The sequence below is a fragment of the Ruegeria sp. CDSC085 genome, from assembly GCF_059610465.1.
Genome location: NZ_JBXWNR010000003.1, coordinates 57,085 through 168,074 on the forward strand (window position 1 = coordinate 57,085; position 110,990 = coordinate 168,074).

Sequence of the window (110,990 nt, forward strand, 5' to 3'; positions counted from 1 at the left end):
CAACCCGAATAGATCGTGTCCAGGTTTTCCAGATGCGCCGGAGCTTCGGTGACCGAGGTCATGTCCAGCTCGCCATTGATCACCAGATTGTCTTCGTCCGGTCCGGCCATTGCTGCCACTGGGAAAACCAGAACTGCCGCGATCGCCGTAAGTGCCTTAGTATTCATTTCGTTCCTCCCTTGGTGGACCAGCGCCAAAATTCATGTCCGGCGCTGATCTGCCTTAGTGGTCGAGCCGTCAGGCGATCTCGATCGATTTTTTCTCGTCGTAGACAGAGCCGTCGTCATCGTACCAGGTGAATACGAACTCACCTGCCTCAGGCACGGTTGCCTCAAACTGGAAATACGGATTGGTTGAAATTGCCGGCTCCATCGTCACATCGACCACCATTTCGCCGTTAAACTCGCAGGTGAAACGGTTGATGATCGACCGAGGTATGACGTTGCCTTCTTTGTCCTTACGCTGTCCGCTTTCCATCTTGTGGCTGATCAGTGTCTTGATCGTGACGGTTTCGCCAGCAGCGGCTTTCTTCGGAACCTTGACGCGGGGTTTCACACCGGATGCCATTGGTTAGTCTCCTGTTCTTCGAGGCATGCGTGGCTATCAGCCGCCGCAGCCGCCGATTGTAACTTTTACGGTCGCGGATGCCTTGGCAAAACTGCCATCTGCCATTTTCGCCACGGCAATTACGTCTTGCGTTCCCGCAAGACGGATGCGGGTTGAAGCGGCTTGTTCAGCAGCCAGCGGGCCGAAATTGAACGTTGCAACGCCCGGTTCGGGGTTGCCTGCGGCCACGATCAGAATCGAAGTGGCACCCGGGGCGCTTACTTCGATCGGTACGGTGTTTCCGTTCTCGGCAATTTCAGGTGCCGTCAGTGTCACACCGCCGTCTGCCACATCCGCCCCACCGGTAAACGCGGCAATCGCATCCTCAGCGGCCGCATTTGCACGGAGCGGCATTATTGTCAGGAACGCGGCGCCCAGCCCAAGGGCCAGAGTCTCGCGGCGAGAGAGTTCCATTTTCAATCTCCTTTGAATCTTCGACAATCACGCTATGAAAGCGCGACTATTGCTCTTTCAGGGTCGCAAGAAACGCGACCACGTCCTCGATATCCTGCGCTGTCAGGATCGGCGTCAGTGGTTCAGTCGGGGCTTTGCCGGTATAGGCATCGCCCGGGCGGATATAGCCGTCATTCTTGTAGAACGCTGGCATTACCGTGCCTTCGAACGTCATTTTTGCATTTGCGACCAATCCGCGAAGCTCGGCCTCAGACCAACGATCACCAGCGCCATCCAGCGTCGGACCGACCTCGCCCTGGAATGGAATGTCGGCCAAAGCCGATACCGCGTGGCACGCCACGCAATTGCCTTTTGACTTATCGCCAACGATAAGTGCGCCATTTGCCGCATCACCGGCGGCGCCGGTCAAAGACACCTCTACCTCACCATATTCACCATAGGTTACGTTTTCCGGGTCTGTCTCCGCTGCAAAAGCGGCACCCCCCGTCATTGCGCAGACCAATGTTAAGAGTCTCAGCTTCATGATCCCTCCCATTTGCTAATACGCCGACGGCGCCTTGCGACCCAAAGCATTTGTGTACCGTAGTCGACGAGTGCGGTCTGTCGCAACATTAAATTCATTACAATGAATTTTTTTATTTATAACCCCGACCCTCAATCTTGCGAAACATTGTTTCGCTCCTGAATGCGTCGCGCGTGATACCGCTGGAAATCTTCACCATTATCAAGTTCGTACCGCTTCTCGTAGACCCAGGTGAAAAGGTCCAAAGTTGTTCCTTTGGCGAACGCTCCCGGCATAACTGCAACCGCAGCTTCAATGGCAGTGACGTCCTCGGGCGCCTCTTCGGGAAGAAATACAAGGGTCGGGGTAAACAGAATCCCCCATTTGCGCATCAGCGCTCTTTGCTCGCACTCTTCCCCATCAAAGTCGGTGGCGGTGGTGCTTCCATGCAAATCCAGTTGGACGACAAAGAAGTTCTCTTCGATGAACGCCGCCAGGTCAGGCTGGGGGAAAACCTCTTCATGCATTTTCTTGCAATAGATGCAGCCTTGTTGCTCGATAAACAAAACCAACCGCTTGCCTTCACCTGACGCCTCTTCAAGATCCTCGCGAAGGTCTTTGAACGTGTCACGCATCCACGGCGTTTTGTGCAACCCATCGTCGCCAATCTCAGCAGCGGAAACTGCCACGCCTACCAAGCACGCCATCAATATTGACAATGTTCGCTTCATGTTTTCCTCCCGTTTTATCCAATGACTGCAAGCCAGGGCATATGGACCAGCATCCATTGGGCGACTTGATTGATGGAGTTGGTTGCGATCAGGACGCCGAACAGGATCAACAACGCCCCCATCACCTTCTCGATCAGAGACAAATGCTTTCTGAACCGTGCCATCCACTGCATGAAGGGGCGAACCAAGAAAGCCGCCAGAACAAACGGCGCGGTCATTCCTACCCCGTAGACGAACAAAAGAACCGCTCCACGCCAAGCCGTCTCGGTTCCGGCCGCTGTAAACAGGATTGAAGCGAGCACCGGCCCGACACAGGGCGTCCAGCCAAAAGCAAATGCCAGTCCAAGAACATATGCTCCGATCAGGCTCACGTTTGATGTCTCGCCGACGTCTGCCCGAAACTGTCTATACAGGAACCCGATGCGAATCAGCCCAAGGAAATGCAAACCCATCGTCACGATGATGGCTGCCGCTATCCAACGAAGGATATCGAAATATTCGCGAACAAGTTGTCCGAATATCGAAGCCGTGGCTCCGAGAGCCATAAAAATCGTTATGATCCCCGCTGCAAATGCGATTGCAGCAAGCGTTGCTCTGCGGCGAACGTTGCCGGAAATAGCTGAATTCGCAGAAATCTGCTCCATCCCGACACCCGCCAGATAACTGAGGTAAAACGGCACAATTGGAAGGATGCAGGGGGACAGAAATGACAACAGCCCTGCGACCAGAGCTCCTGCAAATGTAATGTCGAGCATGGTCAAACCTGTCCTGGCGAGCTATCATTCATACATTCAAAGTAATAAAGATATGTCGCCGCGGTCAATCGGAGCTTGAGATGCGCCACCTTTTCCTGCTTGTACTTGCGATCACGTTGTTTGTGTCTCCCAAGGCTCTACGGGCGGAAATGACACTTCTGATGGCAGAAGAAGATGGGTGTATGTGGTGTGCCCGCTGGGATGCTGAAATCTCGGGGATTTACCCGAAAACACCGGAAGGAAATGCCGCCCCGCTTCAGCGCGTAGACATCCATGCATCCATGCCGGATGGAATCGAACTGGGAAGACCTCTGTACTACACTCCAACCTTTGTCTTGCTGAACAACGGCCGCGAAGTCGGCCGGATCGAAGGGTACCCCGGTGAAGACTTTTTTTGGGGTTTGTTGGGCGTGCTGCTACGTGACGCAGGGGTACAGATTGAGACCTCTGGATAAACGACGGCAAATTACATAAACTGTTTTGAATGCGTGAAGTTGAGAAAGCGAGGCGATCTTGTTGGATAAACCATCGAAACTGCCAGTGTTCACAAAAGACATGTGCGCAGAAGATCTGGACCAGATGATGGAGAATGCGCAAACGGCATCAAACTTCCTGAAGGCTATCAGCCACGAGGGGCGTCTGATGATCTTATGCTACCTGTCCTCGGGCGAAAAGTCCGTCACCCAGATGGAAGAGATGCTGTCAGCGAGACAGGCTGCGGTATCTCAACAATTGTCCCGACTGCGTTTCGAAGGTTTGGTCAAAACACGGCGTGAAGGTAAAACAATCTACTACAGATTGGCTGATGATCGATCGACACAAATATTGGAAGTTGTGTACGACCTCTTCTGCAGGCAGAAGTAAACGCCGATCAAAACGCCGCCAGCTTTGGGAGGAGACTGGCAATGTTCGAAGCATTGGGAGACGCAAATACCGTTGCTCTGATCGGTTTGATTGGTGGAATCGTGTTGGGACTGGCCGCGCGTGTCGGCCGATTTTGCACGTTGGGTGCAATCGAAGACTATCTTTACGCAGATGATGACCGGCGACTGCGCATGTGGGCAATTGCGATCGGTGTTGCAATTGTCGGAAGCCATACCGCAATGGCGTTTGGCTGGCTTGACCCTATCGGAACACGCTACCTTGCGCAGACCTGGAACCCACTCGGGTCGATCGTGGGTGGCCTCATGTTTGGTTACGGAATGGCCATCAGCGGAAACTGCGGCTATGGCGCGCTGGCAAGGTTGGGAGGTGGCGACCTTCGATCCTTCGTCATCGTTCTGATCATGGGTCTTTCAGCGTATGTCGTAATGTCAGGTCCCTTGGCTTATCTGCGGGTTTGGGTCTTCCCGGTGGAAATGGATCTCAGCGGCCCTCAGAGCATCAGCTTCCTTGGTGAACGGTTGACCTCTATTCCAGCCTGGCTCATCGGCTCTGCTGTCGGTGTTGTTTTGGTGATATTCGCTTTGGCGAACCAACAGTTCCGCCGCGCTCCGAAACACGTGTTCTGGGGATCTGTGGTTGGGCTGGCGATCGTTTCAGGCTGGCTTGGCACGAATTGGGTGGCGACACAGGGTTTCGACGGTGAGCCGGTGCAAACTCATACCTTCGCTGCCCCCCTGGGGGACACGATGTTCTACCTTATGACGGCGTCCGGAAACACTTTGTCTTTCGCAGTCGGGTCAGTCTCAGGAGTTCTCATCGGCGCGTTTTTGGGATCTTGGTCAAAAGGCCATTTTCGCTGGGAAGCATGCGAAGATCCACGTGAACTAAAGCGACAAATGCTGGGCGCAGCGATCATGGGACCGGGAGCGATCATCGCAGTAGGTTGCAGCGTCGGACAAGGCATATCCGCCTTCTCGCTTCTGGCCTACAGCGCACCAGTTACATTCGCTGCGATCTTTGCAGGCGCAGCGCTTGGATTGAGACAGCTCGTTTCCGGACTGTCATTCATAACTGAGCGCTGAGTTCAGAACACTATCGAGCCAAATGCCGTAAGAGCCGTCAGTGATACTGATCGGCCCTACATGCGAAATGCAGTTTGATATTTGGAGTATGACCAGATCATTCAGCGGCGCGCCCGAAAGAGTGCTTCAAAAAAGCACCGGCATTAGTTCATGCCCAAGGCTTCCTTGTACATCTCAATAACTGCCTCTTGCTCAGCAATATCATCCTTATCTCTTTTTCTGAGAGAAATGATGCTGCGAAGGGCCTTCACATCGTAGCCACGCGACTTACTCTCTGAATACACTTCTTTTATTTGGTCCGCGATGTCTTTCTTTTCCAACTCCAGGCGCTCGATACGCTCTACAAATTGGCGCAGTTCCCCAGAGGTGACCTTGTAACTTGCTTCTGCTTCTTCAGACATGCTCATCTTTATCTTCCTAATTCTGGACCATCACCGCCAAGAGAATACAGTTTGAACTACTTGTATTCGTCTTAAGTCTTTGTCGTCACGTATATAAAACAGTTTTCCAGTGATGGGTGTGGCCGCGCGACTTGGCTTCAGCCATGACTTCTTTGTGTTGTTCCGTCCGGCGCTTTTTCTCTGCATTCAGACACTCAAACCACTCGATGAACTGACGCAGCTCGCCTGCCATAAAGCGATAGTTGGCCGCGGCCTGATCTTCGATGATGACTTCCATACGCGTCTCTCCCAAAGGCTGAAGTCTGGTGCAGGATGCCGGATACAATGCCGCCGCCCGGGTCGCAAGCACCCAATCTACTAGCGCACTTGTACGATGGGATCCGATCCGCTAAGCGCAGAGGGAGTTTGCGAGGAAATGCAGGGCGTCATGTTCGAATTCATCACCTGGGGCGGTGCGGCCCTTTCACTGGCCGGGCTTGCCGGTCTGGTTTGGTGCATTCTTCGCGTGATGAAGGCGCGCAAGGCCGGTCTGTCGGACGACGAGTTGCGCGCTGTCGTTCAGGGCGTATTACCCTGGAACCTGGCTTCTTTGTTCCTGTCAGTGCTTGGATTGATGCTGGTCATCCTCGGAATATCCTTCGGATGACCGCCCAACTCAAACCGGCAAGTTATCGAACAACGCTTCGATGGCGTCTTCGCACAAGGCCGCATCCAGACGACGCAGTCGGGACGGCACTTGCATCCCCTCCTGCCTCATACGGTCAATAACCTTGCTCACACTTGGTTGAAGCGCCAAGCGCGTATCAAGGGACGCGTTTCTGAGCTTTTGTTCAAGCTGTTCAGCTTCGGAATAAAGACTTTTTGTTGTCATAATACCCTCCCAAGTGTCGTCAGTATTCCAGATTTAGGTAACGGGAATAAGACCCGATAATAATAACCTCACCTTGTGCGGGATATTGCCCAACGCATTTGTAATTTCGGCAATCCGGCGCGGATGGGTTAAAGTTTAATCTGATTTAATCGTGAATGCCTTGACCCGCATCAAATGCAGTTTCGATGTTGCATCACATTCCATTTTGCATATATGATATATGGTAACCGATACGGAGGAAATCATGACACCCGCTGTGAAAGCGTTTTTTGACGATCAGACCTTCACGGTGTCCTACGTTGCTCATGAGCCGCAGGGACGTGCCTGCGCCATCATCGACAGCGTTCTGGATTTCGATCACGCCTCGGGGCGCACGGCGACAAAATCGGCTGACGCAATCATCGACTATGTGCGCGCGCACGATTTAAAGGTCGAGTGGATACTGGAAAGCCACGTTCACGCAGATCACCTGTCAGCTGCCCCCTATCTGCAACAGGCACTGGGTGGCAAAATCGGAATCGGCGCTCAGATCGTCACCGTGCAGGACACATTCGGCAAAGTTTTCAATGAAGGAACCGAGTTCCAGCGCGATGGCAGCCAGTTCGACGCCTTGTTCTCGGAGGGTGACAGTTTTCACATCGGCCAGATGCGAAGCGATGTTCTGCACACCCCCGGCCATACCCCAGCCTGCCTGACCTACGTAATAGGCGACGCCGCCTTTGTAGGAGACACGCTGTTCATGCCCGATTTTGGCACAGCCCGCTGTGATTTTCCCGGAGGGTCGTCAGCGAAATTGTTTGAATCGATCCAGAAAATCCTGTCGCTGCCAGACGAAACACGCATCTATGTCGGGCATGATTACAAAGCGCCGGGCCGTGATGAATACGCGTGGGAAACGACGGTAGGTGAACAGAAAGCGCTAAATGTTCATATCGGACAAGGGCGCAGTATCGAAGAATTCGTGGAAATGCGTGACGCAAGGGACGCCACACTGGCCATGCCACGTCTGATCCTGCCCTCTCTGCAGGTCAATATGCGGGCGGGTCAAATGCCTCCGGCCGATGATCAAGGCGATGTCTTTCTGAAGCTGCCGGTGAACAAAATCTGACGCAAGTCAAACCGATCAAAAAGGATAACTCCACATGAACATCGAGTGGATCTGGGGGCTGTGCGGCGGTCTGCTGATTGGCCTGGGCGGAGCCGTGTACCTACTTGGAAATGGCAGGATCATGGGTGCAAGCGGTATCTTGGGCGGTCTTGTCGACGGTGAGGCCGGCGGTACGTGGCCCGAGCGCCTGGCCTTCATTGCCGGGTTGATCGGTATGCCGCTCCTGCTGCGGCCACTGATCGCTCCCGAGGCCCAAACGCATCTTACCAGCAATCTGGGTCTTGTTGTTCTGGCCGGGCTTCTTGTCGGCGTCGGAACGCGTATCGCCAATGGCTGCACGTCGGGTCACGGGGTCTGCGGCATCTCGCGGTTTTCTCTGCGCGGCATCGTGGCAACCGTATTCTATATCCTAGCTGGGGGAGTGACCCTCGTCCTGCTGCGCCATGTTTGGGAGCTGATCTGATGCGCCTTATCATTGCATTACTTGCCGGATCCCTGTTCGGTGCCGGATTGTTGATTTCAGGTATGACGGACACGACCAAAGTTCAGGGCTGGCTGGATGTATTCGGAAATTGGGACCCGACCCTTGCCTTTGTGATGGGTGGCGCCATCCTGCCGATGCTTGTGGCGTGGAGGCTGACAATCGGTCGCAACGCCCTGACCGGGGACGATTTTCCGCCTCCTGCAAGGCCCGAGGTTGATCAAAGGCTTATCGTTGGTTCGGTCCTTTTCGGGATGGGCTGGGGCTTGGCCGGGCTTTGCCCCGGACCAGCTATGGCCTCGTTGACTTATGGTGGGTTGGGTGGCCTGGTCTTTCTGATTGCGATGGTCGCCGGCATGTTCATGGCGCCTACGCTTGGCGCTCAACTGGACAGAGCCGCAAACGCGGCCTAAGGATCTGATATGGAGATTCGACCGATCACGACCCGCTATGCTGTCTCGCCGCAGATCACGGTAGAAGACGTCCCGGCAATTGCCGAGGCGGGCTTCGTTAAGGTGATCTGCAACCGGCCCGATGTTGAAGTTCCCGCGATCATGCAATCCGACGCAATCGGTGAAGCCGTTCGTGCCGCTGGTATGGAATACGAAGTATTGGAACTGACACACCAGACCATGACGCCCGAGAATGCAAGGCGGCAACGCGAACTGACAGAAAGCTGCGATGGTCCGGTTTTAGCTTATTGCGCCTCGGGCACTCGGTGTTCGGTGGTCTGGGCCCTTGGTCAGTGCGACCGCATGAGTACGGACGACATTCTGACCGCTACGACAAATGCCGGGTATCAACTGGAAAATCTGCGCCCCGCACTGGAGCAATTCCGAAACAGGGCGGACTAAACCTTATTCCGCGTCGGTTTTTGTGTCGGCAGCGTCAAGGCCAGCCAGTTGCGAAATCTCCGCGACCATCCGTTCGGAATCGTTCAGTGACTGATCGTTGTCTGCCAGTTCCAAACCCTCGTCCCCTGTTGCCGGAGGCATCACATCCACCGCATTGGAAACCGATTCGGCCAGGTGGTCGTGCGGCTGCATTCTCCCTCGGCTCTCGATAAACTCCTGCGCATCAGCCCCAGACAAGGCGGGTAGAGCCGCATGTTCGTTCAATCGAACGGCTCGCAAGCCGCCACACTGACCAAGGCGACCAATGCCCGTTGGCGTTCGGTCGATAGTCAATATCTCAGTTCTGTCCAGACGTGCCCCGTGTAGTGGCAATACACTACCGGGTTGAATCGTTGACAGATCGGACAATGGCAGCGACATCCGACACAAAACGGCGTTCAGTTCCGCCCGAACAACACCCGATGATAGCGCAATCCTCGGACCGGCCGTTTCCGTGACCTCATCAACTTTGTCCGGCGCAGCAGGATGATCCGGAAGGAAAATGGATATCTGTCCTTGCTGCACCCCGTTGGCCAGATCAACCGTCAGATCAAAGACATGGTGCGCGTCTGCAGACATGGCCAAAGACAAGCCGCGCGCATCTTCCGAACGTGCGGCAAGCTCATATCCTGTCAGGCAAATCTGCTCGTCCGCAGCGTCTATTAAGCCGGCGGATAGAGTCAGCGCGGATTCGATAAATGGCGCCGCCATGGCGGCGTCCGTATCTGTAAACACCCTTGGTTCGGGATCTCCGGGCAGTACTTCACCGATGGTCTGGGTTTGTACAATGGCGGACACTACGTACGGGTTCAAGCAAATCGCAGCGCGGCCCTCCTGTCCATCAAAAACCAACAGCAGCCAATCCTGACCGACAGATTCCACCAGATCATCCTGAGAGCCGCTGGCTTGCTTTGCACCGATGACAGCCAAGGGAAGGTTCAATCGATCGCTTGCTGCCCGCGCAAACCCCAAGCGCAGCGCCCGCAGAACCGAACGCGGACGATCGCCTAAATCTTTTCGTCCAACAGACAGTTTGCGCGCCAAAGCGGCGCTGACGGTTTGTGACATGGCGCCCGATCACCAGTTGTTCCAATAACTGACTATTGGTTTACCCCGCCGAGCGTTACGAAGTTCTTTACGACGAGGTCATTGCGCAGCCTGCTGGAACGCCAAGGGCATGCTTACCCGGAATGCCGCGCCGCCCTGCCCGGGCAGATACGTGATCTCGCCGCCCAACCGCTGCATGATCTCTCGGCAAATCGCCAACCCCAAACCTGCACCCCCTGCCTTGTCGACCCCGACTCGGGCAAATTTCTCGAACACCATCGACCGCGCCCCGGGTGGAATGCCGCTGCCGTTATCGATGAAATCGATGATAACCCTCCCGCCGACGTCGTGGGCTGATATGACCAATACCGGTTCTTCCGCGTCACAGTATTTCTGCGCGTTCGAGATCAGATTGATGAACACCTGCCCCAACCGGTCCAGATCCGTATGAAGGGACATTCGCTCTGCCGTAAGAGTCCGCCGGACCGTGATTTTCCTTTCCGCTCCAGCCAGCGCACTGGACACTGCGCGGTCCAGAACCGAACGCAAACTGTCATCGCTGAGGTTCAGATTGACCTGCCCGTTTTCGAGCACGCTCAAGTCCAGCAGATCGTCGAGAAGCCGGGTCAGGCGCAAGGCCTCATCGTGAATGATTGCGGCATAGCGGGTCTGTTCCTCTCGGCTCAGGCCCTCTGTATCCCGCATGATCTCGGAAAAAGCTCGGATCGAGGTCATCGGCGTACGTAATTCGTGACTGACCTGACTCAGGAAGCTGTCTTTTTGCTCGGAAATCTGAGTGAGCTTGGTATTTGCTTCACGCAGCTGGCGCGCCGTGCGGGACAATTCGGACGACTTCTCTTCCAACTTCCCTGAGTACTCCAGGAGCTGCGCCGATTCATCCGCCACCGCAAGCAGGTCTTCAACCGAAACCGAAGACCCGCCCACGATCTGAGCGATCATCGCATGTGCCGTGGCGGTTCCGACCGACCCGCTCAACTCTCGCTCTAGACGGTTGAGGAAACCCGGGGTTGGTTCCGGCATGTGCGACCGGCCACCCTGTTTTTCAGCCTCAGCCTGGAAGAACTCCTGCGCCGGGGCGGTGCCCAGAATACGCTGAGTCATTATCATCAGGTCTTCGCTTTGCGCCACCGAACCGGACCAGCCGCCCGGTGAAACCGAATGATCGAAAACGTTGACGAACTGCGCGCCCTGCAAACGCTCCAGAGGGCTGGGAAAGCTCAGCAGAGACGCCACGCAAAATGCAATGGTATTGAGGGACAGAGACCACATCACGGTATGGACCATCGGGTCGATCCCTTCGATCCCGAACAGAGCATGAGGACGCAACCAGGCAAGACCGAACAGCCCATTCTGCATTACAGCCTCTGGCATCCACGGTGCGCCCATACCTGGCAACAACAGCGTATAAATCCACAATATGAAACCGACGCTCAGCCCGATCAGTGCCCCTGTACGGGTTGCTCCGCGCCAGAACAGCCCTCCGACCAAAGCAGGCAGAATCTGCGAGATGCCGGCAAAGGCAATCAATCCTATCGATGCCAGTGCCGCACCACCGCCGGACAACCGATAATAAAAGTAACCCAATGCCATGATCACGGCGATGGAAACACGGCGCGCTATCAAAACAATGCTTCGCACATCGCCCGAGACTGACCCTGTTCCTTCATGCGTGTTCAGCCATATCGGCATGACCACATGGTTCGACACCATCGTCGACAAGGCCATTGCGCTAACGATAACCATCGAAGTTGCGGACGAAAACCCACCGATAAAGGACAGCATCGCCAGCCAGTCATTACCCTGCGACAACGGTACGGTCAGCACGAACAGGTCGGGATTGGCCCCCTCTGGCAACAGATCCAGACCAACGACGGCAATTGGCACGACAAACAGGCTCATCAAAAGCAGGTAGAGCGGAAACGCCCAGGCAGCCGTTCTCAGATGACTTTCGTCATCGTTTTCAACCACCATCACCTGAAACATGCGCGGCAGACAGATAAAGGCCGCGGCGGACAGAAAAATGAAAGTCGTCCAGCGACCGGCATCGACATTCCACTGTCCGATTTCCGAGGCATCGATCTGTTCCATCATCGGGCCAACGCCACCAGCGATACCCCACACTACGAAAACGCCCACGGCGATAAGAGCAAACAGTTTGACCACGGCTTCAACGGCAATGGCCGTGACGACGCCGTGGTGACGCTCGTTCACGTCCAGATTGCGCGTACCGAAGAGAATTGCGAACACGGCCAGCCCCGCGGCGACCCAGAAAACGCTGGACCCTTCGCGATACAGGCCTGATGGATCGGCTTCGGCGAATATCGAAAATGACAGGGTAATCGATTGCAACTGGAGCGCGATGTAGGGCGTCCCGCCGAGCACGGCTAGAACGGTCACACACACGGCCAATGTGTTTGACTTGCCATAGCGTGACGACAGCAGGTCTGCGATGGAGGTCACCCGCTGACTACGTCCGACTCTCACCAGCTTGCGCAACCCCCACCACCAACTGACCATTACCAGAGTGGGGCCGAGATAGATGGTGACAAACTCCAAACCGGACCGCGCGGCATTGCCCACCGCGCCGTAAAATGTCCAGGCAGTGCAATAGATCGACAGTGACAACGTATATATCAGGGGAGACCGCAACCACGTTCCCCGCCGTGCTGCGGCCATCCGGTCAGCCGCGAAAGCTACCGCGAACAAGAAAACGACATAGGCAAGGCAGACCAGGATCAGCGTGTTAATGGTTGCCATCACTCAGCGTCCGCGTCTCGATCCTCGCGCGCGCCTAAACGGCGGGCAGCAATGCCAAAAACCAACCCGACCAGGATCAGCGCGCCCCAGCAGACAAAAATGTAATAAGTCGCTGAAGACAAAGGGACGGCCGCACCCCCACTGGATTGATCGGGCCACAGCAACGGAAGCGCCAGCAAAGCCGCCCCCAAAAAAGGTAGAAGCCGCGCTGCATCCGTTAGCCTGCGTCGGCGATAGCTTTGACGTTCGAGAAAAAGCGAGGGCCGTGTGACCTGTAGTTTATCCTTGTTGCCCTCGCCAGTCATCATATTCGCGTCGCCTGCGCGTGAAGATCGCGCACAGCCGTCAGAACTTCGGCATTGGAAAACGGTTTGGTCATGAAACGGCTGACACCTGCGTTTTCCGCCATTTCCCTGTCCCGCGATTGACCGCGCGCGGTCAGCATCAAAACCGGTAAACCTGCCAGTTCTTCCATCTCTCTGATGTCCCGCAGAATATCCATGCCGCTCTTACCCGGCAGCATGACGTCCAAAATGACCAGGTCGGGTTGTGCCCCCTGGATCACCTGAACCGCATCCGCTCCATCGCCATGCGTTTCGACCTGCCATCCCTCGCGGGTCAGCAGGAACCGGATTGCTTCGGCAATGTTCGGCTCGTCCTCGATCAACAGAACCTTGCGGCTCATATTTTCAGTTCCTCCCCAAGACCGTTCCTCCATCCCGAGACCGGTCCTTTTTAGACTAAGCCTTCTGCCGGGAAAGTGTCAAAAGCCTTCGCTCAAAATCGACGGCTCGCGGCGGGCCTTGCACGCATTGCTGGGACAGACGCGGCAGTTCGACCCGACCCGCGTAACCGGTGCATCACCTGTTGTTTCGTTGACCGAACGAACCAGCATAACCGAGCGGTAGGCGGGATTCTGATCATACCCCAATACAGCATAAGGCCAGGCATAGGCGAAGCATTCGAATTCAGCTGGTGTCCGGCCCATCTGGACAACTTGCTTGCGAACAGGAACAAGCGGACGACTCAAAGCCGAAAACAACGGCCATAGGGGGCAAACCTCACCATGCCTCGCCAACGCAAAACCCGGAATCGGCTTGATGAACAATATACTGCCGGACGCATCGCACAGCACCATACCAACAGGTTGCGGCAACACATCCTCGGGCAAAAATGCCAGTCGTCTGAGAATGGTGGCGACGTCTACGGAAAAACGGTGGGCCAACGCGATGGGATCCGCGTCGTCTTCTTGCAGACCCGATCTGAGTGCATCCAGCGGCAACACAGTTGCATCATCGCGATACATCTCCAGAATTTCACGCGCCACAATTCGGGCAGCCGACGTGTTGAGACTGCTCAGATCAACAGCATCCACGTCTTCCCCTTGTTCCAGTTCCGAAAAACTGTACCTACGGGATTCGAAGAAGGCTTCGACCTCTTCAAGCGGAACACCGCGCGGATCAACTGACGAATCACTTTCGTCCAGAAAGGTTACAAGCGCCTTGGAACTGCCGGCCAGTCGTTCTGCATCCTGATGCAAGTTTTTGTGAAATCGCTCCCGCCACTCGGCTTCGATGTCCTTTGTGTCTGCAAGAATTGCCGCTGTTGAACGAATCGCGGCCGCTGTGGACAGCACTTCGTGCATTGATGCCGCAAGATGAGGGTCATGCGTCAGGCGATCTGACAAGACCTCGACATTCCGCTCAAGCGAAACAACCCGGCGGTGCATCTGTGCAAGAACCCCGGCCCACCCGGGAAAACGCCCGGCGAATTCCTCCAGCCCGTCCACTTCGGCCTGCTGCCCGACGGCATCATCCGCCGCCTCCCGCAGGGCCGTCACAAGGGTTGCCTCAATCCCCTGGGTCAGGACAGAAGGTTCAACAGAGAGTGCAGACGCTATGTCCACCAGTAATTTGCCACCAATCCTTCGGCGGTTATGTTCGATCAGGTTCAGATAAGACGCCGATATCCCGGCCAGGCGCGCAAGTTCTGCCTGCCGAAGCCCGGCAATCTGCCGTCTTTCCCGGATGCGGCTTCCTGTCAACATATCGCGCATGATTGGCTTCTCCTGACCAGGGTTCGGTCGCCTGTTTTCAGAACATATCATGTGTTTCTGTAGTTTACCCACAAGTTTTCAAGTCGCATTTACACCCTTAACAAAAACCGCAACAACCATGACACATCAGCAGCGCATCAGCAGTCACAATAAACCGCATCTCCCCTTCAATTCCGCGTGGTTTCCCGGCACGATAGGCAAATGAGTGACCCCGCCTTTGAATATGCCCCGATCGGGTTGGTTGAGCTGGAAAACCGGATCATCAAACGCTGCAATCTGCAGTTCGCCCGCACTTTTGGTGGTGAAGAAACCGATTACCGCAACATGCCGTTGCTGCATCTTTACCCGTCGGTTGCTGATTGGGAGAGGATCGGAGAACGCAGCCTTCAAGTGATGCGTGACACCGGGTACTACACGGATGAGCGCGTCATGCGCCGACGCAATGGCGATCTGTTCTGGTGCCGCGCCCGTGGCCGTTCCTTGACACCGGATGACCCATTCCTGCATGGAATCTGGAGCTTTTCCGACATCTCGGAAGAACGTCCCCTTGTCGAATTGACCGTCCGAGAACGCGAAGTGGCGATCCTGTCCTGCCGCGGCCTGTCCGCCAAGGAAATCGGCGTGGAATTGGGGCTGAGCTACCGCACAATCGAAGCCTATCGCGCCCGCCTGCTTGAGAAATTCGGGGCTCGCAAATTACCTGAGCTGGTCGCCAAATTGTCAGGGATGCCTCTGTAACCTGTCCGCCCCTTTAAATTATACGAGATTCCCGCCTGTGATGGTGCGAGTCGATGCTTTTCATGCACCGCCGCTTAGCCTATAACCCTGCGTAATTTGATCAGAGCCCGCAAGAAACAGACGGGCCAAAGGGGAACCGTCGAGGATACTCATGACAGACACCAAACACGAAGCGGATGTGGCATTCATCAAAGCTCTGGCCGAGTTGCTGCGCGATAACGATCTGACCGAACTGCAGGTCAAGCGTGAGTATGGCGACGAAGACAGCCTGAACGTCCGCGTCAGCCGTATGACACAAGCCGCGGCCGCGCCAGTTCAGGTCGCCGCACCTGCAGCAGCACCCGCCCCTGCAGCGGCCCCCGTCGTGGCGGAAGCTTCTGGCGCTCAGGAAGATCCGGCCAGCCACCCCGGCGCTGTAACTTCCCCTATGGTTGGTACCGTCTACATGCAGCCCGAGCCCGGCGCACCTGCGTTCATTTCGGTCGGCGCTTCTGTTTCCGAAGGTGACACTCTTTTGATCGTCGAGGCAATGAAAACTATGAACCACATCCACGCACCCAAGTCGGGTACCATCAAGCGTGTTCTGGTCGGCGATGGCGACGCTGTGGAGTTCGGCACCCCTCTGGTCATTATCGAGTAAGGCGGGCCCATGTTCGACAAGATCCTGATTGCCAACCGAGGCGAGATCGCCCTGCGCGTCATCCGCGCCGCCCGCGAGATGGGGATTAAGACGGTTGCCGTCCACTCCACCGCGGATAGCGACGCGATGCATGTGCGCATGGCTGACGAATCGGTCTGCATCGGCCCCCCGCCCAGCCCCCAGAGTTACCTGTCAGTGCCCGCGATCATCTCGGCCTGTGAAATCACCGGTGCGCAGGCGATCCACCCCGGCTATGGCTTCCTGTCCGAGAATGCCGAGTTCGTGCAGATCGTCGAAGATCACGGCATTACTTTCATCGGCCCCACAGCGGAACATATCCGCGTCATGGGCGACAAGATTACAGCCAAGGACACGATGAAGGCTCTGGGCGTGCCCTGCGTTCCAGGATCTGATGGTGGCGTGCCTGATCTTGCGGCCGCCAAGAAGATCGGTGAGGAATTCGGCTACCCTGTCATCATCAAGGCCACTGCAGGTGGCGGCGGACGCGGCATGAAAGTCGCGATGAACGCGAATGAGATGGAAAGCGCGTTTATGACCGCGCGTGCCGAGGGCAAAGCCGCCTTTGGCAATGACGAGGTTTATATAGAGAAATACCTGACCACGCCGCGTCACATCGAGATTCAGGTCTTTGGCGACGGTAAAGGCAAGGCCGTTCATCTGGGCGAGCGTGACTGCTCTCTACAGCGGCGGCACCAGAAAGTATTCGAAGAGGCCCCAGGTCCCTCCATCACACCGGAAGAACGCGCCAAGATCGGCAAGGTCTGCGCCGACGCGGTCGCCAAGATCAACTATATCGGCGCCGGAACGATCGAGTTCCTGTATGAGAATGGCGAGTTCTATTTCATCGAGATGAACACCCGTCTTCAGGTGGAACACCCGGTAACCGAAGCTATTTTTGGCGTCGACCTGGTGCGCGAACAAATCCTTGTCGCCGCGGGTGAACCGATGTCGTTCGGTCAGGACGATCTGGAAATCAACGGCCACGCCATCGAGGTTCGGATCAACGCCGAAAAGCTTCCCAATTTCTCGCCCTGTCCCGGCAAGATTACCGCGTATCATGCGCCTGGTGGCTTGGGGGTTCGAATGGACTCGGCGCTCTATGACGGTTACTCGATTCCACCCTACTACGACTCTCTGATCGGCAAGCTGATCGTGCAGGGTCGCGACCGGGCAGAAGCGCTGGCCCGACTGGAACGCGCATTGGGAGAACTGATTGTCGACGGCATAGACACCACTGTCCCTCTGTTCCACGCCCTGTTGCAGGAACCCGATCTGCGCAGCGGCAACTATAACATCCACTGGCTGGAGCGCTGGCTTGCGGAGAATATGGAACAGTAGTCACCAAGGACCGGAGGGCCCGTACCCTCCGGTTGACTCATACCTGACATGAGCTTGTCCCCCGAACTTTTGCTGCATGGGTACTCCATCGGTATCTTTCCGATGGCCGAGCATCGCGATGACCCCGACCTGTTCTGGGTCGATCCCAAGTTCCGGGGCGTCTTTCCACTGGACGGATTTCACATATCCCGAAGCCTGGCACGCCGTATTCGAAACTGCGGGTTCGACATCTCAATCGACCAGGACTTTTCCGGCGTCGTCGACGGCTGCGCCGACAGGGCCGATACCTGGATCAACGCCCAGCTGCACGACCTTTACCGTCAGCTGCACCAAACCGGTCATGCGCATTCGTTGGAAGTCTGGGAAGGCACCGCGCTGGTGGGGGGCGTCTATGGCGTGACCCTGGGCGCGGCCTTCTTTGGCGAAAGCATGTTCTCAAGGCGCAAAGACGCCTCGAAAATCGCCCTCGCGTATCTTGTGGACCGTCTGCGGCAAACCGGGTTCCGTCTGTTTGACACGCAGTTTCTAACCGCACATCTGGCCTCTTTGGGGGCGATCGAAATTCCGCGCGGTGTCTACAAGAAAGAGCTGGAAGAAGCCCTGAACTTCAGCGCCGATTTCACAGCGCCGCTAAATCAGTTCGCAGCGAGTGTAATACACCGTATGACCCAAACGTCATAACGCGCGTGATCCAGCGCATTCAAAGCCGGGGACGTCGCGATCATCCAACCGTCAAACAGCTGATCGGCCTTTCCGCTCTCCCAGATGGTCAGATAGGCGAAAGCGTCACCCGTTGGATTGTCAACGGGATAACGGCAATCCCCCAAGGCGACATCCAGCCCAAAAACCGCTGCTGTCTCGCCGGTCTGCAATTCAACATCGACGGTCTGGCCATTCACCTTGTCGAGGCCCCGCAACAGTGCCCCGGGTCCAGACTGAACATTCTGCTGCGCGGCCGCACCAGTGCCGGAAAGCAACAAGGCAAGAAACGCGACGCGTATCATTCGCTGCCGTCTCCAGCGACAAACTTGACCAGAAGCGAGATCAGGCTGACCGCGCCCTGGGTATCCTCGATCTCATCGCCGGGATCAAAAAAGAACGGCGAGCCGCCGGGCATTACCTCGACGAAGTTTCCGCCCAGCAAACCTTCTGACGAAATGACAATGGCACTGTCGTCCGGCACGAGAATCCCGTCCGCAATCGTGAAGGTCGTGTCCGCCCGGTAGGTATCCGGGTTGAGGTTGACACCCGTCACGGTTCCGATTTTGACACCGGCAAGGCGAACATCCGTGCCGACGCCTACCCCTTCCAGAGATCTGAACGACGCGCCCAGTTCGTATCCAGCGGTACCTTGCGACAAGCCCGTCGATTGACTGGCATAAACGCCAAATGCCACGGCACCGGCCAATACGACGCCGCCGACAAGAATTTCGGTCCAGTTATGGGTCGACATTTTTGCCTCGTCTATTCTGGGCTCCAGGCCTCATAGTCCCTACGCTCCATCGGTTCTGCACGACGCAGAGACCCGGCAGGAGTATAGGCCAGCGCGGTGCCGGTCAGGTTTTCCTGATGTGGTTTTTCCCAGGATTTATGCGGCAGCGGTTTATCCGTCGGAGGCTCGTCCCAAGTGCGATGCAACCAACCATGCCATTCAGGATCAACCCGGCTGGCTTCGGCCTCACCATTAAAAATAACCCAACGCCTGCTGTCGTCGGCATTGCGGTAAAACACGTTGCCTTCATTGTCTTCGCCCACTTTCACGCCCTTGCGCGCAGTATAGATCTGAGTGTTCAAAGTCGACCCATTCCACCAGGTCACAGCTCGCAAAAGACTGTTCAGGATTCCCATCGGGTGCCTCCGGCATTTCGTCGAAGAAAGGTATGGACCAAAGGCCCGCCAAGGTCCAGTGCCCCTGATACCACCTGCGTCACTCCGACAGAAAGGCGGTCACTTCGATCTCGATCCTGTATTTCGGATCAATCAAACCGCATTCGATCATTGTCGCCACCGGAGGATTGGCTCCGAAAGTTTCGGCCAGGATCGGCCAGCACGGCTCAAACTCACTGCGATCGGGTAACATGTAAGTGACCCGAACCACATCGTGAAAGCCTGCGCCAGCCTCTGCCAAAGCCTTCTCAATTGTCGCGAGGGCTGATCGGCACTGTTCAACCGCGTCTTCACCCTGCCCGACGGTACCGGCGACGTGAACCCATCCGCCTGCGATCACTGCACGGCAGTACCCGACTTTTGCTTCGAACTCACCACCAGAGGGAATGCGTTTAAGCGTCATGACCATTCACCTTACCCGCTTGGGAAACCGCCGGAGTTGTACATACTTGCACGCGCAAACCTTCCAGGTGGAAATCCCCGGCTTCTTTTGGCTGGGAGTACCGCGGGGGAAGTTCTCATTTGGTGGCGGGGGCAGAGCCCCCTCAACCGATTCAGCACACCGAACCACAGCCGCGATCGATGACCGATTTTATCCGGCCGATGCCGACTCCGGTGCAGCGTCGGTATAGATGAACAGAGGTTGCGAGTCAGAGATGACCGCCTCTTCGTTCACAACAACTTCGCTGACATTCTTCATACCAGGCAGTTCGAACATGGTATCCAGCAGAATATCTTCCAGGATCGACCGCAGACCCCGCGCACCGGTTTTGCGCTCGATGGCCTTTTTGGCGATTGCCTTCAGGGCGTCATCCGTAAAGGCCAGTTCAACATCCTCCAGTTCGAACAGACGCTGGTATTGCTTGACCAATGCGTTCTTGGGCTTGGTCAGGATAGTCACCAGCGCGTCTTCATCCAGGTCCTCAAGCGTCGCCAGAACCGGCAGACGACCGACGAATTCCGGGATCAGGCCGAATTTCAGCAGATCCTCGGGCTCCAGTTCCTTGAATATCTCGCCGACACCGCGGTCATCATTGTCGCGCACATCGGCGCCAAAACCCATGGCCGAACCTTTGCCGCGTTGCGCGATGATCTTGTCCAAACCCGCGAATGCGCCGCCACAGATGAACAGAATGTTCGTCGTGTCCACTTGCAAGAATTCCTGCTGGGGATGCTTGCGGCCACCCTGTGGGGGGACGCTGGCCACTGTCCCTTCCATCAGTTTCAGCAAAGCCTGCTGCACGCCCTCACCCGACACGTCGCGCGTGATCGAAGGGTTCTCGGACTTGCGGGTAATCTTGTCAACCTCGTCGATATAGACGATGCCACGCTGTGCACGTTCGACGTTGTACTCACTGGCCTGAAGCAGCTTGAGGATGATGTTTTCGACATCCTCGCCCACATACCCGGCTTCGGTCAGCGTAGTCGCGTCCGCCATGGTAAACGGGACGTCCAGAATGCGCGCCAGTGTCTGCGCCAGCAGCGTTTTACCACAACCGGTCGGGCCGATCAGCAGGATATTCGACTTCGACAGTTCGATATCGCTGCCCGCTTTCTGAGCATGGTTCAAACGCTTATAATGGTTATGAACGGCAACCGACAGAACCCTCTTTGCGGTGGCCTGACCGATTACATAATCGTCCAGTACTTCGCAAATATCCTTGGGCGTCGGAACACCGTCAGAAGACTTCAGCCCGCTGGCCTTGGTCTCCTCGCGGATGATGTCCATGCACAGCTCAACACATTCATCACAGATGAAAACCGTGGGACCTGCGATCAGCTTACGGACTTCATGCTGGCTTTTGCCGCAGAAGCTGCAGTAGAGCGTGTTTTTCCCATCGCCGCCTGAATTCGTCGCCATGATCTACCTTTCGGGCTTCGTCCCTGCACCCCTTTTCGGGGGCGCTTACACCTGTGTGTGCAGCTTAGGCCAGCACTCTGGCGGCTACAATCTCAAAATGACCCCCGCGCCGGTGACGCGGGGTATTGGCCTCAGGCCTCTTCCGTGTCCATTTTCGCTCGGTTTTCGACAATCTCGTCGATGTGACCCCATTCCTTGGCCTCTTCAGGGCTCATGAAATTGTCACGGTCCAGCGCTTTTTCGACTGCCTTTTTCGTCTGTCCGGTGTGACGTACGTAGATGTCATACAGGCGATCCTTCAGCTTCTGCGTTTCAGCCGCGTGAATCATGATGTCACTGGCCTGGCCCTGGTATCCGCCGCTGGGCTGGTGCACCATGATGCGGCTGTTGGGCAGTGAAAAGCGCATTCCCTTCTCGCCCCCGGCCAACAGAACCGACCCCATCGAGGCCGCCTGACCGATAACCAATGTGGAACATTTCGGCTTGATGTATTGCATTGTGTCGTAAATCGACAAACCGCTGGTCACCACTCCGCCAGGCGAGTTGATGTAGATCGAGATTTCCTTGTTCGGGTTTTCCGCCTCGAGGTGCAGCAATTGCGCCACAACAAGATGGCTCATCCCATCATGGATCGGTCCGTTGATGAATATGATCCGCTCTTTCAGCAGGCGGGAGAAAATATCATAGGCGCGCTCGCCCCGGCTGGTCTGCTCAACGACCATGGGGACAAGTGTATTCATGTAGGTTTCTACGGGATCGAACATTCGTAACCTGCCTGTTTAGCTATGGATCGGGACAATATCCCAACAAGTGTTACCTGAGTCTTAGTGTCGGCTAAGGGGGGCTGCAAGGGGGGGCAAGTGAGAACGCTGACCGAATGTTGATCGTGATCAATCCTCAAAGCGAACCATCTGTTGTTTCCCGGGCTGATCCGCAGATCGCCTTCAGTTGAATTGCATGCACTTTGCGTTTCGGGAACATTCAATCCGAACTCCCCTTTCACACATCACGCTATTTTGATTCATACATATAGAAATGAATGTACGAAACGTGTACTGAAGGGCTCACTCTCACACCTCTTTACGTAACGGAAACACCGCCCGGCCAACGGGTTTGCAAGGAACACAATCGATGGCAATTCCCCAGCTATCCCAAGACATGTCACAAGAAGATTTTGACCGCATGGTCTCAAACGCGACGCGCGCATCCAATTTCCTCAAGGCTATTAGCCACAAAGGCAGATTGATGATCCTGTGTCACCTTGTGTCCGGTGAAAAATCTGTCACGGAACTGGAAGAGCTGCTGTCCGCCAGGCAAGCCGCTGTTTCGCAACAGCTTTCCCGCCTGCGACTTGAAGGTCTGGTGACACCTCGCAGGGAAGGTAAGGCCATCTATTATCGTCTGGCGGATGAACGTCCGCGCCGCATGCTCGAAGTCGTTTACGAACTTTTCTGCGGCGAGGCCCCAGCCTAAGAACTGGCTCCGCCTGAAGAAAGGTGCTACCGAAAAATGATCGAGCACTAAGGAGACGAATATGATCCGCGTAATTCTGATTGGCCTGAGTCTGTTTGCACTGACCGCCTGCGAAACTGCAAAAGGCGCCGGCAAGGACATCGAAAAAGCCGGAGATGCCATCCAGGGCGCAGCAACCGACGTTCAGGAAAGCCTGTAGCACACCTTATTTTGCGCCACGCGCGGAACCAGTATCAATATATGGTTGAAAGACGCACCAGGCCGCAGTAACCTATCCTCACAGGTGCATAGACGCGGCACTGCAACATCTGACGCTAAATCGGGGCTCTTTTGCACACGCAGAAGAGCCCCGGTCCCTTTCGGCAGGGGTGAGTGGTAGCCTGTATGAAACCGAAATCGGCAAAGGAAAAGGCGTCAGGTGCGCAGACGCGGTCTTTGCATGCATCCTTTCGGATACTCCTGACGCCTTACCGGTTCGATGCGTCCCGAAGGGCACCCCGATCCAGTTGCCCCAGCCCCCTAAGAGACTGCGACTGCTGCTTTGCGCCCGAAGGAACATCACAGCGTGCATCGGCCTTTTGAGAAGGTAGCCATCCGAGTAGGGTACGAAACCCGCATGCGGCTGATCACCCACCGGTAAGCCATTGCAGTTCAACGCAAATCCTAAGATCCGGTCTCTCTGCCAAGACCCCCGGGCCTTTGCGTCCCACCTTCGGTTCCGAAGAACCTGTGTGGTGTTCAGACTGTTGCATTACGTCTTGTATCCGACAAGAAAATAGCACTGCAGCATGAAAATTAGACGGGGATAAACTGTTAGTATCTGACGGGAAATCTTTGTGGATAATCCGAGAAATCTCGAATCCACGCATGTTTGAACCGGGACATGTTCAGACTTGATCCAGGCCCCCATTTTCGCCCTATGCTGCAGGCGCAAAGGCTGCCGCACGCTCCATTAGGTGAAAATTGCACGGTTTGTACAACTCTCGGACCACCAATCTTTCGAATCGTACATACGGAGATTCGCCGATGCGTTGCACCATTTCCCACGCGCGCGCCAATTTGGGCGCTCTGGTCACCCGCGCACAGGACCCGCGCGAAGTAATCATACTGACCCGGCACGGCAAACCACTGGCCGCTCTGGTTTCGATCGTCGAGGCGAACCGGATCTGGCATTTGCAGGATGATGACGAGATCGGGTGGAAGCACCCGCTGTCTGGCATTCGCGGGATGTGGTCGCGGGGACGCAACATCCCCGGAATGGAGCCGGGACCGGACGGCAGCTATGTCACCGCGCGCGAGGCCGCGCTGAAGGTTCGCGAGATCCAGATGACCCGCGCCGAGGAATGCCGCATTCTAGCGCGGGGCGGTGTGGATCCTGTCGAGGGCGGTGAGTTGGCCGCCCGGCCCGTCTCCTCGCGGTGGAGACGATGGTTCCGTTTTTGAGAAGCGGTCCGACCCGCGTGTGGCAACCTACTAACCTCCGCCGCAGTCAATATCGCATCAGCGGTACTTACCCCCTACAATCGCCCGGGCCGGACACGCTTCAGTTCACCTGACGTTCCAGAACGGTGCTGTAGGTCGTTCCGTTCCGCAGGCTACGGAAATCCGCAAAGATCTTCCCCTCCTCATACCGCGCATCGATCAGCGCATTGGCCCCGATCAGCAGAGGTGAGGTCTCGACGATGCCGATGCTGCCCGACCCATCGATGCTGATGGTGCCGGTGGCCTCGTACTCATTCCAGTCGGTATCGCCATCGCGACGCCATTTGCTGTGCCCCCAGAAAACGTTGCCGTCCTGAAGCTGCACATCCAGCATCCATTCGGCCTGATTGAACCGGGGCTGATCGCCTTTGTAGTAATGGCTGGGCTGGACGGTCGTGTAGGACCCCAGCCATGTGCCGCGCAGGTCGGGCGTGGTATCGGCCAGCGCGGCCGTTCCAAGGGCGAGGGTCGTGGCCAAAGCGGCTGCTCCGGCAGTCATGTATCTGGTCATGGGCTCTCTCCTGTTCGTCTGGTCAACAGATTGGGAGCGCACGCACCGGTTGCAACTTACCTAAGGGAAACTTCATGATTGGTTCACCGGGGGCTTAGAATGGGGCTTCAGGCCCAGGCCAGAGCCGTCCCGACAATGACCAGCGCGATGCCGATCCCCTCGCGATAGGAAAAGTTCTCGCCAAACAGGAAATACGAGGCGATGGCGATCAGCACGACCTCGGCCCCCAGAATGCCGGTATAGATGATGCCCAACCGTTCGTTGCGCAGCGCGGCAAGTTCCAGCGTTGCGGCCGCCAGCAACGTGGCGACGATCAGAAGGGTCAGACCAACACCGGGGAGCTTCCACCAGAACTTCATCGAAATCATGGCAACGGAATAAAGACCCGCCGACCCAAGGGCGATGAGGGGGATCATGGATGTAGACATCTGCGCCTCCTGCCGAGGTTGCCGTTGGGTCAAGTGTAGCAGGAGGGTGCGGTTGGGGCTGTGAGGTTGGTCACAGGTGTTAGATGGACAACTGATACGATGCTATTTAAACGTTCGAATTAGATAAAAGACTATGTGAAACATGCTGTAGAATCCCCAACCACCAAAAATAAGAAACAGCACCCAACCAGGGTTAAACTCCTGCTGATCAAAGGCGCGGAAAGTGTGGTCCATAGTGCTTTGCAAAACAAAGTATGAAAAATATGTCAGGCCAATCGTCGCGACGGGCCAGCGCTCCAAGATAGTTCTATAGTTCATTGCCATTGCAACAACCTAACGAGGTGATCTGTCAGCGGCTAGTCACAGAAATCCAAGTGATGAGGGCAGCGCCGGCCCGAGGGGGTGAGCGGCGTCTCGGAATTCGTCCAGTGGACGAATTCAGCCGCGAACGGGCAGAGCCCAAGGGCGCAAACGCACCACCCGTTTTTTTCGAAGGTAAACCCTGAGGTTGACGCAGGAAGGTCATCCCAAAGGCAGGCACTCGTGTTTTTACGTCACTGACGGAACTCACTTTAGGCCCACAAAACGAGAACACTTGTTCTTCGCTTCAAAGGTTTACTTTCCATCGCTTCAACAGTTTAACGAAAACCTCGCGTGTAATGGAGCTAAAGGGTTTCGAGGAAAAGTACTGTGTCTTCCAACTTCCATCCTTCAGATTATGACGATCTCTTGTCCTCAGCACAGTGGAACGAAAACTTGCGCGACCTCAATCAGTATGTCGCACATTCGCTTGAACAAGTGGGTGAACCACCTGCGCTAAATGGCAATCTGTTCTACGAACACCGCGCGACGGGTTTTCAAACACAGCCATTTATTGAAAGATTCGAACCCAAACGAAGAAATTTCTTTGAGTTGGCCCGACGCTCGACACGTCTGTTCGAAATAGGCGTGAATGCGGGCCACAGCATGTTGTTGGCGCTTATGGCCAACCCTGAAATCAAGTGCGTCGGCGTGGATGTCTGCCAGAGATTGAACCGCCGGTGGGCCCGCGTGGACATTTACGTACCGGCAGCATTCAACTGGCTAAGGTACAAGTTTCCTGACCGGGTTGAGCTGATAAAAGGAAACTCTCTGATCGAAGCTCCGGCATACGCCCTGAGGCACCCTGATGCGAAAATCGATTTCCTGCACCTGGACGGCGCCAAAGACACGCACCTCAGAGAGGTTCTGGCGCTACACGCTCTTATGCCGTCCGGTGCATTCATCGTGCATGACGATTCCAACCTCAGACCGGTTCGAATTGCAGACAGACAGTTGAGGCGTCTAAACTTTTCCAAGCCGATTGACTACAGCGAATTCGGCCTGACGGACTGCGAATTCCATTTGGTTCGAGCCGCCACCTGATCAGGTGGCATCAAGCTCGAACCCAAAAAGAAAGCCTGTCAGTGACTGTTCAAAACGGACAGCTTTAGCTGTCCATCTTCAGCGCTGAAATAAACGCCTCCTGCGGGATATCGACCTTCCCGAACTGGCGCATTTTCTTCTTACCCGCCTTCTGCTTGTCCAGCAGCTTGCGTTTCCGCGTGGCGTCGCCGCCGTAGCATTTGGCGGTCACGTCCTTGCGTAAGGCAGACAGGGTCTCGCGCGCGATGACCTTGCCTCCGATGGCGGCCTGGATCGGGATTTTGAACATGTGGCGCGGGATCAGGTCTTTCAGCTTTTCGCACATCGCCCGGCCCCGCATCTCGGCCCGGTCACGGTGAACCATGGTCGACAGCGCGTCAACGGGTTCATCATTCACCAGTACCGACATCTTGACCAGGTTGTCTTCGGTATAGCCTGTCATCTGATAATCAAACGACGCATAGCCCTTGGTCACCGATTTCAGGCGGTCGTAGAAATCAAAAACAACCTCGTTCAGCGGCAGGTCATAGACGACCATGGCGCGCGAACCCGCATAGGTCAGGTCCAGCTGGATACCGCGGCGGTCCTGACACAGTTTCAGCACGTCGCCCAGGAATTCGTCGGGCACCAGAATGGTCGCCTTGATGCGCGGTTCCTCGATATGGTCGACCTTGGACGGGTCGGGCATGTCGGCGGGGTTGTGCAGATCGATCATCTCGCCGTCTTTCATGTAGACGTGATAGATCACCGACGGCGCGGTGGTGATGAGCTCGATATCATATTCACGTTCGATACGGTCGCGGATCACCTCAAGGTGCAGCAGGCCCAGGAAGCCGCAGCGGAAGCCAAAGCCAAGCGCTGCCGAGGTTTCCATTTCAAAGCTGAAGCTGGCGTCGTTCAGCGCCAGTTTGTCAATCGCATCGCGCAGGTCTTCGAATTCGGAACTGTCGACGGGGAACAGGCCACAGAACACCACCGGCTGCGCGGGTTTGAAGCCTGTCAGGGCCTCTTCCGTGCCGTTGCGGTCATTGGTGATGGTGTCACCGACGCGGGTGTCGCGAACCTGCTTGATCGAGGCTGTCAGGAATCCGATCTCACCGGGGCCTAACGAGTCGACCATCTCCATCTCGGGGCGGAAGACGCCGACGCGGTCGACATGGTGCAGGGTGTTGTTCGACATGAACTTGACCCGCATACCCTTTTTCAGCGTGCCGTCCATGATGCGGACCAGAACGATGACGCCGAGATAAGCGTCGTACCACGAATCCACCAGCATCGCCTTGAGCGGCGCGTCCAGATTGCCCTGCGGCGCGGGCAGATGGGTGACGATGGCTTCAAGCGTCTCGTGAATGCCCTGCCCCGTCTTGGCGCTGACCTGAATGGCGTCGGTCGCGTCGATGCCGATCACATCCTCGATCTGCTCGGCCACGCGGTCACAGTCGGACGCGGGCAGGTCGATCTTGTTCAGAACCGGCACGATCTCATGATCGGCATCGATGGCCTGATACACGTTCGCCAGCGTCTGAGCCTCGACCCCTTGGGTGGAATCCACAACCAGCAGAGACCCTTCGACCGCGCGCATGGACCGGCTAACCTCATAGGCAAAGTCCACGTGGCCGGGGGTGTCGATCAGGTTCAGCACGTACTGCTCGCCATTGTCGGCGGTATAGTCGATGCGGACCGTGTTGGCCTTGATGGTGATACCGCGTTCCCGCTCGATATCCATGCTGTCGAGCAGCTGTTCCTTCATGTCGCGATCCTTGACCGTTCCGGTCTCTTGGATGAGCCGGTCAGCAAGGGTGGATTTGCCATGGTCGATATGCGCGACGATGGAGAAATTGCGGATATGAGCGAGGTCTGTCATGGAGTGGGATATGTCGGGAGTTTTGTCCCTCGTCAAGCGTTGAAGCGTTGCAAAAAAGGTCCCACCCGCGCCTTTCTGTTCAGTGGCATTTACCCGAATTCAGCGAATAGTTAAGATGATCGCATCATCTGGCCGTTTCAAAAACAGAAAGCAGGGAAGACTTGGCCGATTATTCGATCTTTGTGTTGGGTGAAGGTCAATTGTCCGTCTCTGTGGCGCAGGGTCTGGACGGGATCAATCAGGGCACGGGGATACATCTTATAGGTGAAACGATTACCATTAATTCGCGCGCGGCGACTGAAGTTTTCATCACGGATGCTGGATCGGACACCGACTTTTCCGACAATGATGGTAATCAGCGGTTAAACGGCGATCAGACAATCGATGGCACGCTTTTCTCCAGCGGCACGCGTGTTGAAGCCGAATATGGTATTACGCTGACTGATGGAACAACCACATGGCAGGCGGTTGCGTTCAACGTGAACAACTCATCACCGGCATATGGAAGCGTTGAGGGCATCGCATTCATTGGGGGACCCGGAAAGTTTCCGCCGGCCGGAGTACCTTTGACGGTCGTCAGCACACAGGAAGGTCCCAGCTTCGCATCAAACGCATATGTCAGCCCCATTTGTTACTGTCGCGGAACACTGATCGAAACCAAGTCCGGATACCGGCCCATCGAAATGTTGAAGCCGGGTGATGAAATCTGGACCCGTGACAATGGCTATCTACCCGTCATCTGGACAGGTGAACAGGCTGTCATCACAGCCGGTCGTTTCAGAATGGTCGAAATTCCCGAGGGAACGCTATCGAATTTCGCACTTTTGAAAGTGTCCCAGCAACACAGAATGCTGGTCACGCACCCTTTGGCTGAAATCCTTTGCGCAGAGAACGAAGTGTTTGTTCCAGCTATCAGCCTTGTTGATGCGGGCATTGCAACAATGTGCAAGGAGAACAGTGCAACTTACCATCATCTGCTGCTTGAGACACATAACGCCATTAACGCCAACGGAGCAAGTTCCGAGAGCCTGCTGCTGGCACCATCCGCCAGCCGCCAGAACCCGGATGATCTGTTCTTTCACGGCCTGGTCGATCAGGTTTCATCTGCCGTTGAAACCGCGAGGCTGACACTGAAGAGAAAAGAGGCAACATTTTTGATCAACAGTATCTTGACCGTTGATCCGAATTCCCGTTTGATTCATACTCCGCCGCAGACCGAGAGGGGCATCAGACCCGTCCGGGCAGGCAAAAACGAGGCTCGAGTATGAAACAGTTTCTCCTTATCGCGTTTTGCGCCACGTCTCTCACGGCGGTTGCGCCTGTTGCAGACGCGGCGCAGATCAAGCGGGCGTGTCTGGCGTCGGACCGGTCGGCAGCGACGCGGGATCGGTGTACTTGCATCCAGCGCGTGGCGGATCAGGCGCTGACCCGCAGCGATCAGAAGACCGTGGCCAAGTGGTTCTCTGACCCGCATCAGGCGCAAGAGTTGAAGATGTCGCAGACCGCGCGCGATGATGCGCTGTGGGATCGGTATCAGAACTTTGGCCAGATGGCGCAGGCGATCTGCAACTAAGCCCTTCGGAACGCTTGACCTGATGCACGCTGCGCCCCAGAAAAGGCGCAACGAAAGGTGTATCTTATGGTGATGAAAGGGCTGACCCTGCGGGGCCTTGAAGTATTCGAGGCCTTGGCACGGACGGGATCGGTGGCGCAAGCCGCCGAGATCACGGGGCTCAGCCAGCCATCCGTTTCCCAGCAATTACGTAATCTGGAAAAGGCGTTGGGCACTGAACTGGTCGATCACGGGCGGCGACCGATGCGCCTGACACAGGCCGGGCGCAGCTTTCTGGCGCGGGCCGAGACGGTTCTGGCCGAGCTGCAAATGGCACAAAGCGAATTGTCGGTCATGGATCTGGGGCATCTGACCACGCTGTCAATCGGGCTGATCGACGACTTCGACAATGATCTTACCCCGCGGCTGGCAACGTTGCTGGCAGACAGTCTAACCCGATCGAATTTCAAACTGATCACATTGTCGAGCCTCGATCTGTTCGAGGCCCTGGCCGAACAACGCCTGCATATGGCCGTAACCGCCCATAGCGGAGAAGTGCTGGAGGGCGTGGTCGAGTACCCTCTGGTCCGGGATCCGTTCATTCTGGTTGCACCACAGGGGTCGGGCGGAGTGGAGGCGGTACAGGACAGGCTGCCATATCTGCGCTATGCCCGCGAGCAACTGATCAGCCGGCAGATCGAGGCGCATATGGCGCGCGGCGCGCAGGAGTTTGAGGAACGGTTCGAGATCGGCTCGCACATGGCGCTGATGGCCATGGTTGCACGGGGCCTGGGTTGGACGATCACGACGCCGCTGGGTTTCATGCGCGCAGCGCGGTTCCATGAAGGGCTGGAGGCCCACCCTGCCCCGTTCGGGGATTTCTCGCGCAGCATATCCTTGCTGGCGCGTACGGACTGGTCCGATCAGGTACCGCAGGAGGTCGCGGGCATGACACGGCGCCTGATGCAGAACCAGATCGTGGACCCGGCTTTGGCCAAACTGCCCTGGCTGAGCGGATCGCTGCGGGTGATCGGCGGTTAACTGTCCAGATGAGCGGCAAGGCCCTCGACCGCCGCTTCGATCAGGTCCAGAGCGCCATCGAAATCCCGTGTATAATATGGGTCAGGCACATGATCCGCGCCGGTTTCAGGGGCGAAATCGGTCAGCAGGCGCACCGGGGTGTCACTGCCGGCGGGGCGCAGATCCTCGATATCCGCGATGTTGTTGGCGTCCATGCCGAGGATCAGGTCGAAGCGGGCGAAATCGGCGGCGGTGAACTGACGGGCGCGCAGGTCACCCAGGTCGATTCCCCTGACCTTCGCAGCTGCCTGCATCGGGCCATAGGGCGGGTTCCCAGCGTGCCAGCCCATGGTTCCGGCACTATCGGTTACGTGGTGCGGCGCGCGGGCGCGGAAAACGCCTTCGGCAGCGGGCGAACGGCAGATATTGCCCAGGCAGACAAAGAGGATACGGTGTGACATGCACCAAACTGTACCGCGCGGAGGAGAAATGGAAAAGATCGTGATCCTGACCGGGGCCGGAATATCCGCCGAAAGCGGGTTGAGCACCTTTCGCGATGAGGGTGGATTATGGGCACAGCACCGGATCGAAGATGTCGCCACGCCGGAAGGATTCGCCCGCGACCCCGCACTGGTTCAGGGGTTTTACAATGCGCGGCGCGTTCAGGCCTCTGAGGTGCAACCCAATGCCGCACATGAAGCACTGGCCCGATTGCAACGGGACTGGCCCGGATACGTCGTGATTGTCACCCAGAACGTGGACAGCCTGCATGAGGCGGGCGGCGCCAAAGATGTCATCCACATGCACGGAACATTGGTCGGCGCTTTGTGTTCTGCCTGCGGCCATCAATGGACCGCCCCGACCGAGATGGCTGTAGGAGAACCCTGCCCCGCCTGTGCGCACCCCTCTGCCCGGCCCGATGTGGTTTGGTTTGGTGAAATGCCCTATTTCATGGACGAGATTTATGACCACCTGGCCAGCGCGTCGCTTTTTGCTGCCATTGGCACCTCGGGTCAGGTTTATCCGGCAGCGGCCTTTGTGCACGAGGCACAAGCGGCGGGCGCACGGACGATCGAAATCAATCTGGAACCGTCGCTGGGCACATCCGGGTTTGACGAACGTATTGTCGGCAAAGCGACTCAAACAGTTCCGCGATGGGTCGAGCATCTGCTTGCGCCGCACACTTAAAGTACAGACAGCACGCGCTTAATTTGTATAGACTATCTTCGAAACGACTGGAGGACGAGAAATGGCTGATCAAGACCCCCGGACCGGTGAGATCCTTGATGACGACAGCATGGCCGGGCGCGACATGCTGGGCGAGCAGCTTTCCAGCCTGTGGTGGACCTTTCTGCTGCGCGGCGTATTGGCCGGGCTTGTCGGCATTGCCGCACTGTTCTGGCCGTCGGGCAGCATCGCGTTGCTGCTGCGACTGGTTGGCGTGCTGCTGATCCTCGATGGCGGCCTGACGCTCTTGGGCGTTGGGCGACGTGGTGTGATGGGCGGCGCTGCGATTGGTGCGCTTCTGATCGGGCTTGTCCTGCTGTTCTGGCCGGAAGGGACGGTCAAACTGGCCTTTTTCCTGATGGGCGCATGGGCGCTGATCATCGGGATCGGCTCGCTGGCGGCCTCCGGGCAAATGCATGAGAGAGACCCGCAACGTGGCTCGATGCGCGTATCGGGATTCGTCGCGCTTGTCGTCGGGCTCGTTTTGATGATCTGGCCCGCGGTCGCGCTTGTTGCGCTGGGATGGGGCATCGCCTTTTCGGCACTGGCCATTGCTGCCGTCATGTTCTGGCTGGCGTCCCGATTCCGTCAGGCCGGCGACCGTGTTGGCCTGAAGACCGTCAATAAGTAGAACCAGCGACAGCCACAAGGACAACAGGCCGGGCAATGCCCGGCCTGACGCATGAATGACGGCCGCAGCGCGGCCTGAAGACAGGCGTTGCCCTAGTTCGAATGTGATCCCCCGCCCATGTCCTGGCGCTCCAGATCGACCGGGATTTCGACTTCAACCTCGCCCGCTTTTTCGAAGATCAGCGTCACCGGAACCGTGGCACCCTGCTCGAACGGTGCCGTCAGCCCCATGAACATCACGTGGTCGCCGCCGCGTTTCAGCATATGGGTCTCGCCGGCCGGAATGGCAAAGCCTTCCTCGACATGCATCATCTTGGCCACGCCATTCTCGTCGACTTTGTGCGTATGCAGTTCGACCCGGGCCGCGGCATCCGAAGACGCGCCGACCAGCCGGTCATCTGTATCACCCTGATTCCGGATCATCATGAACGCAGCACCCGCCTTGGCGGTCTTTCCCGATGACCGGGCATAGGCGTCATCAACTTTGATTGTACCTTCGGCAAAAGCCGGCAAAGCCAGTGTCACAACGGACAGAGTTGCAAACAGAGTAGTCTTGAGGGACATCGTGCCTCTCCTGTGATTTGAGTTTTAAAAAGATTGTTTTTCAAATACTTACAGGCGGCGCACGCGCTGGGGAGCCGGGGACTGGCAAAGCGACCTGATTGACCAGATGCCGCAACGGCGAAGGCTGCGCCTGTTTCGGCGCCACAGGCATCGATGGGTGGGCGACGGCAATCGCGCCCATCAGGGACAGCGCATAGTCCGGACAGTAATGCGGTGGCGCGGTCGGTTGCCCGTCTTCGTCCATATAGACAACGACCGGACCGGTGCCTGTGCACAGCACCATCTGACCCACGGCCCTGTCCATGCCGCGCGAAACAGCAAGGCCCTGCCCGGTCAGAACCAAAAGCAGGGACAGAACATAAGGTAGGATTCTGATTAAAACTGGTCTCATCCTGACTCGGGTATAGGTCAGTCAGCAGAGTAGCTTCAAGCGCCAAAGGGTCGCGCTTGAAGCTGGCTTCAGTAGTCAATTCCCGGTCGTTTCACCTTGCTTGTATTGAAGCTGGTGTGGGAACGGTTCACCCTGCGCTGCATCCGCGTGCAAGCCGAAATTGCTTTGCGAAAGACCGCGGCCAGGAACAGGAAAAGGTAGAAACTTTTTAACGTCATAGTGTGGCCCCCGCCTGATGAATGACAGTTACGTTAGGTCAGATTCGAGAGCCCGTATGTGAAGCAATTCACCAATAGCGAAAAATAATTTCGAAATTGAAAACAATATGAGGCAGTGTGGGCGTTTCAAAAAAGAAAAAGCCCCGCACCACAGAGGTACAGGGCTTGAAATACCGTTAGCGAAAAGGCTTAGGCCGTGGCTTGTGCCTTGGCGATTTCCTTCTTCACTTTCAGAGCGTTCGACGACAACTCTTCATCCTTGGCTTTGGCCAGGAATGCGTCCAGACCACCGCGGTGGTCAACCGAACGCAGGGCAGCGGCCGAGATGCGCAGCTTCACGCCGCGGCCCAGGGTCTCGGACTGCAGGGTGACGTCATTCAGGTTCGGCAGGAAACGACGACGAGTTCTGTTTTTGGCGTGGCTGACATTGTTGCCAGTCATCGGGCCTTTTCCGGTCAGTTCGCAACGGCGCGACATGGTTTCTTCCTTTGTTTCTGGAGGCCGGGCACAAAGCCCTCGGCCAAATCACAAGGGGCACAACCCGAAGTCGCGCCCGAAAACTGGTTGGATGCGTGTAGTGGGAATCGCAGGGAGGGTCAAGACGGGCTGCGCGAATTCTTTCATTTTGCGCCAACCTTTGAAACCCCGCCCTTTTTCAACCCGTCAGGTCAGCGTATTGAGCAGTTCCTGTGCCGCCAGGACCGGGTTCAGATGCCCGGCCGAGACTTCGGCATTCAGACGCTCCATCTCGGCCTTGGCTTGCGGCGTGTCGAGGCGGGCCAGAAGGGCGTGACGGACTTCCTGATCGAACCAGTAACGTGCCTGCGCGGCGCGGTTGGCCTCCCAGATACCATTGTCGCTGCGCCACTGGATCAGGGATTGCATCTCGTCCCAGGCTTGCTCCAGCCCCTGTTCTTCGACCGCTGAAACGGTCATTGCCTTGGGGAAACCTTCGGGATCCTGGGGGCGCTTGCGCAGCAATCGCAGCGCGCCGGCATAGTCTGCGCACGTCCGTGTCGCCGTGGCCTTCAGGTCACCATCCGCCTTGTTGATCAGGATGATGTCGGCCATCTCCATGATGCCACGTTTGACACCCTGCAATTCGTCCCCACCCGCCGGGGCCAACAACAACAGAAACAGGTCCGACAATTCAGACACCACCGTTTCGGACTGCCCTACGCCCACGGTTTCGATCAGCACCACATCATAGCCCGCGGCCTCGCACAGGGCGATGGCCTCACGGGTCCGTCGGGCAACGCCGCCGAGATGGCTCTGGCTGGGGGACGGGCGGATGAAAGCGTTCTTCTCGCGGCTCAGGCGTTCCATCCGGGTTTTGTCCCCCAGAATCGAGCCCCCCGAACGGGCAGAGCTGGGATCGACTGCCAGAACCGCGACACGCAGCCCCTGCCCCGTCAACATCATTCCAAAGCTTTCGATGAATGTGGACTTGCCCACTCCTGGCGTGCCCGACAAACCGATCCGCAGCGCCTGGCGCCCCGATCCGGCGAGCTGTGCCAACAGCTCGCTCGCCTGTGCGCGATGATCGGCGCGGTTGCTTTCCACCAGAGTGATTGCACGTGCCAGCGCCCGGCGCTCGCCCTTCAAAATCCTGTCGCTGAGGCTGTCTGTCTGCATTCTTGTCCCGATCCTAGAGGCAAGAATAGTTGCCGCGCTCCGGGGGCGTTTGTCCAGACCGGAGGTCTCTGGAAATGCGATCAAGGCAATAGCTGCGTCAATTCGTGCGCCGCGTGGCACTTCCGGTTATGGTCTTGGCACCATGGGTTACACCAAAGTGCTCGTACTGTGCGAGAACTGGACGTCACCTGCATGATGGCGGATAAGAGCCGGATGACGATACGCCTGCCCATCGACGACGCCATTCCCGAACTGCTAGACACTTTACGTGCGCATGGTCGCGCGGTGCTTCAGGCGCCACCCGGGGCGGGCAAGACCACGCGGGTTCCTCTGGCAATGCTCGAGGCAAGTCTGTGTGACGGCAGGATCGTGATGCTGGAGCCCCGGCGGCTGGCGGCCCGGGCCGCTGCCGAGCGGATGGCCGAGACCCTGGGAGAGCGCGCAGGGCAGACCGTGGGTTACCGTGTGCGCGGTGATGCGAAAGTGTCAAAAGACACCCGGATCGAAGTGGTGACCGAAGGTATCCTGACGCGGATGCTGCAATCCGAACCCGACCTGCCCGGCATCAGCGCGGTGGTTTTCGACGAATTCCATGAACGGTCTCTGAACGCCGATCTGGGGCTGGCCTTGTGCCTTGAGGTAACGGGCGCACTGCGAGACGATCTGATCCTGCTGGCTATGTCAGCCACGCTGGATGCAGATCCCGTCGGCGCGTTGATGGCGGCCCCGCTGATCACATCAGACGGGCGCAGCTTTCCGGTTGAGACGCGCTGGCTTGATCGGCCATTGGGACCGCAAGCGCGACGGTTGGATGCGTTGATCGATCTGGTGACTCAGGCCGAGCGTGAGACGCGCAAGTCCGGCGGCGGAATTCTGGTTTTCCTGCCGGGAGAGGGCGAAATTCGGCGCGCTGAGGGCGCTTTGAACAGTCGATTACCCAATAGTTGCGTGGTGCGCCCGTTATTCGGGGCCATGCCCTTTGCGGCCCAGCGTGCGGCGATCGCCCCGGTGGAACATGGGCGCAAAGTGGTGCTGGCGACGTCGATTGCCGAAACGTCGCTGACGATCCCCGATATCAAGGTTGTCGTGGACATGGGGCAGGCCCGACGGGCTCGGTTCGATCCGGGATCGGGAATGTCACGGCTGGTGACCGAACGGGTGACACGGGCCGAGGCCACACAGCGTGCGGGCCGGGCCGGACGTGTCGCCGAAGGGGTGTGTTACCGGCTCTGGTCGAAGGGGGAAGACGGTGCGCTAGCCGCCTACCCGCCTGCCGAGATCGAAGCGGCTGACCTGACCGGGCTGGCGCTGGAGCTGTCCCTGTGGGGCGCTGGCGCGGCCGATCTTGCCTTTCTGACTCCACCTCCCGAAGGGACGATGGCCGAGGCGCGGGCTTTGCTGACAATGCTGGGCGCACTCGACACCAATGGGCGGATCACTGATCATGGGCGCGCCCTGGCAGCACTGCCCTTGCATCCCCGGTTGGGGCACATGCTTGTGCGGGCCGGTCCAAACGCCGCACCTTTGGCGGCGTTGATGGCAGAGCGTGACCCCCTTCGCGGTGCGCCGGTGGATATCACCCTGCGGCAAGAGGCGCTGCGTGATCCACGGACTTTTCAGCGCAACAGGGTCTGGCAGGTCAACATGGGCGCCGTGGATCGGATCAATGCCGAGACCAAACGGTTGCGGAAACAGGCCAAGGGCGACTCTGCTGATCTGAGCCCTGCCGCCATGGCTGCGCTGGCGTATCCTGACCGCATCGGGCAGCGGCGCAAAGGTGACGCGCCGCGCTATGTGCTGTCAGGGGGAAAAGGCGTTGTTCTGGACAGTGCGGATCCACTGGCCAACGCTCCGTTTCTGGTCGTCATCGACACTGATGGCAACCCGCGCGAGGCTAAGGTCCGGATGGCCACCCAGATTTCGGAACGCGAAATCCGCGATCTGTTCGCGGATCAGATCGATTGGGTTGAGACTTGCGCCTGGTCGAAACGCGAGCGGCGGGTCGTGTCTCGGTGGCAAGAGCGGTTCGGCGCGATCACGTTGGATGACCGCATCTGGAAGAACGTTCCAGACGACGCCGTGGCGCACGCGATGCTGGACGGGGTCCGCGATCTGGGCTTGCGGCTGGAGGGTGCCGCCGCGCGTTTGGCCGCCCGTGTCGAACTGGTGCGTGCCGATGGCGTCGATCTGCCCGATTTTTCGGTCGCAGGCCTGATGGCCGAGATGGACGACTGGTTGCTGCCCATGCTGTCAGGTGTCAAAAGCGCCGAAGACTGGAAGAGGTTCGACCTTATGCCCGCCCTGCGCGCGCGGCTGGACTGGGCACAGACGCAGGAACTGGACCGGCGCGCTCCGGGGTCATTTGAAACGCCGCTGGGGCGCAAGGTGCCAATTGATTACAGCGCTGCCGTGCCTGAAATCTCGGTCCGCTTGCAGGAAGTGTTTGGCGTGACCCGACATCCGGCAATCGGCGGCCAGCCTTTGAAGATCACCCTGCTGTCACCAGCACAACGCCCGATCCAGATAACGCGCGACCTGCCCGGTTTCTGGGCGGGCTCTTACGCGGATGTACGCAAGGACATGAGGGCGCAATACCCCAAACACCCCTGGCCCGAAGATCCGACCCGGGCTGATCCCACGCTGAGAGCGAAGCGCAGACGGGAATAGAGCAGTCAGAAAATTCTTCTGTTTGGCCAAAAACCCACAATTTCAGGCTAAAAACCCTCAGATATCGGCCAAAATCGGAAGATACAATTGAAACTCACCATTTCTGTTGTTATGTCTTATCAACTTTGAAGGCATAGAGTAGACAACAAGAAACCGATGAGTGCATGGCTGCAAAACATCTGGGAAGAGGTTGGACGACCTCTTTTTCTGCGCCCCCGGCGGGTGCAGTTTGCAGCGTTGTGCACCCGCATTCATGACGGAATGGACGAAGTCCTGTTGATCACCAGCCGCGACACCAGACGCTGGATCATCCCGAAAGGTTGGCCAATTGATGGTTTGAGTGGAGCGGAAACGGCCCTGCAGGAGGCCTGGGAAGAGGCCGGAGTACGCGGGGATACGGTACACAATGATCCCATCGGTCGTTACACTTACGACAAGATCCTCAAAGACGGATCAGCGCAGCCGGTTTTGGCCAGTGTCTACCGGGTTTCGGTGCGCGCACTGGCTGAAGAGTTTCCCGAGGCCGATCAGCGCGAACGCCGCTGGTTTTCGCCGGCTGATGCGGCCACACAGGTACAGGAGCCCGAGTTACAGGCCTTGTTGCGTAGTCTCTAAGGAATTCGCAACAATTCTGTGGCACCCAGCTTGCCTGCGCAGCAGGAAACCGCTAGCTGCGCGCTCGTTCAATATTTGACCAAGTTCATGTCTGACACGAATCCAAAACCACGCTGGCAAAAACTAGACAGCGACCTGCACCGGATTTCGCGTGTCGAAGCCGCCAATATCCATGTCGCGCGCCATTTGCTGGCACCGGGAGTCGCGCTGGCCTTCATGGCATTGGCCGGGCTGACGGCGGCAGTTCTGTTTGGTCAGGCGGATGGTAGCTATATCGTCGTCGCAGCGGCTGCGTTCGGGGCCTATATGGCAATCAATATTGGCGCCAATGACGTGGCCAACAATATGGGCCCTTCGGTTGGTGCGAATGTGCTCACCATGGGCGGCGCCATCGTGATTGCCGCCATTGCCGAAAGCACAGGCGCTTTGCTTGCGGGGGGTGATGTGGTTTCGACCATCTCCAAGGGGATCATCGATCCGGCCTCGGTGCAAAACAGCGAGGTGTTCATCTGGGCCATGATGGCGGCGCTGATATCGTCAGCCATGTGGGTCAACCTGGCAACCTGGATCGGCGCTCCTGTTTCCACCACGCATTCTGTCGTGGGCGGGGTCATGGGTGCAGGTATTGCCGCAGCGGGCCTGAGCGCGGTGAGCTGGGGCACAATGAGCGCAATTGCGGCCAGCTGGGTGATCTCGCCGGTGCTTGGGGGTGTGATTGCAGCGGGTTTTCTGGCGCTGATCAGGTCAAAGATCCAGCATCAGGACGACAAGATTGCAGCCGCGCGCAAATGGGTGCCAATCCTTTTGGCGGTGATGGCTGGGGCCTTTTCCACATATATGTCCGTCAAAGGGCTGAAGCGGATCGTGACAATCGATCTGGAGATGGCTTTGCTGATCGGGTTGTCTGTGGGGCTTCTGGCCTGGTCCGTGACCGTCCCGTGGGTCAAACGCAAATCCGAAGGAATGGAGAACCGGACCCGGTCTCTGAAAACGCTGTTTGGGCTGCCCCTTGTGATCTCGGCCACGTTCCTGAGTTTCGCCCACGGCGCAAATGACGTGGCCAATGCGGTCGGCCCGCTGGCCGCGATTGTTCACGCGGCTGAATTCGGAGAGTTCGCAGCCAAGGTTTCAATCCCTCTGTGGGTGATGATCATTGGCGCGTTCGGGATTTCGTTCGGTCTGTTCCTGTTCGGCCCCAGGCTGATCCGCATGGTGGGCAGTCAGATCACCAAGCTGAACCCGATACGCGCCTTTTGCGTCGCCCTGTCGGCGGCGATCACCGTAATTCTGGCCAGCTGGCTGGGTCTGCCGGTCAGTTCGACCCATATTGCCGTTGGAGCAGTCTTTGGCGTCGGCTTCTATCGCGAGTGGCATTCCGAGCGTCGGCGCAAGCAGGGAAACCTTCAGCGCACGGCGCAACACCTTGCCCCGGAAGAATACCGCCGTCGCAAGCTGGTGCGCCGGTCGCATTTCATGACCATCGTGGCGGCATGGGTTGTGACCGTGCCAGCCGCTGCAACCATGTCGGCGGTAATATACTGGGTACTGACTGCATTCGTCTGACGAATACCGTCAGAGCCTGATCTGCTCAGGTGACAACGGGTGATCGGGTGCGTGTTTGATCAGGTCGGACACTTGCGTGCAGATGGGTGTTGGCACTCCGGTTTCGTGACCCATCCGGATGATATGGCCTTGCAGACTGTCAATTTCCGTTTGGCGCTCGGCCATCAGGTCATAGGCCATGGACGTTCGCGCACTCGGATCGATTGTCAGCATCCGGGCCGCGATCCGGGTGAACAGCGGCGTCGGAAGTCGCAGAATATGCGGCGTCATCCATGCCGGAAGTGGTGTGGTCGAAGCCACGGGATGCCCCGCCGCCTTGAGAACAGTCAGTGCCTCGGACATCTGATCCGCCATGAGATTGCGCCAGTCGCGGTTCATCAGCTGATCCACCAGCGTGAGGCCCGACAAGGCATTGAGCGCATTGTTCAGGTTGATCACAAGCTTGCCCCATTGCACGGCCTCGATCCGGTCGCTGGACATAACGGGAAGGTCCGCACTGCTCAGCTGCGTCGCCAGATCTCCGGTGCCGCTCTGGATGACGATCTCTCCGGACGTGGCCCGGTGATAGGTGGCGGGGGCAGTCGGCACCACATTGAACGGAACCATTCCGGCGCGAACGTCGCGCCCGGGAAGGGCATTGCGCAGTGTTGTTGCGGCCTCGATCCCGTTTTGCCAGGATAGGACAGGCACATCTCGCGGTGCAATAGTGCCAATCAGCTCGGCCATGTCTGATGTAGCGCCCGATTTGACGGATACGATGACGAGTTCGGCCTGACCCAGGCAGGCCGGATCTTCACTGAGAGACAAAAATTCGGGCGGAACCGTGTAATCAAGGCCGTCAAAATCCGTGACCGTCAGCCCGTGCTCACGGATCGGGTCCAGCACACGCGCCCGTCCCAGAAGGGTCACGGAGTGCCCCGAACGGGCAAGCAAGGCACCGCAGTAGCAGCCAATGCTGCCCGCGCCTGCGAGGACAATTTTCATGATACCCCCTCCGGTATTCCCGAAAAGGATCACCGCAAACGGCCCGTGACACAAGCCCACTTGCCCCTGACGTCGCGCGCTAGCGGGCCAGCCGGGGTTTTGTGTGCTCAAGCTCTTTGGAAATAGGGATAAATTCCTGATCGTCACCCGGAGGCAGGTGAAACGCACCGTTGGCCCAATCGGCGCTTTTCCACTCACGGGTTGCCGTTTCGATCTTTTCCTTCGAAGACGAAACGAAATTCCACCAGATGTAGCGGTCTTCATTTAGGGTCGCTCCGCCCAGCAGCATCAGCCGTGCGCCCAGTGCGCCCGCCGTGACAGACAGCCTGTCCCCGGGGCGGAACACCATCATGCGGCCCTCGTCAAACGTGTCACCCGCGATTTCGACCGAACCTTGCGTGACATAGACACCGCGATCTTCGTGGTCGTCAGGCAGAGGGAAGGACGCGCCGGGTTCCAATTGCACATCGAGATAGAAGGTTTCGGACAACATCCTGACCGGGCTGGTCTCACCATAGGCCGAACCCAGGATCAACCGGGCGCTGACACCCGCATCCTGAAGATGCGGCAGTGCGGCCTGTTTGTGGTGTTCGAAATCCGGGGCCATATCCTCATGCGCTTCGGGCAAGGCAATCCAGGTCTGAATACCGAACAGGCTGTGTTTCTTGCCTCGGGTCTCATCACTGGTGCGTTCTGAATGGGTCACACCGCGGCCTGCGACCATCCAGTTGACCTCGCCGGGATAGATCATCTGATGTGTGCCAAGGCTGTCGCGGTGCTCGAACTCGCCCTGGTACAGATAAGTGACCGTGCCCAATCCGATATGCGGGTGGGGGCGAACATCGATGCCGCCTTCGGTGATGAATTCAGCAGGCCCCATTTGATCGAAAAAGATGAACGGGCCCACCAACTGTCGTTTTACCGAAGGCAGCGCACGGCGCACCTCGAACCCTCCCAGGTCACGGGCACGCGGGATGATCAACGTGTCCAGCGCCGGATTTTCCGAGATGCAGTCCGGATTGTGTGTCGGGTTCCAACTCATTTCAGCACTCCCCTCGTTGCAGATGGTCAGGCCGTCTGCGTTCTCTCAGGTAAGAAATAGCCGCGCAAAGCAGCCTATAAAGTGCACGATTGCACAGGTGGAGTACGGCGCCGTTCCGACTAACGCGGCCAGAGCTGGGGGAAAAAGGGTCCGTCAATCCGATCCCCCTCGCCATAACCTGCTGCCTCGAACTGCGCGCGCTCGTCCTTGGCCCAGTCGCCACGGTATCGGATGACACCGTCTGGTGCGGTCATGCGAAGGGTAAAGCGGCGCACCGTTTCCGACGGGGTGGTTGAAGACAGCCCGCCATGCAGCGTTCGCATGTCGAAGAAAATGCAATCCCCAAGCTCAAGATCCCATTGCAGCAAATCAAACGCGTCGGGGTCTGCATTGACATCAGGTGGTGGGTGATAGGTCTGCCCGGCAACTTCGGTGGGCTTATAGCTGGGATGACCATCGGCGAACCGCACCCGCATGAACAGCTTGTCCCATAGGTGTGAGCCTTTGACGAAAGCGATGCCGTTTTCCTTGGTCACTGGTTCCAGCGGCAGCCAAAGGACGCACATCGTACCTTCGAAATCGAAGTAAGACAGGTCCTGATGGAAGGGCGGGCGCGAAGTCGAGCCGGCCTCGCGGAGAAACCAGTTGTCCATGACAAGGTTTACGGATGGCGCGCCCAGCAACCCGGCAGCAAGCGGTGCGCAGGGTGAATTGTGAACGAATTCGTTGAATTGCGGAATTTTATTCCAGGCCCAGTAGTCTTCGAAATAACCCGGGGCGTCCGGATCCTTGGTGTGGCGAGTGAAATTGTCGGTTGGAGTGTCAAGGTCGGCATCGATACCGGCGCGCAACAGTGACAACCAGTCAGATGAGAATTTCGACCGGAGAACAACAGCCCCATCGCGTTGGAAGGCGCCGATGTCTTCCTTTGTGACCAGGTCTGCTGTCGTCATGGAATGATCATCCCGAAGTGGTTCGGTGACCCTGAGCATCGCACCGCACAGCACGAGACGTCAAAGAGATTCGTTTCGACGACCCAGAATCGCTCACAGTACAGTGAGCGTGCATGGGTTGAACCGAGCACAGCCTCGGATTTTTAGAGAAACATGCTATGTTTCAGATGGAAGCCGCAGACTGACAAGATTGGATCGCGTATTGGAGGTTTCTCGATGACAGATGCGTTGCTGTCCCGCCGTTCCCTGATCACCCAAGGTGCTGCCGTTTTGGCAACCGGGGCTGCGGGGCTTTTGGTTCCTGCACGCGCAGCCGGGCTTGCGCCGACGCCTTCGATGCGGGGTGGATCAAACAACTATCGCCCTGGCGCACCGGTCGTGGACCGGATCGGCAGAGGGGGGTTCTGGATGACCGGCACCGTACGACGGGCGGGCGACGGCGCACCCCTGCCCGGCCAACGCATTCAAATCTGGGCCCATACCACCGAGGGGCACGAGCGTGACCCGCAAAGCCATGGGGCGACTTTGACGAATGAAAAGGGTGAATTCCGCCTGGAAATGCCGCAGATCGTGCCCGCTTTCGGCCAACCGCACGGGCATCTGGCCTATGACAGCGGCGCGTTCGAGACGGTGTTCCTGCGGCCTGTGATGTCCAGTTCCAAGGACAAGACACTGGCTGCGCATTTCGTGTTGCAACCGCTCTGATCCCGGTGATCCGAACCGGTGTCATTTGGGCGACCCTGATCGCCGCCCTTGCCGTTCCTCTGATCGCTGCGGCAGGCAGCCCTTACCTTGCATGGCGCGACCCTGTCTACATCCTCGCCGGGTTTGCCGGAATTCTGAGCTTGGATCTGCTGTTGTTGCAACCGCTTCTAGCCGGAAAAAACCTTCCGGGCTTGTCCGCAGTGAAGAGCCGCCACATTCACCGTTGGGTCGGCCTGACCCTGGTGCTGGTGATTGTGGTCCATGTCGCGGGTTTGTGGCTTACCAGCCCGCCGGATGTGGTGGATGCGTTGTTGTTCGTCTCTCCGACACCGTTCTCGGCCTGGGGCGTCATTGCCATGTGGACAGCTTTCGGGGCGGCCCTGCTGGGTGTCTTCCGCCAGCACCTGCGTCTGCGCTTTCGACTTTGGCGGCTGAGCCACACCGTGCTGGCCGCGGTGACGATTGTCGGCAGCGTTGTTCACGCCATGCTGATCGAAGGCACGATGGAGATCATGACCAAAACAGCGCTTTGCACACTGGTCCTGCTGGCGAGCGCAAGCGCACTCGCCAAGCTGAAAGTGTGAGATGTCCGTCGGCGCCCTTAGACGCCCAGACACCAGCGCATGACCGCCTTCTGCGCGTGCAGGCGGTTTTCGGCCTCATCAAAAATGACCGAGTTCGGTCCGTCCATAACCTCGGAGGTCGCTTCTTCCTCGCGGTGGGCCGGCAGGCAATGCATGAACAGCGCATCCGGTTTGGCATGCGACATGAGTTCAGCGTTGACCTGATATGGTCGCAGCATGTTGTGGCGGCGTTCCTTGGCCGACTGGGAATCATGCATCGAGACCCAGGTGTCTGCGACGACGAGGTCAGCGCCTTCCACCGCTTTGTGCGGATCCCTTTCGATCACGATTTTCGACCCTTTCTGGCGGGCAAACCCTATGAACCCTTCTTCCGGGTCAAGCTGAGCGGGCCCGGTGAAGGTCAGATCGAACCCGAACTGACCAGCGGCGTGCAGGAAGGAGGCGCAGACATTGTTGCCGTCGCCGGTCCAGACCACCTTTTTTCCGGCGATGGGGCCGCGGTGTTCCTCGAATGTCAGAACATCAGCCATGATCTGGCAGGGATGGGTGCGGTCGGTCAGGCCGTTGATCACCGGCACGTCCGAGTATTCGGCCATTTCGGTCAGGATGGTTTCATCAAAGGTGCGGATCATGATCATGTCGACATAGCGCGACAGCACACGGGCGGTGTCGGCAATGGTCTCGCCATGACCCAGCTGCATGTCCTTGCCGGACAGCACCATGGTCTGCCCGCCCATCTGGCGCACGCCCACATCGAAAGACACGCGCGTCCGCGTCGACGGCTTTTCGAAGATCAGTGCCACCATACGATCTTTCAACGGTTGTTCGTCGTCAGGGGCGGCCTTGGGGCGGCCCAAACGCGCCTGTTTCATCACGCCCGCCTGATCGATCATGGCCCGCAGATCGGTAGAATCGGTTTTGTGGATATCAAGAAAATGGTTCATTTTGCTTCGCTTTTGGCTGACGGCGGGTGGGGTCAGACCCCAACACCCCCAAAGTATTTGAAGAAAGGTGAAACTCAGGCAGTCGCAAGCTGGGTTTCGATCTGTTTGGCTGTTTTGTCGAGGCGGATCACGGCCTGAGCGATATCGTCCTCGGTCAGGGTCAGCGGTGGCAGCAGACGGATCACGTTGTCGGCGGCGGGAACGGTGATAACCTCGTTGTCATACCCTGCGTTGACCACGTCGATATTGGTCGGCTTGCACTTCAGGCCGAGCATCAGGCCCGATCCGCGCACTTCTTCGAACACTTCAGGGTGGTCGGCGATCAGGCCTTCGAGCTTCTGGCGCAGAAGCCCGGATTTGCGGTTGACGCCTTCAAGGAAGGCGGGTGTTGCCACGTGATCAATCACCGCGCAGCCCACGGCGCAGCCCAGCGGGTTGCCGCCATATGTCGAACCGTGGGTGCCCGCGGTCATACCGGACGCCGCGTCTTCGGTCGCCAGTACAGCCCCCAGCGGGAAGCCCCCGCCGATGCCCTTGGCGACCATCATGATATCAGGGGTGATCCCCGCCCATTCATGGGCAAAGAGCTTGCCTGTCCGGCCAACGCCGCATTGGACTTCATCAAGGATCAGCAGAAGGCCATTTTCGTCGCAGATCTGGCGCAGCGCTTTGAGTTCGGCATCAGGTACGGGGCGAATACCACCTTCGCCCTGCACCGGTTCGATCAGGATCGCGGCGGTCTCATCGGTTATGGCGTCGGTGACGCCATCGAGGTCTCCGAATGCCAGGTGGGCAAAGCCGGGCAGCAGCGGGCCGAAGCCCTTGGTCATTTTCTCGGACCCGGCAGCAGCGATACCGGCTGACGACCGGCCGTGGAAGGAACCGTCGAAGGTGATGATTTCAACCCGCTCGGGCTGACCTTTGTCATAGAAATACTTGCGGGCCATTTTCACGGCCAGTTCGCAGGATTCCGTGCCAGAGTTCGTGAAGAAAACCGTATCGGCAAAAGTGTGTTCCACCAGCTTGTCAGCCAACGCCTGTTGCTGAGGAATGTTGTACAGGTTCGAGACATGCCACAGCGCATGGGCCTGGTCAGTCAGCGCGGCCACCAATGCCGGATGGGCGTGACCCAGCGCGTTCACCGCGATCCCGGCGCCGAGGTCCAGAAAACGTCGGCCATCCGCCTCGGTCAGCCAGGCGCCTTCGCCCTTCACGAATGTCAGGGGCGCACGGTTGTAGGTCGGCAGAACGGACGGGATCATGGGATCATCCTTTTCAGGTAGTATGAGCCTCGTGAGTGGTACACGAAGGCCCAGTTCGTCAACAGATTTGGTGAGGTTTGTGCCGAATAGCTGGGCACACGGGATCAAACAGGCCGGTTACGCAAAGATGCGTCGGCGTCGGAGCAGTTGGATATGCACATGTTTGATCATGGCCTTCCGTATAGCGATGCTTGCGCAGGTTGGGAAGCCGGTATTTTGAAACGATCCCATTTTGCGCTTGCCAACGCCTGCGCAACCGCGCACCGCTTGGCCATGTTCGAACCCAAACACCATAATCCACCGCTTGCCGCCGCGCTTATCTTTGTCGCCACCGCCTTTATTGCGGCGACGACGCTGCTGGCCAAGGCGCTGGGGACGGATGCGTTGGGCCCTCCGTTGCATGCGATGCAGATCAGTCACGGGCGGTTTCTGTTTGCCCTGCTGGCGATCCTGTTGGCGGTTGCAATTCTGCGGCCCCGATTGGTGCGGCCCCATTGGGGTCTTCACATCGGGCGGACCAGTTTTGGCTGGGCGGGGGTGACATTGATGTTCGCGTCGGTTGCCTTCATTCCGATGGCGGATGCGACGGCTATATCCTTTCTGAACCCTGTCTTTGGTATGGTGCTGGCCATTCCTCTGCTACAAGAACGCGTGGGACTGTGGCGCTGGCTGGCTGCGGCTGTTGCCTTGACGGGTGCACTGATCCTGCTTCGCCCGACCCCAGCCAGTTTTCAGCCCGCTGCCCTTCTGGCGCTGGCAGCGGCCGCGCTGATCGGGATGGAGTTGATTTTCATCAAGAAACTTTCCGGGCGCGAGCCACCGATGCAGATCCTGCTGATCAATAACTCGATGGGGCTGGTGATCGCCACGACAGCCGTCAGCTTCGTCTTTCAGATGCCGACCTCGCAGCAATGGGCAGCATTGGTGGGGATCGGCGTTCTGATGGCCTGCGCTCAGGCTTGTTTCGTCAACGGCATGGCGCGGGCGGACGCATCCTTTGTGGCCCCGATCAGCTATGCCACGCTGATCTTTGCCGCCCTTTACGACTTTGCGGTCTTTGATGTGATCCCTGACTGGATCAGTCTGGTCGGGTCTGCGACTATCCTAGCCGGCGGGCTGATCCTGGTCTGGCGAGAAGCGGTGCAGCGCCATGCCTGAGAGCCTGCCCTGCACAGGCCCTGTATTCCGGAACGGGGGCGCCTGCGCCCTTGCTGGGAAGGCCAAGCCTGCCCTTGAAACCCGACACGCTGGCAGAGCGGCGCTAAGCCTTGAGACGGTAACCGGTGCGCAGCATCAGCCAGGTGATGATTCCGATCACGAGTGTTGCAAACGTACAGACCGCCATTCCCAGCCACGGAGAGCTGTCCGACACCCCGATCATCCCATACCGCAAGCCATCGATGAGATAGAACACCGGGTTCAGGTGTGTCAGGCGATTCAGGACAGGCGGCAGCGCCTCGACCGAATAGAACGTACCCGACAGGAAGGCCAGCGGTGTGACGATAAAGTTGGTGATCGCAGCCATCTGGTCGAACTTGTTGGCAAAGATACCTGCAAACAGTCCCAACGCGCCCATGAACGCTCCGCCCAGAACGACAAAGGTCAACGCGATCAACGGGTGCTGAGGCGCGATGGAGAGCAAGACCAAAAGCGCAATCGAGATCACCACTGCAATCATCACGCCGCGGGCGATGCCACCCGCGAGGTAGCCCAGCAGAATCTCAAGCGGTGACAGCGGTGGCATCAAGGTATCAACGATGTTGCCTTGCACCTTGGCGATCACCATCGAGGACGAGGTATTGGCAAAGGCGTTCTGGATCACCGTCATCATCATGATCCCCGGCGCCAGAAACATCACAAACGGCACGCCCATGACATCAGGCCGGCTGGGTCCGATGGCGATGGTGAAGATCAACAGGAACAACCCCGCCGTAACCAGTGGTGCCAGAACCGTCTGGGTCCAGACGGCCAGAAAGCGCAGGGTTTCGCGCTGCGCCAGCGTGTAAAGGCCCATCCAGTTGACTGCTCCGAAGCGACGCGCGGTCTGATCTGCGGGATTCTGCATGTTTTGCCCTCAAACTGATTCGAAGACAGCTTGTAACTCGGGCTGCAGTGTTTAGAATAGGGGGCTGAGACGAATTCCCAAGGCGGCCCGAATCCGGGGCCGCTTTCCGCTTTTGAAAGGCTAACGATGTCCTGGACAGACGAGCGCGTAGAACTGTTGAAGAAGATGTGGGGCGAAGGCCAGTCGGCCAGCCAGATTGCCAAGGAACTGGGTGGCGTGACCCGCAATGCGGTGATCGGCAAGGTGCACCGCCTGGGCCTGTCCAACCGGACGGCAGGCGCATCCCCGGCCAAGGCGGAACCGAAAGAAAAACCGGCGCCTGCCCCCAAGGCCGAGGCCAAACCCAGACCTGCGCCCAAGACCGAACCGGCGCGCCCGGCGCCTGCCCCGACCTCCGAGTCAAAACCGGTCGTTCCGGCCCGCCGTCAGATCATCCCCGCCGGTCAGCCGCTGCCACCGCAACCGTCGGCCAATGAGATCAGCCCCGAAGCGCTGGCCAAGGTCAACGAGATAGAGAAAAAGGCCAAGAAGCTGACTCTGATGGAATTAACCGAGAAAACCTGCAAGTGGCCCGTGGGCGACCCCGCGACCGAGGATTTCTGGTTCTGCGGCCTTCCGGTTGAGGCAGGCAAACCCTATTGCGAGGCACATGTGGGCGTGGCCTTCCAGCCGATGAGCTCGCGCAGGGATCGTCGACGTTAGAATTTAGCTATGAACGCTGGTTTTAATGGCGTGACATTTTCTTCTTTCTTGGCTGCCCACCCGTCGCAAGATAAGTGGGCAGTGTTTTTTTGACCCAAGAAATTCAGTCATTCAGCCCGACCTGAAATACAAGATCCTGTTTTGTGTCTACAGTGTGCTGATTTTCGCGGCGTACGTTGAGCCATTTAGCCCTTCGATATTCGAGCCGAATTGGCGCGGAAAACCCTGCCTTTGTTTTTTCAGGCCACATACTTGTATTCATGGCTTACGCCCGCCATTCCCACATTCATTGGTGGCCTTGTACTACTGGGATTGTCTTCGACTCCACGATTTCCCGCCAGTTGCATTGCCGTTTTTCAATCGTTTCCGGCTTGTTTCTGACGTTATCTGGGATGGTGCTCTCGCTCGGTTCAGACACCCAAATTCTACACGGTGTCACCCTGGCGTTAGCCATCGCCGCAAGCTTTCTCATTTGGTCGGGATCGGGCGGGCAACCACAGCCCTCCCGGGCGGCGAAGATTGGCATTTCAATCGGGACAATCGCCGCGCTCTGGTCGTTGTTGACAATTCCGATGATCCTTGTTCAGGCGCGTTTCATTGCGGATGGCGCGCCCTATTGCATCGCCGAACATGCAAAAAATGCGCCAATCGAGGCAGTACGAGATTTCCGGGGCTTCTCATTCTACACGGCCGCGACGGGATACAAATCCACATCAAAATGGTACTTTCACGGCCTGATGATAGTAGATCACCCCGATAAGCAACGGGTCTATAACTGGTCTCCAAGAAGATGGCGTTTCGATCTGGTTGAGCGCCCGGATGCAATGGTCGCGTCAGTCAGAAATGCCTTCGTCCCAAGGTGACCCCTATTGCGCCGGATGCGAAGGTAAATTCGGCATCGCGACCCATTCAGGCAGTTCCTCCGGCGAAACTGAAACATGCAGGCGTTCTGACGGGTCCTGCCCGACCTTGCGGTGCTTTCGCAGCAGGAAAATCTTGCCCCAGCCGCGCCATGTGCCAACCGACGCAGCATGGGGATCAATGGGAAAACGATCGCGCCAGCCATCGGGCAAAGGCAGACCGTGCATTTCCGTCTTGTCCAGCATCCAGATCAGGGAAATGTTGCTCAACGGCCGTGCCTCTTCATAGCCATTCAATTGCCCCCCGATGTCTCCATGTGTGCCGCGGAACCAGACCTGTTCCACATGGCCTTTGAACTCGGGAGTGCAGGTCCACAAAACCGGCTCGAACACCTCGCGTGTCTCATCCAGTGCAATAGCGTGATAACCGTGTCGCGTCACCGGGCCCAGTTGATGGTTGTGAAAGGCGTGCTTATCCTCGGCCCAGCGCCACAGCAGCGGCAGTCTCAGACCCAGCGCCTTAACCGTGTCCCAGACGCCGATCATCTCGATCTCAACCCCTTCGTGGCAGAAACGACGGCGGAATTCGCTGGCGGCAATGCTGTCTGGATTGCATTCGTAGTGGCGGTACGCTTGCAGTATGTTTCGTTCGGTGGCGTGTTCCGCCTTCAGCAACCCGACCATGTCGATTACACCGGCAAGACTGCGTACGCCGTAGGCACCGCGCGAATACCCAATGAAAAAGATCCTGTCGCCCGGCTTGTAACGGGACGCCAAATAACCGTAAGCGCGACGGATTTGGCGATTGATACCCTTGCCCATCATCACATCCAGCGAGGATTTCCAACTTTCCCACTGCACCCCTGCCTCATAGAACACCGAGACCTTGCTGCCCATCTCACAGCACAGGCGAAATGTCTGACCGGCATGGGTTTCAAATCCGGGCTCGAGGGTGGACATGGTGCCATCAAGGATGATGACATGACTGATCGGTTCACGGTGCCGCGACTCAGCGGAATGCTCGGACCGCAAAGGCCGTCCAAGCCATCCCAGAACCTTTCTACTCAGCCGCGACAGATTCATGCGTCAGCAATTCCCATACTCTTTGAGGTGTGAAAGGCATGTCCGCCTGCCGCACCCCGTGATCCCAAAGCGCATCCTGAACCGCATTTGCCACAGCAGCCAGCGCGCCCACGGTGCCGGCCTCGCCACACCCTTTCATTCCCATCGGGTTTGAGGTTGATGGAACCGGCGCCGAGGTAAACTTAATCATGGGTATGTCGGTTGCACGGAGCAAGGCGTAGTCCATAAACGAAGCCGTGAGCAGTTGCCCATGTGCATCGTGCACGACATGTTCCGTCAGGGCCTGCCCGATGCCCTGCACCACCCCGCCATGCACCTGCCCTTCGGCCAGCATCGGATTGATAAGATTTCCAAAATCGTCAACCACGGTGTAGCGGTCCACCCACGTTTCGCCGGTGTAAGAATCGATCACGACTTCGGCAACATGCGCGCCATTCGGGTAGCTGCGCGCATCCAGGTTGGCGCGGGCCTCATGTTGCAGCAGATCCATTCGACCATCGGCACGCGCCATCTCGGCGGCTTCGGTCAGCGTCGGCGTCAGGTTGGAGCCCGGCGCTCGGAATGTCTCGTGGTCAAAACTCACATCACTTTCCTCGACCCCCATCTTATCGGCAAGATAAGGCGTGAATGCGGCGATCATCTTGTCAATCGTGACCAGAGTGGCGGTGCTTTGCACCGTGACCGAGCGAGAACCACCAGTGCCGCCGCCATGGGCAAGCCGGTCGGTATCGCCCTGTATGACGGTGATCATGTTCATGGGGATACCCGTCTGATCCGACAGGAACTGGGCGTAAACAGTCTCATGCCCCTGCCCGTTCGATTGTGTGCCGACGTAAAGGTTCACCGTGCCATCCTCGCAAAACGCGACCTTCGCGTTTTCGGAAGGGTCTCCCAAAATGCTTTCGATATAGTAACAGAGACCCTGCCCCCGGATCAGCCCGCGTTCCGCATCCGCAACCTTGCGGCCCTCGAACCCGGTGGTCTGGTCAGCCGCGCGGGTGAGGACCATGTCGAAATCACCGACATCATAAGTTTCGCCGGTGGAGGAGGTGTAAGGGAAATCACCGGGGCGGATGAAATTTCTGCGCCGCAACTCCCACGGGTCAACGCCCAGTTCGCGCGCGGCGCGATCCATCACGCGTTCAAGCACGTAAATCGCCTCGGGCCGACCTGCACCGCGATATGCGTCGACCTGCGTCGTGTTCGTATAGAACCCTTCGACCCGCAAATAAGTGGTCTGGACGTCGTAGACACCCATCAACACCTTGCTGAACAGGCTGGTCTGGATCGCCTGACCGAAGTGGCTGTTATAGGCGCCGAGATTCACCTTGCTGTGGACGCGGTAGGCAATGATCTTGCAATCGGCGTCGAAGGCCAGCTCGGCCAGCGAGGTCAGATCGCGGCCATGATGGTCGGACAGCATCGCCTCGGACCGGTCGGACATCCAGTGCACCGGCTGACCCAACTTCATCGCCGCCACTGAAACGCAAAAATATTCAGGGTATGGCATCACTTTCATACCGAAACCACCACCGACATCCGGGGTCGTGACGCGTATGTCGTCCGCATCCAGTTTCAGCTTTTGTGCCAGTTGGGCCTTCATCGCCCAGACGCCCTGACCTCCGTAAGAGAAATGCAGACGCCCGTCAGACCAATCGGCCTGGCAGCCACGCGGTTCCAGCGAACTGATGATGACCCTGTTGTCGGCGACGTTCAGCGACACGGTATGTGCGGCGGACTGAAAGGCAGTCTGGGTCGCGGTTTCGTCGCCCAATCCCCAATCAAAAGCGCGGTTATCAGGTGCTTGCGTGTGTAAAGTCTCACCACCTGCGTCAACGTCCAGTTTGGCCGGGTGTTCTTCTGTATCCATCCAGATCAACTCGACCGCGTCCTGCGCCTGGATCAGTGTATCCGCAACGACAACCGCCACCGGCTCGCCCACAAAGCGCACACGGTCCTTGGCCAGCATGTGCCAGTCCGGCGCAGCCGCCTTGGACCCATCGCGGTTCTGCAGGACTGCCGCATTCAGCACCGTGTCGATGCCTGTTGCGGCCAGATCGTCCAGCGTCATGACCAGCCGAACGCCGTCGGCACCCCGTGCGGCCTCAATATCCAGAGACGTGATGTCACCATGCGCCACCGGACTGCGGTAGAAAGCGGCAAACAAAGCGTTCCCGGGCACCGCATCATCCATGTAACGCCCCTGCCCGGTCAGGAATCGTTGATCCTCGGTCCGTTTCACCGGCTGGCTTCTGCCGAACTTTTCCATGGGGTGGCCCTCCTGCGCGATCTCAGGGCGAGCGTAGCCCGCGACCCGGCAATGTCCAGCGGGGTTCGCCGAAATTCGTTTGCGCGCAAAGGATGTTCGGATAGCCTTGGGCCATGAGCTGGACGCATGATACCGTTTTTCCCTTCTCTGCCCCGATGACCAGCGGGCAGACGATCACACATGACGTTTATGTCGGCGGTGAAGGCCCACCGATCCTGATCCTTCAGGAGCTGCCAGGGATCGGGCCCGAAACGCTGGCGTTGTCCGCAAAGCTCAATGCATCCGGCTTTCGCGTCTACCTGCCTCATTTGTTTGGAGCCTATGGCAAGGTTGAAATGGCCAAGAACATGGCCCGGTTGTTCTGCGTGCGGCGCGAGTTCAACATTTTTGCCCGTGGCAGACAGAGCCCAATTGCAGGATGGATGCGCGCCCTGACCCGTGAGATCAAGCAACGCGAAAACAGCGCCGGTGTGGGCGTCATCGGCATGTGCCTGACAGGCAGTTTTGCCCTTACTCTGATGGCCGAAGACGCAGTACTGGGTGGGGTAGCCAGCCAACCTGCACTGCCAATCCTCGGGGGCCGTCATCTGCACATGAGCGCTGACGACGTCGGCGCGGCCTCTGCGGGTATGGCCGCGAAGGGCCCCGGTCTGGCGATGCGGTATTCAGAAGACAAGCTTGCACCCAAGAAACTGATGCAGGCGCTCAAACAGGCATTCGGCGATCTGCTGGAAACGGTCGAATATCCCGGCAAGGATCATTCGCTGCTGACGCTGGATTTCCATGATCCCGCCTATCAACGCGTTGACGCCTATTTCAAAGCGCGCTTTGGCATGGCTTAGGCGCACTAGGCCTTCCCCTTACCGCGCGCATTCGCTATTGCAGTCGCTGACCCGAATTTGTTGACGCAGGACGCATCCCATGGCGATGGAAAAGACATTCAACGCGGCCGAGGCCGAGGCCCGCATTTATGAGGCCTGGGAACAGGCCGGAGCCTTCAAGGCTGGCGCGAACCGTTCGCGCGATGAAAGCTTTACCATCATGATCCCGCCGCCCAACGTGACGGGTGCGCTTCACGTTGGACACGCCTTCAACAACACGCTGCAGGACATCCTGATCCGCTGGCACCGCATGCGTGGCTTTGATACGCTGTGGCAACCGGGTCAGGACCACGCCGGCATCGCCACGCAGATGCAGGTCGAAAAGATGCTGGCCGCCACCCAACAGCCCAGCCGCACTGAACTGGGCCGTGAAAAATTCCTTGAGAAAGTCTGGGAGTGGAAAGGCGAATATGGCGGCACGATCATCGAGCAGCTTAAGCGTCTGGGGTCTTCCTGTGACTGGTCGCGCAACGCATTTACTATGGCCGGTGCGGCGGGCGATCCGCGCACGGGGCATGAGAACTCGGCCAACTTCCATGATGCGGTGATCAAGGTCTTCGTAGACATGTACGAGAAGGGCCTGATCTATCGCGGCAAGCGGCTGGTCAACTGGGATCCACATTTCGAGACCGCTATCTCGGACCTCGAGGTCGAGAATATCGAGGTCGCCGGCCATATGTGGCACTTCAAATATCCGCTGGCCGGGGGTGAGACCTATACTTACGTCGAAAAAGACGAGGACGGGAATATCGTGCTGGAAGAAGAGCGCGATTACATCTCGATCGCCACGACCCGCCCCGAGACAATGCTGGGTGATGGCGCGGTTGCGGTTCATCCGTCGGATGAACGCTATGCGCCCATCGTCGGCAAACTGTGCGAAATCCCGGTTGGCCCGAAAGAGCATCGCCGCCAGATTCCGATCATCACCGATGACTACCCCGATCCCGATTTCGGCTCGGGCGCGGTGAAGATCACCGGCGCGCATGACTTCAACGATAACATGGTGGCCAAGCGCGGCGGCATTCCGATGTACCGTCTGATGGACACCAAAGGTGCAATGCGGGCAGATGGTGCGCCATACGCCGAAGCGGCAGGCAAGGCTCAGGAATACGCGCGCGGGCGCGAATTCACCGAGAACGAAATCGACGCGATCAACCTCGTGCCTGATCACCTGCGCGGGCTCGACCGCTTCGAAGCGCGGGCCAAGGTGGTGGAAGAGATCACGGCTGATGGTCTGGCCGTGATGACCCGCGCGGATGATCCGCGTCTGGGTGCGACCGCTTTGAAGCCGGATCAGGAAGGGGCCGACACGCTGGTGCCGCTGGTCGAGAGCAAACCGATCATGCAGCCCTTCGGCGACCGGTCAAAGGTGGTGATCGAGCCGATGTTCACCGACCAGTGGTTCGTCGACGCCGAAAAGGTCGTCGGCCCCGCGCTGGATGCGGTCAAGGATGGTACGGTCAAGATCATTCCTGAATCGGGCGAGAAGACCTATTACCACTGGCTGGAAAATATCGAGCCCTGGTGCATCAGCCGCCAGCTGTGGTGGGGGCATCAGATTCCGGTTTGGTATGGGCTCGACCTGTCCGCGGAAGACTTCATTGACGACGAGAATGATGGCGACCTTGATCTGGTTGAATTGGGCCGTTTGCTGAACGAAGGCGGCATGCTGCACCGTGGCAATGTCATGGAATGTGCCGCAAGCTTTGAGGCCATTACCGAAAAGTTCCTTGACGACAATGCGGACATTCCCAGCCCTCTGAGCCACGCGACTGTGATCGAGGTCGCCGACAAGCAGGACGCGATCCATCAATTCGCCGAAAGCCTTGCGCAGTATGCAATCGAACAGGATCCGACCAAGCTGGTTTACCCGGTCTGGCGTGACCCTGACGTCCTCGACACATGGTTCTCCTCCGGCCTCTGGCCCATCGGCACGCTGGGCTGGCCCGAGCAGACCGAGGAGCTGGAACGCTACTTCCCTACGGACGTTCTGATCACTGGCTTCGACATCCTGTTCTTTTGGGTCGCCCGGATGATGATGATGCAATTGGCGGTGGTCGATCAGGTCCCGTTCCACACCGTCTATCTGCACCAGCTCGTCCGCGACGAGAAGGGCAAGAAGATGTCCAAGACCACCGGCAACGTCATCGACCCGCTGGAGATCGTGGACGAATTCGGCGCCGACGCCCTGCGCTTTACCAATGCCTCGATGGCGGCGATTGGCGGTGTGCTGAAACTGTCGCGCGAACGCATCACCGGCTATCGCAACTTCGGCACCAAGCTGTGGAACGCCGTCCGCTTTGCCGAAATGAACGAGGTCTTCACCGACGCAGTGCCGCAGTTGGATGTGGCCGACCTGAAGCCCAAGGCCGCCGTGAACCGCTGGATCATCGGCGAAACCGCCCGCGTACGCGAAGAGGTCGACGCGGCGTTGGAAAGCTATCGCTTCAACGATGCGGCGAACGGGCTTTATGCTTTCGTCTGGGGCAAGGTCTGTGATTGGTACGTGGAACTGTCCAAACCGCTGCTGCAAGGCGACGATGCCGAAGCACAGGCTGAAACCCGCGCCACAATGCGCTGGGTTCTGGACCAGTGCTTGGTTCTGCTGCACCCGATCATGCCCTTCATCACCGAAGAGCTGTGGGGCCTGACCGGCAGCCGCGCCAAGATGCTGGTGCATGCCGACTGGCCAACCTATGCCGCCGCTGATCTGGTCGATGCCGACGCGGATCGCGAGATGAACTGGGTGATCTCGGTGATCGAGAACACCCGTTCGGCCCGCGCCCAGATGCGCGTTCCGGCGGGCCTGTACGTGCCGATGCTGGTGACCGAGATCGACGCGCACGGCCAGGCCGCCTGGGACCGGAACGAGGCGCTGATCAAACGTCTGGCGCGGATCGACAGCCTGACCAAAGCGGATGAATTGCCCAAGGGTACCATCTCGATTGCCGCCCCCGGAGCCTCCTTTGGCCTGCCGCTGGCGGATATCATCGACATCGGCGCGGAAAAGGAACGGTTGGAGAAAGCCAAGGGCAAACTGGCCAAGGAACTTGGTGGCCTACGCGGCCGTCTGAACAACCCCAAATTCGTGGCCTCGGCCCCGGAAGAGGTGGTTGCGGAAGCCAAAGCCAACCTCGCCGCCCGCGAGGAAGAAGAGGCCAAGCTGAACGAAGCCCTCGCCCGGCTGGCTGAAATCGCCTGATCTTCATCTTGTCCTTAATGTTCAAACCCCTGACCCCGTCGCTGATCCGGCGGGGTTTTCTTTTGCACGATGGGACCTTGCCCGACCCTGCCCCCGCTTGTTAGCAATCTGCGACCACAATATTCCGAGGCCGTCATGACGCACACAGCCCCACCGCTCCAGACAGTCTCGACCGGGCTGGTTGTGGCAATCGTCGGCTTCTTCAGCTCTTTCCCGATTGTATTGCAAGGGTTGGCGGCGATGGGCGCATCCCCGGCGCAGGCGGCGTCCGGATTGATGATGGCAGCGATCGCCATGGGCCTGACCGCCATTGTGCTAAGCCTGTGGTATAGGCAGCCGATCAGCGTGGCCTGGTCCACACCGGGTGCTGCCTTGTTGGCGGTGTCTGCCACACCGGCTCTCGGATTCGCTGAGGCGACGGGCGCGTTCCTATGTGCAGGGGCATTGACTGTGTTGGCCGGGTTGTGGCGACCTTTGGGGCGGTTGGCCGCGGCGATACCTACGACTCTGGCGCAGGCCATGTTGGGGGGCGTGTTGCTGCCGCTTTGCATACTACCCTTTCAGGCGGCGGTCGAGCTGCCATGGCAAGCCTTGCCGGTGATCCTGACTTGGTTCATCGCCGGCCGGATCAACCGCCTGTTTGCCGTTCCGGCTGCGGTTGTAGCAGCTGCAGCCGTCGTGGTTTTGAACGCCGGGGACGCGTCGCTGACACCGACGCAATGGATCGCGGCTCCGGTCTGGACCACGCCCAGCTTCTCTGTGGCTTCGGTCATCGGAATTGCCGTGCCGCTGTTCATTGTCACGATGGCGACTCAGAACATCCCCGGAATCGCGGTGATCCGCAGCTTTGGTTATGCGCCGCAGACAGGCAAGCTGTTCTCGGCCGTAGGCATTTCCAGCATCTTGTCCTCTCCGTTCGGTGCGCCCGCAACCTGCCTTGCCGCTATCACTGCGGCGATGTGTTCCAACAAAGACAGCCATCCAGACCCCGAACAACGTTACTGGTCCGCGATAATGGGTGGGGTATTCTATTGCCTGTTCGGAGTGTTCGCCGTGGCAATCACCGGGTTCGCAATTCATGCCGATCCACTGTTGATGGGCACGCTGACCGGTGTTGCGCTGATCGGAGTGATGGCCAATGCCGCTTCAGCGGCGCTGGAAGTTCCAGCCGAGCGCGAAGCGGCCATCCTGACCTTTGCTATCACTGCATCCGGCATTACCGCGTTTGGACTCGGCGCGGCTGTCTGGGGTCTGTTGGCGGGTGGCATTGCCTATCTGGTTACGCAACGCGTCAGATAGCCGGTTTCAACCTCCCTGCGGATCACGTATGAAGAGGCTATGTTTGGAGCGTTGGGAAAACTGGTCGAGCGCCAGATCAAGAAAGCCCAGGCCGAGGGTCAGTTGCAGCGCCTCGAGGGCGAAGGCCAACCGCTGCCTGACCGGTCATCCGAGGCATTGAGCGATCCGGCCACCGCCGCCGGCCATCGGATCATGGCCCAGGCAGGTGTTTTGCCAGAAGAATTCGACATCAAAAAACAGCTCGATATCGCGAGACAGGACTACGCGACCCTGACGGACCCCGCCGAGCGTAAGGCCGCCATGGCTCGCATCGCCGATCTGGAGATGCGCTACAACATGGCCCGCGACGCACGGCGGTCTTTCATGCGGTGATCATTTGAATTCAGGCTTGCGGCCCTGCATCTGCGCCATCACCACTTCCATTTGATCAGGCTTGCCGATCAATTCCACCTGTTCAGCGGATTCCGCCATCAGAACGTCTGCGCGTACCTGAGTTTCGGCGACTTCGATCAATCGCTTGGCGGCACGGATGGCCGAAGGGCTTTGGCCGGCAATGTTCTCGGCGATGGCAAGCGCCTCGGTCAACGGGTCATCGGACAGCTGCGTGACAAGGCCCCAATCTGCCGCCTGCGTCGCGCCGATCGGGCGGGCTGTGTAAGTCAGCAGGCGCAGCACGTCCGAGCGGACCAGTCGAGGCAGCAGAACCATGCCACCCATGTCGGGGATGATGCCCCATTTCATCTCCATCACCGCCAGTTTCGCCTCGGGATGCGCGATACGGATATCCGCGCCCAACGCGATTTGCAGGCCACCGCCATAGGCCACACCCTGAATTGCGCAGATCACCGGAACCGGAACGCGACGCCAGATCAGGGCAAGTTCCTGCATTTCGTTAGCGTCTTCATGACTGCGGGTCATCAGCCATTCCGTTGGGTCCATATGGGCCATCTTGGCAAAGCTTGCCATGTCGAGCCCGGCGCAAAAGCTTTTGCCTTCGCCGGACAGGACCACGGCACGGGCATCCGATGCGGTGACCTCTTGCCCGGCGGACAGAAGCGCCTTGATCATCGCATCATCCAGCGCATTCATCTTGTCGCCTCGGGTCAGAGTGACATGGGCAACGTGGTCTTGATAGGCAACGGATACGCGTGACATGGGGGACCTCCCGAAATTCAATTGCTGCAAACATGCCCGGACAGAGTGCGGAATACCACTGCGACGTCAGGGCATTTCGCTGACAGGCATTCGTCCGAACCACGGGGAATCGAGGGTCATGACATAGAACTGATCGCCTACGATCTTGCCTCCGGTCGTGATGCCCAAGCGGCCTTGCGGGTCCTGTAGCGTGCGCAGGATCGTACCGTCGCCATCAAACTGCACCATCATGCCGCGATGGATTGGCGCGGGGCGTACTGCCGGACCCAACCGCCAGATCACCTTGCGCAGGAACGGGTACGCCATCAGTGCCTCGGACGGGACCCGCGGGCTGGCGAAGGCCATCCAATAGGTGCCGTCACCCTGAGCCTCGAGGTTGTCAGGATAGCCGGGCAGGTTTTCCAACAGGATCTCTTGTTGCCCTGCTTTTTGTCCGGTCAGCCACAGTTTGTGCACGCGCGCGCGACCTGTTTCCGCGATCAGCAGAAAATCCTCATCAGGTGAAAGCGCGACACCGTTGGTATAGACAAAACCCTCGGCGATTTTCTGGGTGCGGCCATCGGCTGTGCGACGCGCGACGTAACCTGTATCGGACTGTTCCCAGATGGTGAGGACAGAGGTCGGTTTGGTCCCGCCCATGGTTTCCGGGTCGAAGCGGTCAGATGAATTCGAGAAGTAAATCGTGCCATCCTGCGCCACATCCAACTGGTTCGCGTAGATCACTGGCGCGCCGTTGATGTCACTCACCACTCTGTCCAACGTGCCCGGGCCAGTCCAACGCATTACGCCGCGAAAGCTGTCGGCGATGTAAAGCGCGCTATCCGGTCCGGCCTTGAGGCCCAGGGGACGCCCGCCAAGTTGGTCAACTGCAACCGGTTCCGCCGCGTCGATGCGATAGAGGGTGCCTGCCAGACTGGTCGTGTAGACTGATCCATCGGGCATGACGGCGATGTCTTCAGGGCCGATCTCTTCCCCCGGCAGGCGGATCAGTTGCGCTGCGTCCAGTGCTGTATTTTCGACGAAATCCCCAGTGAATCCGGCATCTTCCGGCATCTCGACGGCAACAGGTTCAACCGGGACGGGCCAGAATAGTAGATAGGCGAGGCCCAGGAGAATAACGGCAACGAAAATGCGCATTTGCGCTCCTTTTTCAAATATCTTTTCCCGCGCGCCAAAACATGGTGCGTGCTTGCTCATTGATCGGGCTTGGGGTTATCTGCGGACATGACCGAACCTCGATACACCCCGCTAGCCCAAACCCTGCCCGCCACCGTGCCCTTTGTGGGCCCCGAAACGCAAGAGCGTCAACGTGGCGCGTCATTTGTTGCGCGATTGGGAGCCAACGAGAGCATTTTCGGACCGTCCCCCCACGCGATCGAGGCCATGGCACAAGCGGCGTCAGAGATCTGGATGTATGGCGACCCCGAAAACCATGACCTGCGCCATGCTTTGGCAGACCATCACGGCATATCGTCGGAAAATATTGTTGTGGGCGAAGGGATTGATGGGCTTTTGGGCTATCTGGTGCGGCTGATTGTCGGTCCCGGGGATGCCGTTGTCACCTCGGACGGGGCCTATCCGACCTTCAACTATCATGTGGCCGGGTTCGGCGGCATTCTTCACAAGGTACCGTATTCAGGTGATCACGAAGACCCCTCAGCCCTGTTTGCCAAGGCTGCTGAGGTCGACGCCAAGCTGGTCTATCTGGCCAATCCGGACAACCCGATGGGAAGCTGGCATTCTGGCGCGGATATTGTGGCCGCCATGGACGCTTTGCCCGATGGGTGCCTGCTGGTTCTGGATGAGGCCTATGTGGAATGCGCGCCAGAGGGGACGGCTGCGCCTGTAGGTATCGACGACCCCCGCGTTATCCGGATGCGAACCTTCTCGAAGGTCTATGGCATGGCGGGTGCACGGGTTGGGTATGCCATGGGCACGCGGGATCTGATCGCGTCCTTCAACAAAGTGCGCAACCATTTCGGCATGAACCGCGCCGCGCAGACCGGGGCTTTGGCGGCTTTACAGGATGGTGCGTGGCTGGAGCATATCCAAGCGCAGATCGCAGAGGCACGTGAGCGGATCGGCGCGATTGCCCGGGAAAATGGATTGGCGGCCCTGCCTTCGGCCACCAATTTCGTGGCGATTGACTGTGGGCGGGACGGGGGTTTTGCCAAGGCCGTTCTGGATGCATTGGTCGCGCAAGGGATATTTGTCCGAATGCCGTTTGCTGCACCTCAGAACAGGTGCATTCGGATCAGCTGTGGAGCGGCGTCTGATCTGGACGCGTTTGCCGCTGCTTTGCCCAAGGCGCTTGTGGTCGCGCGCGGACTGGCTGACTGATCCTTTTCCATACGGTCGGACAGCAAAGGGGGGCTGTCTGCCCCCCATCGCGCCACTGCGCGATCCCCCCGAGGATATTTTTAGCCAGATGAAGAGGCGGATCGCGCAGGGACCCCAATAGGGTGTCAGGCGGCCAGTACGGCGGCGGCGGCTTCGAGGGCACCCGTGCCACGCGGTATATCAAGTGCGGCCATGGCTGTTTCCATTCCACCCAGAATGGCCATCACCATCTGCCCGTTGACATGACCCATATGGCCCAGGCGGAAACAGCCGTCATAGTCCTCCATTCCCAATCCGATGCCCAGTGTCAGGCCCAACTGGTTTTCGGTGAATGCGCGCAGGGCTGTGCCGCGGCTGTCCGTCAGGCGCAATGCGGTAACGGCGTGGCTGCGGTGGGCGCGGTCAGCGACGTTCAGATGCAGCGCGCCGCCTTGTGCCCAGGTTTCGCAGGCTGCCCATATGGCCTTGGCCAGTCGTTCGTGACGGGCCCAGACCTGTTCGATCCCCTCTGCATGGATCAGGTCCAGCGCGGCGCGCAAACCGTAGAGATGGTGCGTGGGCGCTGTGCCGTTGAAATACTGGTAGAACAGGTCTGGATGGGCACGCGGTTGCCAGTCCCAGTATTGCGAAACACGCGGCATGGTGGCCCGCTTGGCTTGCGCCTTTTCGTTGAAGAAGACAAAGCCGACGCCTGCCGGGGTCATCAGCCCCTTCTGACAGGCGGTGACAGTGACATCGACGCCCCATTCATCCATCTCGAACCGGTCACAGCCCAGCGAGGCGATACAGTCTGCCATCAACAGCGCCGGGTGGTTCAGATCGTCCAAAAGCTGACGCAATGCCGGGATGTCGTTGCGGATCGAACTGGATGTATCCACGTGCACCGCCAGAACGGCCTTGATCTGGTGGATTTGATCCGCACGCAACGCATCTGCGATCCGGTCGAAATCCCAGGCGGACGAGCTGCCGAAATTGATCAACTGTACCTTTGCCCCGAGCCCCTCGGCCATTTCGGCCCAGCCATGGGTGAACCTGCCCGAGGCAGGGGCCAGAACGGTTTCGCCGGGGGCGATCACGTTGGACAGCGCCGCCTCCCACGTGCCGTGGCCATTGGCGATATAGATGGCGACATTGTGCTTTGTACCAGCAATCCGGCACAGATCGCGCGTCAGGCCGGGCATCATATCAATTAGTTCGCCATCATAGATGTTGGGCGACGGACGGTGCATGGCTTGCAAAACCGCGTCCGGTATGACCGAAGGGCCGGGGATGGCCAGATATGTCCGCCCCTGGGAAAGGGCACCTGTCTGTGTCATGGGGTCAACCTGTTTGAATTGACGCCCACCTTAGCGAGGGGCCGGGCGGCGTCAATCCGCCAGCTTCGATGCCTCGCGCGCAAGTGTTTCGATCCCGGCCCAGTCGCCGTTTTCGACCATTTTCTTCGGCGCGACCCAGCTGCCGCCAGCGCAGACCACGTTGGACAAAGACAGGTAATCGCGGGCGTTGGATGGGGACACACCACCCGTAGGGCAGAAGCTGATCTGCGGCAGCGGCGCGCCGATCGCCTTCAGTGCAGGCGCACCACCTGAAGCCTCGGCCGGGAAGAACTTCAGCATGTCATAGCCCTTTTCCAGCAACGCCATCGCTTCGCTTGCTGTGGCGGCGCCGGGCAGCAGCGGCAGACCTTCGGCCTCGCACGCCGCGATCAGGGTATCTGTGGCGCCGGGGGAAACGCCAAACAGCGCGCCGGCTTGTTTGGCAGCGCGGACATCATCGGGCGTGACCAGTGTACCTGCACCGACCACGCCGCCGGGCACTTCGGACATGGCGTTGATCACATCCAGCGCCGCCGGGGTGCGCAAGGTCACTTCAAGCGCCGGCAAACCACCTGCGACCAGCGCCTCGGCCAGAGGGCGAGCCAGAGCGGCGTCATCGACGACCAGAACCGGAACAATGGGCGCAAGTGCGCAGATTTCACGGGTGCGTTGGGTTTTGGACATCTCTTATGCTCCGAATATGCTGGCGCCTGCGTCGGCAGACCCGACATTCTGCCGGAACGCATCGAAAAGGTCGCGCCCGACACCGTGTTGGTTGGCTGAAAGGTCGGCGGTTGTGGGCGCACGATCCAGAACGCCTTCGGTCAGGATTTCCAACTCACCCTTGACCGCATCAACGCGCAGAAGATCACCGTCTTGCAGGTAGGCGATGGGCCCGCCATCCAGCGCTTCGGGGCAGACATGAATGGCAGCGGGTACTTTGCCGGAAGCACCCGACATGCGGCCATCGGTGACCAGTGCCACTTTCTGCCCGCGGCCCTGCAAAATCGACAGGATAGGTGTCAGCGAGTGCAGCTCAGGCATTCCATTGGCCTTGGGACCTTGGAAGCGAACAACCACGATGACGTCATCGGTGAACTCTCCGGCCTTGAATGCGGTTTTGACCTCGTCCTGACCGTGAAACACGCGCACGGGGGCTTCGACGACCTGATGTTCTGGCGCAACCGCCGAGACTTTCATGACAGCAGTGCCCAGATTTCCAGTCAGGCGCGAGAGGCCACCGGTGGGTTGGAAAGGGTCTTTGGCCGGGCGCAGGATCTTTTCGTTCAGGCTGTGACCCGCGCCGTCCTGCCAGATCAACTCGCCATCAATCAGCTTGGGTTCCTTGGTATAGTTGTGTAGCCCCTGCCCCGCGACGGTCAGCGTGTCCGGATGCAGCAAGCCATCTTCAAGCAGCGTTCCGATCGTGTACCCTAGGCCGCCGGCCGCATGGTAGTGGTTCACATCTGCCAGACCGTTGGGATAAACCCTTGCGACCAGCGGCACGACTGCGGAAATGTCGGAAAAATCCTGCCAGTCCAACACGATACCACCGGCGCGCGCCATGGCGATCAGGTGGATCAGAAGATTGGTTGAACCACCAGTCGCCATCAGGCCCACGATACCGTTGACGAAGGCGCGTTCATCCAGAATCTGACAGACCGGTGTATAGCTGTTACCCAACGCGCTGAGTGACAGGGCACGCCGCGCGCCTTCCTCGGTCAGGGCGTCACGCAGCGGGGTATTCGGATTGACGAAGCTGGAGCCCGGCAGGTGCAGGCCCATGAACTCCATCAGCATCTGGTTGGTATTGGCGGTGCCGTAGAAGGTACAGGTGCCGGGGCCGTGATAAGCCGCCATTTCAGCCGCCATCAGCTCTTCGCGGCCCACCTCTCCGGAGGCGAATTTCTGTCGGACCTTGGCTTTTTCGTCGTTCGGCAAGCCGCTGGTCATTGGTCCTGCGGGCAGGAACACGGCTGGCAGATGGCCAAAGACCTGCGCGCCGATGATCAGACCGGGGACAATCTTGTCACAAACCCCGAGGAACACGGCCGCGTCGTACGTGTTATGGCTGAGCGCCACACCGGTCGCCAGCGCAATCACATCGCGCGAGAACAAAGACAGTTCCATTCCCGCTTCGCCCTGGGTGACACCGTCACACATGGCGGGCACACCGCCTGCCACCTGTGCCGTTCCACCGGCGGCGCGGATCGCGTCGCGGATCAGGGCGGGATACCGTTCGAACGGCTGATGAGCCGAGAGCATGTCGTTATAGGCAGTGACAATGCCCAGATTTCCGGCGGTGCCGGTGGCCATCGAGTCCTGATCTTCGCCCGCACCCGCATAGGCATGGGCCTGACCACTGCAGGACAGATGCGCACGGGCGGGACCTTTCGATCTGGCCTGCTCCATCCGTTCAAGATGTGGACCGCGCAGATCGGCGCTGCGGTCGATGATCCGTCCGGTGACATCGGAAATGACTGAGTGAACCATGATTACCCTCCGATCTGACGCCAGCGACGCCCATCGCGATGCATCAGCATCAATGCTTCTTCGGGGCCTGAACCGCCCTGATCGTATCGTGCGGGTCGATCACCCCGTTGTTCCCACCCCTGAACGATGGGATCGACCCAGGCCCAGGCGGCCTCGGCCTCATCCCCGCGCATGAACAGGGTTTGATCGCCACGGATAACATCCATCACCAGACGTTCATAAGCGTCCGGCGCTTGCGCTTCGGCCCCCAGTGCATCGGCAAAGCTCATGTCAAGCGCAACGTCCGACAGGCGGAAGCCCCCCGGCCCCGGATCCTTTATCGTGGTGCGCAAGGTGATGCCTTCATCAGGTTGCAACCGGATCACCAATACGTTGCCATGCAGCGGACCGACATTGGGGAAAATCGTATGCGGTGGGTCACGAAAGAACACTGCAATTTCGGATTCGCGTGCCCGCAGACGTTTACCGGTGCGCAGATAGAACGGCACACCTGCCCAGCGCCAGTTACCGATATGAACCTTGAGGGCAATGAAGCTTTCGGTGCGGCTGGCGGGGTTGCCGACATGATCGACATAGCCGCCCTCGCCTTTTTCGGCCCGGTACTGGCCGCGCGCGATGTCGGACTGGGCAACGGGTTCCAGCGCTTCGATAACCTTGACCTTCTCGTCTCGCACCGCGTTGGGCGAGAATTTCGACGGCGGTTCCATCGCGGTCAGGCACAACAACTGCACAAGATGGTTCTGGATCATGTCCCGCATCGCGCCGGACTGATCGTAATAGGCCCCGCGCCCTTCGACGCTTACGGTCTCGGCTACTGTGATCTGCACGTGATCAACATGGGTCGAATTCCAGAGTGGTTCGAACAGCGAGTTCGCAAAGCGCAGCGCCATCAGGTTCTGCACGGTCTCTTTGCCCAGATAATGGTCGATCCGGTAAACCTGATGTTCTTCGAAACAGGCACGCAAGCCTTCGTTCAGCGCCTTCGCTGAGGCCAGGTCGTGCCCAAATGGTTTTTCGACGACAATGCGGCTGTCCGGTGTCGCAAGGCCAGCGTCATGCAGCCGCTGCGCGATACCCGAAAAAAGGCTTGGACCAACGGACAAATAAAAGGCCCGCACGACGTCATCGCGCATCAGCTCTTTCAGATCAGACCACCCGGCCTCACCCAGAGCGTCCACGGGCACGTATTCGACATGGGCAAGGAACCGATCCAATGTCTGTTGGGAAAAACCCGGCGCGAACTGTTGCATCGATTTGCGGACCTGATCGCGAAACCCGTCGCTGTCGATATCAGAGCGTGCGGTACCGATGATCCGCGCGCCGTCGGGCATTTGCCCGACCTCGAAGCGATGGTACAGGCCCGGCAGGATCTTACGCTGCGCCAGGTCGCCGGTCGCGCCGAAAAGCACCAGATCGAATGGCTCTACCGGAATTACGCGTGAAACCATCACGGGCTCCTTTTGAGTTTGCCGATATCAGCTTAGCACGGCGTGAAAACCCGCAAAACCTGATATGTTATCGCTAACATTGCTTGTCTATTAGAAAGTCGCCCATAAAAAATCAAGCATAGTTTGACAAAACTGGCTCGTTTTGCGCATTAAGTCTGATTGCGCAGCCAATCCATCACCGCAGGACGCACGGATTGGTCGCCGCGATGGCGTGCATCAGCGATGATTTTGCGAACCTCCGTCAGGTTACACCGCAAAAGAAGGCTTTTGACCGGACCGATTGAGGCAGGGCGCATCGACAGCGTCCGTATCCCCATTGCCGCAAGGCACAACGCCTCAACCGGGCGACCCGCATCTTCGCCACAGAAGCTGAGCGGGGTATCCGAGATATCGCAGCGTTCCACAATGCGTTCCATCAGGCTCAGGAAGCTGACATTCAGTGTGTCATAGCGACGGCGGACCAGTTCGTTTTCACGGTCAGCGGCAAAGAAGAACTGCTTGAGATCGTTGCCGCCGATTGAAATGAAATCCACCTCGTCAAAGAACTTCTGCGGTGCAAAGGCCAGCGACGGGGTTTCCAGCATCGCGCCAACCTCAAGCGTTTCGGGCAGGACATGGCCAAGTCGTTTTTCGCGCTCGATGGTTTTGTTCACCTCCCAGCGGGCTTCGCGGTATTCCTCGGCCTGGGCGACAAAGGGAAACATGATGGTCAAAGGCCGACCATTCGCAGCCCGCAACAAGGCCTGCAACTGCATCCGCATGACACCACGCTTGTCCAGACCAACGCGAATGGCGCGCCAGCCCAGCGCCGGGTTTGGTTCGGCCACGTGTTTCATATAGGGCAGAACCTTGTCCGACCCGATATCGAGTGTGCGGAACACGACCCTCTTGTCCGCCGCCGCGTCCAGAACGCGCTGATACTGGCTGACCAGTTCAGACCGTTTCGGCATCTGGTTTCGGATCAGAAACTGCAGTTCCGTTCGGAAGAGGCCAACACCCTCGGCGCCCGAGGTGCCAAGCGACGGCAGGTCGGCCATCAGACCCGCATTCATCACCAGGTTTATCCGCGATCCGTCCCGCGTCACGCAGGGAGTTTCGCGGATCGAAGCATAACGTTCCTGCGCCTTGGCCTGCATCGCGATCTTGTCTCGGAAGGCACTGACCACGCTGTCTTCCGGGCGCAGATGCACAACACCCTGGTCACCATCGACCAGAATGTGATCTCCGTTCAGTGCCTCGGTGGTGATCCGGCCCACATGCACGACCAAAGGAATCGCCAGCGCTCTTGCAACGATGGTGGCATGGCTGCCAACAGACCCTTCTTCAAGCACGATCCCTTTCAGCGCCCGCCCGTATTCCAGCAGGTCGCCGGGGCCGATATTGCGCGCGACCAGGATCGGATCGGGTGGCAGATCAGCACTGTCCGTCTTGCCCTGCCCGGTCAGGATGCGCAGCAGGCGGTTGCTGAGATCGTCCAGGTCTGCAAGACGTTCGCGCAAGTAAGGATCTGTGACCTGCCCCATGCGGGCACGGGCCTGGGATTGTTCTTTCTCCACCGCGGCCTCGGCGCTGAGACCCAGGGCAATGTCTTCTTCCATCCGCCGCATCCAGCCTTTGGAATTGGCGAACATACGATAAGCTTCCAGCACCTTCAGCTGTTCCTTATCGCCGCCCTGAGAAATCTCGAGCATCTTGTCGACACCGACGCGCAGTTCTTCTACCGCGCCGACCAGACGTTCGCTTTCCCGGTGCGGGTCTTCGGCAATTGGATTGGTTACAACCACGCGCGGTTCGTGCAGCCAGACATGCCCTTCGGCGGAACCTTCCTGCGCCGGGCCACCGCGCAACAGAACGGATTGCTGGTGCAGTGGCGACAAGGCCGCGCCCTCGCCGACAAAGGCACCCAATTCGGCCATTTCGGCCAACACCATGGCCACCACTTCAAGCGCATAAATCTCGTCAGCGGTAAACTCGCGCGCCTCGCGGGACTGGACAACCAGAACACCCAGCTTTTCCCCTAGGCGCTGAACCGGCACGCCCAGGAAGGAGGAATATCGTTCCTCGCCGGTTTCCGGCATATAGCGGAAGCCCTTGGCCGACGGCGCGTTGGCGGTGTTGACAACCTTGCCGAACTTGGCAACCCGCCCGACAAGACCTTCGCCCATGCGCATCCGGGTTTTGTGGACCGCTTCGGGAGACAGGCCTTCGGTCGCGCAAAGCTCGAGCGTGTCTTCATCGCGGAACAGGTAGATCGAGCACACCTCGGCCCTGATACTATCAGCAATCAGGTGCGTGATCCGGTCAAGACGTTCCTGACCGGCGGCTTCGCTTGCCATTTCTTCGCGTAGCCGACGCAGCAGCTTGCGGGATTCTGTTTCCGTGCCGTCTGACATGGCCCAACCGATTTAATGTGTCAGGCGAAACCTTTGGCCGATCAGCTCAGGCCGCCTTGTCCAGTTCAAAGGCATCATGCAGCGCCTGAACGGCAAGTTCCATGTATTTCCGATCCACAAGTACGGAAATTTTGATCTCGGAGGTTGTAATGACCTTGATGTTGATCCCCTCATCCGAGAGCACCTTGAACATCTTGGCCGCAACACCCGATTGCGAGCGCATCCCGATTCCCACAACCGAGACTTTGCAGACATCGGTGTCTGCCACCAGCTCTGCATAGTTCAACTCGCCCTTTTCCTTGATCGCCAGCAGCGCTTTTTCGGCACGGGCCACCTGATCGGTGGGGCACGAGAACGTCATGTCCGTGCGGCCCTCGTCCGAAATGTTCTGAACGATCATATCGACATTCACGCCCTCTTCGCTGAGGGCCGAGAAGATGGTCGTGGCGATGCCCGGCCGGTCGGCCACGGAAACAACAGTCATCTTGGCTTCGTCGCGGGAATAGGCCACACCGGCCACAACATTGGATTCCATGATATCCTCCTCGTCGCAGACCAGCGTGCCGGCCTCATCGGATTGTTCTTCAAAGCTTGACAGAACGCGCAGTTTCACCTTGTACCGCATCGCCAGTTCAACCGAGCGGGTCTGCAGCACCTTGGCACCAAGCGACGCCAGTTCAAGCATTTCCTCAAATGAGATGCGGTCCAGCTTGCGTGCTTTTTCACAGATGCGCGGGTCGGTGGTATAGACGCCATCAACGTCTGTGTAGATGTCACAGCGCTCAGCACCGAAGGCTGCCGCAAAGGCAACGGCTGTGGTGTCCGACCCACCCCTGCCCAGCGTGGTAATCCGGCCTTCCGGGCTGATGCCCTGGAACCCGGCAACCACGGCCACGCGCATACCTTCGCCGAATTTCTGGTTCAGGTTCTCGGTCGGGATTTCCTCGATCCGCGCCTGACTGTGCGCACTGGTGGTCAGCAGCGGCACCTGCCAGCCCTGCCAGCTGCGCGCAGGGATGTCCATTTCCTGCAAGGTCAGGGCCATCAGGCCGGCGGTCACGTTCTCACCCGAGGACACGACGGCATCGTATTCGCGCGCATCGAACAGAGGTGATGTCTCGTTCACCCAGCCCACAAGCTCGTTGGTTTTGCCCGACATGGCCGAGACGATGACGATCACGTCATAGCCCTTGGCAACTTCAACGCCGATACGCTTGGCAGCGCGGCGGATACGGTCCAGATTGGCGACTGATGTGCCGCCGAATTTCATTACGAGTACGGGCATGGGGGCAAAAGTCTCCGCGCCTTGGATTATAAGTTCCGTGCCTCATAAGCGAGGGGCACCGCAAGGGCAAGGGCGCAAAGGGGTCACCCCTGCGGCGCAGGGCCGCTTTACATTGCACCGGCACGGTGTCAGCCTATGAAGAACAACCAATTCAAGAGGTTCTTCATGTTTCGCCTAACCCTTGCCTTTGCCTTACTTTCATCGCCTGCACTGGCCCAGGTCGCGAGTGTCGCCGGGACGGACGGCAAGAACGCGCTGGGTAAAATTCCCTGCGCCGCAAATGCCGGTGATCCCATGCAAAGTTGCAACGCCGAGCTGCGCCGCCATGACGACGGCAGTATAACCGTTGCGGTGGCCCTGGGTGGCGGACATGTGCGTAATATCTACTTCAAGGATGGTGTGCCGGACTCCAGCAACTCGACCTCGAAAATCTCACATGAAACGCGCGGCGATTTGATGGTGGTCTACATTGAACCCGGTGAGGTCTTTGAAATCCCCAAAGCCGCTTTGACCTCTCAATAAGCGTGCGGTTGCCCGTCATAGGTTTCAAAACACCCCGTGGTGCCTAGCGACAAGGCATCAAATCGTTCAATCAGGCCGGATACGGCCTGATCCACATCGATATCAGCCGCAGCACCGCCCATATCTGTCTGAACCCAGCCCGGGTGATAGATACCAACGGCAACCCCGTCATCTTTGAGATCCATTGCCAGATTCCGCCCAAGGTTCAGAACCGCCGCTTTGGACGCGCGGTATATATAACTGCCACCCGGCGCGAGGGTGTGCGACGCCATTTTCGACGAAAGGATCGCGACCTTGCCCCCCGCCGCGCGCAGGTTGGGCAACAGGGCCTGTATCGTCAGAAAGACACCCGTGACATTTACCGCAAAGCTTTGCGCCCACATGTCAGCCGGATAATCATTGATCGAGTGCCCTTTGTCCAAATACACTCCGGCGTTGCAGATCAGCAGGTCGATAGGCTGACCTTTCAACTGTTCCGCCATGGCCGATTGTTGCACGGGATCGGACACATCAAGACGAACCTGCATGCCGCCGTCGCGCGCCGTTCCGGTGACTTTCTCCCCCCGACTGACGTAACGCTGTGCCAGCGCTTGCCCGATGCCGCGATTGGCGCCGGTAATCACGATGTGCATGATCAATTAGTCTTTCTGCTGGGGACAAACGGCAGCGGGGCCACCGACACGCCATCTTCGATCAGCGATTTCGCCTCATCCAGCTTGGCTTCTCCGTAGATGGCGCGGTCCGGAGCTTCGCCAAGGTGGATCTTGCGCGCCTCTCTGGCGAAGTCTTTCCCCACATAATCCGAGTTCTCTTCGACATGGCGGCGCATCTCGGCCAAAACCTTCTCGATCTCAGGCGATGGGGTGGCCACGTCGATCTTTTCTTCTGTGGCAGGCCGGATTTCGTTTTTTTTCAGAGCTTTCCGCGCTGGGCGGACGCGAGGCGTCATGATCGCCTTCTCGACCTGCGTGCACCCGCAAACCGCGCAGGTGACCATATCCACAGAGGCCAGCTTGTCATAGGCTTCGGCGGATTGGAACCAACTGTCGAAAGTGTGGCCTTCGCTGCATTTCAACGCGTATTGAATCATGTTCAGTCCAAAAAATCGATTGGCGAATAGATACCGATCAAGGTGACAATATCAAGCCTACCAGATGCTACTTTAATGTGTGTACGGCTTAAAGTCGCGCAACAATTCAGCAAGTTCACGGGAATCAACCTTTTGCGCCGCTTTTTTCGGCGAAAACCATTTGCGCTTGCGCTCACTCTTTTCCGGGTAGTCTGGCGACAAAACCCGCACATGCACTGAAAAAACATCCACAAGACACAAGGTTGGAGACCGGTTCGAATGGTGCTTTAGATGCAGGAACTGCCCCAATCGCGTTCCGTTGCACCCGCCAGACACGCCCGCCTCTTCCCACGCCTCTTGCAAGGCGGTTTCCTGTGGGCTCAGGCCGGAGATAAGCCACCCTTTGGGAACGATCCATCGCCGTGACTTGCGTGTCGTGACCAACAGGACCTTGGGACGACCGCGCTTGATCCGGAAACACAAAGCCGAAGATTGCCGCAAAACAGGCTGCTTTGCAGCTTTGGGAAAGTCATGAAGCAGCAATCGTGCTTTCATTGAGCGACGCACCCTTTTGGTCAAACGTCAGCCAACCGAAAAATCTTACGCGTACCTATCTAGCGGCCGACATCTGCAAACATACCACATGATGTGTCGTTCGCCAAGGCAGTCAGGTCGACCAAGGGATCGCCTACATTCTGGCAGAGAGCCGCCGCGCCAGAGCGTCATGGGGAATATCAGCGTCGATTGCCAGCCGGCGTAAACCGAAATGCACGCGCGCGATCTGTTGGTAATAGCGCGTGTAGACGTAGTTCGTACCACCACCGGCCAATGCGCCCAGTACAGGAACGGACTGGGCTGCCAGTTTTTGCCCCAGCACAATCGAAAAGCGCGGCGCAACGGCGGCAATAAGACGTTGCATGGCCGGCCCGGTCAGGGTCAGCCGAACCGAGAAAAAACCCAGATCTGCCCCATCATCATGCGACAATGGCCCTGCCGCCGACAATACGCGAACACAATCGAACTTTACGTTTTCAGCAGAAGGATCGAACCCCTCGCGTGCCGCAGCCCCCTGAATGGCGCGCAGAAGCATCGCGGTTGTTGCAGGCAGTTCCATCAGGGCCGTGGAAACACCGCCCAGCCCCCCGGCCGCACCCATGGCCGTGGTGACGGCGGTATTCACCCAAGGCTGCTGATCGGGAACAGCGCGCCGTGACCCCTGAGCCGCATGCATCGCCAGCCACAACGCCTGCTCGGTTGCGCCGGTCAGGCCATTTCGCACAGGTTCCGGCAACTGTTCCAGCAATGACTCGGCCGAGCCGCCCAGTTTGTTCAACAACTTGACACCAACGCCTCCGGCAGATCGGTAGTGATCCGCCAAACGATCCAGTTCGGCCTCGGTATCCACGTTTTCGACAAGAACTACGTTCTGCATTCACGCCCTCCTGTCTATAAACATCGGCGTTACGCAGCATGGTTTCAATAGGTCAAAGGCTCCAACGTGTTACTGCCCCCTCTATGCCGGACCAGGAACCGGGCAACAATTCCAGCCCCAAAACCCGGTCAGGATTTGTGGGCGGAGGCATCTCGACCCCTTGTAATCGGGTGAACCCGAACCGACTGTAATAGGGCTCATCCCCTACCAGCATGACCCGTTGCCACCCGCGGGTCCGCCCCGCTTCGACCCCTTCATGTATCAGGAATCCGCCCAGACCCTCACCTTGGTGGGTGGGATGCACGGCAACCGGCCCCAACAGCAGAGCGTCGTGATCGCCGACATGAACCGGCCAGAACCGGATCGCACCGGCCAGAATCCCCTGACCGTCACGCGCGACCAGAGACAGGTCCGCAACCGGGGGCACGTCATCGCGCAACCGGTACGACGACAGGGCCTCACGACCCGGTGCAAAACACAGGTCATAAAGGGCTTCGACCTCCCACCAGTCGTCCGGCTCTTCCGGCCTGATCCCGAATTGCTGCACCCTGCCCTCTTTTACTTGCTGGAAATCGCCCTAGCACTTCGCTACGCCTTGGGCAAACGCTTGGAGTTCAGATGTTCTATCGCCCCGAAGACGGCCACGGCCTTCCGCACAACCCGTTCAATGCCATTATCACGCCGCGCCCGATTGGCTGGATCTCGACCCGGGATGCGGATGGGATCAACAATCTGGCACCCTATTCCTTCTTCAACGGCGTTGCCTATACGCCCCCGCAGGTCATGTTTGCCTCGACCGGCACCAAACAGGATCAGAGCGTGGGCAAGGACAGCATCGCCAATATCGAGGCCACGGGTGTGTTTTGCGTGAATGTCGTGGCCCATGCGCACCGGGACGCGATGAATGCAAGTTCCGCCGGATTGCCGAAAGAAGTTGATGAGTTTTTACATGCCGGGCTTTCACCCATCGAATGCGAGACCATCCCCTGCGCACGGATTGAAGGGGTACCAGCCGCCCTGGAATGCAAGCTGACCCAAATCGTCACCCTACCCGGTGAAGCCAACCGGGTGGTGTTTGGGGAAGTGACAGGTGTACACCTGCACGACGATCATATTCGGGATGGCATGTTCGACGTGACCTCGTTCCAACCTTTGGCGCGGCTTGGGTATCGCGATTACTCTGTCGTTTCCGAGTTGTTCAGCCTTTCTAGACCGGATGACTGATGCCCCTGCCTGACGCTTCGCGCCGATATCCTGTCACTCTGCCTGACGGCACGGAACACAAAGGAACGGCCTTTCTGTCACGAGTGATCGACCACCCCAGAATTCAGGTGGGAGATTACACTTACGCATCAGATTTTGACAAACCCGAGGATTGGGCCAATCGGCTGGCCCCTTATCTGTTCGAGTTTTCGCGCGAAAAGCTGATTTTGGGGAAGTTTTGCCAAATTGCCCACGGCGTCCGCTTTGTGACAACCTCGGCAAATCATGCGATGGATGGGATAACCTGCTTTCCCTTTCCAGTTTTCGATCCGGAACAGATGTTGGAATTCCAGCCGGACTTCCGGGACACCGTGATAGGCAATGATGTCTGGATCGGCTATGGCGCGTTGATCCTGCCCGGAGCCAATATCGGTGACGGAGCGATAATCGGCGCGGGTTCAGTCGTGCGTGGAACCATCCCGCCTTATGCGATCGTCTCTGGCAATCCTGCCGAGGCACGGCGATACCGGTTTGACGCCGACACAATCGAGCGGCTGCTTTCTTTGAAGTGGTGGGACTGGCCAGTCGAACTGATCGCCGAAGCCGAAAGCGCTCTGCTGACGGGAGATATCGATAAGCTGGAGCGCTTGGACCCTTGAAAAAGGCGGCCTGATTGGCCGCCTTTCGAAGTCAGTGCCCGCCCAGTATACCGGTGCGGACAGAGTAATCTACCGCCAACTCGTAGTCCGGGTCATCATCACTGTCGACCATAAGGTGTCCGGCTTTGTTCAGCAGTTTGTGACAATCGCGGCTCAGGTGGCGAAGCATGACTCGTTTGCCTGCTGCCTCGTATTTTCCTGCGATATTCTCGATGGCTTGCAGGGCGGACTGATCCACCACGCGGCTTTCGGCAAAATCGATGATAACGGTTTCAGGATCGTTCTGTACTTCGAACAGTTCGATAAAGCCCTCAGAGGACCCAAAGAACAGTGGTCCCTGAATTTCATACACTTTCGCGCCTTGTTCGGTCTCGGATTCACGGGTGACCGCATGAATGCGCTTGGCATTGTTCCATGCATAGGCCAGGGCCGAGACAATGACGCCAACCACGACAGCAACGGCCAAGTCCTCCATCACCGTTACGACGGTGACCAGAACGATGACGAAGGCATCGGTCATTGGCACTTTGCGCAGGATCTTGAATGAGTTCCACGCAAAGGTGCCGATCACCACCATGAACATCACACCGACCAGCGCGGCCAGCGGAATTTGCTCGATCAGGGGTGATGCGAAAAGGATGAAGGTCAGCAGGAATAGCGCTGCCGCGATACCGGCTATACGTGTACGCCCGCCGGATTTCACGTTGATCATCGACTGGCCAATCATCGCGCAACCGCCCATGCCGCCGAAAAACCCGGTCACGATATTCGACGCGCCCTGCGCGATACATTCCTGAGATGCCCCACCGCGCTTGCCTGTGATCTCACCCACAAGGTTCAGAGTCAGCAGGGATTCGATCAGGCCAATGGCGGCCAGAATGACCGCATAAGGCAGAATGATCTCAAAGGTTTCCCAGTTCAAAGGAACCATTGGAACATGGAACGCAGGCAGACCGCCTTCGATCGATGCCAGATCGCCGACGCGCGGCACATCAAGGCCAAACCCGATCACGATTGCCGCGACAACCAGAATACCGGCCAGAGGCGCTGGGATGATGCGCGTGATACGCGGCATGATCCAGATCACTGCCATGGTCAGCCCGACAAGACCCAGCATGGTGTAAAGCTGTATCCCGGACAACCATTCGCCGCCGCTCAATCCATGACCGGTGTTTTCCATGGTTCCGGGCACTTTGAACTGTCCCATCTGGGCCAGAAAGATCACGATGGCCAGACCGTTCACAAAGCCCAGCATGACCGGATGCGGCACCAATCGAATGAAACGCCCCCAGTGCATGGCCCCGGCAATGACCTGAAGGATTCCCATAAGAACAACGGTCGCGAACAGGTATTCGACCCCATGTTCGGCCACCAGTGCCACCATGACAACCGCAAGCGCGCCGGTCGCGCCCGAGATCATGCCCGGTCGCCCACCGATCAGTGCCGTAATCAGCCCCACCAAAAACGCGGCGTAGAGTCCGACCAACGGGTGCACGCCCGCCACAAAGGCAAAGGCCACCGCCTCGGGCACCAGTGCAAGGGCAACCGTCAGACCGGACAGCAGCTCAATCCGCAGGCGTGAGAAGGTCAGTCCCTCATCTGGCACCCAGCGCAGATCGGGAATAGCGAGGCGATTGGCAAAGCTTGCCAGCAAGGCTCGGGGCATCAGACAGTCCTATGGGGTTATATGTTCGCGCGAAGGCGTTGTTGTAGCTGGCGCGCTGGCATTGAGCTACTGCACTACGCGGGATGCAGCCATGCGTATAATGCATATCTTGGGCTCGCGGCAAGTTGATTTGCGGGACCACGAAGAAGCCACCACATGTCAGATCATGCGTTGGATCATCCTCTTTCTCTTCTCAGCCCTTCCCGCCCTCGCGCAGGATTTGAATGGCCATGACACGGCAGGAAACTGGCGGGTGACGCATCACGAGATTTTCGGCATCTGGAATTCGATCTGTGACGAGCGCGAAGAAAACGGTGCGTTGCGGCAGCGGTGCTACATCCGACGGGCAGAAGTGTTTTCCCTTCGGCCAAAATTCGCGGCACAGTTCGTTTTCGTTACGCCGGAACCGGAAGGTTTCAAAGTTGAATTCGGGATAGAGCCGGGTACTTTGTTCACCCCATCCGGATTTCGCATCGACCAAGGCGAAGAAACCATATGGCGCACCCGGCGCCCCGGATGCTTGACCGGGCTTGGCTGTACCTTCGAAGATCAACGCGCCAAGGACGTGCTGGACGCCATGCTGACCGGAGATGCGTTCCGCTTCGTGTTCCGAGACCGACACGGGCAGTCACAGGATCTGACCTGGTCTCTGGGCGCGTTTGGCATAGCCTGGGCCGATTTCACCGGGCAATCACGACAGCGCAACCTGTTGGCGGTACAGGAATAGGCCTCTTGTCAAATCCGGGCTGAACCCGCACAAATTCAACATCAGGTATTCAGGCGGAGCAGGACAGTGACCCAAACCAGGATAGCCGTCATCGGCGGATCAGGCATCTATGACATCGATGGGCTGGAGAACCCGGAGTGGGTAGAGGTTGAGACCCCATGGGGAACGCCGTCAGACCAGATCCTGACCGGATCGCTGGACGGTATCGAAATGGCCTTTCTGCCGCGTCATGGGCGCGGCCATGTGCATTCGCCGACAGATGTACCCTATCGCGCCAATATCGACGCGCTGAAACGATTGGGCGTGACGGACGTGATCTCGGTTTCGGCCTGCGGATCGTTCCGCGAAAATATGGCACCGGGTGACTTCGTGATTGTCGATCAGTTCATCGATCGCACTTTTGCGCGGGAAAAGAGCTTCTTCGGAACTGGGTGCGTTGCCCATGTCAGCGTTGCCCATCCCACCTGCCCACGCCTGTCGGACGCATGCGAGACAGCGGGTAAGGCCGCCGGCATCACAATCCACCGGGGCGGCACCTATCTGGCGATGGAGGGCCCTCAGTTTTCCAGCCTTGCAGAATCCAGAATGTATCGCGAGCAATGGGGCTGTGACGTGATCGGCATGACCAACATGCCCGAGGCGAAACTCGCCCGAGAGGCCGAGCTGTGTTACGCGTCGATCGCGATGGTCACCGACTATGACAGCTGGCACCCGGACCATGGCGAGGTGGACGTGTCCACGATCATCGCCACCCTGACCGGCAATGCCGAAAAAGGCCGCGCACTGGTCAAGGGATTGCCCGCCCTACTGGGTTCCGAGCGCGCACCCTGCCCGCATGGCTGCGATCGGGCGCTGGAGTATGCGATCCTTACGGCCCCCGATAGTCGCGATGCGGCGCTGCTGGCCAAGCTGGACGCTGTGGCCGGGCGAATTCTATAAGACCGACTTGAGATAATCGGTCAGGGTCTCAATGACCTCAATGAATGCGAACGATGCCCCAATCGCCCTTTGAACGAGCTAGCCAGCCGACTTTCAGCACGGATTGAAGCGAGACAGGTTTTGGACATGCATCTTCGCAACCATCAAATACTACCGAAGTCTGAGACATTTGAACCATAACCTGTTTTTCGTCCGAAACCGGATCAAAGAAGATGGTTTCTACAAGAAAAACAGAGTAGTTGGGGTTCGCAGCGGTTTCCTCAACAAGAGACCTGCAGGTGCTTCTGAATGACATACCCTCGTGGGCACTCCAGAACCTTTTTTGGAATTCCCACTTGGCGCTCTCATCCGAGAACTTCATGGATTTTACGATTTTGTCACCGACGTAGTCGGTTACGGCATCCATGGCACCGTTCCAGCCGATTGCCACAAGGCTAAGGCTGGTGAAGGAAACATCTTCCGGGCCAGATTCGTTTCCCCCAACAAACAAATTACAGATCTTTGTGGGTCTAAATTTTCCGGTCGAATGATCCAAGGCATAAGCCGCACCAAGCACAGGCGCATGTAGTGAACCCTTCGGAACAACAAGTTTCTGGTATTGTAAATCCAGTTCATTCGCATTCAAAACAAGCGTTTTACCAGCGCCCATGATTGCCAGTGCGCCAGCAACAATGACAGCGTTGCGTAAACTGATAACAGACATCCCAAGCTCTCCGAACTAGTTTTGAGGTTTAGGGCAGCATAGCGACCCGCCGCAGTTGAAATACCCGTCCGGGCAGGCAGCGGTGGCAGTCGGCATCAGCAATACGCTCAACAAAAAAATTGAAACGACAAGTTTCATGACGAACCTCCTTATTAAATGACAATAAAAAAACGGCGTAATTATAGCACAAATTGAATATTTTGTCCCGAAACCCCCATAACACGAATAAGCGATTGACTAAATTTGTGATTCACGGGAAATGGGAGCTGGCTTACAGAACAATCTCCCGGCTCAAGCAGCTTGATCCCCGGGACTGATTCTCTCGTTCTCGGGCGATCTGATCAGGAATTTGACGATGCAACTCGATCTCTGGCTGGCCTTTGTTGCCGCATCCACCGCCCTGCTGCTTATTCCGGGGCCTACCGTGCTGTTGGTACTGAGTTACGCCTTATCCAAAGGGCGCAGTGTCGCCGTTGCCTCGGCCACGGGGGTTGCAGTGGGCGATCTTGTGGCCATGACCGCATCCTTGTTGGGACTGGGCGCACTTGTTCTGGCTTCGGCCACGCTGTTTTCTGTTCTCAAATGGGTGGGCGCGGCCTATCTGGTCTGGCTTGGGGTCAAACTGTTGCGCAGCGCACCAGCCGGTGGATTGAGCACGGTCGACACCGGGCGGGATGTCACCGCACGCAGCGTGTTCGGCCACGCAGCGGCCGTCACTGCCCTGAACCCGAAATCCATCGCCTTCTTCATTGCCTTTGTGCCGCAGTTCATACGCCCTGCTGAACCGCTTGGACCTCAGTTCGTCATCCTGATTGCCACATTCGTCGGGCTGGCCTGGTTGAACGCGTTGGCCTACGCCCTTTTGGCAGACAGGTTGCGGCGGCTGATCGGGCGCGCCAGCGTCATTACGGCAATGACACGGTTTGGCGGTTTGACCTTGATCGGGATGGGTATGGCCACGGCGGTCCTGCGCCGGCCGGCCTGACACCGCATCAGTCTTCGGCGTGTTCTTTCATGAATCCACGAATAAATCTGCGGATTTCGCGCGCGGCCGACGTGTCCAGTTCTTTGCAAAGCTCGACAAACGAGTCACGTTCGTCCCTGTCGAGGCGTAAGACCAACTGACTGTTTTTCTTGGTCGATCCTTTGCCATCCTTCCCGGCCACGCGCATTTTCCTAACGAAGCTTTGCTGCTATAGGCGATACTTTGTGTATACATAGCATAGTTGTTGTCGTTATCAGGCACATAACAATAATGATTGGAAATTGGCAATGAAGCTTCATGCCGTACAGGCAGTTTTTTCGCCGGAGCAAGGCAATTGAATCAAACCGCACCCGGAGCCAAGGCCCATCGGATTGCAACCCAAACAGATTGATCACTGTCCCCCCGGCAATCCGGGCGCTGGGGATATTTGGTCGAGCCGGCAGCAACAATATAAATGGGTCAGGCACCTATCGTGGTGACGGCCCAGGTTACGCCGATTTTTTGGCCTGCTCAAAGCTGCAACCTCACATTGACGCCAATCCTGCCAAGGAATTGTTCCTTGCATGGTCAATCCTCTTGGGCCAAACACAAAATTGCTGTTTGACGCTAAAAGGTTGGTCCATGTCCAGAAACAAATCTGTCAAAGATTATATCCGAACCATCGTCGATTTCCCTCACGAAGGGATCATGTTTCGCGATGTGACAACCCTGTTTGCCGACCCCCGCGGGTTTCGGATGGCGATTGACCAGATGCTGCACCCCTATGCAGGTGAGCGGATCGACAAAGTGGTTGGGCTTGAAGCACGCGGCTTTATTCTGGGCGGTGCGATCGCACATCAGTTGAGCGTCGGTTTTGTCCCGATCCGCAAGAAGGGCAAACTGCCCGGCACAACAATCAGCCAGGATTACAAGTTGGAATACGGAGAGGCGATCGTCGAGATCCATGACGATGCCATCCAACCCGGTGAAAAAATTCTGGTGGTCGACGATCTGCTGGCCACGGGCGGAACCGCAGCGGCAGGTATCAAGCTGATCGAACGGCTTGGGGGCGAAATCGTCTCGTGCGCCTTCATCATAGACCTGCCCGAGCTTGGCGGCAGTAAAGTGCTGGAGGAGATGGGCATGGACGTGCATGTCCTGTGCGAATTCGAAGGACTCTGACCAGGAGTTTTTCACAAAAACGTGACTGGAAACTGAAAACCGGGCAGGCTTAGCGCGGTTTTTGCGCCGATCAAGGCGCAAAACGGATCAATACAAGTGATCTTGTGGTCAGGTTGCCCCGTACCTTGGGTGATGCTGCTTGAAGCATTTCAATCTAGGGAGTTTAGCTCATGTTCCGCAAATTCGCCGCCGCCGGTGTCGCCTCGATCCTGTTTAGCACTGCTGCATTCGCCGATGGTCACGGCAAGGACATTGTTGACACAGCCGTCGCCGCTGGCAGCTTTGAAACACTCGTCGCGGCAGTTCAGGCCGCCGAACTGGTGGACACACTTAAAAGCGAAGGCCCGTTCACCGTGTTTGCCCCCACCGATGACGCATTCGCGGCTTTGCCCGAAGGCACCGTCGAAAACTTGCTGAAGCCCGAAAACAAGGATCAGCTGGTAGCCATTCTGACCTACCATGTCGTGCCGGGCAAAGTGATGTCAGGTGATCTGAGCGATGACATGACGGCTGCAACCGTACAAGGCGGCGATATCACAATCGATTTGGATTCGGGTGTGATGGTGAATGACGCCAACGTGGTTCAGGCCGACATCGAAACCAAGAACGGAGTGATCCATGTGATCGACAAGGTGATCCTGCCTGCCTCGTAAGAAACAACCGGACACGGTCCGACGCTCGGGCCGTGTTCACCCTTTCAGGACCGCGCCAGGGTTCATGATGCCCTGCGGATCCAATGCCGTTTTGATGGCCCGCATCGCGCCCAGCTTGGCCGGATCGCCATAGCGTTCCAGATCGCCGGTCTTGAGGCGCCCCACCCCATGTTCAGCACTGACCGATCCGTCAAAGGCGTCAACCAGATCATGTACGGCCCGCTTGATCGCGTCTCTTTGGCCCTCAAAATCCGATCGGCTCTGCCCTTTGGGCGGGAACACATTGTAATGCAGATTGCCGTCACCAAGATGGCCAAAGCAATTGATCCGGAAAGGCCCTAGACCCGCAATCAATTCTCTGCCTTCGCAAATGAAGTCGGGAATTCTGGAAATCGGGATGGAAATATCATGGCTCGACACCGACCCGATCAGACGATTGGCTTCGGGGATGCGTTCGCGCACCGCCCACAAATCGGCCCGCTGCGCTTCACTTTGGGCGATTACTCCGTCCTGAGCCTGACCGAGTTCTTCAGCGCGAACGAAGAGTTCCTCCAGCGCGTCAAATGGTGACTGCCTGTCAGCCAGACCCAGCTCAATCAATACGCTCCACTCTGGCGGCGAGCGGAACGGTTGACGGACATCCGGCAGAACCTCGGCCAGAAAATCAAGCCCTTGCCGGTGGATCAACTCAAACGTGCTGACCGCCTCACCCACCTTGTCCCGGGCCAAAGCCAGCAGGTCGATCGCCGCTTCGGGAGAAGCCACCTGAAACACCGCTGTCCCAACGGCGGCCGGGCGGGGGAACAGCTTGAGCGATGCGGCAGTAATGATCCCCAGCGTCCCCTCGGCCCCGATCAGCAGATTGCGCAGGTCATAGCCGGTATTGTCCTTTCTCAGCCGGCTGAGGCCGTGCCAGATCTCGCCACTGGGCAACACCGCCTCAAGCCCCAGGCACAGGTCGCGCGCGTTGCCATACCGCAAAACGTTGACGCCCCCTGCATTGGTCGACAGGTTGCCCCCGATCCGGCAGGATCCCTGTGCCGCCAACGACAGAGGAAACAACCGGTTTACCGCCTCGGCTGCGGCCTGAACGTCTTGAAGAATGGCTCCGGCTTCGGCAACCAGAATGTTCTCGGTCGGGAAGACAGACCGGATGGCGGTCATCCGTTCCAACGAGATCAGCAATGGTGCCGGACCCTCTGACATCACTTGCCCGCCAACCAGACCGGTGCCGCCGCCATAAGGAACGATCGGGACCCGCGCTTGCGCAGCCAACTCTACCAGCACCGCCACCTCTTCGGTGTTGCGGGGCAAGGCCAGCAGACCGATCTGTCCGGCAAACCGCCCGCGCGGTTCTTCCAGGTACCGTTCTTCCACGGGGCGCATCACCCTGTCGCCCAGTTTCGAACGGATCAATGCAGCAAAACGGTCATCAGCGGGGTTCAAATTCATACGCCTTCAATGCCCAAGCGATGCGGTTGCCGCAAGCCTTATTCAAGATCAATCAGATAGCGCGGCTCAAGCACCACAACCGTGGGGCGGTCCGGAAGGTCCCGCAGCGAGACGGTAATTTCCGACACCCCGTCGCGCTCAACCGGAAATGTATCCCTGATATCCACCAGGAAGCGATCCAGCGAGAACTGCGAGAACCAGTGCATCGGAATGATGACTGAACTTTTCAGCCGTTTCAGAATCGCAATCATCTCGGGCAGAGGCATGGTGGTCCCGCCATCAACAGCAGCCATGACCACATCCAACCGGCCCAGCGCAGCGAACTGTTCATCCGACGGCACGTGATGCAAATGCCCCAGATGACCTATGCACAACCCCTCAACCTCGAACACAAAAATCGAATTGCCGCGTTCTTCGACTCCACCATAAACAGACCGGATGTCGGTCGAGACATTGCGTACCAGCATCTCGTCCAGATCCAGATGATGCTCGATACCTTTCCCGAACTCTCCCCACCCCGGAAGAACATGCGGAATGGCCGGATCGGGATGTGCCGTCCAATGCGTGCCGTGGGCATGGTTCATCGTCACTACGTCTGGGATCAAATCTGCGCTGCCGATAAACCCGGTAAAGTCAGTCACCGCATTCAGCCCGCCGCGGGTCTGGATCATGAAAGAGGCATGCGCGATATAGCTGATCCGCACCGAGAACACTGGCACAGGATCCTGCCACGCTGCCTTGTGCAGATACTCAAGTCCGGGTGCCGCATCAGCAATGGCAATACAGTGGCTTGGCCGACGCTCCTGCGCAACGGCCCCGCCCGAAAACACCATAAATGCCGCAATCAACCAGCGCATATTCCGAAGTGTAGCGCAGAACGCCCACAAGTCATGCCCCTTGTTCATCTGGCCCCAAATATCCCGGGGGAGGCGCGGCTTGCCGCGAAGGGGCAGCGCCCCCACCCTATCCCGCGTCGGTTTTTCCGCGCCGGTCAGACCGCAGGCTGGCATACAGAACATGCGTCCGCCACCGGCCGTTGATTTGCAAATACGACTGCGCCACGCCCTCGTACTTGAAGGCCGAGCTTTCCAGCAATCCGCGCGACGCCCGGTTTTCCGGCAGGCAAGCGGCTTCAATCCGGCTCAGGTCCAATCGGGTAAAGGCATGGTGAACCATCGCGCCAATTGCTTCACGCATATACCCCTGTCGGGCAAAGGCCTGACCGGTCCAGTACCCCAATGTGCCCGCCTGCGCGGGACCGCGCCGAATGTTGTCCAGCGTGATGGCCCCAACCAACACGTCATCCTCGCGGCGAAACAAAAAAAGCGGAATGGCCGTCCCGGCCGCTACCGAACGTTGTGCCCAGTACACACGGTTGGTGAAGGACTTGCGGCTCAGGTGATCCTTGGCCCAGATCGGCTCCCATGGTGTCAGATAGTCTTTCGAGGCCCGCCGCAACGCGGCCCAATCGTTGAAGTCGGAATGTACAGGCGGGCGCAAGCTGAGCCGCGCGGTCTCGAGTTTCAGCTTGCGTCTGCCCAACAGCATCACGCCGCCCGCCTCTCCTGCAATTCAGCCAGTGTCGGCGCGGCTGACACCGGACCGTACAGCGCCAGCGCCGCCGGTGCTTGCAGGGCCATTGTCTCAGCGAAGGCGCGCACATCCTCGATTCCTACGGCGTCGATCCTGCCAACGGTATCTTCCAATGGAGGCACCCGCCCCCAGATCTGCACAAGCCGCGCCAATCGTTCGGCCCGGTTCGACGGGCTTTCAAGCCCCATCAACATCCCGGCCTTCATCTGCGCCCGGGCACGTGCCACTTCCTCGGCACTCATATCGTCGGCGGCGCGCTTCATCTCGTCGATGGTTATCGTGGCCAGTTCTGCAACCTGATCGGCAGAAGTACCTGCATAGATCGTGGTCGTCCCTGTGTCTGCATAAGCACCGGTTTGAGCAAATATCGTATAGCACAACCCGCGGGTCTCGCGCACTTCCTGGAACAAGCGCGAAGACATGCCCCCACCCAGAGCCGTCGAGTATACCTGTGCCGTATAGATCGCATCGTCACGATAGCCCGGGCTTTCCAGTGCAAGTGCGAAATGGGCCTGCTCCAGCTCTTTCTCCTGCCGTGCCTCACCACCGGTAAAGCGCGCAAGCTCGGCGATAAGCCCGGTTCGTGGTTGCAGATGACCAAACATCTCTTCGGCTATTTTCATAAGCTGATCGTGATCCACCGCGCCTGCCGCGGACAGGATCATTTGATCGGGACCATAATGCTCGGCTACGAAGCCAGAGAGGTCTTCTCGTGAAAACGCACTGACCCGCTCGGTCGGGCCGAGAATGGTGCGGCCCAAGGGTTGGTCGTGATAGCTCTGCTCCTGCAACCAGTCAAAGATCACATCGTCGGGCGTGTCGTAGGCCTGACCAATTTCCTGCAGGATCACACCACGCTCGACCTCGATCTCGCGCGGGTCAAACACCGGGTTCAGAACGATGTCACCGATGACATCCACTGCCAGCGCCACATCGTCTTTGAGAACACGCGCGTAATAAGCCGTAACCTCGCGCGACGTGTAGGCGTTGATATATCCGCCTACGTCCTCAATCGCCTCGGCGATTTGCAAAGCCGAACGGCGCTTGGTTCCCTTAAAAGCCATATGCTCAAGGAAATGGGCGATCCCGTTCTGCTCGATCCGCTCATGCCGCCCACCGGCGGTCACCCAGATGCCGATGGCCGCCGATTGCAACCCCGGCATATGTTCACTGACGATACGAAATCCGTTCTTCAGTTGGTCTTGTCTGACAGTCACTCAGCGATATGCCTTCTGATATGATCCTCGAGGGCACCCAGATCGTTGGCGATGCGGGTCACCCGTTCCGGACGTTCATACAGATCAGACATGCGGGATGGAAGAGGCGGATGCGCGCCGCTTGCCTTCTCGACCGCTGCCGGGAATTTTGCAGGGTGCGCAGTGGCCAAGGTGATCATCGGGATGCCGGTGGCACGGTGGTCTTCACCGACCTTGATCCCGACCGCAGTATGCGGGCAGACCAGTTCCGCGCTGTCGGCAAGCGTATGCTTGATCGTCGCCAGCGTTTCGTCCTCGGACACCCGGCCCGAGTCGAAATTCTCGCGCAGCGCCTCCATCGCGCCCTGACTGACGTTGAAGCCGCCGGACTTGAGCTCATCCATCAACTGCGCCACGGCTCCACCGTCCTCGCCATAGGCGTAATACAACGCGCGCTCGAAATTCGAGCTGACCTGAATGTCCATCGACGGGCTGATCGAGGGGATGGTGTCGCCCTTGAAATACCCCTCGCCCGACAGACACCGATGCAGAATATCGTTCTGGTTGGTCGCCACGATCAGACGGTCGATGGGCAGCCCCATGCGCTTGGCCAGATAGCCCGCGAAGATGTCGCCGAAATTTCCGGTGGGCACAGTGAAGCTGACCTTGCGGTGCGGCGCACCGAGGCTGACGGCGGATGAGAAGTAATAGACGATCTGCGCCAGCACCCGCGCGAAGTTGATCGAGTTCACACCGGCCAATTTGACACCGTCGCGGAAGTCGAAATCGTTGAACATGTCCTTCAGCGCAGCCTGACAATCGTCGAAGTCGCCGTCCACGGCAAGAGCATGAACATTGCTGTCCGCAGGCGTCGTCATCTGGCGACGCTGCACCTCGGACACGCGGCCATGCGGGAACAGGATGAACACATCCACAGAATCCAGCCCCCGGAATGCCTCGATCGCGGCCGAGCCGGTGTCACCGCTGGTCGCGCCGACGATGGTCACGCGGTCCGAACGCCGTTTCAGTGCCACCTGAAACAGCTGGCCGATCAACTGCATCGCAAAGTCCTTGAACGCCAGCGTGGGCCCATGGAACAGTTCCAGCAGAAAATGATTCTCGTTCAATTGCTTCAACGGCGCGCGGGCATCGTGGCCGAAGCCTTCATAGGCGCGGGCGATGATCTGCTTGAACTCATCCTCGGCAAAGGACCCGCTGACATAAGGCCACATCACGCGGAATGCGATTTCTTCATAGGGCAGACCAGCAAGCGCCGCGATCTCGTCATGGCTCATCACGGGGATCTCGGCGGGCAGATACAAACCACCATCGCGGGCCAATCCGGTCAGCATCGCCTCTTCAAAGGTCAGTTCTGGCGCTTGGCCACGGGTCGAGATGTATTTCATTGCTCTTCTCTCTCAGAAGGGGCGCGATTGGGCCACAGGAAATAACCGGTCATCACAGCCCAGACCAGAGCCAAGCCAAACCAGGTGATTGCATATTGCAGGTGATCGTTTGGAATACCCGCCGTATCTATCGGCAAAGGCGTCACGTTCGGGTCGGTCTCAGACCGCGCGATCAGCAGCACCGGCTCGGTCTCCAGAGCGGCGGCCAGATTTGGCACGTCGCGGGCAAACCAGATATTTTCATCGATATCGGGTTCAGGCGTGTAACTGTCGACTTCATCCGGCCAGTGCAGGTTTCCAGTGATCTCCATCGGGCCGGTCAGACGCGGTGCCTGCTTGGCCGTTGTCGGTACAAAACCCCGATCCACCAGAATAGTTCGGCCCTCGGTGCTGAACGACTGGATGATCCGATACCCTGCCCCGACCTGTTTGACCGAAACAAGAACATGGATTTCGCCCGGTTCCATCTCACCCGCAACCGTTACCGGACGGTATTTGTCAGTGTCCTCTGAAACCTGCCGAGGCAAGGCGATGGGTGCGGCTGAGATTCGGCTTTCGATCTCGGCCAGCACCTCCTGCTTCCAGGCCAGACGCTGAAGCTGCCAGATGCCCAGCGACAGCAGCGCGCCCAAACCGGCAAGGCCGAAGATCAGCAGGAACAGAATGCGGCGCATGTCAGGGTCAAACCTCGTTTCAGGAACCGGCGTCTTGTTAAGGGGCGTGTGGGCCAAATTGCAACCACGCAATTGTATGGGGCGCAATCTTGCGCCCGTAATAGAGAAAAAGCCGCCCCAAGGGGCGGCTTTTGCAATTGAATCAGCTGACCGGGCTTACATCAGCGGGGCCTGTCCCCAGATGTAGACCGCGAAAAACAGGAACAGCCAGACAACGTCAACGAAGTGCCAGTACCAGGCCGCCGCCTCGAACCCGACATGCTTTTCAGGTGTGAAGTCGCCCTTGAGGGCCCGGATCAGGCAGACCGACAGGAAGATGGTTCCGATAACGACGTGGAAGCCATGGAAGCCGGTCGCCATGAAGAAGTTCGAATAGAACTGATCATCGCCAAACTTCCAGCCTTCATGGGCCAGCAGCTCATAATACTCGAACGCCTGCAACCCGGTAAAGGCGATGCCCAGAACGATACCGATGGCCAGACCGTTGATCAGCGCCTTGCGGTCATTGTCATGCACCAGCGCGTGGTGCGCCCAGGTGATTGCACAGCCTGACAGCAACAGGACCAGAGTGTTGATCAGCGGCAGGTGGAACGGGTCAACCGCGTGGATGTCCGGCTGGATGTATTCGGTGCCGGCATAGTCGTACATCGGGTACATGCGATGTTTGAAGAACGACCAGAACCAGGCGAAGAAGAACATTACCTCGGACATGACGAACAGGATGAAACCGTAACGCAGACCGATGCGAACGACAGGAGTGTGATCCCCCTGGCGGCTCTCGACAACAACTTCGGACCACCATGCGAACATGGTGTAGAGAACTGCGACCAGACCGGCCCAGAACATCCACGGCGTCACGCCGTGCATCCAAAGCACTGCTCCGAACAACATCACAAAGCCGCCGACAGCTCCGATCAGAGGCCAGATCGACGGGGCCAGAATGTGATAATCATGGTTTTTAGCGTGTGCCATCAGCGTCCCTCACCTACAGGCGTTAGTTCGTGTTTGTTTCTGCCTGCGCTTCAAGGGCGGCATAGCCCTCTGGCAGGTCAATTTCGTAGAATGTATACGACAGCGTGATCGTATGAACATACTTTGCTTCAAGATCTTCGACCATTTCAGGATCGACGAAGAAGGTTACCGGCATCTCTACACGTTCGCCGGGTTGCAGTACCTGCTCTTCAAAGCAGAAGCAGGCAATCTTTTGAAAGTACCCGCCTGCCGAATAGGGCGCCACATTGTATGAGGCCTGCCCTGCAATCGGACGATCCGTTGGATTATAGGCCTCATAGAAGGCCAGCCCGGTCTCGCCGATGCGCACTTCCATCTCGCGGACGACGGGCTTGAATTCCCAAGCCATGTCTTTGGCCTTGGATGCGTCAAACCGTATGGTGACAGTGCGGTCCAGAATTTCTTCGGGGGCGGCTTCGGCAACACCCGTGGTGCCGCCAAATCCGGTAACGCGGCAGAACCAGTCGTAGAACGGTACCGATGCCCAGGCCAGACTGCCCATCAGGACAACCACACCCACGGTTTGGGCAACAGTTTTCTGAGGACCAGACAGCGCCATCAGTTCTGAACCTCTTGCGTGGCCATGTTGAAATCAGTACCCGACACCTTCACGATGGTCAGGCCAAAGATGATCACGATAAAGGCAGCCAGCGTCAGTCCAACGCCCAAATTGCGGCTGAACCGTCGCTGATGCAGTTCATGGCTTTTGCGCAGGCTCATGACCATCCTCCCAAACCATAGGGCTTCAGCAAGGCTTCGGCCAGAATAGCGCCGAAATGCAGGAAGAGGTAGAGCAGCGAAAGTTTGAAAAAGCTGCGTTCGACCTTGAAGTTGTCGGCCTCCGAGTCATCCTCGGTCCGACGCGAAATTTGCCAGGCGCCGCGCAGGAACAACGCGTTCAACACCAGAGCCACGGTCAGGTAGATGGGACCGCCGATGCCAGAAAACGCCGTTCCTACCGCCAGAATCGCCAGCAACCCCGTATAGACCAGAATATGTACACGCGTCGCACGGCGGCCGTGTGTCACGGTCAGCATGGGCACGCCCGCATCGTCATAGTCCGAGCGCATGAACAGGGCCAGTGCCCAGAAATGCGGCGGCGTCCACATGAAGGTCAGGGCAAACATCAGCCACGGCTCAACCGCCATGGATCCGGTCGCAGCCACCCAGCCGATCACCGGAGGGAAAGCGCCAGCCGCACCACCGATCACGATGTTCTGCGGCGTCGAGCGCTTCAGCCACATCGTGTAGACAGCGACATAGAAAAAGATTGTGAAGCCCAGGAACGCTCCCGCGAACCAGTTGGTCGCAAGGCCCAGCATAATCACCGACAGGCCCGACAGGGTCAGGCCGATGGCCATCGCCTCACCCTCTTCCACCTTGCCGGAGGGGATCGGGCGACCTTTGGTGCGTTTCATGACCTTGTCGATATCCGCATCCCACCACATGTTCAGCGCACCGGATGCGCCGCCACCTATGGCGATGAACAGAATGGCGCAGAATCCGACAAAGGGATGGACCGGAACCGGGGCCGCCAGCAGACCGACCAGCGCCGTAAACACGACCAGAGACATCACGCGCGGCTTGAGCAGGGCGAAGTAATCGCCAAAGCTGGCCTCGTCCGCGTGGGCGGTCGCTGTGCTGGCATTGATGCTTGCGTCGGTCATCTCGGGTCCTTTTGGGGCGAAAGCTGTGCGGTCAGCCCGCTCAGCCTGCATTTCGTGTCAGGCAGGTTTAACCCGCCCTCAGCGTGCTCAGTTCGAAGCAACCTGATAGTTTTGCGGCAGACCTGCATATTCTTCGATCGCGCCTTGCAGCCACTGGTCATAAGCTTCCTGGCTGACGACTTTGACGGTGATCGGCATATAAGCGTGGTCTTTGCCGCAGAGTTCCGAGCACTGACCAAAGTAGATGCCTTCTTTCTCGGCCTCGAACCACAGTTCTGCCAGACGTCCAGGCACGCCATCCTGCTTCACGCCGAAGGACGGGATGGTCCAGGAGTGGATCACGTCAGACGCGGTAACCTGCATCACGACAACCTTGCCAACCGGAACGACCACGGCGGTATCGGTGGCCAACAGCCATTCGTCATCGCTGTAACCAGCATCTGCCAGCTTCGCGCGCATAGCGTCATCCAGAACAAACGGGGTCACGTCCGCGTCAGCGGGGCGAGCGCCCTCATCCAGAGTGGCGGGATGACCCAGCAGGTAGCTGTCGAACGCGAAATCGTGATCGACATACTCATAGGTCCAGTACCACTGGTTGCCGACGACTTTGATGGTGATATCGCCTTCAGGTATTTCCTGCTGTTTGAACAGAACCGGCAGCGAAAACGCACCGATGAAGACCAGAATCAGGATGGGGCCAAGGGTCCACGCAATCTCAACCGGGGTGTAGTGCGAAAACCGTGCCGGCTTGGGGTTAACACGTTCGTTGTAGCGCACGATGCAGTAAACCAGCAGACCGGCTACCAACAGGCAGATTGCGGTGATAATCACCAGAATCATGCCGTCCAGACGCTGAATTCCTGTGGCAAGGCTGGTGGCCGCGGGTTGAAAACCCATACCGCCGTCAACCGGCTTGCCAATAATCTCAAGCTCCTGAGCCATGGCTGGAAGGCTGGAGAGGGCTGTCATAAACCCTGAAAGCATCAAAGCATTCTTCATGTTCTGTCCTGATCGTTTGATCTTTGCGTCCCTGGCGAAAAGGTGTGAATCGGTCGCACCTCTCCCGTTGTCTTTGGCCGCGTTAAAAACCATATTCCGTCGGGTAGATAAAGCAAAATGCTTGCGTCAAACAGACGCTATTTTTGATCTGGATCAAACCCGAAAGGTCCCAACCCATGTCCGACGCCCAGTTTCGCCCCTTTGAAAGCGCTCTTCCGCACGATGAAGCGCTTGCCATATTGCGCTCGGCAACGGATGGCGCCGAGGATGGAGAGCTGTTTGTCGAGCGACGAAAATCCGAGTCCCTCGTGTTCGATGACGGACGTCTGCGCACCGCGTCTTATGATGCGTCGGAAGGGTTCGGACTGCGCGCCGTACAAGGTGAAGTGGCTGGATATGCGCATTCAACTGACGTTTCCATTCCTGCCCTGAAACGGGCGGCGGAAACCGCAAGACTGGCTGTAGGGGATGGCGGCGGGGTTTTGGCGGATGCTCCGCGCTCCACCAACACGCGTCTCTATACGGACGAAGACCCAATTGAATCTGCCGCGTTCCCGGTCAAGATCGAGACACTGCGTGAGATAGACGCCTTCGCGCGCGATCTGGACCCGCGTGTTGTTCAGGTCAGCGCCACGATCGCGGCGGCTGTGCAAGAGGTCGAGATCCTGCGTCCGGATGGTGTGATGGTCCGCGATGTGCGCCCCATGACCCGTGTGAATGTCTCGGTGATTGTCGAGCAGAACGGCCGCCGCGAAAGCGGATCCGCCGGTGGCGGCGGTCGGGTTGGCCTGAGCGGGTTGATTGATCCCGCCGACTGGCAGGCCAAGGCACGCGAAGCGCTGCGCATTGCGCTGGTCAACCTGGACGCCGTTCCCGCGCCAGCCGGCGTCATGGAAGTCGCGCTTGGCCCCGGCTGGCCTGGCATCCTGTTGCACGAGGCAATAGGCCATGGTCTGGAAGGTGATTTCAACCGCAAGGGCAGCTCGGCCTTTGCCGGATTGATGGGGCAGCAGATTGCCTCGAAAGGTGTGACCGTGGTGGATGACGGTACGATTGCTGATCGCCGCGGCTCGATCAGCGTGGATGATGAGGGCACGCCCAGCGCACGCACGGTGCTGATCGAAGACGGCATCCTGACCGGCTACATGCAGGACCGCCAGAACGCTCGCTTGATGGGTGTTGCGCCCACTGGCAACGGGCGGCGACAAAGCTATGCGCACAAACCCATGCCGCGCATGACCAATACGATCATGCTGGGGGGCGAGGCCGACCCGCAGGCTCTGGTAGCTGACATCAAGGACGGTATCTGGGCGGTTGGTTTCGGCGGAGGTCAGGTGGACATTACCAACGGCAAGTTCGTTTTCTCATGCACCGAGGCGTACCGCGTCGAAAACGGCAAAATCGGTGCACCGGTCAAAGGGGCCACGCTGATTGGTGACGGCCCTTCGGCCTTGAAACGGATCCGCGGCCTCGGCAACGATATGGCGCTGGACCCCGGCATGGGAACCTGCGGCAAGGATGGGCAATGGGTGCCGGTAGGCGTTGGCCAGCCAACCGTCCTGATGGACGGGCTGACCGTCGGCGGCTCTGCAGCCTGAGTCGAACCCAAGATGCAGAAAGAGGCGCAGGGTTAACCTTGCGCCTCTTTCATCATTAAACTTGCGTTTGGTGACAAAAAGCACGTCTTCCTGTGGTATTTCTTTTATATTGTTTAATATCAAGATTTTATTGTCGCATCGCCTGACGAGATTAAAATAAATATATCTAATTTTCGACGATTCACAAGCTGTTAACCGCCTATCCCGTAAACCAGTTCTGTAACAAGGCGGAGCAACGGATGACCGAAGAGAAGCTTTCTTCCAATCACCCCCCACTCCCACCCACCACGGAAGAGGACCGGTTCTCGTGGCTTCGCTTGTTGCGTTCTCGCAAGGTCGGTCCGGCGACATTTCGTCGGCTGCTGCGCGAACATGGCTCAGCGCAGAACGCGCTGGCCGCGCTGCCTGAAATGGCACGCGCCGCCGGTATAACAGGGTATGAAACCTGCCCTCCCGGCGTGATCGAGGCGGAACTCAAGGCCGCAAGGGCCGCCAAAGCGCGGCTTTTGTGCCTTGGGTCCGCTGATTTTCCAACGACCCTGAATGATCTGAACGATGCCCCCCCGTTGCTTTGGGCAGTCGGGGATGTTTCGCTTCTGCAAAAACCATCGATTGCGATGGTCGGCGCGCGAAACTGTTCCTCGCTTGGCGCGCGGACGGCGCGTGGCTTGGCCTCGGAGTTGGGCAGCAAGGGGTACGTGGTTGTGTCTGGTCTGGCGCGCGGTATCGACACGGCCGCACATATGGCCGCACTGGAGACAGGTACGGTGGCAGTCATGGCAGGCGGTGTCGATGTGATCTATCCCGCCGAAAACACGGAGCTGGCCCGCGACATCGCCTCCAGAGGCTTGCGGCTTTCTGAGCAGCCGATGGGTGTAACACCCCAGGCCCGTCACTTTCCGCGCCGAAATCGGATCATTTCGGGGCTTGCACAGGCCGTTGTCGTCGTTGAAGCCGCTGCCAAATCCGGGAGTCTGATAACAGCACGTGACGCGTTGGATCAGGGACGCGAGGTTCTGGCCGTTCCCGGCCATCCGTTCGACGCGCGGGCCGCCGGTTGCAATCTGTTGATTCGTGATGGCGCAACGCTGGTTCGATCCGCTGATGATGTTATTGAAGCGTTGCCCCGAACAAACGATTTGGTTTCACTACCGCCCGAACCTCACTCTGCACCGATCGCGCGCCCCGCAAGGGACCTGCATGTGCAGATCCTCGAGCGACTCGGTCCCTCACCTATCGCTGAAGATCAATTGCTGCGGGATATCACGGTCTCAGCCGGTGAGCTTGGTCCGGCGCTGATCGACCTTGAACTTGATGGGCGAATCCAGCGTCAGCCTGGAGGTCTGCTGTCGCTGGCAAGTTGATCGAACCCTTGATCTGGCTGGTCCGGTTCCTGAATATCTGTGGTAGCGCACTGAAATCACGGCGCTTTTCCACCTGCAAAAGGAACGCATTGACAATTCCTGCTTGCCCCACACATTTTGCTCCACCATAGAAGGCGTCAAATTCGTCGAGCGAGGTTTCCCCTTAAATGCCCGTAGTTGTTGTAGAATCTCCGGCCAAAGCAAAAACAATCAATAAATATCTGGGGCCCGACTACACAGTTCTGGCCTCTTACGGCCATGTGCGGGACCTGCCGCCAAAGGACGGATCCGTCGATCCCGAACACGATTTCTCGATGAAATGGGAAGTGGGGAACGACAGCCGCAAGCATGTCAAAGCCATTGCTGACGCGCTGAAAGAAGACAACGCGCTGATCCTCGCCACTGACCCTGACCGTGAGGGCGAAGCAATCAGTTGGCACCTGCAGGAAGCGTTGACCAAACGCCGGTCGATCAAGAAAGACACGCCTGTCAGCCGCGTGACCTTCAACGCCATCACGAAAGAGGCTGTCACACAGGCAATGCAAAACCCGCGCCAGGTCGACATGCCGCTGGTTGAGGCCTATCTGGCCCGCCGTGCGCTGGACTATCTTGTGGGCTTCAACCTGTCTCCGGTTTTGTGGCGCAAATTGCCCGGCGCGAAGTCCGCTGGGCGCGTGCAGTCCGTCTGTTTGCGCCTGATCGTCGAACGCGAGATGGAAATCGAAGCGTTCAAGCCGGTCGAATACTGGTCGGTCAGAGCACTGTTCGAGACGCCTCGTGGTCAGACCTATGAGGCGCGGCTGGTCACGCTGGCGGGCAAAAAGCTGGACAAGCATGATCTGGCCAACGCCACGCAGGCGGAACTGGCCGTTCAGGCCGTTACCAGCCGGGCTCTGACCGTCACCTCGGTCGAGGCCAAGCCTGCCGCCCGCAACCCCAGCGCACCATTTATGACCTCGACCTTGCAGCAGGAAGCAAGTCGCAAGTTCGGAATGGGCGCGCGCCACGCGATGCAAGTGGCGCAGCGGCTCTATGAGGCCGGATACATAACTTATATGCGGACCGACGGCATAGACATGGCGCCCGAGGCCGTTGCGGCAGCACGGGATGCCATCGCCGACCGCTTTGGCGCCGAATATGTTCCGGACAGCCCGCGCATCTACAAGAACAAGGCCAAGAACGCTCAGGAAGCGCACGAGTGTATCCGCCCGACAGATATGTCGCGCGACGCCAAGGCCTTGAAAGTCACGGACGAGGATCAGCGCAAGCTTTATGATCTGATCTGGAAACGTACCATTGCCTGTCAGATGGCAGCCGCCCGCCTGGAGCGCACGACCGTGGAGATTGGCAGCGATGACGGTCAGGTCGGCCTTCGCGCCACTGGCCAGGTCGTGATGTTCGATGGTTTCATGCGGGTGTACGAAGAAGGCCGGGATGACGTTGCCGACGAGGACGAAAAGCGTCTGCCACAGATCACGCAGGGTGATCCAGCCCGTTTTGCCAAAACCTCTCTGAAGGATCAGTTCGCCAAGGCGACCAGCGACAGCGGGGACAAGGTTGCGAAAGAGGCGATCCTGTCCGAGAACGAATCTGTTCTGGCACTGCAGCATCACACTCAACCACCCCCGCGTTATACCGAAGCGACGCTGGTCAAACGGATGGAAGAACTGGGGATCGGGCGACCATCAACCTATGCCTCGATCGTCACGACGATTCAGGACCGGGAATATGTACGCAAGGACAAAAACCGGCTGATCCCCGAGGAAAAGGGGCGGATCGTTACGATCTTCTTGCTGAATTTCTTCCGGCAGTACGTAGGCTATGAGTTCACCGCCAATCTGGAAGAAGAGTTGGATGATGTCAGCGCCGGGGAACGCGACTACAAGGACCTGTTGGGCAAGTTCTGGCGTGATTTTTCAGCCGCGATTGGCGAGACGTCCGAGCTGCGGATTTCTGAAGTGTTGGACAGGCTCGACGAAGCTCTGGCTCCGCAGCTCTACCCGCCGCGCGAGGATGGGTCCGATCCGCGTATCTGCCCGAAATGCGGTACCGGTCAGTTGCACCTGAAGACCTCGCGGACCGGCGGGTTCGTTGGCTGCGGAAACTATCCGGAATGTACCTATACGCGTCCGATTGCAGGTGAAGGTGCGGAAGGCGACGAAAAACTGCTGGGCGAAGATGGTGGCGATGAGATCTGGTTGAAATCCGGCCGGTTCGGTCCTTACGTTCAGCGCGGCGAACCCACGCCCGAGAACAAAAAGCCGCCCCGCGCTTCGTTGCCGCGAGGGTGGAGCAAGGATGACATGGATCTGGAAAAGGCGCTGACGCTGCTGTCCCTGCCCCGTCAGATCGGCGAACACCCCGAGGGTGGCATGATCAGCGCTAATTTCGGACGGTTCGGCCCGTATTTGATGCATCAGTTGCCGGAAGAGGCGAAACCGGTTTACGCCAACCTCAAAGACCCCAATGACGTGTTCGAAATCGGCATGAACCGTGCCGTTGAATTGCTGGCCGAAAAACGCGCCAATCCCGGACGTGGACGACGAGCCGCAGCGAAACCCCTGAAGGAACTGGGCGAGCATCCCAATGGCGGAGCAATGCAGGTTCTCGACGGGCGCTATGGGCCATATGTAAAATGGGAGAAGGTCAACGCAACCATCCCCAAGGACATAAAACCCGAGGACGTGACGCAAGAAATGGCCATCGAACTGGTCAATGAACGCGCGACCAAGAAGGGCACCAAGAAAAAGGCGGCCCCCAAGAAGAAGGCCACAACCAAGAAGGCGGCGGGATAGGTAGAAATACCTCCCTCCTCCGGGTTTCATTGACTTCCCAATGACGTGGCGGCACAACCTGCCCATCACCATGTCATTGGGGGAGTTTTCCATGAAGAAAGTCTATGCCAATGCCACCGAGGCGCTCGATGGGGTGCTGTCGGATGGTATGCTGATCGCCGCAGGCGGGTTTGGCCTGTGCGGCATTCCGGAATTGTTGCTTGAGGCCATCAGGGAATCGGGCGTCAAAGACCTGACCTTTGCGTCAAACAACGCAGGCGTGGACGATTTCGGCATCGGCATCCTGCTGCAAACCAAGCAGGTCAAGAAAATGATCAGTTCGTATGTCGGTGAAAACGCAGAGTTCATGCGTCAATATCTGAGCGGCGAGTTGGAGCTGGAATTCAACCCGCAGGGCACTCTGGCGGAACGGATGCGCGCAGGTGGCGCGGGTATCCCCGGCTTCTACACAAAAACCGGCGTTGGCACCGTGATTGCCGACGGTAAGGAGCACAAGGACTTCAACGGCGAGACTTACATTCTTGAAGAGGGCATCTTCGCCGACCTGGCCATCGTCAAGGCGTGGAAAGCCGACGACACCGGCAACCTGGTGTTCCGCAAGACCGCCCGCAACTTCAATGTGCCGGCAGCGACATGCGGCAAGATCTGCGTGGCTGAAGTGGAAGAGATTGTTCCGCGTGGCGCGCTGGACCCCGACTGCATCCACCTGCCCGGTATCTATGTGCATCGCATCGTTCAGGGCAAACACGAAAAGCGCATTGAACAGCGCACCACCCGGAAGAAGGAGGAAGCATAATGCCCTGGGACCGCAATCAGATGGCCGCACGCGCGGCAGAGGAACTGGAAGACGGCATGTATGTGAACCTCGGCATCGGCATCCCGACGCTGGTGGCAAACTATGTGGGTGACAAGGACATCACTCTGCAATCGGAAAACGGCATGCTGGGCATGGGCCCCTTCCCTTTTGAGGGCGAAGAAGACCCAGACCTGATCAATGCGGGCAAGCAGACGATCACTGAATTGTCCCGCACGGCCTATTTCGACAGTGCCACATCCTTCGCCATGATCCGCGGCGGCAAGATCGCTGCGGCGATTCTGGGTGCAATGGAAGTAGATGAGAAAGGTGATCTGGCCAACTGGATGATTCCCGGAAAGCTGGTGAAAGGCATGGGCGGTGCAATGGATCTGGTCGCAGGCGTAGGCCGTGTGATTGTCGTGATGGACCACACCAACAAACATGGTGACAGTAAGGTCCTGAAGGAATGCACCCTGCCATTGACCGGAAAGGGCGTCGTAGATCGCATCATCACCAATCTGGGTGTGCTGGATGTGGTCGAAGGCGGTCTGAAAATCGTGGAACTGGCGGATGGTGTCAGCGAAGACGAGCTACGCGCAGCAACAGAAGCGACAATCGTTTCCTGATCAATTGGAAAGGCCCGCCAGATCACGGCGGGCCTTTTTCAGTTTGACGTCTGAAAAACACAGCCATCGGAAATAAGGTCCGGCGGCGTCGTGCACAAGGCCCGCGCGATCTGGAACGCGGCAAGGACCTTTGGCACATAGTCTCGGGTTTCAGCATAGGGCGGCACGCCGCTGTGTTTGCGTACGGCCCCCTCACCCGCGTTGTATCCAGCCAATACTAGTATTGGATCATTCCCGAACTCTTCCATCAGCCAGTTGAGGTATTTCACACCGCCTGCGATATTGTCAGAGGGCTGGAGACTGTCTTTCACCCCGAATCTGGCCGCCGTGGCGGGCATCAACTGCATGAGCCCTTGCGCGCCAGCAGAGCTGACAGCATCTGCACGTCCGGCTGATTCCACCGAAATCACCGCTAACACCAGCGCAGGTGAAACATTGGTTCCGACTGTGGAACGAAGGATCTCGATCCCGCGTTCCTTTGCGATGTTTTGCAGCGATTGCAGTCGCGGTGATCTTACGTTCGTCGCGGCTAGGGCGTTGATAGCTGCATCCAGCCGCCAGGCCCCGGCTTCATCCATGTGTGGTGAAACCCGGTTCCAGAATGCCTTGTACGACCCCTTGGGATCTCGTTTGGCTTCGACACCAGGCACCGCTGCCGGAGTGACCTTAGTGCGCGCGATGATTTCAGGGACCACCAGTTCCGTGCCCGTACTGGGCGCTGAAGGGTTGGCTGCGTGTTCTTCCGGTGTGATTTGCACGGATACACGCGGGCGTTCGCCGGGTTTGGGGGCTTTGACTCGCTTGTATACGCCGCGCGGCTCTATCTCGGTCGCATTCACTGATGCGGTACCCGATATCAGAAACGCCAGCACACCGGCGCATTGGAGTGCGTTCCGGAGATTCATTTGCCTGCCTCGTGTTTTCTTTTTAGGCGATTTGAACCCTGAATCTTCTCGCAAGGCCAGAAAAACAAAGCGAATTGGGGCAGTTTCGCCTCATTTGGCGCAATTTTGCATCGCTATAGGGCCTTCACTTCAATCGATGATATTTTTTTATCCTTTATTTTCAATAATTTACTAAATTTATCACCAAAAAGTTAAGCTGCGCGAAAAAAAATCGGTGTTTGGCCCAATTCCTGCCACGCCCAACAGTCAAACATAGTCCCATACCGAGACGGACATGAGCGGACTGAGAGAGAAAGCTCTGAAAGACGCCGAGGTTTGTTAAACTTTTTTTGATCCTTTAGGAGGGACGTAACATGATCAAGTTCATCAAGAACTTCCGCAAAGACGAAGACGGCGCAGTAACAGTTGACTGGGTTGTTCTGACCGCAGCAGTCATCGGCCTGGCTGCAGTTGCATACCAGCAGATTTCGGCTGGCGCCACTGGCCTGGCAACCGGCGTAAACGAAGCGCTGAACGCCGCATCGCTGAGCACCGGCAGCAACACCGCGACAGGTGGTATCACCGGCGAAGGCAAAAGCAACTAAGTTGCTGCTCTAGAGAATTTTCAAGGCCGCGCTCAATGGGCGCGGCCTTTTTTTTGTGATCTGAAACTGCTTCATCCCAGGCGCACAGATTCCAGCCTGCGCGCAAGTCATGCAAACCTTCGCGACGCTCGGGGTGTTTTGTTGCAACCCCTGTGTTTCTTCTGTCCCAATCAATTCGACACACGCGCGGTCTCTGCCTGAGACCGAAATTTTCTGCGAAATCAATATTTAGCCCAAATTTCGCCATCCGCGCGAACCGGTTATGGGCCAACCTGTCGGTAGCACTGACGCGACGTATTTGGAGATAAGCACATGTTCAGGTTCCTTAATCAGTTTAAATCTGACGAAGCAGGAGCGGTGACAGTTGACTGGGTGGTATTGACCGCCGTGGTCATAGGATTGTCGGGCGCGACCTACCTCGTAATCAGCTCAAGCGTCGACGGCATGGGCGGCAACATAAACGGGGCCATGAACAGTGCCGTTGTCAGCACCGGGTCGAACACTGCACCCTCGGGCATTATCACCGCAGGAACCGCCGGCGGCGGAAACTAAACCACAGCAGGTGTACGCATCAGCTGTTTTCCAAAGACGTTACTCTTAACCGTTTCGACGCAAAGCGCTGCGCCCATGGGGTGCGGCGCTCTTTTGTTGCGCACGATCCGCTGGCAATCGTGAGGAAAGGCAACACTCACCATGAAGAATTGTGCGGAAGATGGCGTGGAATCTGACAATCAGGCATATTTGTCCCACATTTCGACACAATTTGCAGTTAGCAAATAGGCTGTTTCAATGTGGTTCCTTGGCCGCTAAGTAATCGACCAAACAAAAGAATGAGGTACACGCATGCGAGCAGTTTTCGGACTTGTCCTGATTGTCGGCGTTGCACTGGCCGGGGGCGCCGTTTACATGGCGCGAAACTATATTGCGGAATACCAAAGCGAGTTGGCACGCCAAAGACTTGCTGCAGAAGAAGCCCTGGCCAACGCCAAAGTCGACGTTGTTCCGACTGTCACTGTGTTTGTGTCGAACCGCGCCTTGAAATACGGCGAGCGGTTGACTGAGGAAGATATACGCGCTGTTGACTGGCCGGAAAACGCGATCCCGGAAGGTACTTTCAAGGAGCTTACAGCCCTGTTCCCCGTAAGCGGCGCAAATGAACGTTTCGTTTTGAGGGCAATGGAAAAGGACGAAGCGATCATGGAGGTCAAGATCACTCGTCCGGGCGAAAAAGCTGGCCTGACGTCACGTCTGGAAAAGGGTATGCGTGCCTTTGCGATCAGCGTTGACGTTGCTTCTGGCGTTTCGGGTTTCTTGCGACCCGGCGATAGTGTCGACATCTATTGGACGGGTTCCAGTGGAACCATCGAGGGGAGCAGCGGTGGTATCACCCGCCTGATCGAAACCAACGTGCAGCTCATTGCCGTCGACCAGACCGCCGGTTCGGATGTCACCAACACAACGATTGCGCGCACAGTTACGGTTGCGGCCACACCGGAACAGGTCGCCGCATTGGCACAGGCCCAAAACACGGGGCGTCTTTCCCTGGCTCTGGTTGGGGTACAGGATGAATCCGTTGCGTCTACGATTGAGGTGGACCAAAACAAGCTGCTGGGAATTCAGAAAACTGCCCCGGAACCCGAGGCAAAAGCCGAGAAGGTATGCACAACACGTATTCGCCGCGGTGGCGAAATCGTAAATGTACCGATCCCCTGTACAAATTGACGCCAATTCAGAACGTTACAGGTTCAGAGCCGCACCCTTGGTGCGGCTTATTTTTTTGCGATTGTTGCCAATTCCCCACATAAGGAAACTTACGGAAACCATTGATTATTGCAATAAATTCGGATTTCGCGCAGTCTCTCCACCTATAGGGCATAAGACCCAAAAAAACGAGGCGTGATCGGAGAGGCAGGTCACATGACAATACGTTCCTGGATCAGCGCAACCCTGCTGGGGTTGTCGCTTGTTATGGCCCCCATTGGCGACACCGCCTGGGCCGAAACTTTGCGCGTGGTGAAGAAAGGGACTGTGGAAACACTCGACGTCCCGATGAACCGCGCAATTGTCGTAGAAAGCGAGCAACCGTTTGCAGAGCTCAGCATTGCCAACGCCGGCATTGCAGATATCTCTTCATTGTCGGAGCGCACAATCTATGTTCTAGGTAAGGCCCCCGGCCTTACCACGCTGACGCTGTTTGATGGCGCTGGCAATTTGTTGGCCAACGTTCGCGTCCGCGTCGCACCAGATGTCACGGAGTTCAAGGAACGTCTGCGTCAGATCCTGCCCAACGAACCCATCGAGGTTCGCACGGCCAATGATGGCATTGTTTTGTCCGGCACAATCTCCAGCTCGGCAAAACTGGCGCGCGCTTTGGAACTGGCTGAAAGATATGCTCCCGAGCGTGTTTCCAACCTGATGTCGGTCGGTGGTGTTCAGCAGGTCATGCTGAAGGTCCGCTTTGCGGAAATGAACCGCTCGGTCGCCAAAAGCCTGACAGCGTCGCTTGGTTTCGGCGGAGGTGACGTTACGGGGGGCTTCAACACGCTCAACAACCAGTTCGCACTGAACAACGCTTTGTCGAACAACATTCCGGCCGTTCAGGCCAATACAGGCGCGATCCTGTTTGGTTTCGGCGCAGGCTCAACGCAAGTTCGCCTGTTGTTGGAAGCACTTGAAACCAAAGGGTTGGCCCGCAGTCTGGCTGAACCGAACCTGTCCGCCTTGTCAGGTCAGGAAGCTTCCTTCCTGGCCGGCGGTGAAGTTCCGATCCCGGTACCACAGGATGATGGCGTTGTTGCCATTGAATACAAAGCATTCGGCGTTGAGATGGACTTCATCCCACGCGTTGTTGACGGTGATCTGATCAATCTTGAAATGGGCACCGCTGTTTCAAGTATCGATCAGAGCTCGGATTTCACCATCAACGGCGACTCCGTACCCAGCTTCATCACGCGCCGGGCAAAAACAACGATTGAACTTCGGGATGGTGAAAGCTTTGCCATTGCCGGTTTGATCCAGGATAACTTCGCCGATTTGAGCAATCAGGTCCCCTGGCTGGGTGATGTGCCCGTTCTTGGCGCGTTGTTCCGCAGCGCCGACTACCAGCGCGAGCAAAGCGAACTCGTTGTCATCATCACCGCGCATCTGGTTACGCCAACTCGTGGAGAGACACTTGCCCTTCCCACCGATCGGGTAAAACCGCCCAGCGAATTTGACCTGTTCGTGAATGGCAGGGTCGCGCGCACACAGCGCACTGGAGCCGGCGGAGCGTCAGAGGTTGCCAAGCAAGACTTCGGCAGCTCCTACGGCTACGTCCTAGATTGATCAGGAGGATAGGACCAATGCAGAAGTGGATTATCACACTGGGTCTTTCGGTCGCTGTCGCCGCATGTACGCGTGAGGCCGGGTACGAGATCGATGCAGGCACTTTCGGAAACGCGACATTAAACAATGTCCAGGTTCAAAGCGGTGAATTGACCTATGCGCAGATTCTCAGCCGCCGGTTTGCCGCTGACGTGCCCAGCCAGGTGAACTTTGCGTTCAACAGCTCGCAACTGGATGCTTCGGCTCAGCGTATTCTGTTGCAACAGGCGGACTGGATCAAACAGTTCCCCGAAGCCCGTTTCCGCGTTTACGGACATACGGACGCTGTGGGATCAACCAGCTACAACAAAAGCCTTGGCTTACGCCGTGCACAGGCAGTCGTCGCGTTTTTGGGACAACAGGGTATCTCGCGCTCACGGCTTGAGGCGGTGGTGTCCTTTGGCAAGACGCAACCGTTGGTCGCAACGCAAAACCGGGATCGCAGGAACCGCAGAACTGTCACCGAAGTTTCAGGATTTGTTGACCGTAACCCGCAGCTTCTGGATGGCAAATATGCCGAAGTCATCTATCGCGAATATGTAGAAAGTGCGACCGCTGTAAGCCAGATTCAGGAAGTTGACGCCCAGGACGCTGGCAGCGGTGGATAATACGTTTGAAATGGGCGGCATCGTCGCCCATTTCCCTACAATTGGTTCTTTTGCGCCCAATTCTTGCCCAACTTCAAAGCAACATTGTGAACAATAGGGTGACCTGCGGCCAAATTTGACCGTATTGGGGCGACAGCACATCAATCTGGCGGATTTCGTTCATATGACATGCTGAGCCCTCACGACGAGGATAATGTTAATGACCAGCGCGACGCCGCAAGACGACAATACTGCAATCTTGGCCTGCACGATCAGTCGGGATGTTCAGAATTTCGACCTTTTGATCGAAGACATGGAAACCATCCTGGGCGAGCGCTGGGGGGATCTGGGATTTGCAGAAGCGTTGGCCTTTTTCAGCCAACCCGAAGCTGAAGCACTGGAATTTGTAGCTCTGGCTATCGACGGAGAAGATGAAGACAACCTTTCCCTGCTGGGTGAGATAATTACCCAAGCGAATGAAAAGAAAGTAAAAGTTGTTCTGATCGCCGAGGACGTTACTCCGGCTTCATTGCACCAACTGCTGCGCAAGGGCGCGGACGAGTTTGTGCCCTACCCTCTTCCGGAAGGTGAGTTGCAGGAAGCCATTGAGCGTATGAAGCAGCCAGACCCGGTTGCCGTGGCGCAAGCGGCTGCCGTTCCTCTGGCGGGTGGCGAATCAAAGGAAGGCGCCTTGTTTGTCGTCCAGGGCCTGGCGGGTGGTGTCGGAGCGACGACGCTGGCCGTTAACCTAGCTTGGGAACTGGCATGTGCCTCTGACAAGGACGCGCCAACTGTCTGCCTGATCGATCTGGACCTGCAATACGGTACCGTTTCCACCTACCTGGACCTGCCGCGGCGGGAAATAGTGTTTGAAATGTTATCGGACACGGATGCGATGGACAGCGAAGTGTTCTCGCAAGCTCTTCAAACATATGAAGAAAAATTGCAGGTTTTGACAGCCCCCTCTGATATGGTGCCGCTGGACCTGATTACTCCGGAAGACATTCAACGCGTGATTGACGTGGCGCGCGCGCATTTCGACTACGTCATTGTTGATATGCCGAAGACGCTTGTCCTGTGGTCTGAAACAGTTTTGCAGGCTGCCCATGTGTATTTCGCCATGATTGAGCTGGACATGCGGTCCGCCCAGAATGCCCTGCGCCTGAAGCGTGCTTTGCAGGCAGAGGAACTGCCATTCAACAAGTTGCGCTTTGCATTGAACCGGGCGCCGAAGTTTACCGACCTGAACGGAAAAAGCCGTGTGAAGCGCATGGGGGAAAGCCTTGGTATCTCCATCGACCTGCTACTGCCTGATGGCGGCAAACCGGTCATGCAAAGTGGGGATCACGGCCTGCCTCTGGCAAATGCGGCCGCCAAGAATCCGTTACGCCGGGAAATCGCAAAGCTGGCAAAGTCGCTTCACAGCCTTGGCAGCAGTGCCGAAGAAGCTGCGTAACATCATCCCAAGGGGGGATAAGCCGTGTTTTCAAGATACAAAAAGCAGCCCATAGCGCAGCCCGTCAAAACGCCGGCGCAACCGCCCGAAACTGAGGCGTCCACAGCGCAAGAGACACCTGTTGCGACTGCCGTGGCCCGCAAGCCTGTGAAAAAGATTGCAGGTGAGGTCGCAAGCTCGGACCGGGATCGGAAACGCAAAGAGCGGCTGGGCGAGATCAAGATCGAACTACACCGCGAGTTGCTCGAAAACCTGAACCTGGCAGCACTGGAGAATGCTGGCGAATCGGAGTTGCGTGCTGAAATCAGTGCAATCGCCAGTGAAGTTCTGGAAACAAGAAACATTGTTCTGAACCGCGAAGACCGGTCCCAGCTGAACAAGGAACTTTATGACGAGGTAACGGGTCTTGGGCCGCTTGAGGCACTGCTTCAGGACGATACGGTCAACGATATTCTGGTGAACGGTCCACAACAGATCTTTGTGGAACGCTCCGGTAAGCTGGAAATCAGCGATATTACCTTCAAGGATGAAAAGCACCTGATGCGGATCATCGACAAGATCGTGTCCGCCGTGGGCCGTCGAGTTGACGAATCCAACCCGTATGTTGACGCCCGTCTGGCCGATGGCTCGCGTTTCAACGCTATGGTGCCACCGATTGCGGTGGACGGATCGCTTGTTTCCATTCGTAAGTTCAAGAAAGATAAGCTGGGCATTGACGATCTGGTCAATTTCGGGGCGTTCACCGAAGAAATGGCCGCCTATTTGCAGGCCGCCGTGTCCACCCGGCTGAATATCATCGTTTCCGGGGGTACGGGTTCTGGTAAAACGACCACGCTCAACGCCCTGTCCAGTTTCATCGACGACGCCGAGCGCATTCTGACCATCGAGGATACGGCGGAACTTCAGCTGCAACAGACGCATGTGGGCAGGATGGAAAGCCGCCCGCCCAACGTGGAAGGCAAAGGTGAGGTCAGTCCGCGTGACTGTCTGAAAAACGCCCTGCGTATGCGTCCTGACCGTATCATCGTGGGTGAGACGCGTGGTGCCGAGGTGATCGATATGTTGCAGGCCATGAACACAGGCCACGACGGATCGATGACCACGATCCACGCCAACTCGGCCCGGGACGGTATTTCACGTCTGGAAAACATGATCGCCATGGCCGGGATCGAAATGCCGATCAAAGCCGTCCGTAGTCAGATCGCTTCGGCTGTCAACCTGATCGTGCAGGCCAGTCGTCTGCAGGACGGTTCGCGCCGGATGACCTCGATCACCGAGATCACCGGGATGGAAGGTGACGTGATTTCCATGCAGGAAATATTTCGTTTTCAACGCGTTGGCCTGACACCCGACAACAAGATCATCGGACACTTTACCGCGACCGGCGTGCGCAGCCACTATTCGGAACGCTTCCGTCTATGGGGCTTTGATTTGCCAGCGTCCATCTACGACCCAACCACAATGTAGGAGAACCAGGTATGCAATTGCCTATGGAGGCGATCATTTATGTCGCCATCTTTGTGGGGGTTCTTGCCTTGGTCGAGGGCATCTATCTTGTCGCCTTCGGCAAGTCCATCAGCCTGAACAGCCGGGTCAACCGGCGTCTGGACATGCTGGAAAAGGGTGCTGGGCGCGAACAGGTGCTGGAACAGCTGCGCAAAGAGATGCAGCAGCATATGAAGTCGCAGAGCATCCCTCTGTACTCACTGCTGGCAGACAAGGCGCAAAAGGCGGCAATCGCGTTCTCTCCACGTCAATTGATCATGATCATGGGTCTGGTATCCGCCATGGCCTTTGTCGGATTGAGCATCGGCACCGCTACGGACACGGCACTGCGCATCGTTGTTTCCATCGCAATCGGCATCGGTGGCGTTTACGCCTGGGTCAACCACAAGGCCAAGAAACGAATGGGTATGATCGAAGAACAACTGCCGGACGCGGTTGAACTGATGGTGCGATCTCTGCGTGTCGGAAATCCATTTGTATCGACAATTCAAGTGGTTGCAAACGAAGTTCAGGATCCGCTGGGAACCGAATTTGGCGTTATCGCCGATGAATGTGCCTATGGTCGCGATGTGGGCGAGGCGTTAAAGGACATGGCTGAACGTCTGGACATGCAGGATATGCGCTTTCTGGCCGTAGCTGTGGGTATTCAGCAGCAATCTGGCGGTAACCTTGCTGAGATTTTGGCCGGATTGGCAAAGGTGATCCGTGCTCGTTTTCGCCTGTTCCGTCGCGTCAAGGCGATTACAGCCGAGGCACAATGGTCTGGTAAGTTCCTGTCCGGGTTTCCCGTCGCCTGTCTGATATTCATTCTGGTCAAGGACCCGGGTTATTACGACGATGTGTTGGATCACCCCTGGTTTATTCCCGCGTGTTTTGTTGTCGCTATCCTGCTGACATTGAACCTGATCGTCATGAAAATCATCACCAACATCAAGGTCTGAGGGCAGTACCATGGAATTCCTGACCAGCATCAATGACCTGTTGACCCAGCACTTGGGTGAGTTCGGCCCCCTGATCATTGTCGGCGTACTTGGCCTGATTTTGGTTCTGGTCGCTGTCACACTGATGATGAAGCAGCCGGAAGATCCCCTGAAGAAACTGCAAAGATCTAATGCTGCCCCTCCAAAGCAGAAAAAGGGGAAAAAAGAGCAGCTTCGAAACTCAAGCCGAAACGAACAGCTTGAGAAGTTCGCGACTTTTCTGGAGCCCAAGAACGAAGAAGAATATTCGGCCGTCGAGCTGAAACTGCGTCAGGCGGGCTACAGGTCGAAGGATTCAGTTCGGTTCTTTCACTTTGCGCAGTTTTCTTTGGGTATCCTTGGCATTTTCCTTGGTGTTATGTTGGTCACAGTCTTTTCCGGCGGCCAGGAGTTTACCGGAACACAGATGATGATCCGGGTGCTTGTTCCCGGCGCAATTGGCTATTTCGCACCAAAATACTGGATTACGCGCCGGGTTGAAGAACGGAAGGAAGCGATTACCGCCGGCTTTCCCGATACGCTCGACCTGATGCTCGTCTGCGTTGAGGCCGGTCAGTCGCTGGATCAGGCCATTGTTCGGGTAGCCGGTGAAATGAGCGCATCGTATCCAGATATCGCGCAGGAATTCGAAACTGTCGCGCATGAAATGAAGGCTGGTAAGGACAAGGACACCGTCCTGCGTGATTTCGGCGTCCGATGTGGTGTGCAGGACGTGAACTCGTTTGTAACCGTTATGATCCAATCGGCGACATTTGGCACATCGATTGCCGAGGCGTTGCGGGTTTACGCCGGTGAGATGCGCGACAAACGTGTGATGCGCGCCGAAGAGGCCGCGAACAAGTTGCCGACCAAGATGACTCTTGTCACAATGATGCTGACAGTACCGCCACTGCTGATTATTCTGATCGGCCCGTCGGCGAACGTTATTTCGAGTTTTGGACGCTAGGTCGGATAGAACCATATGAATGCTGAAATCAGGTGCTTCCCTTCCGGGTTTCGCCGAATGCTCCGGGCCACCATGGTTTTTGCCATGGTGGCTTCTTGCACAGAAGGCCTGTCACCTAACGGATTGGATGCACCGGGAATTGACGCCAAAGGTCAGGCCGAGG

The 110,990-nt window shown here is 57.9% G+C and carries 121 protein-coding genes (2 of these 121 only partly in view); 57 read left to right on the forward strand and 64 right to left on the reverse strand.

Features of this window, described 5'->3' with window-relative positions; all coding sequences use genetic code 11:
- The 6 genes from soxA to AC2FJB_RS06655 form a co-directional block, all read right to left on the reverse strand.
- Positions 1–167, reverse strand: partial view of a sulfur oxidation c-type cytochrome SoxA gene (gene soxA, locus AC2FJB_RS06630; protein WP_496717665.1) — the start only. 679 nt of this gene lie to the left of the window's left edge; the window shows 167 of its 846 coding nt (coding positions 1–167); it begins with the start codon at positions 165–167; the stop codon falls past the left edge of the window.
- A 70-nt stretch (positions 168–237) separates the two neighbouring features.
- The gene (gene soxZ / locus AC2FJB_RS06635) at positions 238–567 is read right to left on the reverse strand and encodes a thiosulfate oxidation carrier complex protein SoxZ (protein ID WP_117869618.1); all 330 of its coding nucleotides are present in this window, start codon (positions 565–567) and stop codon (positions 238–240) included.
- 36 nt (positions 568–603) lie between these two features.
- The gene (soxY, locus tag AC2FJB_RS06640; protein WP_117869619.1) at positions 604–1,020 is read right to left on the reverse strand and encodes a thiosulfate oxidation carrier protein SoxY; all 417 of its coding nucleotides are present in this window, start codon (positions 1,018–1,020) and stop codon (positions 604–606) included.
- A gap of 46 nt (positions 1,021–1,066) precedes the next feature.
- The gene (gene soxX, locus AC2FJB_RS06645) at positions 1,067–1,543 is read right to left on the reverse strand and encodes a sulfur oxidation c-type cytochrome SoxX (protein WP_299898760.1); all 477 of its coding nucleotides are present in this window, start codon (positions 1,541–1,543) and stop codon (positions 1,067–1,069) included.
- Between the two features lie 131 nt (positions 1,544–1,674).
- Complete coding sequence (locus AC2FJB_RS06650; protein WP_496717666.1) at positions 1,675–2,253, reverse strand: thioredoxin family protein; 579 nt, start codon at positions 2,251–2,253, stop codon at positions 1,675–1,677.
- 14 nt (positions 2,254–2,267) lie between these two features.
- Positions 2,268–3,008, reverse strand: a complete 741-nt coding sequence (locus tag AC2FJB_RS06655; RefSeq protein ID WP_117869622.1) for a cytochrome c biogenesis CcdA family protein — start codon at positions 3,006–3,008, stop codon at positions 2,268–2,270.
- Between the two features lie 80 nt (positions 3,009–3,088).
- Between AC2FJB_RS06655 and AC2FJB_RS06660 the strand changes: the two genes are divergently transcribed.
- The 3 genes from AC2FJB_RS06660 (at position 3,089) to AC2FJB_RS06670 (ending at position 4,975) form a co-directional block, all read left to right on the forward strand.
- On the forward strand, positions 3,089–3,463 hold the full coding sequence (locus tag AC2FJB_RS06660) for a thioredoxin domain-containing protein (RefSeq protein WP_117869623.1): 375 nt from the start codon (positions 3,089–3,091) through the stop codon (positions 3,461–3,463).
- Between the two features lie 100 nt (positions 3,464–3,563).
- Positions 3,564–3,872: an ArsR/SmtB family transcription factor gene (locus tag AC2FJB_RS06665; RefSeq protein WP_117872807.1), complete on the forward strand. Its 309-nt coding sequence runs from the start codon at positions 3,564–3,566 to the stop codon at positions 3,870–3,872.
- A gap of 41 nt (positions 3,873–3,913) precedes the next feature.
- Positions 3,914–4,975: a YeeE/YedE family protein gene (locus AC2FJB_RS06670; RefSeq protein ID WP_117869624.1), complete on the forward strand. Its 1,062-nt coding sequence runs from the start codon at positions 3,914–3,916 to the stop codon at positions 4,973–4,975.
- 143 nt (positions 4,976–5,118) lie between these two features.
- On the opposite strand, the gene AC2FJB_RS06675 is transcribed toward AC2FJB_RS06670, so the two are convergent.
- On the reverse strand, positions 5,119–5,382 hold the full coding sequence (locus AC2FJB_RS06675; RefSeq protein ID WP_117869625.1) for a DUF2312 domain-containing protein: 264 nt from the start codon (positions 5,380–5,382) through the stop codon (positions 5,119–5,121).
- A 79-nt stretch (positions 5,383–5,461) separates the two neighbouring features.
- Positions 5,462–5,653: a GapR family DNA-binding domain-containing protein gene (locus AC2FJB_RS06680; protein WP_117869626.1), complete on the reverse strand. Its 192-nt coding sequence runs from the start codon at positions 5,651–5,653 to the stop codon at positions 5,462–5,464.
- 150 nt (positions 5,654–5,803) lie between these two features.
- Here AC2FJB_RS06680 and AC2FJB_RS06685 point away from each other — a divergent pair, with 150 nt between their 5' ends.
- Positions 5,804–6,022 carry a hypothetical protein gene (locus AC2FJB_RS06685; protein WP_117872808.1) on the forward strand — a complete coding sequence of 73 codons (219 nt, stop codon included), beginning with the start codon at positions 5,804–5,806 and terminating at the stop codon, positions 6,020–6,022.
- A gap of 9 nt (positions 6,023–6,031) precedes the next feature.
- On the opposite strand, the gene AC2FJB_RS06690 is transcribed toward AC2FJB_RS06685, so the two are convergent.
- A complete protein-coding gene (locus AC2FJB_RS06690) occupies positions 6,032–6,247 on the reverse strand; it encodes a hypothetical protein (RefSeq protein WP_117869627.1) in 216 nt (71 codons plus the stop codon).
- 244 nt (positions 6,248–6,491) lie between these two features.
- On the opposite strand from AC2FJB_RS06690, the gene AC2FJB_RS06695 reads away from it, so the two are divergent.
- From AC2FJB_RS06695 to AC2FJB_RS06710, 4 genes are read left to right on the forward strand one after another with little or no spacing between them, the layout of a single operon-like run.
- The gene (locus AC2FJB_RS06695) at positions 6,492–7,355 is read left to right on the forward strand and encodes an MBL fold metallo-hydrolase (protein WP_117869628.1); all 864 of its coding nucleotides are present in this window, start codon (positions 6,492–6,494) and stop codon (positions 7,353–7,355) included.
- Positions 7,356–7,389: 34 nt separating this feature from the next.
- Positions 7,390–7,818, forward strand: coding sequence for a YeeE/YedE family protein (locus tag AC2FJB_RS06700; RefSeq protein ID WP_117869629.1), 429 nt, complete (start codon positions 7,390–7,392; stop codon positions 7,816–7,818).
- Entirely contained in the window at positions 7,818–8,249 is a 432-nt protein-coding gene (locus AC2FJB_RS06705; RefSeq protein ID WP_496717667.1) for a DUF6691 family protein, read from the forward strand. Before AC2FJB_RS06700 ends, AC2FJB_RS06705 begins: the two co-directional genes overlap by 1 nt.
- A gap of 9 nt (positions 8,250–8,258) precedes the next feature.
- Positions 8,259–8,690 (forward strand): protein tyrosine phosphatase family protein, encoded by a 432-nt coding sequence (locus AC2FJB_RS06710; protein ID WP_496717668.1) that lies wholly within the window; start codon positions 8,259–8,261, stop codon positions 8,688–8,690.
- Between the two features lie 3 nt (positions 8,691–8,693).
- Here AC2FJB_RS06710 and AC2FJB_RS06715 read toward each other — a convergent pair whose 3' ends face one another.
- From AC2FJB_RS06715 to AC2FJB_RS06735, 5 genes are all read right to left on the reverse strand, one after another.
- Positions 8,694–9,797, reverse strand: a complete 1,104-nt coding sequence (locus tag AC2FJB_RS06715; protein WP_496717669.1) for a FliM/FliN family flagellar motor C-terminal domain-containing protein — start codon at positions 9,795–9,797, stop codon at positions 8,694–8,696.
- Positions 9,798–9,875: 78 nt separating this feature from the next.
- A complete protein-coding gene (locus AC2FJB_RS06720; protein ID WP_117869633.1) occupies positions 9,876–12,554 on the reverse strand; it encodes a sensor histidine kinase in 2,679 nt (892 codons plus the stop codon).
- Positions 12,554–12,862, reverse strand: coding sequence for a hypothetical protein (locus tag AC2FJB_RS06725; protein ID WP_496717670.1), 309 nt, complete (start codon positions 12,860–12,862; stop codon positions 12,554–12,556). The genes AC2FJB_RS06720 and AC2FJB_RS06725 overlap by 1 nt, the downstream gene beginning before the upstream one ends.
- Positions 12,859–13,239, reverse strand: coding sequence for a response regulator transcription factor (locus AC2FJB_RS06730; protein ID WP_117869634.1), 381 nt, complete (start codon positions 13,237–13,239; stop codon positions 12,859–12,861). Before AC2FJB_RS06730 ends, AC2FJB_RS06725 begins: the two co-directional genes overlap by 4 nt.
- A gap of 78 nt (positions 13,240–13,317) precedes the next feature.
- On the reverse strand, positions 13,318–14,610 hold the full coding sequence (locus AC2FJB_RS06735) for a helix-turn-helix domain-containing protein (RefSeq protein ID WP_496683945.1): 1,293 nt from the start codon (positions 14,608–14,610) through the stop codon (positions 13,318–13,320).
- 201 nt (positions 14,611–14,811) lie between these two features.
- Here AC2FJB_RS06735 and AC2FJB_RS06740 point away from each other — a divergent pair, with 201 nt between their 5' ends.
- The 4 genes from AC2FJB_RS06740 to aat all read left to right on the forward strand — a co-directional run bounded on the left by AC2FJB_RS06740 (position 14,812) and on the right by aat (position 18,028).
- Entirely contained in the window at positions 14,812–15,348 is a 537-nt protein-coding gene (locus AC2FJB_RS06740) for a LuxR C-terminal-related transcriptional regulator (RefSeq protein WP_496683947.1), read from the forward strand.
- A gap of 151 nt (positions 15,349–15,499) precedes the next feature.
- Entirely contained in the window at positions 15,500–15,988 is a 489-nt protein-coding gene (gene accB / locus AC2FJB_RS06745; RefSeq protein ID WP_496717671.1) for an acetyl-CoA carboxylase biotin carboxyl carrier protein, read from the forward strand.
- 9 nt (positions 15,989–15,997) lie between these two features.
- Entirely contained in the window at positions 15,998–17,347 is a 1,350-nt protein-coding gene (accC, locus tag AC2FJB_RS06750) for an acetyl-CoA carboxylase biotin carboxylase subunit (protein ID WP_117869638.1), read from the forward strand.
- 48 nt (positions 17,348–17,395) lie between these two features.
- Positions 17,396–18,028, forward strand: a complete 633-nt coding sequence (gene aat / locus AC2FJB_RS06755; protein WP_496717672.1) for a leucyl/phenylalanyl-tRNA--protein transferase — start codon at positions 17,396–17,398, stop codon at positions 18,026–18,028.
- Here the strand turns inward: aat and AC2FJB_RS06760 are convergent.
- From AC2FJB_RS06760 to AC2FJB_RS06785, 6 genes are all read right to left on the reverse strand, one after another.
- Positions 17,983–18,351, reverse strand: coding sequence for a DUF2155 domain-containing protein (locus tag AC2FJB_RS06760; protein ID WP_496717673.1), 369 nt, complete (start codon positions 18,349–18,351; stop codon positions 17,983–17,985). The genes aat and AC2FJB_RS06760 overlap by 46 nt on opposite strands.
- Positions 18,348–18,800 carry an outer membrane lipid asymmetry maintenance protein MlaD gene (gene mlaD, locus AC2FJB_RS06765; protein ID WP_117869641.1) on the reverse strand — a complete coding sequence of 151 codons (453 nt, stop codon included), beginning with the start codon at positions 18,798–18,800 and terminating at the stop codon, positions 18,348–18,350. The genes AC2FJB_RS06760 and mlaD overlap by 4 nt, the downstream gene beginning before the upstream one ends.
- Before the next feature lie 11 nt (positions 18,801–18,811).
- Positions 18,812–19,195 (reverse strand): NADH:ubiquinone oxidoreductase subunit NDUFA12, encoded by a 384-nt coding sequence (locus AC2FJB_RS06770; protein ID WP_117869642.1) that lies wholly within the window; start codon positions 19,193–19,195, stop codon positions 18,812–18,814.
- A gap of 79 nt (positions 19,196–19,274) precedes the next feature.
- Positions 19,275–19,637: a RidA family protein gene (locus AC2FJB_RS06775; protein WP_117872810.1), complete on the reverse strand. Its 363-nt coding sequence runs from the start codon at positions 19,635–19,637 to the stop codon at positions 19,275–19,277.
- A gap of 189 nt (positions 19,638–19,826) precedes the next feature.
- Positions 19,827–21,095 carry an ATP-dependent Clp protease ATP-binding subunit ClpX gene (clpX, locus tag AC2FJB_RS06780; RefSeq protein WP_117869643.1) on the reverse strand — a complete coding sequence of 423 codons (1,269 nt, stop codon included), beginning with the start codon at positions 21,093–21,095 and terminating at the stop codon, positions 19,827–19,829.
- 131 nt (positions 21,096–21,226) lie between these two features.
- A complete protein-coding gene (locus tag AC2FJB_RS06785) occupies positions 21,227–21,859 on the reverse strand; it encodes an ATP-dependent Clp protease proteolytic subunit (RefSeq protein ID WP_117869644.1) in 633 nt (210 codons plus the stop codon).
- A 367-nt stretch (positions 21,860–22,226) separates the two neighbouring features.
- Between AC2FJB_RS06785 and AC2FJB_RS06790 the strand changes: the two genes are divergently transcribed.
- The 3 genes from AC2FJB_RS06790 to AC2FJB_RS06800 all read left to right on the forward strand — a co-directional run bounded on the left by AC2FJB_RS06790 (position 22,227) and on the right by AC2FJB_RS06800 (position 24,011).
- Positions 22,227–22,568, forward strand: a complete 342-nt coding sequence (locus AC2FJB_RS06790; protein ID WP_496717675.1) for an ArsR/SmtB family transcription factor — start codon at positions 22,227–22,229, stop codon at positions 22,566–22,568.
- Between the two features lie 61 nt (positions 22,569–22,629).
- A complete protein-coding gene (locus AC2FJB_RS06795) occupies positions 22,630–22,767 on the forward strand; it encodes an entericidin A/B family lipoprotein (protein WP_117869646.1) in 138 nt (45 codons plus the stop codon).
- 827 nt (positions 22,768–23,594) lie between these two features.
- Positions 23,595–24,011, forward strand: a complete 417-nt coding sequence (locus AC2FJB_RS06800) for a type II toxin-antitoxin system Phd/YefM family antitoxin (protein WP_496717676.1) — start codon at positions 23,595–23,597, stop codon at positions 24,009–24,011.
- 100 nt (positions 24,012–24,111) lie between these two features.
- Here the strand turns inward: AC2FJB_RS06800 and AC2FJB_RS06805 are convergent, their stop codons facing one another.
- Together AC2FJB_RS06805 and AC2FJB_RS06810 are read right to left on the reverse strand one after the other, a co-directional pair.
- Positions 24,112–24,561, reverse strand: coding sequence for a hypothetical protein (locus AC2FJB_RS06805; protein WP_299639807.1), 450 nt, complete (start codon positions 24,559–24,561; stop codon positions 24,112–24,114).
- A gap of 107 nt (positions 24,562–24,668) precedes the next feature.
- Complete coding sequence (locus tag AC2FJB_RS06810) at positions 24,669–24,989, reverse strand: hypothetical protein (protein ID WP_050603250.1); 321 nt, start codon at positions 24,987–24,989, stop codon at positions 24,669–24,671.
- A 690-nt stretch (positions 24,990–25,679) separates the two neighbouring features.
- Between AC2FJB_RS06810 and AC2FJB_RS06815 the strand changes: the two genes are divergently transcribed.
- Positions 25,680–26,393, forward strand: coding sequence for a class I SAM-dependent methyltransferase (locus AC2FJB_RS06815; protein ID WP_117869650.1), 714 nt, complete (start codon positions 25,680–25,682; stop codon positions 26,391–26,393).
- A gap of 64 nt (positions 26,394–26,457) precedes the next feature.
- On the opposite strand, the gene lepA is transcribed toward AC2FJB_RS06815, so the two are convergent.
- The gene (gene lepA / locus AC2FJB_RS06820; protein WP_496717677.1) at positions 26,458–28,257 is read right to left on the reverse strand and encodes a translation elongation factor 4; all 1,800 of its coding nucleotides are present in this window, start codon (positions 28,255–28,257) and stop codon (positions 26,458–26,460) included.
- Positions 28,258–28,418: 161 nt separating this feature from the next.
- Between lepA and AC2FJB_RS06825 the strand changes: the two genes are divergently transcribed.
- The 3 genes from AC2FJB_RS06825 (at position 28,419) to AC2FJB_RS06835 (ending at position 30,850) form a co-directional block, all read left to right on the forward strand.
- Positions 28,419–29,525, forward strand: coding sequence for a Hint domain-containing protein (locus AC2FJB_RS06825; protein ID WP_496717678.1), 1,107 nt, complete (start codon positions 28,419–28,421; stop codon positions 29,523–29,525).
- Positions 29,522–29,830 (forward strand): hypothetical protein, encoded by a 309-nt coding sequence (locus AC2FJB_RS06830; RefSeq protein WP_496667461.1) that lies wholly within the window; start codon positions 29,522–29,524, stop codon positions 29,828–29,830. The genes AC2FJB_RS06825 and AC2FJB_RS06830 overlap by 4 nt, the downstream gene beginning before the upstream one ends.
- Before the next feature lie 66 nt (positions 29,831–29,896).
- On the forward strand, positions 29,897–30,850 hold the full coding sequence (locus tag AC2FJB_RS06835; RefSeq protein ID WP_496717679.1) for a LysR family transcriptional regulator: 954 nt from the start codon (positions 29,897–29,899) through the stop codon (positions 30,848–30,850).
- Here the strand turns inward: AC2FJB_RS06835 and AC2FJB_RS06840 are convergent.
- On the reverse strand, positions 30,847–31,290 hold the full coding sequence (locus tag AC2FJB_RS06840) for a low molecular weight protein-tyrosine-phosphatase (protein WP_496717680.1): 444 nt from the start codon (positions 31,288–31,290) through the stop codon (positions 30,847–30,849). The genes AC2FJB_RS06835 and AC2FJB_RS06840 overlap by 4 nt on opposite strands.
- Before the next feature lie 28 nt (positions 31,291–31,318).
- Here AC2FJB_RS06840 and AC2FJB_RS06845 point away from each other — a divergent pair, with 28 nt between their 5' ends.
- Complete coding sequence (locus AC2FJB_RS06845) at positions 31,319–32,017, forward strand: NAD-dependent deacylase (protein WP_496717827.1); 699 nt, start codon at positions 31,319–31,321, stop codon at positions 32,015–32,017.
- A gap of 61 nt (positions 32,018–32,078) precedes the next feature.
- Positions 32,079–32,687 (forward strand): HdeD family acid-resistance protein, encoded by a 609-nt coding sequence (locus tag AC2FJB_RS06850; RefSeq protein ID WP_117869657.1) that lies wholly within the window; start codon positions 32,079–32,081, stop codon positions 32,685–32,687.
- Positions 32,688–32,779: 92 nt separating this feature from the next.
- Here the strand turns inward: AC2FJB_RS06850 and AC2FJB_RS06855 are convergent, their stop codons facing one another.
- The 4 genes from AC2FJB_RS06855 to meaB all read right to left on the reverse strand — a co-directional run bounded on the left by AC2FJB_RS06855 (position 32,780) and on the right by meaB (position 35,494).
- Positions 32,780–33,250, reverse strand: coding sequence for a copper chaperone PCu(A)C (locus tag AC2FJB_RS06855; protein ID WP_496717681.1), 471 nt, complete (start codon positions 33,248–33,250; stop codon positions 32,780–32,782).
- A 40-nt stretch (positions 33,251–33,290) separates the two neighbouring features.
- Positions 33,291–33,641 carry a glycosyltransferase family protein gene (locus AC2FJB_RS06860; RefSeq protein WP_496717683.1) on the reverse strand — a complete coding sequence of 117 codons (351 nt, stop codon included), beginning with the start codon at positions 33,639–33,641 and terminating at the stop codon, positions 33,291–33,293.
- A 407-nt stretch (positions 33,642–34,048) separates the two neighbouring features.
- Complete coding sequence (gene rpmB, locus AC2FJB_RS06865) at positions 34,049–34,336, reverse strand: 50S ribosomal protein L28 (protein ID WP_299644342.1); 288 nt, start codon at positions 34,334–34,336, stop codon at positions 34,049–34,051.
- Between the two features lie 186 nt (positions 34,337–34,522).
- Positions 34,523–35,494 carry a methylmalonyl Co-A mutase-associated GTPase MeaB gene (gene meaB, locus AC2FJB_RS06870; RefSeq protein ID WP_117869661.1) on the reverse strand — a complete coding sequence of 324 codons (972 nt, stop codon included), beginning with the start codon at positions 35,492–35,494 and terminating at the stop codon, positions 34,523–34,525.
- A gap of 192 nt (positions 35,495–35,686) precedes the next feature.
- Here meaB and hrpB point away from each other — a divergent pair, with 192 nt between their 5' ends.
- From hrpB to AC2FJB_RS06885, 3 genes are all read left to right on the forward strand, one after another.
- Entirely contained in the window at positions 35,687–38,161 is a 2,475-nt protein-coding gene (gene hrpB / locus AC2FJB_RS06875; RefSeq protein ID WP_496818028.1) for an ATP-dependent helicase HrpB, read from the forward strand.
- Positions 38,162–38,317: 156 nt separating this feature from the next.
- On the forward strand, positions 38,318–38,776 hold the full coding sequence (locus AC2FJB_RS06880) for an NUDIX hydrolase (protein ID WP_496717685.1): 459 nt from the start codon (positions 38,318–38,320) through the stop codon (positions 38,774–38,776).
- 87 nt (positions 38,777–38,863) lie between these two features.
- Positions 38,864–40,339 (forward strand): inorganic phosphate transporter, encoded by a 1,476-nt coding sequence (locus AC2FJB_RS06885; protein WP_496717686.1) that lies wholly within the window; start codon positions 38,864–38,866, stop codon positions 40,337–40,339.
- A gap of 9 nt (positions 40,340–40,348) precedes the next feature.
- Here the strand turns inward: AC2FJB_RS06885 and AC2FJB_RS06890 are convergent, their stop codons facing one another.
- From AC2FJB_RS06890 to AC2FJB_RS06900, 3 genes are all read right to left on the reverse strand, one after another.
- On the reverse strand, positions 40,349–41,323 hold the full coding sequence (locus tag AC2FJB_RS06890) for a 2-dehydropantoate 2-reductase (protein WP_496717687.1): 975 nt from the start codon (positions 41,321–41,323) through the stop codon (positions 40,349–40,351).
- A 79-nt stretch (positions 41,324–41,402) separates the two neighbouring features.
- Positions 41,403–42,365, reverse strand: coding sequence for a pirin family protein (locus AC2FJB_RS06895; RefSeq protein WP_496717688.1), 963 nt, complete (start codon positions 42,363–42,365; stop codon positions 41,403–41,405).
- 119 nt (positions 42,366–42,484) lie between these two features.
- Positions 42,485–43,318, reverse strand: a complete 834-nt coding sequence (locus AC2FJB_RS06900; RefSeq protein WP_496717690.1) for a phytanoyl-CoA dioxygenase family protein — start codon at positions 43,316–43,318, stop codon at positions 42,485–42,487.
- Between the two features lie 216 nt (positions 43,319–43,534).
- Here AC2FJB_RS06900 and AC2FJB_RS06905 point away from each other — a divergent pair, with 216 nt between their 5' ends.
- Together AC2FJB_RS06905 and AC2FJB_RS06910 are read left to right on the forward strand one after the other, a co-directional pair.
- Positions 43,535–44,023 (forward strand): peptidase associated/transthyretin-like domain-containing protein, encoded by a 489-nt coding sequence (locus tag AC2FJB_RS06905; protein ID WP_117869667.1) that lies wholly within the window; start codon positions 43,535–43,537, stop codon positions 44,021–44,023.
- 5 nt (positions 44,024–44,028) lie between these two features.
- Complete coding sequence (locus AC2FJB_RS06910; RefSeq protein ID WP_496717692.1) at positions 44,029–44,607, forward strand: ferric reductase-like transmembrane domain-containing protein; 579 nt, start codon at positions 44,029–44,031, stop codon at positions 44,605–44,607.
- A gap of 17 nt (positions 44,608–44,624) precedes the next feature.
- Here AC2FJB_RS06910 and argF read toward each other — a convergent pair whose 3' ends face one another.
- Both argF and AC2FJB_RS06920 read right to left on the reverse strand, forming a co-directional pair.
- Positions 44,625–45,551, reverse strand: coding sequence for an ornithine carbamoyltransferase (argF, locus tag AC2FJB_RS06915; RefSeq protein ID WP_299898669.1), 927 nt, complete (start codon positions 45,549–45,551; stop codon positions 44,625–44,627).
- 74 nt (positions 45,552–45,625) lie between these two features.
- A complete protein-coding gene (locus AC2FJB_RS06920; protein ID WP_496717693.1) occupies positions 45,626–46,813 on the reverse strand; it encodes an aspartate aminotransferase family protein in 1,188 nt (395 codons plus the stop codon).
- Positions 46,814–47,086: 273 nt separating this feature from the next.
- Here AC2FJB_RS06920 and AC2FJB_RS06925 point away from each other — a divergent pair, with 273 nt between their 5' ends.
- Positions 47,087–47,971: a DMT family transporter gene (locus AC2FJB_RS06925; protein WP_496717694.1), complete on the forward strand. Its 885-nt coding sequence runs from the start codon at positions 47,087–47,089 to the stop codon at positions 47,969–47,971.
- A 103-nt stretch (positions 47,972–48,074) separates the two neighbouring features.
- Here AC2FJB_RS06925 and AC2FJB_RS06930 read toward each other — a convergent pair whose 3' ends face one another.
- Positions 48,075–48,878, reverse strand: coding sequence for an ABC transporter permease (locus tag AC2FJB_RS06930; RefSeq protein WP_496717695.1), 804 nt, complete (start codon positions 48,876–48,878; stop codon positions 48,075–48,077).
- 126 nt (positions 48,879–49,004) lie between these two features.
- Between AC2FJB_RS06930 and AC2FJB_RS06935 the strand changes: the two genes are divergently transcribed.
- Positions 49,005–49,580 (forward strand): GcrA family cell cycle regulator, encoded by a 576-nt coding sequence (locus tag AC2FJB_RS06935; RefSeq protein ID WP_117869672.1) that lies wholly within the window; start codon positions 49,005–49,007, stop codon positions 49,578–49,580.
- A 176-nt stretch (positions 49,581–49,756) separates the two neighbouring features.
- Entirely contained in the window at positions 49,757–50,443 is a 687-nt protein-coding gene (locus tag AC2FJB_RS06940; RefSeq protein ID WP_496818033.1) for a hypothetical protein, read from the forward strand.
- A gap of 3 nt (positions 50,444–50,446) precedes the next feature.
- On the opposite strand, the gene AC2FJB_RS06945 is transcribed toward AC2FJB_RS06940, so the two are convergent.
- Together AC2FJB_RS06945 and AC2FJB_RS06950 are read right to left on the reverse strand one after the other, a co-directional pair.
- The gene (locus AC2FJB_RS06945; RefSeq protein WP_496717698.1) at positions 50,447–51,523 is read right to left on the reverse strand and encodes a T6SS phospholipase effector Tle1-like catalytic domain-containing protein; all 1,077 of its coding nucleotides are present in this window, start codon (positions 51,521–51,523) and stop codon (positions 50,447–50,449) included.
- The gene (locus tag AC2FJB_RS06950) at positions 51,501–53,792 is read right to left on the reverse strand and encodes a xanthine dehydrogenase family protein molybdopterin-binding subunit (RefSeq protein ID WP_496717700.1); all 2,292 of its coding nucleotides are present in this window, start codon (positions 53,790–53,792) and stop codon (positions 51,501–51,503) included. Before AC2FJB_RS06950 ends, AC2FJB_RS06945 begins: the two co-directional genes overlap by 23 nt.
- Positions 53,793–53,905: 113 nt before the next feature.
- Here AC2FJB_RS06950 and AC2FJB_RS06955 point away from each other — a divergent pair, with 113 nt between their 5' ends.
- From AC2FJB_RS06955 to AC2FJB_RS06970, 4 genes are all read left to right on the forward strand, one after another.
- Positions 53,906–54,634, forward strand: a complete 729-nt coding sequence (locus AC2FJB_RS06955; RefSeq protein ID WP_496717701.1) for a dienelactone hydrolase family protein — start codon at positions 53,906–53,908, stop codon at positions 54,632–54,634.
- A gap of 79 nt (positions 54,635–54,713) precedes the next feature.
- Positions 54,714–57,875 carry a valine--tRNA ligase gene (locus tag AC2FJB_RS06960; RefSeq protein ID WP_496717703.1) on the forward strand — a complete coding sequence of 1,054 codons (3,162 nt, stop codon included), beginning with the start codon at positions 54,714–54,716 and terminating at the stop codon, positions 57,873–57,875.
- Between the two features lie 135 nt (positions 57,876–58,010).
- Entirely contained in the window at positions 58,011–59,174 is a 1,164-nt protein-coding gene (locus tag AC2FJB_RS06965; protein ID WP_496717704.1) for a benzoate/H(+) symporter BenE family transporter, read from the forward strand.
- Between the two features lie 39 nt (positions 59,175–59,213).
- Entirely contained in the window at positions 59,214–59,546 is a 333-nt protein-coding gene (locus tag AC2FJB_RS06970) for a DnaJ family domain-containing protein (protein ID WP_496717705.1), read from the forward strand.
- Here AC2FJB_RS06970 and AC2FJB_RS06975 read toward each other — a convergent pair whose 3' ends face one another.
- The gene (locus AC2FJB_RS06975; protein WP_299898649.1) at positions 59,547–60,329 is read right to left on the reverse strand and encodes a crotonase/enoyl-CoA hydratase family protein; all 783 of its coding nucleotides are present in this window, start codon (positions 60,327–60,329) and stop codon (positions 59,547–59,549) included.
- 66 nt (positions 60,330–60,395) lie between these two features.
- Positions 60,396–61,466, reverse strand: coding sequence for an SMP-30/gluconolactonase/LRE family protein (locus AC2FJB_RS06980; protein ID WP_496717706.1), 1,071 nt, complete (start codon positions 61,464–61,466; stop codon positions 60,396–60,398).
- Between the two features lie 87 nt (positions 61,467–61,553).
- On the opposite strand from AC2FJB_RS06980, the gene AC2FJB_RS06985 reads away from it, so the two are divergent.
- On the forward strand, positions 61,554–62,669 hold the full coding sequence (locus AC2FJB_RS06985; RefSeq protein WP_496717707.1) for a pyridoxal phosphate-dependent aminotransferase: 1,116 nt from the start codon (positions 61,554–61,556) through the stop codon (positions 62,667–62,669).
- 125 nt (positions 62,670–62,794) lie between these two features.
- Here AC2FJB_RS06985 and AC2FJB_RS06990 read toward each other — a convergent pair whose 3' ends face one another.
- From AC2FJB_RS06990 to AC2FJB_RS07015, 6 genes are all read right to left on the reverse strand, one after another.
- Positions 62,795–63,985: a pyridoxal-phosphate-dependent aminotransferase family protein gene (locus AC2FJB_RS06990; protein ID WP_496717708.1), complete on the reverse strand. Its 1,191-nt coding sequence runs from the start codon at positions 63,983–63,985 to the stop codon at positions 62,795–62,797.
- Between the two features lie 51 nt (positions 63,986–64,036).
- Positions 64,037–64,669, reverse strand: coding sequence for a bifunctional 4-hydroxy-2-oxoglutarate aldolase/2-dehydro-3-deoxy-phosphogluconate aldolase (locus AC2FJB_RS06995; RefSeq protein WP_496717709.1), 633 nt, complete (start codon positions 64,667–64,669; stop codon positions 64,037–64,039).
- A gap of 3 nt (positions 64,670–64,672) precedes the next feature.
- A complete protein-coding gene (edd, locus tag AC2FJB_RS07000) occupies positions 64,673–66,478 on the reverse strand; it encodes a phosphogluconate dehydratase (RefSeq protein ID WP_496717710.1) in 1,806 nt (601 codons plus the stop codon).
- A 2-nt stretch (positions 66,479–66,480) separates the two neighbouring features.
- Positions 66,481–67,926, reverse strand: a complete 1,446-nt coding sequence (zwf, locus tag AC2FJB_RS07005; RefSeq protein ID WP_496673897.1) for a glucose-6-phosphate dehydrogenase — start codon at positions 67,924–67,926, stop codon at positions 66,481–66,483.
- A 149-nt stretch (positions 67,927–68,075) separates the two neighbouring features.
- The gene (gene ptsP, locus AC2FJB_RS07010; RefSeq protein WP_496717711.1) at positions 68,076–70,319 is read right to left on the reverse strand and encodes a phosphoenolpyruvate--protein phosphotransferase; all 2,244 of its coding nucleotides are present in this window, start codon (positions 70,317–70,319) and stop codon (positions 68,076–68,078) included.
- Between the two features lie 46 nt (positions 70,320–70,365).
- Positions 70,366–71,604, reverse strand: coding sequence for an aspartate kinase (locus AC2FJB_RS07015; protein ID WP_117869686.1), 1,239 nt, complete (start codon positions 71,602–71,604; stop codon positions 70,366–70,368).
- A 165-nt stretch (positions 71,605–71,769) separates the two neighbouring features.
- Between AC2FJB_RS07015 and AC2FJB_RS07020 the strand changes: the two genes are divergently transcribed.
- Positions 71,770–72,126 carry a hypothetical protein gene (locus AC2FJB_RS07020; protein WP_496717712.1) on the forward strand — a complete coding sequence of 119 codons (357 nt, stop codon included), beginning with the start codon at positions 71,770–71,772 and terminating at the stop codon, positions 72,124–72,126.
- On the opposite strand, the gene AC2FJB_RS07025 is transcribed toward AC2FJB_RS07020, so the two are convergent.
- The 5 genes from AC2FJB_RS07025 to AC2FJB_RS07045 form a co-directional block, all read right to left on the reverse strand.
- Entirely contained in the window at positions 72,120–72,758 is a 639-nt protein-coding gene (locus AC2FJB_RS07025; RefSeq protein WP_496717713.1) for an SDR family oxidoreductase, read from the reverse strand. The genes AC2FJB_RS07020 and AC2FJB_RS07025 overlap by 7 nt on opposite strands.
- Before the next feature lie 2 nt (positions 72,759–72,760).
- Positions 72,761–73,216, reverse strand: a complete 456-nt coding sequence (locus AC2FJB_RS07030; protein WP_496717714.1) for a DUF1178 family protein — start codon at positions 73,214–73,216, stop codon at positions 72,761–72,763.
- A 72-nt stretch (positions 73,217–73,288) separates the two neighbouring features.
- Positions 73,289–73,750, reverse strand: coding sequence for an NUDIX hydrolase (locus AC2FJB_RS07035; protein WP_117869689.1), 462 nt, complete (start codon positions 73,748–73,750; stop codon positions 73,289–73,291).
- A gap of 133 nt (positions 73,751–73,883) precedes the next feature.
- Entirely contained in the window at positions 73,884–74,627 is a 744-nt protein-coding gene (locus tag AC2FJB_RS07040) for an EcsC family protein (RefSeq protein WP_496673880.1), read from the reverse strand.
- Between the two features lie 52 nt (positions 74,628–74,679).
- Entirely contained in the window at positions 74,680–75,174 is a 495-nt protein-coding gene (locus tag AC2FJB_RS07045) for a GNAT family N-acetyltransferase (protein WP_496717715.1), read from the reverse strand.
- 71 nt (positions 75,175–75,245) lie between these two features.
- Between AC2FJB_RS07045 and AC2FJB_RS07050 the strand changes: the two genes are divergently transcribed.
- A complete protein-coding gene (locus AC2FJB_RS07050) occupies positions 75,246–75,851 on the forward strand; it encodes a flavin reductase family protein (RefSeq protein WP_117869692.1) in 606 nt (201 codons plus the stop codon).
- Positions 75,851–76,489 (forward strand): CatB-related O-acetyltransferase, encoded by a 639-nt coding sequence (locus AC2FJB_RS07055; RefSeq protein WP_496717716.1) that lies wholly within the window; start codon positions 75,851–75,853, stop codon positions 76,487–76,489. The genes AC2FJB_RS07050 and AC2FJB_RS07055 overlap by 1 nt, the downstream gene beginning before the upstream one ends.
- 31 nt (positions 76,490–76,520) lie before the next feature.
- Here AC2FJB_RS07055 and AC2FJB_RS07060 read toward each other — a convergent pair whose 3' ends face one another.
- Positions 76,521–78,155 carry a SulP family inorganic anion transporter gene (locus tag AC2FJB_RS07060; protein ID WP_117869694.1) on the reverse strand — a complete coding sequence of 545 codons (1,635 nt, stop codon included), beginning with the start codon at positions 78,153–78,155 and terminating at the stop codon, positions 76,521–76,523.
- Between the two features lie 91 nt (positions 78,156–78,246).
- Here AC2FJB_RS07060 and AC2FJB_RS07065 point away from each other — a divergent pair, with 91 nt between their 5' ends.
- Positions 78,247–78,882 (forward strand): hypothetical protein, encoded by a 636-nt coding sequence (locus AC2FJB_RS07065; RefSeq protein WP_496717717.1) that lies wholly within the window; start codon positions 78,247–78,249, stop codon positions 78,880–78,882.
- Positions 78,883–78,948: 66 nt separating this feature from the next.
- Positions 78,949–79,821 carry an S-methyl-5'-thioadenosine phosphorylase gene (locus tag AC2FJB_RS07070; RefSeq protein ID WP_496717719.1) on the forward strand — a complete coding sequence of 291 codons (873 nt, stop codon included), beginning with the start codon at positions 78,949–78,951 and terminating at the stop codon, positions 79,819–79,821.
- Positions 79,822–79,858: 37 nt separating this feature from the next.
- Here the strand turns inward: AC2FJB_RS07070 and AC2FJB_RS07075 are convergent, their stop codons facing one another.
- Positions 79,859–80,524 carry a hypothetical protein gene (locus AC2FJB_RS07075; RefSeq protein WP_117869696.1) on the reverse strand — a complete coding sequence of 222 codons (666 nt, stop codon included), beginning with the start codon at positions 80,522–80,524 and terminating at the stop codon, positions 79,859–79,861.
- 355 nt (positions 80,525–80,879) lie between these two features.
- Between AC2FJB_RS07075 and AC2FJB_RS07080 the strand changes: the two genes are divergently transcribed.
- Complete coding sequence (locus AC2FJB_RS07080; protein ID WP_496717721.1) at positions 80,880–81,509, forward strand: LysE family translocator; 630 nt, start codon at positions 80,880–80,882, stop codon at positions 81,507–81,509.
- Positions 81,510–81,516: 7 nt separating this feature from the next.
- On the opposite strand, the gene AC2FJB_RS07085 is transcribed toward AC2FJB_RS07080, so the two are convergent.
- Positions 81,517–81,690, reverse strand: a complete 174-nt coding sequence (locus tag AC2FJB_RS07085; RefSeq protein ID WP_496684031.1) for a hypothetical protein — start codon at positions 81,688–81,690, stop codon at positions 81,517–81,519.
- A 440-nt stretch (positions 81,691–82,130) separates the two neighbouring features.
- On the opposite strand from AC2FJB_RS07085, the gene AC2FJB_RS07090 reads away from it, so the two are divergent.
- Positions 82,131–82,670, forward strand: coding sequence for an adenine phosphoribosyltransferase (locus tag AC2FJB_RS07090; protein ID WP_152457268.1), 540 nt, complete (start codon positions 82,131–82,133; stop codon positions 82,668–82,670).
- Between the two features lie 170 nt (positions 82,671–82,840).
- Positions 82,841–83,323: a fasciclin domain-containing protein gene (locus AC2FJB_RS07095; protein ID WP_496717722.1), complete on the forward strand. Its 483-nt coding sequence runs from the start codon at positions 82,841–82,843 to the stop codon at positions 83,321–83,323.
- A 36-nt stretch (positions 83,324–83,359) separates the two neighbouring features.
- Here AC2FJB_RS07095 and AC2FJB_RS07100 read toward each other — a convergent pair whose 3' ends face one another.
- From AC2FJB_RS07100 to coxB, 11 genes are all read right to left on the reverse strand, one after another.
- Positions 83,360–84,775, reverse strand: coding sequence for an FAD-binding oxidoreductase (locus tag AC2FJB_RS07100; protein ID WP_496717723.1), 1,416 nt, complete (start codon positions 84,773–84,775; stop codon positions 83,360–83,362).
- A 38-nt stretch (positions 84,776–84,813) separates the two neighbouring features.
- Positions 84,814–85,632: an MBL fold metallo-hydrolase gene (locus AC2FJB_RS07105; protein ID WP_496717828.1), complete on the reverse strand. Its 819-nt coding sequence runs from the start codon at positions 85,630–85,632 to the stop codon at positions 84,814–84,816.
- A 106-nt stretch (positions 85,633–85,738) separates the two neighbouring features.
- A complete protein-coding gene (locus tag AC2FJB_RS07110; protein WP_117869702.1) occupies positions 85,739–86,323 on the reverse strand; it encodes a GNAT family N-acetyltransferase in 585 nt (194 codons plus the stop codon).
- Positions 86,323–87,585: a M16 family metallopeptidase gene (locus AC2FJB_RS07115; protein ID WP_496717725.1), complete on the reverse strand. Its 1,263-nt coding sequence runs from the start codon at positions 87,583–87,585 to the stop codon at positions 86,323–86,325. Before AC2FJB_RS07115 ends, AC2FJB_RS07110 begins: the two co-directional genes overlap by 1 nt.
- Positions 87,582–88,970 carry a threonine synthase gene (gene thrC, locus AC2FJB_RS07120; RefSeq protein ID WP_496717726.1) on the reverse strand — a complete coding sequence of 463 codons (1,389 nt, stop codon included), beginning with the start codon at positions 88,968–88,970 and terminating at the stop codon, positions 87,582–87,584. The genes AC2FJB_RS07115 and thrC overlap by 4 nt, the downstream gene beginning before the upstream one ends.
- Complete coding sequence (locus tag AC2FJB_RS07125) at positions 88,967–89,644, reverse strand: SURF1 family protein (RefSeq protein ID WP_496717727.1); 678 nt, start codon at positions 89,642–89,644, stop codon at positions 88,967–88,969. Before AC2FJB_RS07125 ends, thrC begins: the two co-directional genes overlap by 4 nt.
- Positions 89,645–89,800: 156 nt before the next feature.
- Positions 89,801–90,616: a cytochrome c oxidase subunit 3 gene (locus tag AC2FJB_RS07130; RefSeq protein WP_117869706.1), complete on the reverse strand. Its 816-nt coding sequence runs from the start codon at positions 90,614–90,616 to the stop codon at positions 89,801–89,803.
- A gap of 22 nt (positions 90,617–90,638) precedes the next feature.
- Positions 90,639–91,214, reverse strand: a complete 576-nt coding sequence (locus AC2FJB_RS07135) for a cytochrome c oxidase assembly protein (RefSeq protein ID WP_117869707.1) — start codon at positions 91,212–91,214, stop codon at positions 90,639–90,641.
- Positions 91,214–91,375, reverse strand: a complete 162-nt coding sequence (locus AC2FJB_RS07140; RefSeq protein ID WP_162896804.1) for a cytochrome c oxidase system small membrane protein — start codon at positions 91,373–91,375, stop codon at positions 91,214–91,216. Before AC2FJB_RS07140 ends, AC2FJB_RS07135 begins: the two co-directional genes overlap by 1 nt.
- Positions 91,372–92,322: a heme o synthase gene (cyoE, locus tag AC2FJB_RS07145; RefSeq protein WP_299898605.1), complete on the reverse strand. Its 951-nt coding sequence runs from the start codon at positions 92,320–92,322 to the stop codon at positions 91,372–91,374. Before cyoE ends, AC2FJB_RS07140 begins: the two co-directional genes overlap by 4 nt.
- A gap of 87 nt (positions 92,323–92,409) precedes the next feature.
- On the reverse strand, positions 92,410–93,321 hold the full coding sequence (gene coxB, locus AC2FJB_RS07150; RefSeq protein WP_496717729.1) for a cytochrome c oxidase subunit II: 912 nt from the start codon (positions 93,319–93,321) through the stop codon (positions 92,410–92,412).
- Between the two features lie 176 nt (positions 93,322–93,497).
- Between coxB and tldD the strand changes: the two genes are divergently transcribed.
- The 5 genes from tldD (at position 93,498) to AC2FJB_RS07175 (ending at position 100,500) form a co-directional block, all read left to right on the forward strand.
- A complete protein-coding gene (gene tldD / locus AC2FJB_RS07155) occupies positions 93,498–94,919 on the forward strand; it encodes a metalloprotease TldD (RefSeq protein ID WP_117869708.1) in 1,422 nt (473 codons plus the stop codon).
- Between the two features lie 239 nt (positions 94,920–95,158).
- Positions 95,159–96,283: a DNA-processing protein DprA gene (gene dprA, locus AC2FJB_RS07160; RefSeq protein ID WP_496717732.1), complete on the forward strand. Its 1,125-nt coding sequence runs from the start codon at positions 95,159–95,161 to the stop codon at positions 96,281–96,283.
- Positions 96,284–96,450: 167 nt separating this feature from the next.
- On the forward strand, positions 96,451–99,078 hold the full coding sequence (gene topA, locus AC2FJB_RS07165; RefSeq protein WP_496717733.1) for a type I DNA topoisomerase: 2,628 nt from the start codon (positions 96,451–96,453) through the stop codon (positions 99,076–99,078).
- Positions 99,079–99,169: 91 nt separating this feature from the next.
- Entirely contained in the window at positions 99,170–99,874 is a 705-nt protein-coding gene (locus tag AC2FJB_RS07170; RefSeq protein WP_117872820.1) for a CoA transferase subunit A, read from the forward strand.
- On the forward strand, positions 99,874–100,500 hold the full coding sequence (locus tag AC2FJB_RS07175) for a CoA transferase subunit B (protein ID WP_117869711.1): 627 nt from the start codon (positions 99,874–99,876) through the stop codon (positions 100,498–100,500). The genes AC2FJB_RS07170 and AC2FJB_RS07175 overlap by 1 nt, the downstream gene beginning before the upstream one ends.
- Before the next feature lie 38 nt (positions 100,501–100,538).
- Here AC2FJB_RS07175 and AC2FJB_RS07180 read toward each other — a convergent pair whose 3' ends face one another.
- Positions 100,539–101,405 (reverse strand): lytic transglycosylase domain-containing protein, encoded by an 867-nt coding sequence (locus AC2FJB_RS07180; protein WP_117869712.1) that lies wholly within the window; start codon positions 101,403–101,405, stop codon positions 100,539–100,541.
- 353 nt (positions 101,406–101,758) lie between these two features.
- Between AC2FJB_RS07180 and AC2FJB_RS07185 the strand changes: the two genes are divergently transcribed.
- The 10 genes from AC2FJB_RS07185 to AC2FJB_RS07230 all read left to right on the forward strand — a co-directional run.
- Positions 101,759–101,989, forward strand: a complete 231-nt coding sequence (locus AC2FJB_RS07185; RefSeq protein WP_117869713.1) for a Flp family type IVb pilin — start codon at positions 101,759–101,761, stop codon at positions 101,987–101,989.
- Between the two features lie 312 nt (positions 101,990–102,301).
- On the forward strand, positions 102,302–102,541 hold the full coding sequence (locus AC2FJB_RS07190; protein WP_117869714.1) for a hypothetical protein: 240 nt from the start codon (positions 102,302–102,304) through the stop codon (positions 102,539–102,541).
- Between the two features lie 291 nt (positions 102,542–102,832).
- Positions 102,833–103,711 carry a Flp pilus assembly protein CpaB gene (gene cpaB / locus AC2FJB_RS07195; RefSeq protein ID WP_117869715.1) on the forward strand — a complete coding sequence of 293 codons (879 nt, stop codon included), beginning with the start codon at positions 102,833–102,835 and terminating at the stop codon, positions 103,709–103,711.
- Between the two features lie 195 nt (positions 103,712–103,906).
- Complete coding sequence (locus tag AC2FJB_RS07200) at positions 103,907–105,313, forward strand: type II and III secretion system protein family protein (protein ID WP_117869716.1); 1,407 nt, start codon at positions 103,907–103,909, stop codon at positions 105,311–105,313.
- Between the two features lie 17 nt (positions 105,314–105,330).
- Positions 105,331–105,960, forward strand: coding sequence for an OmpA family protein (locus AC2FJB_RS07205; RefSeq protein WP_117869717.1), 630 nt, complete (start codon positions 105,331–105,333; stop codon positions 105,958–105,960).
- Between the two features lie 199 nt (positions 105,961–106,159).
- The gene (locus AC2FJB_RS07210; protein WP_496717734.1) at positions 106,160–107,395 is read left to right on the forward strand and encodes a CpaE/TadZ family protein; all 1,236 of its coding nucleotides are present in this window, start codon (positions 106,160–106,162) and stop codon (positions 107,393–107,395) included.
- A 24-nt stretch (positions 107,396–107,419) separates the two neighbouring features.
- Entirely contained in the window at positions 107,420–108,862 is a 1,443-nt protein-coding gene (locus tag AC2FJB_RS07215) for a TadA family conjugal transfer-associated ATPase (RefSeq protein WP_117869718.1), read from the forward strand.
- Positions 108,863–108,873: 11 nt separating this feature from the next.
- Positions 108,874–109,842, forward strand: coding sequence for a type II secretion system F family protein (locus AC2FJB_RS07220; RefSeq protein ID WP_117869719.1), 969 nt, complete (start codon positions 108,874–108,876; stop codon positions 109,840–109,842).
- A 10-nt stretch (positions 109,843–109,852) separates the two neighbouring features.
- A complete protein-coding gene (locus tag AC2FJB_RS07225) occupies positions 109,853–110,827 on the forward strand; it encodes a type II secretion system F family protein (protein ID WP_117869720.1) in 975 nt (324 codons plus the stop codon).
- Positions 110,828–110,884: 57 nt separating this feature from the next.
- On the forward strand, positions 110,885–110,990 hold the start of the coding sequence (locus AC2FJB_RS07230; protein WP_496717736.1) for a tetratricopeptide repeat protein. 437 nt of this gene lie beyond the right edge of the window; 106 of the gene's 543 nt are visible here — the first part of the coding sequence; it begins with the start codon at positions 110,885–110,887; the stop codon falls past the right edge of the window.

Coding starts and splice junctions, on each gene's coding strand:
- AC2FJB_RS06890 (WP_496717687.1), bottom strand. CDS start 41,323: ATGAAAATTGTCCTCGCAGGCGCGGGCAGCATTGGCTGCTACTGCGGT.
- cpaB (WP_117869715.1), top strand. CDS start 102,833: ATGCGAGCAGTTTTCGGACTTGTCCTGATTGTCGGCGTTGCACTGGCC.
- meaB (WP_117869661.1), bottom strand. CDS start 35,494: ATGCAGACAGACAGCCTCAGCGACAGGATTTTGAAGGGCGAGCGCCGG.
- zwf (WP_496673897.1), bottom strand. CDS start 67,926: ATGGTTTCACGCGTAATTCCGGTAGAGCCATTCGATCTGGTGCTTTTC.
- AC2FJB_RS07035 (WP_117869689.1), bottom strand. CDS start 73,750: ATGAAAGCACGATTGCTGCTTCATGACTTTCCCAAAGCTGCAAAGCAG.
- AC2FJB_RS07110 (WP_117869702.1), bottom strand. CDS start 86,323: ATGCTGTTGGGCAGACGCAAGCTGAAACTCGAGACCGCGCGGCTCAGC.
- AC2FJB_RS07175 (WP_117869711.1), top strand. CDS start 99,874: ATGCCCTGGGACCGCAATCAGATGGCCGCACGCGCGGCAGAGGAACTG.
- AC2FJB_RS06715 (WP_496717669.1), bottom strand. CDS start 9,797: ATGTCACAAACCGTCAGCGCCGCTTTGGCGCGCAAACTGTCTGTTGGA.
- AC2FJB_RS07090 (WP_152457268.1), top strand. CDS start 82,131: ATGTCCAGAAACAAATCTGTCAAAGATTATATCCGAACCATCGTCGAT.
- AC2FJB_RS06840 (WP_496717680.1), bottom strand. CDS start 31,290: ATGTCACACCGTATCCTCTTTGTCTGCCTGGGCAATATCTGCCGTTCG.
- AC2FJB_RS07135 (WP_117869707.1), bottom strand. CDS start 91,214: ATGGCGCTGTCTGGTCCTCAGAAAACTGTTGCCCAAACCGTGGGTGTG.
- argF (WP_299898669.1), bottom strand. CDS start 45,551: ATGAACCATTTTCTTGATATCCACAAAACCGATTCTACCGATCTGCGG.
- AC2FJB_RS07105 (WP_496717828.1), bottom strand. CDS start 85,632: ATGCGCTGGTTGATTGCGGCATTTATGGTGTTTTCGGGCGGGGCCGTT.
- coxB (WP_496717729.1), bottom strand. CDS start 93,321: ATGAAGAATGCTTTGATGCTTTCAGGGTTTATGACAGCCCTCTCCAGC.
- AC2FJB_RS06990 (WP_496717708.1), bottom strand. CDS start 63,985: ATGACACAGACAGGTGCCCTTTCCCAGGGGCGGACATATCTGGCCATC.
- AC2FJB_RS07125 (WP_496717727.1), bottom strand. CDS start 89,644: ATGCGCCGCATTCTGTTCCTGCTGATCTTCGGCCTTGCCGGTTTGGGC.
- AC2FJB_RS06850 (WP_117869657.1), top strand. CDS start 32,079: ATGGCTGATCAAGACCCCCGGACCGGTGAGATCCTTGATGACGACAGC.
- AC2FJB_RS06660 (WP_117869623.1), top strand. CDS start 3,089: ATGCGCCACCTTTTCCTGCTTGTACTTGCGATCACGTTGTTTGTGTCT.
- AC2FJB_RS06975 (WP_299898649.1), bottom strand. CDS start 60,329: ATGTCACGCGTATCCGTTGCCTATCAAGACCACGTTGCCCATGTCACT.
- AC2FJB_RS07205 (WP_117869717.1), top strand. CDS start 105,331: ATGCAGAAGTGGATTATCACACTGGGTCTTTCGGTCGCTGTCGCCGCA.
- AC2FJB_RS06845 (WP_496717827.1), top strand. CDS start 31,319: ATGGAAAAGATCGTGATCCTGACCGGGGCCGGAATATCCGCCGAAAGC.
- AC2FJB_RS06795 (WP_117869646.1), top strand. CDS start 22,630: ATGATCCGCGTAATTCTGATTGGCCTGAGTCTGTTTGCACTGACCGCC.
- AC2FJB_RS07170 (WP_117872820.1), top strand. CDS start 99,170: ATGAAGAAAGTCTATGCCAATGCCACCGAGGCGCTCGATGGGGTGCTG.
- AC2FJB_RS06695 (WP_117869628.1), top strand. CDS start 6,492: ATGACACCCGCTGTGAAAGCGTTTTTTGACGATCAGACCTTCACGGTG.
- soxZ (WP_117869618.1), bottom strand. CDS start 567: ATGGCATCCGGTGTGAAACCCCGCGTCAAGGTTCCGAAGAAAGCCGCT.
- thrC (WP_496717726.1), bottom strand. CDS start 88,970: ATGAAATACATCTCGACCCGTGGCCAAGCGCCAGAACTGACCTTTGAA.
- AC2FJB_RS07180 (WP_117869712.1), bottom strand. CDS start 101,405: ATGAATCTCCGGAACGCACTCCAATGCGCCGGTGTGCTGGCGTTTCTG.
- edd (WP_496717710.1), bottom strand. CDS start 66,478: ATGGTTCACTCAGTCATTTCCGATGTCACCGGACGGATCATCGACCGC.
- AC2FJB_RS07210 (WP_496717734.1), top strand. CDS start 106,160: ATGACCAGCGCGACGCCGCAAGACGACAATACTGCAATCTTGGCCTGC.
- AC2FJB_RS06740 (WP_496683947.1), top strand. CDS start 14,812: ATGAGTGACCCCGCCTTTGAATATGCCCCGATCGGGTTGGTTGAGCTG.
- hrpB (WP_496818028.1), top strand. CDS start 35,687: ATGATGGCGGATAAGAGCCGGATGACGATACGCCTGCCCATCGACGAC.
- AC2FJB_RS06935 (WP_117869672.1), top strand. CDS start 49,005: ATGTCCTGGACAGACGAGCGCGTAGAACTGTTGAAGAAGATGTGGGGC.
- AC2FJB_RS06830 (WP_496667461.1), top strand. CDS start 29,522: ATGAAACAGTTTCTCCTTATCGCGTTTTGCGCCACGTCTCTCACGGCG.
- AC2FJB_RS06785 (WP_117869644.1), bottom strand. CDS start 21,859: ATGTTCGATCCCGTAGAAACCTACATGAATACACTTGTCCCCATGGTC.
- AC2FJB_RS06725 (WP_496717670.1), bottom strand. CDS start 12,862: ATGATGACTGGCGAGGGCAACAAGGATAAACTACAGGTCACACGGCCC.
- AC2FJB_RS06710 (WP_496717668.1), top strand. CDS start 8,259: ATGGAGATTCGACCGATCACGACCCGCTATGCTGTCTCGCCGCAGATC.
- AC2FJB_RS07025 (WP_496717713.1), bottom strand. CDS start 72,758: ATGCACATCGTGATTACCGGCGCCAATCGCGGCATCGGGCAAGCGCTG.
- AC2FJB_RS06900 (WP_496717690.1), bottom strand. CDS start 43,318: ATGACGACAGCAGACCTGGTCACAAAGGAAGACATCGGCGCCTTCCAA.
- AC2FJB_RS07020 (WP_496717712.1), top strand. CDS start 71,770: ATGTTTCGCCTAACCCTTGCCTTTGCCTTACTTTCATCGCCTGCACTG.
- AC2FJB_RS06885 (WP_496717686.1), top strand. CDS start 38,864: ATGTCTGACACGAATCCAAAACCACGCTGGCAAAAACTAGACAGCGAC.
- AC2FJB_RS06775 (WP_117872810.1), bottom strand. CDS start 19,637: ATGACGCTTAAACGCATTCCCTCTGGTGGTGAGTTCGAAGCAAAAGTC.
- AC2FJB_RS06880 (WP_496717685.1), top strand. CDS start 38,318: ATGAGTGCATGGCTGCAAAACATCTGGGAAGAGGTTGGACGACCTCTT.
- AC2FJB_RS06770 (WP_117869642.1), bottom strand. CDS start 19,195: ATGGGAATCCTGAACAGTCTTTTGCGAGCTGTGACCTGGTGGAATGGG.
- AC2FJB_RS06855 (WP_496717681.1), bottom strand. CDS start 33,250: ATGTCCCTCAAGACTACTCTGTTTGCAACTCTGTCCGTTGTGACACTG.
- AC2FJB_RS07040 (WP_496673880.1), bottom strand. CDS start 74,627: ATGCAGAACGTAGTTCTTGTCGAAAACGTGGATACCGAGGCCGAACTG.
- ptsP (WP_496717711.1), bottom strand. CDS start 70,319: ATGTCAGACGGCACGGAAACAGAATCCCGCAAGCTGCTGCGTCGGCTA.
- AC2FJB_RS06950 (WP_496717700.1), bottom strand. CDS start 53,792: ATGGAAAAGTTCGGCAGAAGCCAGCCGGTGAAACGGACCGAGGATCAA.
- AC2FJB_RS06670 (WP_117869624.1), top strand. CDS start 3,914: ATGTTCGAAGCATTGGGAGACGCAAATACCGTTGCTCTGATCGGTTTG.
- AC2FJB_RS06835 (WP_496717679.1), top strand. CDS start 29,897: ATGGTGATGAAAGGGCTGACCCTGCGGGGCCTTGAAGTATTCGAGGCC.
- AC2FJB_RS07185 (WP_117869713.1), top strand. CDS start 101,759: ATGATCAAGTTCATCAAGAACTTCCGCAAAGACGAAGACGGCGCAGTA.
- AC2FJB_RS06905 (WP_117869667.1), top strand. CDS start 43,535: ATGACAGATGCGTTGCTGTCCCGCCGTTCCCTGATCACCCAAGGTGCT.
- AC2FJB_RS07030 (WP_496717714.1), bottom strand. CDS start 73,216: ATGATTCAATACGCGTTGAAATGCAGCGAAGGCCACACTTTCGACAGT.
- AC2FJB_RS06895 (WP_496717688.1), bottom strand. CDS start 42,365: ATGAGTTGGAACCCGACACACAATCCGGACTGCATCTCGGAAAATCCG.
- soxX (WP_299898760.1), bottom strand. CDS start 1,543: ATGAAGCTGAGACTCTTAACATTGGTCTGCGCAATGACGGGGGGTGCC.
- dprA (WP_496717732.1), top strand. CDS start 95,159: ATGACCGAAGAGAAGCTTTCTTCCAATCACCCCCCACTCCCACCCACC.
- AC2FJB_RS07075 (WP_117869696.1), bottom strand. CDS start 80,524: ATGTCTGTTATCAGTTTACGCAACGCTGTCATTGTTGCTGGCGCACTG.
- AC2FJB_RS06650 (WP_496717666.1), bottom strand. CDS start 2,253: ATGAAGCGAACATTGTCAATATTGATGGCGTGCTTGGTAGGCGTGGCA.
- AC2FJB_RS06955 (WP_496717701.1), top strand. CDS start 53,906: ATGAGCTGGACGCATGATACCGTTTTTCCCTTCTCTGCCCCGATGACC.
- AC2FJB_RS06960 (WP_496717703.1), top strand. CDS start 54,714: ATGGCGATGGAAAAGACATTCAACGCGGCCGAGGCCGAGGCCCGCATT.
- AC2FJB_RS07015 (WP_117869686.1), bottom strand. CDS start 71,604: ATGCCCGTACTCGTAATGAAATTCGGCGGCACATCAGTCGCCAATCTG.
- AC2FJB_RS07130 (WP_117869706.1), bottom strand. CDS start 90,616: ATGGCACACGCTAAAAACCATGATTATCACATTCTGGCCCCGTCGATC.
- AC2FJB_RS06945 (WP_496717698.1), bottom strand. CDS start 51,523: ATGAATCTGTCGCGGCTGAGTAGAAAGGTTCTGGGATGGCTTGGACGG.
- AC2FJB_RS06920 (WP_496717693.1), bottom strand. CDS start 46,813: ATGATCCCGTCCGTTCTGCCGACCTACAACCGTGCGCCCCTGACATTC.
- AC2FJB_RS06655 (WP_117869622.1), bottom strand. CDS start 3,008: ATGCTCGACATTACATTTGCAGGAGCTCTGGTCGCAGGGCTGTTGTCA.
- AC2FJB_RS07095 (WP_496717722.1), top strand. CDS start 82,841: ATGTTCCGCAAATTCGCCGCCGCCGGTGTCGCCTCGATCCTGTTTAGC.
- AC2FJB_RS06720 (WP_117869633.1), bottom strand. CDS start 12,554: ATGGCAACCATTAACACGCTGATCCTGGTCTGCCTTGCCTATGTCGTT.
- AC2FJB_RS06760 (WP_496717673.1), bottom strand. CDS start 18,351: ATGATACGCGTCGCGTTTCTTGCCTTGTTGCTTTCCGGCACTGGTGCG.
- AC2FJB_RS07220 (WP_117869719.1), top strand. CDS start 108,874: ATGCAATTGCCTATGGAGGCGATCATTTATGTCGCCATCTTTGTGGGG.
- AC2FJB_RS07065 (WP_496717717.1), top strand. CDS start 78,247: ATGCGTATAATGCATATCTTGGGCTCGCGGCAAGTTGATTTGCGGGAC.
- AC2FJB_RS07055 (WP_496717716.1), top strand. CDS start 75,851: ATGCCCCTGCCTGACGCTTCGCGCCGATATCCTGTCACTCTGCCTGAC.
- accC (WP_117869638.1), top strand. CDS start 15,998: ATGTTCGACAAGATCCTGATTGCCAACCGAGGCGAGATCGCCCTGCGC.
- AC2FJB_RS07050 (WP_117869692.1), top strand. CDS start 75,246: ATGTTCTATCGCCCCGAAGACGGCCACGGCCTTCCGCACAACCCGTTC.
- AC2FJB_RS07060 (WP_117869694.1), bottom strand. CDS start 78,155: ATGCCCCGAGCCTTGCTGGCAAGCTTTGCCAATCGCCTCGCTATTCCC.
- AC2FJB_RS06925 (WP_496717694.1), top strand. CDS start 47,087: ATGTTCGAACCCAAACACCATAATCCACCGCTTGCCGCCGCGCTTATC.
- AC2FJB_RS06665 (WP_117872807.1), top strand. CDS start 3,564: ATGTGCGCAGAAGATCTGGACCAGATGATGGAGAATGCGCAAACGGCA.
- AC2FJB_RS06930 (WP_496717695.1), bottom strand. CDS start 48,878: ATGCAGAATCCCGCAGATCAGACCGCGCGTCGCTTCGGAGCAGTCAAC.
- AC2FJB_RS06735 (WP_496683945.1), bottom strand. CDS start 14,610: ATGCGCGATATGTTGACAGGAAGCCGCATCCGGGAAAGACGGCAGATT.
- AC2FJB_RS06690 (WP_117869627.1), bottom strand. CDS start 6,247: ATGACAACAAAAAGTCTTTATTCCGAAGCTGAACAGCTTGAACAAAAG.
- soxY (WP_117869619.1), bottom strand. CDS start 1,020: ATGGAACTCTCTCGCCGCGAGACTCTGGCCCTTGGGCTGGGCGCCGCG.
- AC2FJB_RS06805 (WP_299639807.1), bottom strand. CDS start 24,561: ATGACCAGATACATGACTGCCGGAGCAGCCGCTTTGGCCACGACCCTC.
- AC2FJB_RS06700 (WP_117869629.1), top strand. CDS start 7,390: ATGAACATCGAGTGGATCTGGGGGCTGTGCGGCGGTCTGCTGATTGGC.
- AC2FJB_RS06985 (WP_496717707.1), top strand. CDS start 61,554: ATGACCGAACCTCGATACACCCCGCTAGCCCAAACCCTGCCCGCCACC.
- AC2FJB_RS06800 (WP_496717676.1), top strand. CDS start 23,595: ATGCGTTGCACCATTTCCCACGCGCGCGCCAATTTGGGCGCTCTGGTC.
- clpX (WP_117869643.1), bottom strand. CDS start 21,095: ATGGCGACGAATTCAGGCGGCGATGGGAAAAACACGCTCTACTGCAGC.
- tldD (WP_117869708.1), top strand. CDS start 93,498: ATGTCCGACGCCCAGTTTCGCCCCTTTGAAAGCGCTCTTCCGCACGAT.
- AC2FJB_RS06680 (WP_117869626.1), bottom strand. CDS start 5,653: ATGGAAGTCATCATCGAAGATCAGGCCGCGGCCAACTATCGCTTTATG.
- AC2FJB_RS07100 (WP_496717723.1), bottom strand. CDS start 84,775: ATGAATTTGAACCCCGCTGATGACCGTTTTGCTGCATTGATCCGTTCG.
- AC2FJB_RS07190 (WP_117869714.1), top strand. CDS start 102,302: ATGTTCAGGTTCCTTAATCAGTTTAAATCTGACGAAGCAGGAGCGGTG.
- AC2FJB_RS06730 (WP_117869634.1), bottom strand. CDS start 13,239: ATGAGCCGCAAGGTTCTGTTGATCGAGGACGAGCCGAACATTGCCGAA.
- mlaD (WP_117869641.1), bottom strand. CDS start 18,800: ATGTCGACCCATAACTGGACCGAAATTCTTGTCGGCGGCGTCGTATTG.
- rpmB (WP_299644342.1), bottom strand. CDS start 34,336: ATGTCGCGCCGTTGCGAACTGACCGGAAAAGGCCCGATGACTGGCAAC.
- aat (WP_496717672.1), top strand. CDS start 17,396: ATGAGCTTGTCCCCCGAACTTTTGCTGCATGGGTACTCCATCGGTATC.
- AC2FJB_RS07080 (WP_496717721.1), top strand. CDS start 80,880: ATGCAACTCGATCTCTGGCTGGCCTTTGTTGCCGCATCCACCGCCCTG.
- lepA (WP_496717677.1), bottom strand. CDS start 28,257: ATGACAGACCTCGCTCATATCCGCAATTTCTCCATCGTCGCGCATATC.
- AC2FJB_RS06705 (WP_496717667.1), top strand. CDS start 7,818: ATGCGCCTTATCATTGCATTACTTGCCGGATCCCTGTTCGGTGCCGGA.
- AC2FJB_RS06790 (WP_496717675.1), top strand. CDS start 22,227: ATGGCAATTCCCCAGCTATCCCAAGACATGTCACAAGAAGATTTTGAC.
- AC2FJB_RS06675 (WP_117869625.1), bottom strand. CDS start 5,382: ATGAGCATGTCTGAAGAAGCAGAAGCAAGTTACAAGGTCACCTCTGGG.
- AC2FJB_RS06980 (WP_496717706.1), bottom strand. CDS start 61,466: ATGCGCATTTTCGTTGCCGTTATTCTCCTGGGCCTCGCCTATCTACTA.
- AC2FJB_RS06685 (WP_117872808.1), top strand. CDS start 5,804: ATGTTCGAATTCATCACCTGGGGCGGTGCGGCCCTTTCACTGGCCGGG.
- AC2FJB_RS06810 (WP_050603250.1), bottom strand. CDS start 24,989: ATGTCTACATCCATGATCCCCCTCATCGCCCTTGGGTCGGCGGGTCTT.
- AC2FJB_RS07225 (WP_117869720.1), top strand. CDS start 109,853: ATGGAATTCCTGACCAGCATCAATGACCTGTTGACCCAGCACTTGGGT.
- AC2FJB_RS06970 (WP_496717705.1), top strand. CDS start 59,214: ATGTTTGGAGCGTTGGGAAAACTGGTCGAGCGCCAGATCAAGAAAGCC.
- AC2FJB_RS06965 (WP_496717704.1), top strand. CDS start 58,011: ATGACGCACACAGCCCCACCGCTCCAGACAGTCTCGACCGGGCTGGTT.
- cyoE (WP_299898605.1), bottom strand. CDS start 92,322: ATGACCGACGCAAGCATCAATGCCAGCACAGCGACCGCCCACGCGGAC.
- AC2FJB_RS07200 (WP_117869716.1), top strand. CDS start 103,907: ATGACAATACGTTCCTGGATCAGCGCAACCCTGCTGGGGTTGTCGCTT.
- AC2FJB_RS07140 (WP_162896804.1), bottom strand. CDS start 91,375: ATGAGCCTGCGCAAAAGCCATGAACTGCATCAGCGACGGTTCAGCCGC.
- AC2FJB_RS06995 (WP_496717709.1), bottom strand. CDS start 64,669: ATGTCCAAAACCCAACGCACCCGTGAAATCTGCGCACTTGCGCCCATT.
- topA (WP_496717733.1), top strand. CDS start 96,451: ATGCCCGTAGTTGTTGTAGAATCTCCGGCCAAAGCAAAAACAATCAAT.
- AC2FJB_RS06860 (WP_496717683.1), bottom strand. CDS start 33,641: ATGAGACCAGTTTTAATCAGAATCCTACCTTATGTTCTGTCCCTGCTT.
- accB (WP_496717671.1), top strand. CDS start 15,500: ATGACAGACACCAAACACGAAGCGGATGTGGCATTCATCAAAGCTCTG.